The sequence below is a fragment of the Pseudomonas helmanticensis genome (genome assembly GCF_900182985.1).
In the GTDB taxonomy this organism is placed as follows: Bacteria; Pseudomonadota; Gammaproteobacteria; order Pseudomonadales; family Pseudomonadaceae; genus Aquipseudomonas; species Aquipseudomonas helmanticensis.
Genome location: NZ_FXUY01000001.1, coordinates 2,410,174 through 2,524,311 on the forward strand (window position 1 = coordinate 2,410,174; position 114,138 = coordinate 2,524,311).

Below are 114,138 nucleotides of genomic sequence, written 5' to 3' on the forward strand. Positions count from 1 at the left end.
CTCCGGCAGTTCGTCGCGCGAGTGGCGGACGCGGATCAAGCGGTCGAGGTTGTCGTAGCCGTAGGTGCGTTGGCCGTGGCGGGTGTCGGCGATGTGTTCCAGGTTGCCGTTGGCGCTGTAGGCATAGTCGCGGCGATACAGCGCATCGTGCGAATGTCCTACGGCATGGGCCAATAATCTTCCCTGATCGTCGTAGGCATATTCGCTGAGCAGCAGACCTTGCTGGCGTTGTTGTTCACGCCCGGACTGAAAGACGTGCGTGGTCAGTTGCGCACCGTTGAGGTCGATGCCGGTCAGCGCGCCGCCCTTGGCGTGGTGATACTCGAGTTTGCTGTTGTCCGGCAGGCGCAGACGTTTGAGCTGACCGCAGGCATCGTAGCTGTAGCGCAACGTGCCCCAGCCCTGATGCTCGGTGATCAGTCGATCCTGACGGTCGTATTCGAAGGCCAGCGGATGCTTCTGGCCGTCATCGACAGCGATCAAACGACCGAGGCAGTCGTATTGATAGGAGACCTTGACCCCGTCGGGCAAGGTTTTGACCAGCAGGCGCCCGGCAACATCGCGCGCATAAGCAGTGAGCAGCTGTGAGCCGTCATCACCAAACTCGATCTTCTCCAGCAGATGCCCATTGAGGTCATAGGCATACGCCGTGCGCCGCCCGTCGAAGCCAGTTTCCTGGCGGATCAGTCCCGTCGGCGTGTAGTCCAGTCGATACTTCTCGCCGGATTCGTTTTCAATCTCGGTGAGCAGCAGTTGCGCATGGTCGTAGCGGTACTGCACCCGCGTGCCGTCGGGGTTGATCTTTCGCGAGACCAGGTGCAAATCGTCGTCATATTCAAACCGGGTAACGCGCCCGAGTTCGTCGCGCTCGGCTGTCACCTGACCGTAAGCGCCGTAGCTGTAAGCCCGGGTGGCGCCGCCCGCCAACGTCGTCTGAACCAGTCGCCCCGCCGCATCCCACTGCTGACGCGTCAGCGCACCGTGTTCATCTATCGTGGTAGTCCGTCGTCCCAGCGCATCGTAGGAAAAGCGCCGCACACCACCGTCAGGCAGGGTTTCTTCAATAAGCTGGCCAAGCTCATTCCACGCCAGTCGATGCCGGCTGCTGTCCGGGTAGCGGATCGACAGCAATTGCCCGCGAACGTCGTAGTAGTAATGGGTGACCTTGCCGTCAGGATCGACCGCTTCGGTGACATCGCCCTCGGCATTGCGCCGATAAATCCACACCGCATCGCCACGTGAACGCCGGTAGAGGAAACCGTTGCGATACTCGTAGGACGTTGGCTCATCTTGCGCAGGAAGCAGCGCAATCAGTCGTCCGACCTCGTCGTAGCGGTATTCGGTAACAGCGCCTAAAGCATCCTGCTCGGCGATCAACCGTCCGGTCGCGTCGTAAGCCTTGAGCTGCTCGCCACCGTCGGCTTCAACCTTGCGTACCAAGCGCGCGCGGTCGTCGTGGACGTAAACCTCTTCGGTGCCATCGACGTAATGCACCGCGACGCTGCCGTTGTCGTCCCAGACATAGCGCGTGTCCATCTGCGAAAACGACGCCCAGTGCCGCACGCAACGCGCCGATGTCCCCGCGCGCTCCCACGCCCAGAAGAAACTCGCGCCGCCGGCCAGTTGCCGTTGCAGAATGACGTTGGCGTCGTCGTAGTCGTAACGCTCGCTGTCGCCGACCGCATTGCTCGCGGCCAACAAACGCTGACGGGCGTCGTAGCAATAGCTGACGAGGTTTTGCTCAGTCGTCCATTCGCCGCCCTGAAAACTCTGGTAATCCAGCGCAATCAACTGCGCCCGGTCATAGCGCAGCAACAGCGCGCGACCTGCGCCGTTATCCAGTCGCTGAATCCTGTCAGACCGATCGCGATGGACCGTCAGACGATTGCCATAAACATCACTGATCGCCGTCAGCCGACCCGCGCGAAAGTGATAGAACCGCGCCGCGTCCCCGGCCAGCGCAAGAATCAGTTCCTCCGGCTCATCCCCGAGAAAGATTGCCGCCCGCGACAAACTGTTGTGAATCGCCGGGCGAGCAACATTCGGCAACGGAAACCGCGTTCGCCGGTTCTCATGATCGATCCAGACGACAAAATCGCCCTCGAACACCAACCGATGCGCCAGCGAATGGCTCCAGCCAAAGCCCAGGCCAACGTCGATTTCCACCGCGCTGCTGCGATACAAACGGCTGAACTCGAACGGCAGCCGGCCATCGAGCACCGCATCGGTCAGGGTCAGCAACTCCTCGCCGGTGACCATCGACACCGGACAGCCGTTGGTGCAGGTCAGTAGCGCGCAATCGGCGCTGTCACCGTTGGGGTTTTTAGCTTGGTCAGAGGCGTCGTCGTGGTTTTCCTCTTTCTTTAGCGAGGCATTGCGTTGGGCATCCCAACGGAGCTGCATTCGACCCTTTTTCACGCCGGCGGCGATGCCACGGGCGGCGACCGATTTGTATTGATCAACGTATTTGATGAACCCCTCGACGATGCCAAACATCGCCTTCACCAAGCGCTTCACCGCTGACAGCAATTGCGCTGCGCGATCTGCCAGGCGCAGCGTCAGATAAGCGATCCCTGCGCCCGCCCCGACGAACGTCAGAACCACGCCGATCAACACGTCGATCAGCACCTGGACGATCACCATCGACGCCGCCTCAGCGGTTTTCCCGGCGATCTCGCTGGGCGGCAACATCTCCAGCCAGAGGCTTGCAGTGCGTAGCAGTAAACAGAGAGCCGCTTCGTCGCTGACCAGCAATTGCAGCTTTTCCATGACGTCGGGCGCCGTCGCAGCGAGCGCCATCAACTGCGTGGCACCCTCGCCCAATCGCTCGGCAAAAGCCCCTGGGTCCTTGAGAATGTCCGAAAGCAGACCAAGGCTGTCCCACACGCCTTCGATGGCTGCCCAGCTCCCGGCCAACATGCCGTTGCCAGCCGCAGTCGCCACCGACTGCGACCACTGCGGCTTGAAACCCTGCCACTCGCTACGCAGCCAGCCATTCAGCTCTGCTGTCAGGCCGTCATAGGCAGTGAACAAATCATCGACCTGACCGCTGGTGACTTTGTTGTGCACCAGCACGCGATAGAACTTGCCGGCGGTTCCTGTGAATGAGCCTTTGCCTTGCGCATCCAGAGTGATGGGAGTGGTTTCGCCGCTGTCCATGGCAATCACATCGACCACGATGTTGCCCAGCGGAATGTCGTACACCGACTCGAACTTGCTCTCGATCAGCATCGGGCCTGTCTGCGGACACTGGACGACGCCGGAGAAAAAATCGCTGTCGCTGCTGCTGACAGCGGTACTGCTGTCACCGAAGCGAATGATTCGCTCCATGCCCATCAGCGATGGCAGATTCGCCGCATGGCTGACCTTGTCCGCCGCACGACTGGCCCAATGCTTGAGCTGTTCGCGGTACAGGTTGAGGGAGTCGGGAAAGCTGTCGAGTTCCTGCTCGATACGGGTAACGGCGGCCATCAGCGCACGCGGGTGTGCGGATTGGACAGAGTAAGCGGGTCAAACATGAGCATTCCCTCGCGCAAAAATTAGGCGCGGGAACTGTGCGGGGGATCACTCAGGAAAGAAGTCAGGCAAGTAGGCGATGGCTGTAGGACTAATCCGTAAAAGCTACTCACATAAAAAACAGGCAGGCGAAAACGCAAACGTGGCGTGAGGTTTCCCTCACGCCACGTTTATGAAGCGGACAGTAGATATTCAGTGTGCAGAACGTTTGCTACTCAACGCCGCGCGAGCTGAGTTCTTTCAGCTTGAGTTCGGCCAATGGATGTCCGGCCTTGGCCGCCATCCCCCACCAGCGCGCAGCTTCATCAGGGTCAGGCGCCTTGCTCGGCGTACCTGCGAGGCTGATAACGCCGACCTGATAGGCCGCTTTGCCATCACCCGCCAACGCGGCCAGGCGCAGCAATCGCACGCCTTCCTCGCGAGCCCCCAGGCCCACACCACGAAAGGTCAGGATGTGCCCGTAAAAGCTTTGCGCGCCGACATCGCCAAGGTTGGCCATGCGCGCAAACTGCCCTTCGAGCCAGCGCCAGCCACGCGGTTGGCGGACAAACCATGACCAGTGAAACAGCCTGCGGGCCAGCCAGTAACTGGCCCGCGCCTTGAGTCGTAAGAACACTCAGGCCTCCGCCGATTCCGGGTACTCGTACTCAAAGACACGGACCACTTCCGACGCATGCCAGGAAGCGGCGGCGACGCCATCGGACGGCCCGGAAAACCGCCCGAGACGTTCGACGCATTCAAAAAAACCGGTGCGTGGCAGGCGACTGGCGCCCTGGCTGATGACCAGCGAGCTGCGCAACGGTTGTTCGGCCTTGGCATCCAGCGCGGCCAGATGTTCCAGCGCCGCGGTCAGCGTCTGCATCGCCGGCGTCGGCAATTGCAGGCGTTCGAGCAGCGCCCGATACGTCAGCAGATGGCGCTGACGGCGCGCCTGATCGAGTTCTCCGAGCAATCCGTCCCAATGTTGACGACTGATGCGTACGCTCACGATTCGTCCCTCCAACCTGGCACCGTCAATTCCCAGGCCAGACTGCGGCGAATCGCGGCGTCGGGCTGACGCTCGCCACTTTCAATCAAGGCCAGATAAGACGGGCTGATGCCTACCGTGCGGGCCAACGCCTCGATGGCGATGCCCTTCCCTTCGCGCAAACTGCGTAGTTGATCCAGACCGGGAAGAATCGGGTCTGGCGTTGCCGCGAGGGGCGCTGAAGCCTGTCGCGACGGTTTTTCGTTGATACCTGCTGCTTTCAGTAGAGCCTGATATTGAGCCCAAGGCAGAACCGCGTATTCGGGTTCGCCATCGCGTGCAATTATCTGAATATCCATGACTACCCCGTAGGACAACAACACTTAGCGAGTCGGCACTTTTCCCTAGAAGTGTAATCCTAACAGCGGCTAAGGTCGCGGGGGGTATCTATCTGTTGCAGTGCTGAATGAATCAGTGCTTTTTCGGGCCTTGAAGTTGAAGTTGCTCAGGGGAATCGGGCAGGCGTTCAACCACGGCAAGTTTTTCCGGTTGCTGGCGATTTCGCCAAACACGGAAAGCGTTGAGCTCATCGTCGAGGGTTTTCATTACCCAAGCGAGGACAGCGATGTCGTCGAGCATGCCGAACACCGGGATGAAATCCGGAATGGCATCGACCGGGCTGAGGAAGTACATCAACCCCGCCACTACCGAGACCAGCGCTTTGCCACTGATCGCGCGGTAGTCACCACGCCAGTAGGCCAGGCACAGGGCCTGGAGCAAACGCAGGTCATCCTTGAGTTTGCCGAGGCGATTGCCTTGCGCGGCGCCTTTGCTGGCCACGGCGAACAGCAACGTCGGTAAACGTCCACGGGCGAGCAGTCGGCCAGCCAGGGGCAGGAATCGAGCGAAATTCCACGGAGCTTTCATCTATTCCTCCCGTTGAAATGTTATCCACACAAATTGTGGATAACCTTGTGAACAGAGCTGCATTTCAGCGCTGAGAGCCCCGTTTTATAAGGGCTGCGCTCAGATCGGGCGTTTTTTACTCACATAAAAAACCCCAATATTTCATTGACTTGGCGGCTCAGGGCGTCTAGCGCTGCAGCCTCAAAGCTATGACTCCCCTGACCGGCATCGGTTCGCTCTGTTTACCCTTGCCAACGAGCAGATGCAACAACGCCCCGCATAAGCGAGGCGTTGTTGTTGAAACCGAGGCCGATTACTTGGCGGCAGCGGCGTCTTCTTTGGCTGGATCCTTGATGGCCAGCAGTTCCAGGTCAAAGACCAGAACCGAGTTGGCCGGGATTGCCGGGCTTGGCGACTGTGCGCCGTAAGCCAGATCGCTAGGGATGTACAGTTTGTACTTCTCGCCAACGTGCATCAGTTGCAGACCTTCAACCCAACCCGGAATCACGCCGCTCACCGGCAGATCAATCGGGCTGCCGCGCTCGACGGAGCTGTCGAATACGGTGCCGTTGGTCAGCTTGCCGGTGTAGTGAACAGTCACTACGTCGGTAGGTTTAGGCTGTGGGCCGTCGGCTTTCTTGACCACTTCATACTGCAGGCCGGAAGCCGTGGTAGTCACACCGGCTTTCTTGCCGTTTTCTTCGAGGAATTTCTTGCCGGCAGATGCCGACTCTTCGCTCATCTTGGCCATGCGCTCTTCAGCACGTTTTTGCAGCGCAGCGAAGGCTTCGACCAGTTCTTCGTCTTTCAGCTTCTGTTCTTTCTTGCCGACGGCATCTTCGATGCCCTGAGCTACCGCTTTGGAGTCCAGATCATCCATGCCTTCCTGAGCAAGGCTCTTGCCCATGTTCAGGCCGATACCGTAGGAAGCTTTTTGCGCCGGGGTTTTCAGCTCTACGCTGGTCTGCGAATCACAACCCGCGAGGACCAGGCTAACCAGGGCAACCGCCGCCGCCAACCGATGCTGTTTCATGCTATTTCCTTGTTCATGCGCCGAAAGGGCAATCGAGTAAAGCCGCGAGCTTATCAGGCCGCCACGACCAATGGCTACCGGCATGAGAGCAGGAATCTTCCGATAAGTTCAGGGATTAAAACGCATTTGGCTAAAGCCATGATGAAGCTTCTGTCATCTGCACCAGAGAACAACAGACTCCGGTTCCCACAGCATCTGGCGTAATGGCCACTTGCCGCATCGGGTCTGGCTCAGGCATAACAGCGCAACAAATCGACAAGGATGTTTATCTTGCGCCTCTTATTCCGTGTTCTGACCCTGATCGTGGTGCTGCTGGGACTTATCCTGGCGGTGGTTCTCTATTACGTCGCCAACCCGAAATTGCCCTTCTACACCCCCGTGCAACAGGTGCATTACCTGAATCAATGGAGCGAGGAACAGCGGCAAACCTATTACTTCACGCCCCAAGGCACTCAGGTCAAAGGCCTGCGTTACGAATGGTTCCAGGCATTGGAGCTACCCTTCTCGGAGCAGCGTTTCGCCGCCCCCGAGTACCTTGCGCGGTTTGGTTTTCTGATCGATCCGCAGCAGCGGGCCACGCCGAATAACCCGGCCAATCTGCCGCCAGGTTTTGCCCGGCATCAGAATCCCGGCAGTTCCGAGCAATATCTGGACATAACTTGCGCCGCTTGCCACACCGGCGAATTGCATTTCAAAGGCCAGGCTGTGCGCATTGATGGCGGCACGGCGCAGCATGTGTTGCCATCCAGCGTTCCTACATTACGCGGTGGCAGTTTCGGACAAGCATTGGTCGCCAGTCTGACCTCGACGTACTTCAATCCGTGGAAATTCGAACGTTTCGCCCGCAACGTATTGGGCGACGAATACGACGCGCGCCATAAGCAACTGCGCGAGGACTTCAAAGACTCGCTGAACACCTTCCTCAAAGTCGCCTGGAACGACACCCATCGCGGCCTCTATCCGACCGAAGAAGGCCCGGGGCGCGCCGATGCATTCGGGCGAATCGCCAATGCCACCTTCGGCGATGCCATTTCTCCCGCCAACTATCGGGTGGCCGATGCGCCGGTGGATTACCCGCAATTGTGGGACATGTGGACGTTTGACTGGGTGCAATGGAACGGTTCGGCGCAGCAGCCGATGGCGCGCAATATCGGTGAGGCGCTCGGCGTCGGCGCTACCCTGAATTTCTTCGACGCCAATGGTCAGCCCCTGCAAGGCGACGAGCGCTACGCCTCCAGCGTTCGTGTGCGCGATTTGCACAAGATCGAGCAAACCCTGCAAAAACTTCAGCCGCCGGCCTGGCCGGAAGATCTGTTTGGTGCCGTCGACAAGCCACTGGCTGCCAAGGGCCGTGCGCTGTTCAGTGAGAACTGCGCTGGTTGCCACGTCCCGCGCCAGACCCGCGTAGGCGAGCGCTGGGTGCAGCATTTGCACATGTTGCCAGTCGATGTGATCGGCACCGATGCCAACGCTGCCAACAACATTGCCAGCCATCGTTTCGACCTGACGCCGCTGCAATGGGATCTGCAAGAACTGGAAAAGATGGATGTCAAACTGCACCCGACGCCCAAGGAACCCATGAATCTGAGCCAGTTGTCGGTCGCCAAGGGGCTGGCCTATGTCACTGCATTTGTCGAAAACCGCGCCTATCGCGAAGCCGAAGTCACACCGGAAGAAAAACCCGAACTCGATGGCTTCGGCCTGCCGATCGGCGTGCGTGAAAAAGTCGCCTACAAGGCACGGCCACTGGCTGGCGTCTGGGCCACCGCGCCGTTTCTGCACAACGGTTCGGTGCCGAGCATTTATCAGTTGCTGTCGCCGCAGGATGAACGCGCGAGCACGTTCTTTAAAGGCACCTTCGAATACGATCCACGGCATCTGGGCTATCGCACCGAAGCCTTCACCAATGGCTTTTTGTTCGACACGCGCATCAGCGGCAACCACAACAGCGGTCATGAGTTTCGCGCTGGCGCACGGGGCAATGGCGTCATCGGGCGACTGTTGCAACCCGAAGAACGCTGGGCGTTGCTGGAATACCTGAAAGTCCTCGGCGGCCCACTGGAGGCGCAATTGCCATGATCCTGCCCACCTTCAAGAAAGAACTGCCGATGTTTGCCCGGCTCTGGTTGTGGCTGGGGCGATTGCTCGGCAAAGTCCTGCTGCTCCTGCTCGTTATCGGCCTGCTCGGCTGGGCCATCGCCACCGCGTGGTTTGCCTGGCAGCATCGTGGGCCGGTGTCGACGCTGGAGCAGATTCCGCCCGGTGAAGCGGCGATGACTCAAGACGTGATCCAGACGGCGGTGCGCATCGTCGATCAACACCGCGAACCCACGCGATATCTGCGCGATGCGCATGCCAAGGCACATGGCTGTGTGAAGGCTGAAGTGCGCGTGCTGCCGGAACTGGCGCAATCGCTGCGCCAAGGCGTATTCAGCGAGCCGGGGAAAACCTGGCAGGCGATGATTCGTCTCTCGAATGGCAATGCCTACCCGCAATTCGACAGCATTCGTGATGCGCGGGGCATGGCGATCAAATTGCTCGATGTGTCGGGCAAACAGCTGCTGGGCGACCGTCAGGAGCGCCGCGAACAGGATTTCGTGATGTTCAGCCATCCGAACTTCTTCGTCAGCGATGTCGCCGAGTACCGCCAGAATGTCGCGGCTCAGGCTGACGGCAAAAAGGTCATGGCGTTTTTTCCGGGCTGGGATCCACGTACCTGGCAGATTCGCCATTTGTTCATTGCGCTGGCGACCCTGTCACCGCCGCCGGACAGCCCGACCGGGACTACCTACTTTTCGGTATCGCCCTACAAATTTGGCGAGGCCAATGCGAAGTTTCGAGTGATGCCGGATCCCGACAACTGTCGGCTTTACACCCTGCCCAAGCAGAATCATGACCTGCCGAACTTCCTGCGCAGTGCGCTGAATCAGCAGTTGTCGACGGATCGGGTGCCGGCGTGTTTCGTCCTGCAGATCCAGCGCCAGGATGCGAACACCTACATGCCGGTCGAAGACACCAGTATTGAATGGCGCGAGCAGGACTCACCCTTTGAAACCGTGGCGCGGATCACCCTGCCACCACAGGACTTCGATACGCCGGCGTTGAATCTGGCGTGCGACAACCTGTCGTTCAATCCGTGGTTCGGAATCGAGGCGCACCGGCCGATTGGCGGGATCAACCGCTTGCGCAAAGCGGTGTATGAGGCGGTGAGCGACTACCGCCATCGCCAGAATGCCAGCCAGTAACTGCGCTGCCCCCCTGTAGGAGCTGTCGAGTGCAACGAGGCTGCGATTTTCTGATCTTCTGATCTTCTGAAAGCAAGATCAAAGGATCGCAGCGTGCCGCAGCTCCTACAGGAGGTTTTGGTGATTTCGTTGAATCGCAGACAGCAAAAAGCCCGCACAAGGCGGGCTTTCTGTGGACTCTGGCGTTCAGTGTTCCAGATTCCGAATATGGCGCAGCGGACGGGACTCGAACCCGCGACCCCCGGCGTGACAGGCCGGTATTCTAACCGACTGAACTACCGCTGCGCGAAACGCTTGAAACGAATGGTGGGTGATGACGGGATCGAACCGCCGACATTCTGCTTGTAAGGCAGACGCTCTCCCAGCTGAGCTAATCACCCTTCGCTTCGTTACGGGACGCATTATGCCACAAGTTTTCGTAAAGTGTTGATTTAATTGAAGTTTTTTTCAAATAAATCCGAAAACCGGTAAAACGACACATCCCGCGGGTACAACTGTACAAACCTTGAGGCAGAAAAAAACCCGCTTCAGCGGGTTTTTCCGTGGTGACCTGGCGTTCAGTGGTCCAGGTTACCGAATATGGCGCAGCGGACGGGACTCGAACCCGCGACCCCCGGCGTGACAGGCCGGTATTCTAACCGACTGAACTACCGCTGCGCTAAACACTTGAAACGAATGGTGGGTGATGACGGGATCGAACCGCCGACATTCTGCTTGTAAGGCAGACGCTCTCCCAGCTGAGCTAATCACCCTTCGCTTCGGTGTGGCGCGCATTCTACGGAGCGACCCAACCTCTGGCAAGCACTTTTTTAAATAATTTTCTCAGGCCTTCCAAAGGCTTAGAGAAGGGTTGGCCTATGAAGCGGCGAAGACAATAATGCCCCCCTTTGTATAAAGGAGAGACTCACCCCATGTGGTTCAAAAACCTGCTTATCTATCGCCTGACCCAAGACCTGCCTGTCGATGCCGAGGCGCTGGAAACTGCACTGGCCACCAAACTGGCGCGTCCATGTGCAAGCCAGGAGTTGACCACCTACGGTTTCGTCGCGCCGTTCGGCAAAGGCGAAGATGCTCCACTGGTGCACGTCAGCGGTGACTTCCTGCTGATTTCCGCACGTAAAGAAGAACGCATTCTGCCGGGCAGCGTCGTGCGTGACGCGGTCAAGGAAAAAGTCGAAGAGATCGAAGCCGAGCAGATGCGCAAGGTCTATAAGAAGGAACGCGATCAGATCAAGGATGAAATCATCCAGGCCTTCCTGCCGCGCGCCTTTATCCGTCGCTCGTCGACCTTCGCCGCCATCGCGCCGAAACAGGGTCTGATCCTGGTCAACTCGGCCAGCCCGAAACGCGCCGAAGACCTGCTGTCGACCCTGCGTGAAGTGATCGGCACCCTGCCCGTCCGTCCGCTGACCGTGAAAATGTCGCCAACCGCGACCATGACCGAATGGGTCACCACGCAGAAAGCCGCTGACGACTTCTATGTACTGGACGAGTGCGAACTGCGCGACACCCACGAAGACGGCGGCATCGTCCGTTGCAAGCGTCAGGACCTGACCAGCGAAGAAATCCAGCTGCACCTGAGCACTGGCAAAGTCGTCACGCAGCTGTCGCTGGCCTGGCAGGACAAGTTGTCGTTCATGCTCGACGACAAGATGACCGTCAAGCGTCTGAAGTTCGAAGATCTGTTGCAGGATCAGGCGGAACAGGACGGCGGCGATGAGGCTCTGGGGCAACTGGATGCGAGCTTCACCCTGATGATGCTGACGTTCGGCGACTTCCTGCCGGCGCTGGTTGAAGCGTTGGGTGGGGAAGAGACTCCGCAGGGGATCTAAACCCTTGTGATGTCCAAACTGTAGGAGTGAGCCTGCTCGCGATGAGGGACTGACATTCAACACCACTGTTGACTGAACGACCGCCATCGCGAGCAGGCTCACTCCTACATTTGTTTTGTGGTGTTGATTTAATAATAAGGACCAAGCCGTGCGCGCACTGGCTGCACTCAGCCGCTTTGTCGGCAATACCTTCGCTTACTGGGTTCTGATTTTCGCCGTATTGGCGTTCATGCAACCAGCGTGGTTCCTCGGCCTCAAAGGCGCCATCGTGCCGCTGCTTGGCCTGGTGATGTTCGGCATGGGCCTGACCCTCAAACTCGACGACTTCGCTGCTGTCGCGCGCCATCCATGGCGTGTGGCGCTGGGCGTGGTTGCCCATTTCGTGATCATGCCCGGCGTGGCGTGGTTGCTTTGCCAGGTGTTTCATCTGCCGGCGGAAATCGCCGTCGGGGTGATTCTGGTTGGCTGCTGCCCGAGCGGCACCTCTTCCAATGTGATGACCTGGCTGGCGCGCGGCGATCTGGCGCTGTCGGTCGCCATCGCCGCCGTCACCACCCTCCTCGCGCCACTGCTGACTCCGGCGCTGATCTGGCTCTTGGCTTCGGCGTGGTTGCCGGTGTCGTTCATGGAGCTGTTCTGGTCGATCCTGCAAGTGGTGTTGTTGCCGATCATTCTCGGCGTGGTTGCCCAGCGCCTGCTCGGTGACAAGGTTCGTCATGCCGTGGATGTGTTGCCGCTGGTGTCGGTGGTCAGCATCGTGATTATCGTCACTGCCGTGGTCGCCGCCAGTCAGGCGAAAATCGCCGAATCCGGCCTGTTGATCATGGCCGTGGTGATGCTGCACAACAGCTTCGGGTACTTGCTGGGTTACTTCACCGGTCGGCTGTTCAAGCTGCCGCTGGCGCAACGCAAATCACTGGCACTGGAAGTCGGCATGCAGAACTCGGGATTGGGCGCCGCATTGGCCAGCGCACACTTCTCGCCACTGGCGGCGGTACCGAGTGCGTTGTTCAGTGTTTGGCACAATATTTCCGGGGCGCTGCTCTCGACCTATTTCCGCCGCATGAGCGAGAAGGAAGACCGTGAGGCCTTGGCGCAACAAACCACCGACTGACCTGCAAACTTGATCCGCGGATTAATGCTCGTCACACTATTGCGCAACGCGGGGACGACCCTGCGGCTCGATCGAGTCATTAATCTGGGGACGACCCCGTCAATCGATGGAGGTCTCTCATGTCCTGGATCATTCTGTTTTTCGCCGGCCTGTTCGAAGTCGGCTGGGCCGTCGGCCTGAAATACACCGACGGCTTCACCCGCCCGTTACCTACCGTTTTGACCATTGCGGCCATGGCCATCAGCCTTGGCCTGCTCGGCCTGGCGATGAAGGAATTGCCGCTGGGCACGGCGTACGCGATCTGGACCGGCGTCGGTGCCGTGGGCACGGTGATTGCCGGGATCATTTTGTTTGGCGAGTCGATGGCGTTGATTCGATTGGCCAGCGTGGCGTTGATCATCACCGGGTTGATCGGCCTCAAGGTCAGCGCCTAGGCCTCTACCGCTATCGCGAGCAGGCTCACTCCTACAGGGGAACGCGTTTAAAATGTAGGAGTGAGCCTGCTCGCGATGAGGCCCACACAGTCGTCGACTATCTGACTGCCCCACGCAATTCGCCAACCAACGCCTGCAACTTCGCCGGCTCAGCCGCGCCAACATCCACCGCAGATCCCGCCACCAACGTCACCCGCGACCACAACCGGTGAAACAAGCCCTTGTCCGGATCGCGACTGAAGAAACTCCCCCACAACCCCTGCAACGCCAGCGGAATCACCGGCACCGGGGTCTCTTCGAGAATCCGCGTCAGCCCGCCCTTGAACTCGTTCATCTCGCCATCAGCGGTCAACTTGCCTTCCGGGAAGATGCACACCAGCTCACCGTCCTTCAGGTATTGAGCAATCCGCGTGAAGGCCTTTTCGTAGATCTGGATGTCTTCCTGGCGTCCCGCGATAGGAATCGTCCCCGCCGTGCGGAAGATAAAGTTCAGCACCGGCAGGTTGTAGATCTTGTAGTACATGACAAAACGAATCGGCCTACGCACCGCGCCGCCGATCAGCAAAGCATCGACGAACGACACGTGGTTGCACACCAGCAATGCCGCACCTTCGTCCGGTATCGCTTCAAGGTTGCGGTGCTCGACGCGGTACATGGAATGGCTGAGCAGCCAGATCATGAAACGCATGCTGAACTCGGGAACGATCTTGAAGATGTAGGCGTTAACGCCAATGTTCAGCAGCGAAACCACGAGGAACAGTTGCGGGATCGACAGTTTGACCACACTCAGCAACACGATCGAAACAATCGCCGAGACCACCATAAACAGCGCGTTGAGAATGTTGTTGGCCGCGATCACTCGTGCCCGCTCTTTTTCGGCGGTGCGCGACTGGATCAGCGCGTACAGCGGCACAATATAGAAACCACCGAAAATGCCGAGGCCAAGGATGTCGATCAGCACGGCCCAGGTGTGTACGAAGCCCAGCACTTCAATCCAGCTATGCCCGGTGACACTCTCGGGAATTCCACCGGAATGCCACCACAACAGCAAGCCAAACACGGTCAGACCAAACGAGCCAAACGGCACCAGACCGATCTCGACCTTACGCCCGGAAAGCTTCTCGCACAGCATCGAACCGAGCGCGATACCGACCGAGAACACCGTCAGGATCAGGGTGACCACGGTCTCATCGCCGTGCATCCATTCCTTGGCGTAGGCCGGAATCTGCGTCAGGTAGATCGCCCCGACGAACCAGAACCACGAGTTGCCGACAATCGAACGCGACACCGCCGGAGTCTGGCCCAGACCGAGTTTCAGCGTCGCCCAGGACTGGCTGAAGATGTTCCAGTCCAGGCGCATTTCCGGCGACGCGGCGGCGGCACGAGGAATGCTGCGGCTGGCCAGATAACCCAGCACCGCAATGCCGACAATCGCGGTCGAGACCAGCGGCGCGTAATGACTCGAGGACATGATCACCCCGGCGCCGATGGTGCCGGCGAGAATCGCCAGAAACGTGCCCATCTCCACCAGACCGTTGCCGCCGACCAGTTCATCCTCGCGCAATGCCTGCGGCAGGATCGAATACTTCACCGGCCCGAACAACGCCGAGTGCGTACCCATGGCAAACAGCGCCACCAGCATCAGTGATAGATGATCGAACAGAAAACCGACGGCTCCTACAGCCATGATCGCGATTTCCCCGAGCTTGATCAGCCGGATCAGCGCGTCCTTGGCGAATTTTTCCCCGAACTGCCCGGCCAGCGCCGAGAACAGGAAGAACGGCAGGATAAATAACAGTGCGCACAGGTTGACCCAGATAGACCGGTCACCTTCGATGGTCAGCCGATAAAGAATGGCCAGGATCAGCGATTGCTTGAACACGTTGTCGTTGAACGCGCCGAGCGACTGGGTAATGAAGAACGGCAAAAAGCGCCGGGTGCGCAGCAGGTTGAACTGTGAGGGGTGACTCATCTTCCGTGTTTTCCTGATTTTTTGAATAGGTAGAGAGGCCTGGGTACTTGCTATTGGAATCTCGAACCGCGATCCAGGCCACACCTTACCTAAACTTTTCAGGTTATTTCTTCAAACCTGCAATGCACGGCGAGACAAACAGTTCGCCGCGCCACGCGCCTTGCAGGGTTCGTTTGCCGACGATCAGCCACATCACTGCGAGCAAGGTCACCAGCGCCGTGCCGAAAACACTGAAAAACGTCAGGTTGAGAACGCTCGCCAGCTTCAGGGTCGCCAGAGAATACACGCCTAACGGGAACGTGAAGCCCCACCAGCCGAGGTTGAACGGAATGCCGTCACGCAGGTAGCGCACGGTGATCAGCAACGCCATCAGCATCCACCACAGACCGAACCCCCACAGGGTAATGCCGGCCACCAGGCCCAGACCCGAGGCGATTTCGCCAATGCCCGGCAAACCGTTCGCAGCAAATATCGCCGGTGCATCACCGCCCAGCAGCAACATGCCCAGCGCACCGGTACCGATCGGGCCGAGCGCCAGCCAGCTCGACGCGGCCATGTTTTCATGCGGCAGCTTGTGCAAGGCCATACGCAGCAACAGGATCGTCAGAATGCTGAACGCCACAGGTAGGGAAAACGCCCAAAGCACGTAGCTTGTCGTCAGCACCACCAGTTGCGAATGGACGTCCGTCAGGTGCGGTGCGAGCAAGCCACCGCTGGCCGCCGCCACTTCCGCCGCCACCACCGGCAACAGCCAGACGGCGGTCATCTGATCGATGCTGTGTTCCTGACGGGTAAACATCATGTAGGGAATCAGCACGCCGCAGGCCAACGACATCGCCACATCAATCCACCACAACACTTCGGCGAGATGAATGACACCGTCCCCCCAGCGCGGCAGACCGAACAGCAAAAAGCCGTTGATGATGGTCGCCAGTCCCATGGGGATGGTGCCGAAGAACATCGACACAGTGGAATGCCCGAAAATTCGCCGAGCTTCGTCGAAGAACAGAATCCAGCGTGCCGCATAGGCCACGGTAAACACTGCAAACAACAGGATGTTGAACAGCCACAGCCCTTCAGCCACGGCGTGCATGCCGGGAATGGCCAACGGCAGTTGCGCCAGTGCCAGGGCCAGCACGCCGGTACCCATGGTCGCGGCGAACCAGTTCGGCGTGAATTGGCGGATCACTTCACGCGGATGCTGAAGTTGGCTGAACGGCTTGATGCCGGGTTTGGCGCTGTTGGGGCAAGTCATCATGAACTCCTGTCCTCGGGTGAGGTTGAGTCCATGGTAGAACCGAATCGAATATCTATATAACGGGTAATATCTCTAACTGTTATCTGTTTTGTAGATATACGTTCACACGCTGCCTTCGCTTTCGATCACCAGAATCCGCGCCGCACCTTGTGGGTGGGCGACATGCTCGGTGCCGACCGAGGCATAGAAGATGTCGCCAACGTCGAGCTGCACCTGTTTTTCATCGCCGTTTTCGCGGTAATGCATTTGCACCTGACCATCGAGCACGACAAACACTTCCTCGCCATCGTTGACGTGCCATTTGTACGGCTGATCGGTCCAGTGCAGGCGCGTGGTGATGCCGTTCATGTTGGCGATGTCCAGCGCGCCCCAGGCGCGGTCGGCGGTGAAGCTCTTGCTGCGAATAATCTTCATGAGTCGATCCGTGAGAAGAATGGCGAAGCAAGGCTAACCCAAACTCATGAAGCGCTGCACACCTTGACGGCTTTGGCGCGCAGGCTGAGCAACAACGCAGCTACCGCCAAAACGATCAGCACGGCGCCGTAACCATCGGTGGTCGCCAGTAAACCGTAGGTGCGAGCCAGGTAACCGGCGAGCAACGCCGGCAGGCAGAACGCCAGATAACTGAGCACGTAATACGCCGACATCAGACCCGCCCGCTCATGCGCCAAGGCCAGTGGCACCAGGCTGCGCACGGCGCCGAGGAAACCTGCACCGAAGCCGCAACCGGCGACCAGCGTGCCGAGGAAAAACAGCGGCAGGCTGGCGCTGTGCACGCCGAGCAGAATCAGTACCAGGCCGATCGGCAACAAACTCGCACCCAGCCGCAATGCTTGGCGGGCAGTGCGATTGCGCAGGGTGAAGATCATCAGCGCACCGGTCACGGTCAACGCCGCCACGGTCGCGCCGCCGATCAAGTTGGACGTCGAACCGGTGGCCGTGCGCACCAATGACGGTGCCAGCGAAGCGTAAAAACCGCCGAGCGCCCAGGTCGCCGTGTTCAGCGGCAGCACTTGCCACAAGGTTGAGCGCGCTTGAGTCGGCACATGCAGCGTTGGCTTTAACGACGCCCAGGCCCCGGATTGCGGCGAGACACTCTCCGGCAAGCGCCAAACGTAAATCCCCTGCAACACAAACAATCCAAGCAACAACCAATAGGTCAATTGCAGCGGCGCCGGAGCGAATTCGGCGAGCAATCCGCAACCCATGCCACCCAGCGCCATTCCCAGCAAAGGGGCGACGCTGTTGATCAACGGCCCTTGCTGCCGATCAGTGTCGAGCAGCGTCGCACTCAACACCGCCGTGGCCATGCCGGTAGCGAAACCCTGCAGGACACGAGCGCTGATCAGCCAGGCGACACTGTCGGCATAGATGAACAGCAACATCGCCAGTGCATTGAGCACAACGGCGCTGAAGATCACTGGTTTGCGCCCGACGTGGTCGGACAGCGAGCCCACGGTTAATAGCGCCGCCAGCAGACTCAAGGCATAAACGCCGAAGATCAGCGTCAGCACCGCTGCCGAGAAGTGCAGTTGATCCTGATACAGGTGATACAACGGCGTCGGCGCGGTGGACGCGGCGAGAAAGCTGAGTAAGGTGATCGCCAGAAACCACAGGCTGGATCGGTTGGACGCAAGGCTGGTCATGGGCACACTCCGCAAAAGCTAATTTTTTGCTTTTGCGGAGTGTGCTACCGCCTTGCGCTTAAAGCAAATTCTTTGTGTTAAGGTCTGGCGCATGGCAATTAAAGAAGGTTTACGCCCGGGCGGTCGCAGTGCCAGGGTGCAAGAGTCGATTCATTCGGCCGTCCGCGCGCTTCTGCAAGAGCAGGAGCGCTCAACCGTGACCGTGCCGCAAATTGCCGCGCGCGCGGGGGTTACGCCATCGACGATTTATCGGCGCTGGGGTGATCTCGCGGCATTGCTGGCCGACGTCGCCCTCGCGCGCATGCGCCCCGACAGCGAGCCGGCGCAAACCGGCAGCCTGCGCAGCGATATCCGCGCGTGGGCGGAACAGTATCTCGACGAAATGAGCTCCGAGCCCGGGCGCAACATGATGCGCGACGTGCAGGCGAGCGCTACGCCGGGGTACTGCGTGACGATCATTGCTGCGCAGTTGCAGACGATCATTGCGCGGCATCCGGATGAAACCGCGCCGAGTGTCGATCGGCTGATCAACCTGGTGGTGGCGCCGGTGGTGTTCCGGATTCTGTTTGCGGCGTCGGCACTTGAAGTGGAAGAACTGCACTATCTGATCGATATCGCACTGAATCAGCACTGACGCCGATCCCATGTAGGAGCTGCGGCACGCTGCGATCTTTTGATCTTGATTTCAAAGACCAAAAGATCAAAAGATCAAAAGATCAAAAGATCGCAGCGTGCCGCAGCTCCTACGGTTCAACGCAGAACCAACCGGTTTCACAGCTGCGACACCCCGCCACGCCACGACCTTGGTCGACACTGACTAACCGCCCCGCGCATGCGAGACTGTCCGTCCGGGCAGGAGTGCCGGGAAGTCTTCTGTCGGGAGTGTTGCATGTCGTTGTCCAGCGGGCTGATCGCCGCCGTCGCCCTGGCCTATATGGCCATCATGTTCGCCATCGCCTTCTACGGCGACCGTCGCAGCACGCCGTTGCCGCCGCGCATGCGTGCCTGGGTGTACAGCCTGTCGCTGGCGGTTTATTGCACCAGCTGGACGTTCTTCGGTGCGGTCGGCCAAGCGGCTGAACAACTGTGGTCATTCCTGCCGATTTACCTCGGGCCGATCCTGCTGTTGGTGGGTGCGCCGTGGGTCCTGCAAAAAATGGTGATGATCAGCAAACAGGAGAACATCACCTCCATCGCTGACTTCATCGCCGCACGCTACGGCAAATCGCAATCGCTGGCCGTGGTCGTCGCGCTGATCTGTCTGGTCGGCGTCCTCCCCTACATCGCCTTGCAACTCAAAGGCATCGTCCTCGGGGTGAACCTGTTGATCGGCGCCGGTGCCGACGCCATGGGCACGCGCGCCCAAGACACCGCGCTGATCGTGTCGCTGGTGCTGGCGCTGTTCACCATTGTCTTCGGTACGCGCAACCTCGACGCCACCGAGCACCACCGTGGCATGGTGCTGGCGATTGCCTTTGAGTCGCTGGTCAAACTGTTCGCGTTTCTCGCCGTCGGCGCCTTCGTCACCTATGGCCTGTATGACGGTTTCGACGATCTGTTCAATCAAGCGATGCTCGCGCCGCGCCTTGAGGAATACTGGAAAGAAACCATCAATTGGCCGTCGATGGTGGTGCAGACCGGCGTGGCGATGATGGCGATCATCTGCCTGCCCCGGCAATTCCACGTCACCGTGGTGGAGAACATCGATCCGCAGGACCTGCGTCTGGCCAAATGGGTGTTTCCGGCGTATCTGGCGTTGGCCGCGCTGTTTGTCGTGCCGATCGCTTTGGCCGGTCAGATGTTGCTGCCCAGCGATGTGTTGCCTGACTCGTTCGTGATCAGCCTGCCGCTCGCGCAAGCGCATCCGGCGCTGGCGATGCTGGCGTTTATCGGCGGTGCATCGGCGGCCACCGGCATGGTGATCGTCGCCAGCGTCGCGTTGTCGACCATGGTCTCCAACGACATGCTGTTGCCGTGGCTGCTGCGGCGCAACAATGCCGAGCGCCCGTTCGAAGTGTTCCGCCAGTGGATGCTCTCGGTGCGCCGCGTGAGCATCGTGGTGATTCTGCTGCTGGCGTATGTCAGCTACCGCTTGCTCGGCTCGACGGCCAGCCTGGCGACCATCGGCCAGATCGCCTTTGCGGCGGTCACCCAATTGGCACCGGCAATGCTCGGCGCGCTGTACTGGAAACAGGCCAACCGCCGTGGCGTGTTTGCCGGTCTCGCTGCCGGTACGTTCCTGTGGTTTTACACGCTGATTCTGCCGATCGCCGCGCACAGCCTTGGCTGGTCGCTGAGCAGTTTCCCTGGCCTCGCATGGCTGCACAGCAATCCGCTGAACCTGCCGATCACCCCGCTGACCCAAGGTGTGGTGCTGTCGCTGGCGGGTAACTTCACGCTGTTTGCGTGGGTCTCGGTGTTGTCGCGTACGCGGGTGTCCGAGCACTGGCAGGCCGGGCGCTTCATCGGTCAGGAGATCAGCGCGCGGCCTAGTGCTCGCTCGATGCTCGCGGTACAGATCGACGATCTGCTGCAACTGGCGGCTCGTTTTGTCGGTGAAGAACGCGCGCGCCAGAGCTTCATTCGTTTCGCTTATCGCCAAGGCAAAGGCTTCAACCCGAACCAGAACGCTGACGGCGAATGGATCGCCCACACCGAACGCTTGCTGGCCGGCGTGCTTGGCGCGTCGTCGACCCGCGCGGTGGTGAAAGCCGCCATCGAAGGTCGGGAAATGCAGTTGGAGGACGTCGTGCGCATCGCCGACGAAGCCTCGGAAGTGCTGCAATTCAATCGCGCCTTGCTGCAAGGCGCGATCGAGAACATCACCCAAGGCATCAGCGTGGTCGACCAGTCGCTGAAACTGGTGGCGTGGAACCGGCGTTATCTCGAGCTGTTCAATTATCCCGACGGTTTGATCAGTGTTGGCCGGCCGATTGCCGACATCATTCGCTACAACGCCGAACGCGGTTTGTGCGGCCCAGGCGAAGCGGAAGTTCACGTCGCTCGCCGCCTGCACTGGATGCGCCAGGGCCGTGCGCACACCTCGGAACGGCTGTTCCCCAACGGCCGGGTGATCGAGTTGATCGGCAACCCGATGCCCGGCGGCGGTTTCGTCATGAGTTTCACTGACATCACCGCGTTCCGCGAGGCCGAACAGGCACTGACTGAAGCCAACGAAGGCCTCGAGCAACGCGTCAGCGAACGCACGCAGGAGCTGTCGCAACTTAACGTCGCGCTGACCGAAGCCAAGGGCACTGCCGAGGCCGCGAACCAATCTAAAACCCGCTTCCTCGCGGCAGTCAGTCATGACTTGATGCAACCGCTGAACGCTGCCCGGCTGTTCTCCGCTGCCCTCTCCCATCAGGACGATGGCTTGAGCAGCGAAGCGCAGAAACTGGTGCAACACCTCGACAGTTCGCTGCGTTCGGCAGAAGACCTGATAAGCGATCTGCTGGACATCTCGCGCCTGGAAAACGGCAAGATCAACCCGGATCGCAAGCCGTTTGCGCTCAATGAGCTGTTCGACATTCTCGGCGCCGAATTCAAAGCGCTGGCGCAGGAGCAAGGCTTGAACTTTCGCGTGCGTAGCAGCCATATGCGCATCGACAGCGACAGCAAATTGCTCCGGCGGATTTTGCAGAACTTCCTGACCAACGCATTCCGCTACGCCAAAGGCCCGGTGCTGCTCGGCGTACGGCGACGCGGGGGAGAATTGTCGCTGGAAGTGTGGGATCGCGGGCCGGGTATTCCGGAAGACAAGCTGCAAGTGATTTTCGAAGAATTCAAACGTCTCGACAGTCATCAGACCCGTGCCGAGAAAGGTCTCGGGCTGGGCCTGGCGATTGCCGATGGTCTGTGTCGCGTGCTCGGCCACACGCTGCGTGTGCGTTCATGGCCGGGGCGCGGCAGTGTGTTCAGCGTCAGCGTGCCATTGGCGTCAACGCAAGCCGTGCCGGCGAGTGCCACAGTCGAGTTGAATGGCAAGTTGCACAGCGGCGCGCGGGTGCTGTGCATCGACAATGAAGACAGCATTTTGATTGGCATGAACAGTTTGTTGAGTCGTTGGGGTTGCCAGGTATGGACGGCGCGCAATCGCGAAGAATGCGCGGCATTGCTCAGCGATGGCGTGCGCCCGCAGTTGGCGCTGGTCGACTATCACCTGGATCACGGCGACACCGGCACCGAGCTGATGGCGTGGTTGCGCACGAGTCTCGGCGAGCCGGTACCGGGTGTGGTGATCAGTGCGGATGGGCGACCGGAGACTGTCGCGCAGGTGCATGCGGCGGGGCTGGATTATCTGGCGAAACCGGTGAAACCGGCGGCGTTGCGGGCATTGTTGAGTCGGTATGTGCCGCTTTAGAAGCAAAAGATCGCAGCCTGCGGCAGCTCCTACCTGGATCCCATGTAGGAGCTGCCGCAGGCTGCGATCTTTTGATCTTTATTCAGGCAACTCCACCAACCCGTCGACATCAGTCATCGCCCGCTCCAGCAGATCCGCCGGCAAGCTCTTGCTCGCCCGCGCGCCGAGCAGTTTCAGCTGTTCGCTGCGGCTGACCAGGTTGCCGCGCCCTTCAGTGAGTTTGTTGCGCGCGGAACTGTAGGCCTTGTCCAACTGTTGCAGGCGATTGCCGACCTCGTCCAGGTCCTGAATGAACAGCACGAACTTGTCGTACAGCCAACCGGCGCGTTCGGCAATTTCCCGGGCGTTCTGGCTTTGGCGCTCCTGCTTCCACAGGCTGTCGATGACGCGCAAGGTCGCCAGCAAGGTGGTCGGACTGACGATCACGATGTTGCGATCGAAGGCTTCCTGGAACAGTGTCGGTTCGGCCTGCAAGGCGGCAGAAAATGCCGCTTCGATCGGCACGAACAGCAAGACGAAATCGAGGCTGTGCAGCCCTTCCAGACGTTTGTAATCCTTGCCGGCCAAGCCTTTGACGTGGTTGCGCAGCGACAGCACATGCTGCTTGATCGCGATCTGCCCGAGCGCGTCGTCGTCGGCGGCCACGTATTGCTGATACGCGGTGAGGCTGACCTTGGAATCGACCACTACCTGCTTGTCGCCCGGCAGATAGATAACCACGTCAGGCTGGAAGCGTTCGCCGTCCGGCCCCTTCAGATTGACCTGGGTCTGGTACTCGCGGCCCTTCTCCAGACCGGCGTGCTCAAGCACTCGTTCGAGAATCAGCTCGCCCCAGTTGCCCTGGGTCTTCTGGCCTTTCAGCGCGCGCGTCAGGTTGGTTGCTTCATCGCTCAGGCGCAGGTTCAGCGCCTGCAAACGCTCCAGCTCCTTGGCCAGTGAGAAGCGCTCGCGAGCTTCGGCCTGATAGCTTTCTTCCACGCGTTTTTCGAAGGACTGAATGCGTTCTTTCAATGGATCGAGCAACTGGCCGAGACGTTGCTGGCTGGTTTCGGCAAAACGTTGCTCACGTTCATCGAAGATCTTTCCGGCCAGTTCAGCGAACTGCGCACGCAGCTCATCACGCGAGCCCTGTAGATCATCGAGGCGTTGCTGATGACTTTCCTGTTGCTCGCGCAGTTCGGCATTCAACGAGGCAGCCTGTGCGTCGAGGCGGCGCAGTTCGGCCTCCTTGTTGGCACGTTCGAGGTTCCAGGCGTGGGAGGCGTCGCGGGCATCGTCACGCTCGATTTGCAGCAGTTCGACTTCCCGGCGCAAGGCCGCGAGGTCAGCCTGCTTGGCGGCGTTGGCCTGGCCAAGATCGGCAATCTCGTCGCGGCTGGCTTCAAGCTGAGCGTTGAGGCCGTCCTGCGCCAGTTGCGCCATGGCCAGGCGCTCTTCGAGCAAGGCGACCTCGGCCTGACCGTTACTCGTCCGGCGTTGCAGCTGCCAGGCCAGTGCCAGCAACGGCAACCCTGCCGCTGCGAGACCGAGCAATACGCTGGTCAAGTCCATCGCCATAGCCATTCCCGCCGATCCGATAAAGCCTGAAGGTTAACCAAGGTGTCAGAACTTGCACAGCTCAGTCTTCGATGAGCCCCAGTTCCTGCTGTGCGCGAAGGTCGCCAGCACGGGCAGCCTGACGCAGCAGGTCGTGGCCGATGCGGCGATCCCGGGCATTCCCGCACTCACGGCACATCAACTGACCGAGACGGCTCTGCGCGACGACCACGCCTTCGCGCGCTGGTTGCTTCAACAAACGCCCGGCGAGATGCTTGGCATTGAGGCTGTCGACCAGGCGCGGACTGTCGAGCAGCCATTCGGCTACACGCACGGAAAATCGCTTGGGGGAGGTAACACGAGGGAGTTCTGGGGTAACAGAGTCTGATACTGAGCGAAACTTCATAAAACACTGTGGGACAGATCGGAAGGCGCGCCACTCTACTCTCTTTTTCTTACAGGTAAAGTCGAAAAACAACCCGGCACGCCCGTCCTAGAGCAAGCGCTCGGGACAATCCACAGAAGCTGTGGATAACTCAGTGGACAACCTTGCTGCAACCCTCGCAAAGCCTTGTGGAATGGGGCTCGCAGTCAAACTGACGATTTTTTCACCAACAAAAAAAAGCCTTTTTTTTCATTGACTTAAACTTTTGATACAGGCAGCCATCGGGGTCAGGATTGATATGACAGCGCCGTGACAGTGCGCGCAACTAATGTGCACAAGTACCTGTTACCCGGTTATAACGCTGCGCTTTTTCGGGTCGTTGCGGCACTCGGACTGGGGATAAAGCGCTCTGGCGAGGCCTTTGATGAATTTTTCTTCACCGACCAACGGTCGAAATGTGAGCCAACAAGGGGCATTGCCGCGCAGGCAAAAGCAGATTGCATCGGCGTGTGCAATGTTTTTTCACTTCGGGTTTGCATTGCTCAAGTCGATCCGTTAGTATCCGCGGCGTTAGTACCAAGCTGAAAGTCAATTCCGGTCGAACACATCCCCACGGTCAGCCTTCTTCCAAGAAGCCCCTACCGAACAAGCGGGAGCGACCCCTCGATGGTTTCCAGGTAAATCTTGCGACGACACTGCCTTTGAATGATGCAAAGGGTGTTGCGAAGACCACTTACTCTGACCGAACCAACCTGCAAATTGATCAGGATCTTCACCCCGGGCCCAGAACCTTTGCCCTTGATGTGTTGCCTGCCCTCCTAAGTACCTACCTGCCAGCCCAAGCGCGCCAACTTATCAGCGCTTCAAACTGGCTGCTTTGTTCCAGTCGGGTTCTTCGTTCGATCAATGGTGATCGTCGTCACTGGAACGTTTTAACGTTGCACGGTTCTTATCCGTGTCATTTGTAGGAACACCTAATAACTATGTCTACTCAAATCCATACTCAGGATGCCATTCGCACCCTAACCAATGCTTTTGCTCCAATGAACTGCCTGATCATGGCCGCTCGCAAAGGCTGCTTCAGCTTCACCCTGGTCAACGAGCACGGTATCGCCCGCCACAGCGAGCGTCTGTACCCGGATCAATACTCCAGCGCCGAACCGCTGCAGGCTGTGATCGACCGTACCCGTCAGGCACTGGTTGCCTGAAAGCCGAAAAGGCTGCAAAAGCAAAAGCCTCGCACAAAATGCGGGGCTTTTTATTGCCCGATGTTTCACTTTTAGCCCTGGCCGCCTAAGCACCTTCCGATATAACGGTTATAACTCGAAGCCGGAAATATTTTAAAAACAGGCCTTTACGTTGTGAATATGACACTACACTTCAACTCAAGCGGCGTGATCCGCTTGCGGCGAGTCTGAACCGATCCACCGCTGCCAAGGCCCCTTCAGGACTCGCCATCAATAACAAGAACCGAGGGTGTTATGGGTATCGCTGCCAGCGAACTGTGCCGCTACGTGATCCGTCCCACACTGATTTATCTGGGACGTCACTGTGCAACCGCCGAATCCCTGTTGCTGGGCATCGCCGCCAGCCAGTCCGCCCTCGGTTCCGCTCTGCATGACCGCCGTGGCCACGGCCTCTACCGCATTGCCGAGCATCGCCATCAAGCCCTTTGGGATGATTACCTGGCGCTTGATCCGGAACGCGCCAGCCTGGTTCGCGGCCTGGCCAGCCAGCATGCTTTTCTGAGTGGCCCACACCTGGAATTGACCGTAAATCTGCGTTACGCCACTGCCATTGCCTGGCTGCTGGTAGAAGAGCAAAACCCCACCCTCCCCGCCCCGACCGATTTGCTCGGCATGGCGCGAATCTGGCGCCAGACTTTTCAGCCTCAGGGTCGCCTGCGTGACTTCACTTACGCCTGGCAAACCTGTGTTTCACCGTTGAATCAGGTCGCTTGCTGACTCACCCGTTTCAGAAGATCTTCCAACAGGTCGCGAATCTGGTCGGATTGTCCTACAAAACCGCTCTAACTCAAGCCATACGGACTATAGCGCTGGGACGAAAATGTTGGTAATTTTCGCCCCGGTGATCACCAGGAGTTCTAATAATGAAAAAAGTCATGCTCAAAACCACCCTTAGCCTCGCCGTTACCATGGCATCCACGCAGATTTTCGCAGCTGGCTTTGCCATCAACGAACACAGCATTAGCGGGATGGGGACGGGTTACGCCGGGCGATCTTCTTCTGCCGACGACGCAAGCACTGTTTATGGCAACCCTGCCGGCATGTCGCGCATCACGCGTGAACAAGTCACTGGCGGTGTTGCATTCCTCGACGCAAAAACCGATATCAGCGACGCCAGCTCCAGCCCTAACGGCGGCAGCAACAAAGGCGACATGGTGCCCTTCACCTCCGTACCTATGGGCTTCTACGTCAAACCGATCGATGATCACTGGGCCTTCGGTCTCGGCGTTTACGTGCCGTTCGGTCTGATTACCGATTACGAAAACGGCTTTGCCGGCCGTTACTTCGGCAGCAAGTCCGAAGTACAAGTGATCACCTTCCAGCCAACCGTGAGCTACAAGTTCAACGACGTCGTGTCGATCGGTTTCGGCCCGACCATCAACCGCATCGACGGTACCCTGGAATCGAACCTGTCGATCACTCAGGCAGCACCGGACGGCAAGGTCAAGATCAAGGGTGACGACACCGCGCTGGGCTACAACATCGGCGTGCTGGTTCAAGCCACCGACACTACCCGTCTGGGCCTGACCTATCACTCGAAAGTCGACTACAAGCTCGAAGGCAACACCAAGGTCAACTACGGCGCACTGGCCGCAGTCGGTCTGGGTTCCAGCCAGAAGTACGACGCTTCGTTGAAGATCACTACGCCTGAATCCCTGGACTTCTCTGTGACCCAGGCAATCAACGACCAGTGGAACGTCTATGCCGGTTCGACCTTCACCCGTTGGAGCCAGCTGAAGAAAATCACCGTCGAGAACTCGGGCGTGCAGCCGCTGCTGGCCGGTCAGTTCGGCGAGATCACCGAAGACCAGAACTGGCACGACTCCTGGGCTTACGCCGTGGGTACTTCGTATCAGTTGAACAAGGAATGGGTACTGCGTACCGGTCTGACTTTCGACCAGTCGCCGACCAACAACGTCGACCGTTCGCCACGTATCCCGACTGGCGACCGTACGATCTTCAGCATCGGTGCCGGCTGGAGCCCGACCGAAGACCTGACCATCGACGTCGCTTACTCGTACCTGAAGGAAGAGTCGGTGAAGATCCACAACGAAAACGATCGTGGCCAGACCTACGACGCCAAGTATGAAAACTCGGCAAACGGTTTCGGTGTCGGCGCGACCTACCGCTTCTGATGCTGCACGGCGAGGCTGATCCCTCGCCCACAAAAAAGCCCCGCCTCTGCAAAGAGAGCGGGGCTTTTTTGTACCTGAAATCCGTGTAGGAGCTGCGGCACGCTGCGATCTTTTGATTTTAAAAACAGGATCAAAAGATCGCAGCGTGCCGCAGCTCCTACACGGATCGGGTCATGGCTTGAGGGGTTTCGAGGCGATGGCTTTTTCGATCGCGGCGATGAATTCCGGATCGTCAGGCTTGGTCAGGCTGGAAAAATTGGCGATGACTTTACCTTGGCGATCGACCACGTATTTGTAGAAATTCCACTTCGGCGCGCTGCTCTGCGCGGCGAGCACTTGAAACAGGTGGGTGGCGTCGTCACCACGGACTTTCTGCGGCTCGGTCATGGCGAATGTCACGCCATAGTTGGCATAGCAGACCTTGGCGGTCTCGGCGCTGTCCTTGGACTCTTGCTTGAAGTCATTGGAAGGCACGCCGAGCATTTGCAGCCCTTGCGACTCGTAGCGCTTATGCAGCGCTTCAAGCCCTTCGAACTGCGGGGCAAACCCGCAAAAGCTCGCGGTATTCACCACCACCAAGGGCTTGTCGGCGTACTGCTGACACAGATCGATGGATTCCTTGGCCCGCAATTTTGGCAGCGAGCCTTGCAACAATTCCGGGCAATCGGCGGCCTGGGCCAGGCCAGTCAGCGCCATCAGCAACGCGGGAACAGCACACCAGCGCATCAGCATGTCGAACTTCCTTGAGCAGTCGTCAGGCTTCGACGTTACTCGCCACGCCTGCTTCTAGCAAATGCTCATGCCCAACTGCATCAACGCCAGACCACCCTGATGCCAGCCCCACCACACCAGCGCCAGCAATGCGGCGCCGAGTGCGGCGAGGACGATACGCGGCCAGAATCGGCTCATGCGGCGCTCGCAGCGGCTTGCAGGCGGGCGACCGGACGTTCGCGCACCGGCCAGTTCAAAGCGGCCGCCAACAGGCTGAGAAGGACTGCCACTTGCCAGATCAAGTCATAACTCCCGGTACGGTCGTAAACCACCCCGCCCAACCAGCCGCCGAGGAACGAACCCAGCTGATGGAACAGGAACACGATACCGCCGAGCATGGACAGATTACGCACGCCAAACAAGGTCGCCACCGTACCGTTGGTCAACGGCACCGTCGACAGCCACAAAAAGCCCATGGCCATGCCGAACAGATAAGCCGAGGTGGTCGTCACCGGTAGCCACAGGAACAGCACGATCACCACCGCGCGCAACAGATACAGCGCAGTGAGCAAACGCGGTTTCGACATGCGCCCGCCGAGCCAGCCAGCGGTGTAAGTGCCGAAGATGTTGAACAGGCCGATCAGCGCCAGCACCGTAGTGCCGACGGAAGCCGGCAGATGCTGATCGACCAGATACGCCGGCAGATGCACACCAATGAATACCACCTGAAAACCGCAGACGAAAAAGCCGAACGCCAGCAACCAGAAACCCGAATGCGAGCAAGCCTCACGCAGCGCCTCGGTCAGAGTTTGTTCATGGCCGAGCACCGGCAGCGGTTTGTCCTTGAGCATGCTCACCAACGGCACGATCAGCGCCACCAGCAAACCCAACACCAACAACGCCGCTGACCAGCCGAGCCAGCCGATCAGCCCCAGCGTGCCCGGCAACATGGCGAATTGACCGAACGAGCCGGCAGCGCTGGCAATGCCCATGCCCATGCTGCGTTTCTCTGGCGGCACCGCGCGCCCGACCACGCCGAGGATTACCGAGAACGACGTCCCGGACAAGCCAATACCGATCAGCAAACCGGCGCTCAATGACAGCGTCACCGCCGAATCAGACAGCCCCATGCACACCAGACCTGCCGCATAGAGCACCCCACCAACGAGCACCACTTTCGCGGCGCCGAAACGGTCAGCCAGTGCGCCGGTGAACGGCTGCGCCAGGCCCCAGATCAGGTTCTGCAGGGCGATGGCGAAAGCGAACACCTCGCGGCCCCAGCCGAATTGCGCGCTCATCGGTGACAGGAATAAACCGAAACCGTGCCGCACGCCCAATGACAACGCGAGGATCAGCGCACTTCCGACCAACACCCAACCGCACGTACGCCACATCGATGTCATTATTGTTCTCCGCTTGCGGGTATATACCCGCTTGAGTTTGGAAAAAACCGGCCTCAGGCCAGTTCATCCAGCAATTTGAGCAAGGTTTCACGCTTCTCGGCACCCAGTCGATCAATCAATCGCTGCTGCGCCGCTTCCCAGGCCGGCAGCGCATCTGCCAAGCGTTGTGCACCGGTTTCGGTGAGCCGGACGATGCGGTTACGCATGTCTTCGCCCTCGGCCAGCGCCACCAGCCCTTCGCCTTCCAGCACGCGCAGATTGCGCCCGAGGGTACTGCGATCCAGGCCCATGGCCTCAGCAAGTTCGGAAATGCTCGGCTGATCCAGACGCTGTAGATTGCACAGCAGAGAATACTGGGCAACGTTGATCCCGAAGCCGTCGAGAGCGCCGTCGTAATGCCTGCTGACGCCACGAGCGGCGCGACGCAGGTTAGTGCACAAACACTGAGATGGAAGCATGATGCGTGTATATACCCGCGACTGTGTTAAATCAAGTTACAGATGAAAAAGATCGCAGCCTTCGGCAGCTCCTACAGGTTTACGCGAACCGATGTAGGAACTGCCGAAGGCTGCGATCTTTTGATTCTAAATCAGCACAACACCAACCAACACCACCATCTCCAGCAATTCCAGCAACGCCCCTGCCGTATCGCCGGTCGTCCCACCCAGTCGCCGCATCATCACCCGCCGCAGCCAGACAAACACACCGATCGAAACCACCAACGCAACGACTGCACTGAACCCGGCGATCAACACGCAAGCCAGCCCACTCAAGCCCAGCACCCACCACCCGGCCTTGCGCGGCAGATGATCCGCCAGCGCCTGCCCCAACCCGCCGGCGCGCACATACGGCGTGGTCAGAAACAACCCCAACAAAGCCGCCCGCCCCAGCAACGGCACGATGAGCAGGACAATCCCATGCCCTTGCTCGATCAACGCCAGCAGCGCGGCAAACTTCAGCAGCAACACCAGCACCAGCGTGACCACCGCAATCGGCCCGCTGCGCGGATCCTTCATGATCGTCAGCGTGCGCTCGCGATCACCGAAACCGCCGAGCCAGGCATCGGCGCTGTCGGCCAGGCCATCGAGGTGCAACGCGCCGCTGAGTAACACCCACACCGTCAACAGCAGTGCTGCATGCAGCAACAACGGCGCGCCGGCAAGCAGCAGATTCAACGCCCAGAGGATCACCCCAAACAGCAAACCCACCAGCGGATAAAACAGCAGCGAGCGCCCTAGCTGTTCCGGCTCAGGCATGCCCGGCAACCGAATCGGCAAGCTGCTGAGAAATTGCAGGGCGATCCACAGCGGCAACATGTCAGCGACCTTCCTTGAGTGAACCATCGACCTCGACCGTCAGCGCAAACAACGCGCCATGCCCGACCTCGACATTGAGCAATTGCTCACGCGGCAACCCACGCGCTTGCGCCAGCAACAAACGCATCACACCGCCGTGACTGATCAGCAAAATGCGCTGACCGGCGTAGGCGCTGTGCAACCGTGCAACTGCCTCCAGCACCCGCGCGGAAAAATCACTGACCGGCTCACCCTGCGGCGGTGTAAACGCATACGGATCGGCCCAGAACAGGCCCAACGCCTCGGCATCGGTCGCCATCAACGCCGCCGCGCTCTGCCCTTCCCACGCGCCGAAATGCAGCTCTTGCAGATCCTTGTCGAGCTGCACCGGCAAATTCAGCTGCTCACCCAGCTCAGCGGCAAACCGCGCGCAACGCTGCAACGGCGAGCTGACCAGACGATCCCACGGCCCGCCCTCGACCACCGCTGCACGCATCTGCGCCCAGCCGTTCTCGGTGAGCGCATCGTCGAGACTGCCGCGCAATCCGCCACCGAGTTCAGTCTCACCGTGGCGCAGCAGATCCAGATGCAATGTCATGCCGGACGATCCGCAACTGCCGCTTCGGCGAACGTCGCCATTTGCCCGTGCAGGTCGCACGCCAGACGCAACAATGGCACCGCCAACGCCGCACCACTGCCCTCGCCCAGACGCAGGCCAAGCTCCAGCAACGGCTCAGCACCGAGCGCTTCGAGTACGTGACGATGGCCCGGCTCGGCGCCACGATGCCCGAACAACAGCCACTCGCGACACGCAGGATTGAGACGCACCGCGACCAGCGCGGCGACCGTGCAGATAAAGCCGTCGACCAACACCGCAACGCCTTCCTGCGCGCAGGCCAGATAGGCACCGACCAGCGCCGCGATTTCGAAACCGCCAAGGTTGAACAACGTCTGCAACGCATCACCACGTTGCGCCGCGTGCAAGGCCAATGCGCGCTCGATGACTTGCGCTTTGTGGCTGACGCCTTCCGCGTTCAAACCTGTGCCCGGGCCGGTCAGATGCATCACCGGACAATCGAGCAAGGCGCAGGCCAGCGCACTGGCCGCGGTGGTATTGCCGATACCCATTTCGCCGCCGATGAACAACTGAGCGCCAGCCGCTTTCGCGCGCAGCACGCTGTCACGCCCAGCCTGCAAAGCAAGTTCGCCCTGAGCCTGAGTCATCGCCGCGCCCAACACGAGATTCGCCGTGCCCGGGCCAATGTTCAAGTGACGCACACCCGGCAGATTCAGCGACGGCGTCACGGTGCCTAGATCGACCACTTCGAGCTGCGCACCCAGTTGACGCGCGAGCACACTGATCGCTGCCCCGCCGCTGACAAAGTTCAGCAGCATCTGCCCGGTGACTTCCTGCGGGAACGCCGAAACCCCTTCGGCGACCACCCCGTGATCGCCGGCAAAAATCGCGATCCAGACCTGCGCCAGCGTCGGTTTGACCTGCCCTTGCAGCCCGGCCAGTTGCACCGCCACCGATTCCAGGCGACCCAGCGAGCCGGCCGGTTTGGTCAGTTGCTGCTGCCGCGCCGCCGCTTGTGCAAGCACCTCGGCATGCAGCGGTTGGCACGAATTCAGCCACCACGATTGAGTCATAACGCAGATCCTTTCAAAGTCAGGGGCAAGCCGGCGACCGTCAGCACCACACGCTGACAGCGCTCGGCCAGAGCTTGATGCAGCCAACCGGCTTCATCGACGTAGCGGCGAGTCAATTCGCCCAGCGGCACGACACCCATTCCGGTCTCGTTGCTGACAAAAATGATTTCACCCGGCAGCGCGGCCAGGCATTCGAGCAGGGATTCACGCTCGGCGGCGAGACGCTCGGCGTCATCGAGCATCAGCAGGTTGGTCAGCCACAGCGTCAGACAATCGACCAGCAGGCAACGCTCGGCGCTGGCGTGTTCGCGCAGGACGCGGGCCAGTTCCAATGGTTCTTCGATGAGCGTCCATTCGGCTGGGCGACGGGCGCGGTGATGGGCGACGCGATCGCTCATCTCGCCATCGAGCGGCTGGCTGGTGGCGATGTAGGTGACCGCAAGATTGCTTTCGCTGGCGAGTTTTTCCGCGAGGCGGCTTTTGCCGGAGCGGGCGCCGCCGAGGATCAGTTGGAGCATGGGGACATCCTGAAAATTATGGGTTGAGACGAATGGCGCTATCGCGAACAGGCTCACTCCTGCAAGGGAACGCGGTCAACTGTAGGAGTGAGCCTGCTCGCGATGAGGCTATGGAACCCACCTCAAATCCCACAGAGCCGGCGCAACAGCTCGGTATCCAGATGCTTCTCCACCAGATCCGCCAACCGCTCGATATCGCGCTCGCGCAAGCCGTGGTAATCCACCGCCTGCACATCGCACAATCCGGCCCAGCGCAACAAAGCGGCACTCGCCGCCGGCGATTCAAACAGGCCATGCAGGTAGGTGCCAAACACTTGTCCATCAGCACTCTGCGCACCGTCGCAACGACCGTCATCCAGATGCACCGCCGCATGCTCCAGCGCTGCTCCGCTGGTCACCCCGGCATGGATTTCATAACCGCTGACCTCGGCATCTTCCAGCGCCAGCCGCCCGCGCACATTGCGCAATTGCTTCTCGGCTTCCAGCGTCGTTTCGAACGCCAGCAAAGCCAGGCCGGCACTGGAACCCGGCGCACCTTCGAGGCCCAAAGGATCATGCACCTGCTGACCGAGCATTTGCAGACCGCCGCAGATCCCCAGCACTTTGCCGCCGTAACGCAAATGCCGACTGATTGCCGTATCCCAGCCATTCGCACGTAGATACGCGAGGTCGCTGCGCACGCTTTTCGAGCCGGGCAGAATGATCAGGTCAGCCGCCGGAATCGCCTGCCCCGGGCCGACAAATTGCAGGTCGACCTGCGGGTGCAAACGCAGTGGATCGAAGTCGGTGTGGTTGCTGATTCGCGGCAGTACCGGCACCACCACCTTCAGCACTTGTTCGGCCTTGTCGGTCTGGCGCTGATCGATGCCGTCCTCGGCTTCCAGATGCAGGTCCATCACGTAGGGCAACACGCCGATCACCGGTTTGCCGGTGCGCTGTTCCAGCCAGTCGAGACCCGGTTGCAGCAAAGCGATGTCACCGCGAAAACGGTTGATGATGAAACCTTTGACCCGCGCCTGCTCGCTCGGCGAGAGCAACTCCAGCGTGCCGACCAGATGGGCGAAAACCCCGCCGCGATTGATGTCGGCAATCAGCAGCACCGGGCAATCTACCGCCTCGGCAAAACCCATGTTGGCGATGTCGCCGGCACGCAGATTGATCTCCGCCGGCGAGCCCGCACCTTCGACCATTACCAGCGGATAAGCAGCGCTGAGCCGTTCGTGGGAGGCCAGCACCGCTTGCATCGCGATGGCTTTGTAGTCGTGATAGGCGACGGCGTTCATGCTGGTGACGGCGCGGCCATGGATGATCACTTGCGCGCCGGTGTCGCTGTTCGGTTTGAGCAATACCGGATTCATGTCGGTGTGCGGTTCGAGATGCGCCGCTTGCGCCTGCACCGCTTGCGCGCGACCGATCTCGCCACCGTCTGCCGTCACCGCGCTGTTGAGCGCCATGTTCTGCGGTTTGAACGGGACGACCGCGACACCTTGGCGCGTTGCCCAACGGCACAACGCCGTCACCAGCGTGCTTTTACCGGCGTCGGAAGTGGTGCCCTGCACCATCAGGGTTGTCATGCGTTGTCCTTGGTGAAAGCCAGCAAAGCCTGTTCGAGACGCGCCTCTTCGGCGACGTCAGCGGGCAGACCAAAACGCAAACTGCTGTTGTGGGTGAAGATGCGCAGGAGGATGCCGCGCCGCGCCATGAACTCGTGCAGCGCCTGCGCATGCTCGGTGATCAGGCACTGGAACAGCGCGCAACCACCCTGCGGTTTGAAGCCATAGCGCGCGAGCATCAGGGCCAACCGCTCACTCGCCTCATCGCTGCGGATGCGCTGACGCGTATGGCCTTCGGTGTCTTGCAGACACACCTGGCCAAGCACGCGCGTCGGCCCGCTGACGGCCCACGGCCCGACTTGTTCGGCGAGCAAACGCAGCAATTTACGCTCGGCCAGCACAAAGCCCAGACGCACGCCGGCCAGACCAAAGAACTTGCCAAACGAACGCAAGACGACCAGCCCGACCTGATGCGCATACGGCGCGAGGCTCAGCTGCGGCGTGTTGTCCATGAACGCTTCATCGACCACCAGCCAGCCACCGCGCTGCGCCAGTCGCGCATGCCAGTCGAGTAGCCGCGCCGGGGTCAGACTGAGGCCGGTCGGGTTATTCGGATTGACCACCACCAACACGTCGAGACTGTCGAGAAAGAACTCGACTTCCTGCTCCAGCACTTCGCGCACGATGTAACCGCTGCGACGCCAGGCTTCGGCGTGTTCGGCATAGCACGGCGATAAAACGCCAACCTTGCCGGTGCGACGCAAACGCGGCAGCAATTGAATGGCCATTTGCGAGCCAGCCACCGGCAGCACTTGTGCGGCGCCGTAGTAATCGCACGCCGCCTGCTCCAGACCGTCATCGGTTTCCGGCAAGCGCGCCCAGGCACGCAGCGGGATTTCCGGGATCGGGAACGGCCACGGCGCGAGACCGCTGGACAGGTCGAGCCAGTCAGCTTCGGCAATGCCGTAGTCGAGCGCCGCCTTGCGCAGCCGGCCACCGTGCTCAAGCATAGAATTCAGCCCCCACGCAGAGAATCAGCAGCCATAACCATACGCCGCGCTGGACCAATTGCCAGCCGCGATCAATGGAATCGGCATCGGCTGGCGCCCCTTCGCCGAGCTGCGGGCGCTCATGCAGTTCGCCGTGATAGATCGCCGGGCCGCCCAGTTCCACGCCCAGCGCACCGGCACCTGTGGCCATCACCGGGCCGGCGTTCGGGCTGTCCCACTTCGGCGCCTGTGTGCGCCAGCACTTCAAGGACAGTCGGGTTTTGCCGAGCAACGCGTAGGTCAACGCCACCAGGCGCGCAGGAATGTAGTTCAACACGTCGTCGATTTTTGCCGCCGCCCAGCCGAAACGCTCAAAGCGTTCGTTGCGATAGCCCCACATCGCGTCGAGGGTATTGCTCAGGCGATAGAGCACCACGCCCGGCGCACCGGCGACGACAAACCAGAACAGCGCGGCGAACACCGCATCGCTGCCGTTCTCCAGCACCGACTCCGTGGCGGCGCGGGCGACGGCGGTGCTGTCGAGTTCATCGGTCTGACGGCTGACCAGATAGCCGACGCGCTTGCGCGCTTCGTTGAGATCATCCGCGCGCAACGCAGCAGCGACCGGGGCGACATGTTCACCGAGGCTGCGCATGCCGAGCGCGCAATACAACGCGAGAATCTCGACCACCCAGCCCACGTACGGCGCCCAGGAAAATGCCGTGGCGAGTAACGTCAGCGGCAGCACGGCGATCACCCACGCGGTGACGCCATGGCTGCGCCAGCCGCGACCACCGGCGTTGAAACGTTGCTCGATGCGCCCGGCAAAATTGCCGAACGCCACCAGCGGATGCCAGCGTTTCGGTTCACCGAGCAACGCATCCAGCGCAACCGCGGCGACACTCAACAACGCCACACTCATTGACTCACTCCCCAATAATTTTCATACAGCAACTCATTGAGCGGACGCGCCTGCGCCCACCCTTCGAGTACCAGCATCGGCGCCGGATAGAATTCCTTGACCGGGCCCAGGCACAAAACGGCCAGAGGTTTAGCGCCTTGCGGCAATTTCAGTAAATCGGCGAGTGCCTGCGGCTCGAACAGCGAGACCCAGCCCATGCCCAACCCTTCGGCACGCGAGGCCAGCCAGAGGTTTTGAATCGCGCAGGACAACGAAGCCATGTCCATTTCCGGCAACGTGCGGCGCCCGAAGATGTGCTTCTCGCGATCATCCATCAGCGCCGCGACCAGCACTTCGGCGCAGTCATTGATGCCTTCGACCTTGAGTTTCATGAACTCGTCACTGCGCTCGCCGAGGGCTTCGGCTGTGCGGATGCGTTCTTCTTCGACGAGGTTCTGGATCCGGCCGCGCAGGTTTCGGTCGCTGATGCGAATGAAGCGCCAGGGCTGCATCAGGCCGACGCTTGGGGCCTGGTGGGCGGCTTCAAGGAGACGCCGCAGCAACTCAGGCTCGACCGTCCCGCCGGTGAAGTGGCGCATGTCGCGGCGCTCGGCAATGGCTCGATAGACGGCTTGGCGCTCCGCCTCAGAGAATGCGTTGTCGGTCATGGCCCTTTCGCGAGCAGGCTCGCTCCTACAGGGGATCGCATTTCGTCAGCCACAACATCGCCCACTGTAGGAGTGAGCCTGCTCGCGATAGCGTCCTCAAGGCACGGCGCAAACAACGCAGCGACAGCCACAGGATTCGACGGAAAGTAAAAGTGCACATAAGAAGCCGTCATCCGCCCCTCACGATAAACCGCCTCAGCCCCACGCCCGCCATTCGGGCTCAACCCTCGGGCAATCGGGGTCAGCTCGGTAGTCGTCAGCGAATGATGATAAGTGTGCCCACGCAACGCCCCTTCCGGCAGATCCACCGCCTGCAACGCCAACGCCGCCAGACGTTTCTGCATCACTGCATCACCGGTCAGCAATCCGACCAGCTCAGCCCGCTTGCCTTCAACATCAGTCAGCGAATCGAGCAGATACAGCATCCCGCCACACTCAGCGAGCAACGGTTTACCCGCCGCATGATGCGCACGGACCGCCTCGAGCATCGCGGTGTTCTGCGACAACGCCACGTGATGCAATTCCGGATACCCGCCGGGCAGATACAGACTGTCCGCCTCAGGCAGTTGCCTATCGCGGATCGGCGAGAAAAAGCTCAACTCGGCACCCATCGCGCGCAGCAGATCGAGACTCGCGCCATAGGTGAAGGCAAACGCCTCATCACGCGCAACGGCAATGCGCACATTTTTCAGCAAAGGCTCGACGGCGATAACGTCCGGCGCGGCAAATTCCACGGCCGGTGGCAGCGCTACCTCGCAGCTGCTGGCGAGCGCTGCTGCGGCGGCGTCGAGTCGCACATCGAGGTCATTCAACTCGCTGGCCTGCACCAGGCCGAGATGACGGCTCGGCAGTTCGATGCCGGTCTCGCGCGACAATGCGCCGTACCAGCGCAGACCTTCTGTAAGGCTGCCTTCGAGCAATTGCGCGTGACGCAACGTGCCGACCCGGTTGGCCAAAACCCCGGCAAATGGCAGATCCGGTTGGTACTTCGCCAGGCCCAACGCCAGCGCACCAAAGGTCTGCGCCATCGCTGTGCCGTCGATCACACCGAGCACCGGCACACCAAAATGCCGCGCCAGATCGGCACTCGACGGCGTGCCGTCAAACAGGCCCATCACGCCTTCGATCAGAATCAGATCCGCCTCGGCGGCGGCTTCCCACAACAGACGACGACTTTCCTGCTCGCCGACCATCCACATGTCCAGTTGATACACCGGCGCACCGCTGGCACGCTCGAGAATCATCGGGTCGAGGAAGTCCGGGCCGCATTTGAACACGCGCACCTTGCGCCCCTGATTGCGATGCAAACGGGCGAGCGCGGCGGTAACGGTGGTCTTGCCCTGACCGGAAGCCGGCGCGGCGATGAGCACCGCCGGGCAGTGACGTGGTTGATTCAAAGTTCGACGCCTTTCTGCGCTTTGATGCCGGCCTGGAAGGCGTGTTTGAGCATGCCCATTTCGGTGACGGTGTCGCCCATCTCGATCATTTCCGGCTTGGCCGCACGACCGGTGACGATCACGTGCTGCATCGGCGGCCGCGCCTGCAAATCGCTGAGTACTTGATCGAGATCGAGGTAGCCGTGCTTGAGGGCGATGTTCAATTCATCGAGCACCACCAGACCGATCGACGGATCACGCAACAGCTCGCGGGAGACTGCCCAAGCGGCTTCGGCAGCAGCGATGTCGCGCTGACGGTCCTGGGTTTCCCAGGTGAAGCCCTCGCCCATCACGTGGAAGCGCACTTGTTCGGGGAAGCGGCGGAAAAACAATTCTTCGCCAGTGCTGTTGCGGCCCTTGATGAACTGCACCACGCCGCACTGCATGCCGTGGCCCATGGCGCGCGCAAGCATGCCGAACGCCGAACTGCTTTTGCCTTTGCCATTGCCGGTCAGCACCAGCACCAGGCCGCACTCGTCGGGCGAGTTGGCGATGCGTTCGTCGATCACGGCTTTTTTGCGCTGCATACGCGCCAGATGGCGTTCGTCGCGCTCGGGGGAATCAGTCATGGGGGAGCTCTCCGTTGGGGCTGGATAACGGCGGGCAGGCACAAGAATAGACGGCAAAAAGCCTGGCATCGCCCACCGTGATGCCGCTGGATGGATCAGGCCGGTCTCCGGGCTCATGAGCGGCGTTGGCCTGACTGCGCGCCTTCCCGCTGTTGAGCAGTGGCATTCGACGCAGTGTTCACTCATTTACCGTTGCGGGGGCAGCGCCGGGATCGTGGCCAGTCTTCGCTTGAAGACAACCCTCACCGGCTTCCCTGTTTCACTCTGTCGACGTCGGTCACAGAGCACCTGAAACAAGCCGCGAAGGTTAGAGGGTTGGGGGTGGAGCGTCAATTAAAGAGGGGGCCGGCGGGCGAATAACTGCCGCCGATCAATTAACTGGCGCCAATCTTGTGCCACACTGATACAAATGATATCAAAGAGCCATGCTTTTCTCGAAAAAGCCCATCACAACAATAAGGATGATTACGATGCAAGGCATGATCATCAGCAACCCGCGCCTGGAATTCCTGCGCCCGATGCTTGAACGCTGGTTTGACTGTATCGACCGCTACAACGCCGTGCGCGGCGACAGCGACACGCCTTACTGGCACGACGAGAAAGCCAATCTCGGATTGCTCTCGGCAGCGGCATGGATGGCCGAGTTGGTCACCCTCACCGACACCGCCACGCGCAAACAGAACGAAGAAGGCGAGCGCAATGCCCGCGCCGATCTGTTTATCGCCGGCGCCGAAGATCGTGCCTACATTCAGGCCACCCAGCGCTGGCCTCGAGTGAACAATCTCAACCTGACCCAAGCCTTGCTGGACATCACCAGCGACGCCAAACGCATCAGCTTCGCCAGTGACCTGAAACTCGGCTGCCTGTTCGTCGCCCCGCAAAAAGCCCAGCACAGCGCCAGCCCCGAAGAGCTGCAGGACATGGTCGACGATCTGCAAAAGGAACATACCTGCGCCGTCGCCTGGTATTTCCCCTACGCCTACCGCAAGTTGCGCAGCGAGGCCGGCAATTATCACCCGGGCATCGCCGTGCTGTTCAAGGAAGCCCGCGGCTGAGCAGTTGAACCATCGGGCTTGCGTCCTCCTCTATGATTAGGAATGCATTCATAGGGAAGATCAGCAATGCGCAAGCCCCAGCTCGTTTTCGTCATCGCCCTCGCCGGAGGGCTCGCCGCCTGCGGTGAATCCTCCAGCCTGCAAGTCTCCGACGGCACCGGCCCGTCACCGAAACTGCCCGAACCGAACAAGACTCTGATCCCGACGGTGAACATCGCCCCGGCAATCGGCTGGCCCCAGGGCGGCAAACCGACAGCGGCGGCCGGCACCCAAGTCGCGGCCTTTGCCGAAGGTCTTGATCACCCGCGCTGGCTCTATGTGCTGCCCAACGGCGACGTGCTGGTTGCGGAAACCAATGCCCCGCCGAAACCTGACGACAGCAGCGGTATTCGTGGCTGGGTCATGAAGAAGGTCATGGGCAAGGCCGGCGCCGGCGTGCCAAGCCCGAACCGCATCACCCTGCTGCGCGATGCCGACCACGATGGCGTGGCCGAGACGCGCACAGTGTTTTTGCAAAACCTCAATTCACCATTCGGCATGACCCTGGTCGGCAATGATCTGTATGTCGCCGATACCGATCGCTTGCTGCGCTTTCACTATGAAAACGGCGCGACCGAGATCAAGTCGCAACCGATCAAGGTTACCGACCTGCCCGGCGGCACGATCAACCATCACTGGACCAAAAACGTTATCGCCAGCAAGGACGGCAGCAAGCTGTACGTGACGGTTGGTTCGAACAGCAACGTCGGCGAGAACGGCCTGGATAAAGAAGAAGGTCGCGCGGCGATCTGGGAAGTCGATCGGGCGACCGGCAATCACCGGATCTTTGCTTCAGGCATCCGCAACCCCAACGGCCTGGCGTGGGAACCCACCAGCGGCGCGCTGTGGACGGCGGTCAATGAACGTGACGAAATCGGCAGCGACCTGGTGCCGGACTACATCACCTCAGTCAAGGACGGGGCTTTCTATGGCTGGCCGTTCAGCTATTACGGCCAACATGTCGATGTGCGCGTGTCGCCACAGAATCTGGATCTGGTGGCCAAGGCGATCGCCCCGGATTACGCGATTGGCCCGCATACCGCTTCTCTCGGCCTGACATTCGCCGAGGGTAATACCTTGCCGGCACAATTCAAGGAAGGCGCCTTCATCGGCCAGCATGGCTCGTGGAACCGTAAACCGCACAGCGGTTACAAAGTGATTTTCGTGCCGTTTACCGGTGGCAAACCAAATGGCACACCGGTGGACGTGCTGACCGGGTTCCTCGACAAGGACGAAAACGCGCTGGGCCGGCCGGTGGGCGTGGTGATCGATCAGCAAGGTGGTTTGCTGGTGGCGGACGATGTTGGCAACAAGGTTTGGCGAGTGTCTGCCGCGAAATAACTTTCGCTGCGTACATACAATTGTAGGAGTGAGCCTGCTCGCGATAGCGTCGTATCAGTCATCATTGACTGAACGACCGCTATCGCGAGCAGGCTCGCTCCTACATGGGATTGTGGGCGACTTGGGTTACGGGTTATGCGCCAGATGCTCAGGCTGGAGCACCCGCTTGGCACTCAGATAAGCCTTCTGCCAATACGCCTTCGACAGGCTATCAAGCTTGACCGTGCCGCCCGTCGCCGGCGCATGCACGAAGCGCCCTTCGCCAACATAAATCCCTGCATGACTGACCTGCGAGCCGCCATTGGTGGCGAAGAAGATCAGGTCGCCGGTCTGCAAGCCTTCCTTGCCGACATTCGGTGCCTGCATCACGATCAGCTCACGCGTCGAACGCGGCAGGGAGATACCGGCTGCGTCGCGGTAAACAAAACCGATCAGGCCACTGCAATCAAATCCCGAATCCGGCGTGTTACCGCCCCAGCGATAAGGCGTGCCGACCAGGCCCAGCGCGCGAAACAGTACGTCTTCAGCGGCGGGTGAAAAGGATTGTGAGGGGCCGAATACCATAGGCGCTCGGGCAACCGGCGCAGGCGGTGGTGTGCGACTGGCGCAAGCGCTGAGCAGCGCTGCACAGAGCATCAATGTGAGGCGGGCCGACATCGTCATAAGCAGAACATCCTGATCTGGCTGCGGCTTTCTCTGCCGGATGGACAGAAAACAAAACCGCCTGCGGAGCACGCAGGCGGTTTGCCATCAATATAGATTCAGGATTCTAGCGGCTATACGACAAACTTCAAGTAAGACTTTAACTTCACCTTGTAAAGTATAGGTCTACTCCGTTGCCGACAGCCTGATTGTCGCCGCGAGCGCAGCGACAACAGGGGGAATTACTTGCGAGCGGTGACTACGGTCGGAGCGTTTGCGAGTGCACGCTTGGCTTCGATGAAAGTCTTGCTCCAGTAGCTGTCACCCAGGCTGTCGATGCGTACACCGCCGCTGCGACGACTGCTGGAGTGAATGAACTGGTTGTCACCCAGGTAGATCCCGGCGTGACTGACACGACCGCGACGACCATTGGTGGCGAAGAACAACAGGTCGCCCGGCTCAAGGTTGCTGCGCGAAACCAGCGGCGCATCCACATTGATCATTTCGCGGGTGGAGCGTGGCAGGTTCATGCCGGCTTCTTCGCGAAACAGGTAACCGATGAAACCACTGCAATCGAAACCGGCTTCGGAGGTACCGCCGAAACGGTAACGGGTACCGATCAGGGACATGCCGCGTTCGAGGATGCTGTCGGCCAGAACAGGAAGCTGATAAGGCTTGCTGCCATTGAATTCGTTGAGTTCTTTTTCGGTATCCAGCTCTTCCTGATAAATAACGGAAGACTGGGCCGTGGCGGAATTTTTAACCTGCTGAGACTGCTCTTGAACTGGAGAATGAGCAGCGCAACCAAACAACAGGGTGACGAGTGCGAGAGGCACGAGGGGTGCGAAGCGCTTTAGCATGGGCACGACCGTGGCTGATAGTTGTAAAGAAGCCGAGACTATGCCCGCTATCGACCTCATTTGCAAATTCAATCGATCTTTTTGTGACTTCTCGGTTTCTCGTTTACATCTAAGCGCTTAAGCCCATTTGAGTCGATACGCGGCCTGCACAGCGTGCAGGAAAGCGGATTTTCTGGCGCCTGAAATATGCCGAAACCTGCTGAAAGCCCCGGAATAAAAGGGATGGCTACCAGCCGAGGGTTTCTTTGAGGAAGGGAATTGTCAGCTTGCGTTGCGCCTGTAAAGAGGCCTGATCGAGCTGTTCAAGCAGATCGAACAGCGCACTCATGCTGCGAGTGCCGCGAGTCAAAATAAAATGTCCGACTTCATCGGTCAGGTGCAGACCACGACGTGATGCGCGCAATTGCAAGGCTCGCAATTTGTCTTCATCGGAAAGCGGGCGCATCTGGAAAATCAGCGCCATGGTCAGGCGGGATTTCAAGTCAGCCAGTTTCACCGGCAGTTCACGCGGCGAAGTCGAGGCGGCAATCAGCAAGCGGCGACCGCTGTCACGCAGGCGGTTGAACAGATGAAACATCGCCTCTTCCCAGTCAGCCTTGCCGGCAATCACCTGCAAGTCATCCAGGCAAACCAGTTCGTACTGTTCAAGGTTATCGAGGATTTCGACGCCGCGATCCATCAACTCGGCCAATGGCAGGTAAACCGCCGGCTCACCCATCTGCTCGAAACGCAAGCAAGCCGCCTGCAACAGATGCGTGCGCCCTACGCCGTGTTTGCCCCACAGATAGATCAGGCTTTCGGTCCAGCCGGCGTCGGCTTCGCAAAGGCGCTCGACATAGCCGAGTGCAGCGGCATTGGCGCCTGGGTAGTAGTTGATGAAGGTGGCGTCGTCACGCAGACGCACACCTAGGGGCAGCTGAATCGGTTTCATGCTGACTGAACAGTTCTCAAGGAACCGTTAGTGGCCTCTGTGTAAAGTTGGCGAAGTTTATACCCGTGAAGCTGAGCGCACAATGCGACAGAGTCCAAGCAAAATCAAAGGTTTGCGTTAACACACTGGTTTTATGACAGATTCTTTGGCACATCCGGGCAGCAAATGCCTGCATGAGCCGGGCCAACCCGACTATTCGCCGGGTCGCCCTCGCCATTACAACTCCGGTTCGTCGACGCCACTATAAATCTCGGAGTCCTTGTACAAGTCGTGCACATGGCGCACCAGCACCATGATGACCGCCGCCACCGGCAGCGCCAGCAGGACACCGGTGAAGCCGAACAACTCGCCGCCCGCCAGAATCGCGAAGATCACCGCCACCGGGTGCAGACCGATGCGGTCGCCCACCAGCAATGGCGTCAGGACCATGCCTTCCAGCGCCTGACCGACCATGAATACCGCAACGATGCCGAACATTGGATAAAGATCGCCACCGAACTGGAACAGCCCGGCAACCAGTGCCGCGCCGATGCCGATCACAAACCCCATGTACGGCACGATCGCCGCCAGACCGGCGATCAAGCCGATCAACAGACCCAGCTCGAGACCAACGATCATCAGACCGGCCGCATAAATCACACCCAACGCCAGCATCACCAGCAACTGCCCGCGAACGAACGCCCCCAGCACTTCATGACACTCACCGGCCAGGGCGACCACGCGTTCTTCGCGATCACGCGGCAGCAGGCTGCGGATCTTCGCCATCATCACGTCCCAATCGCGCAGCAAGTAGAAACTTACTACCGGGATCAACACCAGATTCGCCAACCAGCCGATCAGCGCCAGGCTCGACGCCGTGGCCTGGCTCAGCACCACACTGACGATGTCGGTGGTCTGGCCCATGTGCTCACTGATCGCCGCCTTGACCTTGTCGAACTTCCAGAAGCCATCCGACAACCCCAGCTTCGCCTGCGCCCACGGCAGTGCGGTGTGCTGCAGCCAATCGAGCATTTGCGGCGCCAGTTCGTACAAACGCAGCAACTGCTTCGCGAGCATCGGTACCAGCACCAGCAACAGCGCCGTGACGATCAGGGTGAACAAGGCAAATACCGCGATCACGCCCCAGGTGCGCGACAGACCGAGCCTTTCCAGTCGATCCACCAGCGGATCGAACAGATAAGCCAGCAGCAACGCCACCAGGAACGGCGTGAGGATCGGGTGCAGCAACCAGACAAACGCGCAAAGCAGGATTACCCCACCGAGCCAGAACCAACGCCGCGTATCGGCCATGTACCACTCCTGTTGCTTCTATATAAGGAAAGACTTACCAGCGAAACCGCAAGGACGGTGCCGCCGGTGTCGGAGCCGCAGCCGCGACCGGTGCCGCACCTGCAACCGCAGCCTGTGGCGCTGCCACCGGAGCTGGCACCTCAGGCGGCAGTTCCTGCAACTTCGCCAGCGACAACTGCGCGCGCATTTGATCGGCGCTGCCATTGACCCGATACACGATGCGATCGCCATCGACACTTTGCAGACGCACGCCGAACGGTTCGAGTAACCGCAACAGCGTCGCGTAATGCTCAAGATTCATGCCCTGCACTTCCAGCGTCTGTTGCCCCGTAGCACCGGGCTTGGCGACAAAACGCGGCGCGAGGCGCTCAGCCACTGCCAGCATCACCGCATCCGCCACGGCAGCCTGATCGGCGCCCTGCACGCTGCCGGCTTCTTTTTGGTCGCCGAGCCACAAATGCCATTTGGCCTGCCATTGTCCGCCCTCTTCGCGCGCATGCACCGCCAACAGGGCATCGGCGTTATAGCGCTCGGACGCGCCGCGCAAGGGTGCCGGATCAGTGCCTTCCAGCGCCGGCGCGGTGGCGACCAGTTGTTCACTCAAATCCGCCAACGGCAAACGCAACGGCAAGCCACGGTGTTGCGCAGCGGCACGTAACGGAGCGGCAGCCGCCTGACCATCGCCGACCAGGCTTGAGCCTTCAGTCGAGTCATTCAGCCACCAGCTGAGGATCGACGGCCGACTGGCGCCCCACATCGACAGCCCGGCACGACGCAACGCCTGCTCGGTGGTCGACGGATCGAAATCGACCTTCAACACCTCCGGCGGCCCGGCATCGAAACCGAATTGACTGATGATTTGCTGCGGATCCTTGCGAATCGCCGCCAGCCCCGGGTTCTGCGGGGCTTTCGGGTCGCCGGTCAGGCGCAGAATCAGCGTATCCAGCGCCGCCTGAGTGGCGCGATCGCGCTCTTCCGGCGCCTGACCGTTGACCGGCTCGCGTACTTGATAAAGGCCTTTGAGGTTTTCGGCGTGACTCGCCAGGCTGACCAGAGACAAACAACCCACAAACAACAATTTACACAAACGCATGGAGAATTCCCGTCGACAGGAGCGGCTGGAACAGGCCGCGTGAACCGGTTGAGCAAGGCTGTGACACTCGGCCGTTGCAAAACATTCACACGGCAACGGTAAGTTTTTGCACAGTGATAACGATAGACGGTTAATTGCCACACCTTATACAGGCACCCACGCCGCTCAATTGCAAAAAAATTCCGCTGATATGGCCCTGCCCGTCGGTGCGAGGATGGCCGCTGCCCCTCAAGCCTGATAAAATCGCGCGCCTTCGCAGACCGGCAACAGCCGGGCACCTCGAAACTCGCGTGAGGCCATTGCCCTCTCGATTTCGAAGTTCCCGCTGAACTCGGTCGTTACCCCTGAATCCCCTCCCCTAAAGGCCTGGATCATGAGCAAGCAACCCTCCCTGAGCTACAAGGACGCCGGTGTAGACATCGACGCCGGTGAAGCATTGGTCGAACGCATCAAGAGCGTCGCCAAGCGCACTGCGCGCCCGGAAGTCATGGGCGGCCTGGGCGGTTTCGGCGCCCTCTGCGAAATCCCGGCCGGCTACAAGCAGCCTGTGCTGGTTTCCGGCACCGACGGCGTCGGCACCAAGCTGCGTCTGGCGCTGAACCTGAACAAGCACGACAGCATCGGCATCGACCTGGTTGCCATGTGCGTCAACGACCTCGTGGTGTGCGGCGCCGAGCCACTGTTCTTCCTCGACTACTACGCCACCGGCAAACTCAATGTCGAGACCGCGACCCAAGTGGTCACCGGCATCGGCGCTGGCTGCGAACTGTCGGGTTGCTCGCTGGTTGGCGGCGAAACCGCTGAAATGCCTGGCATGTACGAAGGCGAAGACTACGACCTGGCCGGCTTCTGCGTCGGCGTCGTGGAAAAAGCTGAAATCATCGACGGCTCGAAAGTCGCCACCGGTGACGCGCTGATCGCGCTGCCATCGTCCGGCCCGCACTCGAACGGCTACTCGCTGATCCGCAAGATCATCGAAGTGTCCGGCGCCGACATCGAAAACATCCAGCTCGACGGCAAACCGCTGACCGACCTGCTGATGGCCCCGACCCGCATCTACGTGAAGCCGCTGCTCAAGCTGATCAAAGACACCGGCGCCGTCAAAGCCATGGCCCACATCACCGGTGGTGGCCTGCTCGACAACATCCCGCGCGTACTGCCAAAAGGCGCTCAGGCCGTGGTTGACGTGGCTAGCTGGACTCGCCCTGCCGTATTCGATTGGCTGCAAGAGAAAGGCAACGTTGACGAAACCGAGATGCACCGCGTACTGAACTGCGGCGTCGGCATGGTTATCTGCGTGGCTCAGGAGCACGTTGAAGTAGCCCTGAACACTCTGCGTGACGCTGGCGAACAGCCTTGGGTCATCGGCCAGATCGCTGCGGCCGCCGAAGGTGCCGCTCAGGTTGATCTGCAGAACCTTAAGGCTCATTAATGTCCGCAACCTGTGATGTCGTGGTGCTGTTGTCCGGCACCGGCAGTAACTTGCAGGCTTTGATCGACAGCACGCGGACCGGCGACAGCCCGGTTCGCATCGCTGCGGTGATTTCCAACCGCGCCGACGCCTACGGCCTGCAACGCGCCAGTGATGCGGGTATCGCTACTCGCTCGCTGGATCACAAGGCATTCGAAGGTCGCGAGGCCTTCGATGCTGCTCTGATCGAACTGATCGACGAATTCAATCCGAAACTTGTGGTGCTGGCCGGCTTCATGCGCATTCTCAGCGCTGATTTCGTTCGTCACTACCAAGGGCGCCTGCTCAATATCCACCCGTCGCTGCTGCCCAAATACAAAGGGTTACACACTCATCAGCGCGCGCTGGAAGCCGGCGACACCGAGCACGGCTGCTCCGTGCACTTCGTCACCGAGGAACTCGATGGCGGACCACTGGTCGTACAGGCAGTATTACCGGTAGAGTTGCACGACACGCCGCACAGTCTCGCGCAGCGAGTTCACGTTCAGGAACACCTGATCTATCCGATGGCAGTACGCTGGTTCGCCGAAGGCAGACTGGCACTCGGTGAGCAAGGTGCTTTACTGGATGGCCAGTTACTCGCGGCCAGCGGCCACTTGATTCGAAACTAGGAGATATTATGCGTCGCGCCCTGCTCTTCGCTTGCGCTCTGCTCGCCCTGCCATTCGCGCAGGCAGCGGACCTTCAACCGTTCTCCGCCAGCTACACCGCCGACTGGAAGCAGTTGCCCATGAGCGGCACCGCCGAGCGCAGCCTGGTCAAGGAAGCCAACGGCGTCTGGAAGCTCAGCTTCAAGGCCTCGATGATGATCGCCAGCCTGACTGAAGAAAGCACCCTGACCCTGGACAAAGACACCCTGCTGCCGCAGTCCTACCACTTCGAACGTGGCGGTCTGGGCAAAGCCAAGAAGGCTGATCTGGATTTCGACTGGAACAGCAAGATGGTCACCGGCACCGACCGTGGCGACGCGGTGAAGATCCCGCTGAACCGTGGCATGGTCGACAAATCCACTTACCAGCTGGCCCTGCAACATGATGTGGCAGCCGGCAAAAAGACCATGAGCTATCAAGTGGTCGATGATGGCGAAGTCGATACCTATGACTTCCGCGTGCTGGGTTCGGAAAAAGTCGAGACCAAGGCTGGCAAGATCGACGCAATCAAGGTCGAGCGCGTACGCGACCCGACACAAAGCAAGCGCATCACCGTCCTCTGGTTCGCCAAGGATTGGGATTACCTGCTGGTTCGCCTGCAACAGGTTGAAACCGACGGCAAGGAGTACAACATCATGCTCCAGGACGGCACGGTCAACGGCAAAACCGTTAAGGGCAGCTGATCCGCGCAAGAACAAAGAGCCCCGCAAATGCGGGGCTTTTTTGTGCCCCTGCAGGAGCTGCGGCACGCTGCGATCTTTTGATCCTGATCTTTAAAATCAACATCACAGATCGCAGCCTCGTTTCACTCGACAGCTCCTACAGGGATGTATTCAGACCGAGAATTTGGCGACCATGTTGTTCAGGTCCACCGCCAGCCGCGACAACTCCTGACTCGCGGCACTGGTCTGATTGGCCCCCGCCGAAGTCTGCATCGCCAGATCGCGAATATTCATCAGATTGCGATCCACCTCGCGCGCCACCGCTGCCTGCTCTTCCGAAGCACTGGCGATGACCAGATTGCGCTCGTTGATCAAGGTAAACGCCGAGGCAATTTCCTCCAATGCCGTACCGGCGGCCTTGGCCAGCTCCAGTGTCGAACGCGCGCGCGCATTGCTCTGCTGCATCGAACTGACTGCCGAATCGGTGCCCTGCTGAATGCCGCCAATCATCTGCTCGATCTCCTGCGTCGACTGCTGCGTGCGATGCGCCAGCGCGCGCACCTCATCCGCCACCACCGCAAACCCGCGCCCGGCATCACCGGCCCGCGCCGCTTCAATCGCCGCATTCAGCGCCAGCAGATTGGTCTGCTCGGCAATCGAGCGAATCACATCCAGTACCTTGCTGATGCCGTGAACCTTCTGCGCCAGATCTTCTACCTGCGAGGCATTGTTGGTTACGTCTTCAGCAAGAAACTCGATCGACGAAACGGTCTGCTGCACCTGTTCGCGACCCTGTTGGGCGATGCGATCGGATTCACGCGAAGCCTCGGAAGTCGCCACCGCATTGCTGGCCACCTCCTCCACCGCCGCGGTCATCTGATTCACCGCCGTGGCTGCTTGCTCGATTTCCAGACTCTGCTGATGCAACCCGCGCGTCGCGTCTTCGGTGACGCAACTGAGCTCCTCGGACGCCGAAGCCAATTGGCTGGAAGACTCGGAAATTTGTCGAATCGTGTCACGCAGGTTGTGCTGCATGCTCTTCAGCGCGTGCAGCAGTCGCGCCGGCTCATCCTTGCCGCTGATATTGATATCGCCGGTCAGATCACCACCCGCCACCACCTCGGCCACGCCCAACGATTGCGCCAGCGGCAGCACGATGCTGCGGGTCAGCAACAGCGCCAGGCCAATGGTGATCAGTGCAGTAACAGCGATCATCACGCCAACCCACACCCGCGAATTGATAAACACCAGTCGCGCTGCCTCTGTCGCCAGGCTGGCATTGTGTTTGTTCAGCTCGACCAGCGCTTTCAGGGTCACCGCCATATCGTCGGCCAGCGGGCTCATCTGCCCATTGAGAATGGTCGCGGCCTCCTCGACACGGTTTTGCGCGGACAGTTGCATGACTTGCGCCTGGAACTCCAGATACTGGTGCTCAGCGACCTTGAAGCGGTCGAACAGCTTGCGCTCTTCGGGCAGCACGATCAGCACGTCATAGCGCTGCTGGGCTTCACTCAGCACACCGCGCAGCTCATCGAGCTTGGCGACATTCTGTTCAAGCGCCTGTGGATCGCGATTGAGCAACAAACGCATGGTCAACGCGCGCAAACGCAGCATGTCCTGACTCATCTCACCGACCGCCATCACGCTCGGCAGCCAGTTGTTGTCGACCTCATCGGACTGCGCGCGCATGTTGGACATCTGCAGCAAAGCGAACGCCCCGAGGGCAAACACCATCAACGCCAACAGGCCAAAACCGAGGCCGGCGCGCGGGGCAATATTGAGACTACGGATACTCATTGCTCTGGTTCCTTCCAAAAGCGCTGCATCAACCCTGCAGCTGGTTGCTCTAGAAGGTATCGGCCCGGCGAAAAATTGCGTAAGACAAAAACGCGATATCAAAAGGCCTTGATCCTTCCAACCGACGGCATTAACGATTCAGCGTGCTTTTGCCGGACTTGAGCTCTGTTCGCGGCAAGATCGCCAGGAAGTTATCGCGAGCCACCCTGCGGGCGACATCTTCCGGCAATGCATCGAGAAATGGCTTGAAGCTGCGCATTTCCTCACCGAGTTTGTTGAATCGTCCTACCACGTCAGAGCCGAGCATGAAGCGCTGCGGGTATTTCTCGACCAGCGCCAGCCATTCCGGGCGTGGCTGGCCCTGCTCATCCAGCAAATATGGCGTGAGCATGCTCCACGACAAATCAACATACAGATTCGGGTAGGCCTCAAGCATGCGCGTCAGCGTTGGCAGCAAGAATTTCAGTTGGGTCTGATGCCGATGAATTTCGGCGCTGGTCCCGGCATGCGCCCAGATGAAGCGCGTGTGCGGGTGATTACGCAGTGGCTCTTCGATTTCCTTCAGGTACAGCGGATTTTTCTCACGCTTGGAAGTGATGTTGGAATGCAGCATCACCGGCAGGTCGTTTTCCGCCGCCAAATGATAGATTTTGGTCATTGCCTCGTTATTGGCGCGCGGCGTGTCGCCGGACGTCAGCGCGGAGAGGTCGTCATGCCGGGTGAACACCTCGCCGATGCCCTGCCATAGCCCTGGATACAGATCGAGCATGCGCTGGATGTGCGCGGCGGAGTTCTTGTCGTTAGGATTGAAGCCCGACAGGAAGGGATGAAAGTACGGGCGCTGCTCGGGCGACAACTTTTGCACCGCATCGGCGACGATCACATCGGTTGCACTGTACCAATAGGCATCGGCGTCGTCCCCGGCGTAATAGCGCGGACGCTTGGGTTCGTCTTCGTGCCATTTCTTCGCCACCGGAATACCGGAAATCATCACATGCTCGACGGAGCTTTCCTGCATGGCTGTAAGCAATTTCGCCATGCCGGCAGTTTCCTGGAAAAAATCCACATAATGCAGATGCGCATCGCTGTAGTTGTATTCGCGGGCGGTGGCGTTGCCGGCAAAGGCCAGCAGGCAGGCGAGACTCAAACGATACAGGGACACAAGTAATCTCCGGCAAGTAGGCATAGCCTAGACCGCGCCCTGACGACAAGGGTTCATCCCGCAGGAAAGTGGAACGCGTACCAGTGGGAATGCTCTATAACTGCAAGGTCTTTGTTGATCGAACGACTTTTCCTACTGCCTGTGAGGTTCCCATGACTGTTACCGTCAATACCGTCTCCGCTGAAGGTTTTCGTCACACCGTACAGATTGATGACCACGAATTGTTTGCCGACGTGCCGAAATCCGCCGGCGGCGAAGGCTCAGCCCCTGAGCCGCATGACTACTTCGACGCGGCGCTCGGTGCCTGCAAGGCGCTGACCCTGAAAATGTACGCGAAGAAGAAAGACATCCCGCTGACCGGCGTCGGTGTCGACGTCAAACGTGACAACAGCGAAGAGCAGAAAGGCAAATACGTCCTGCACGTCACCCTCACCCTCAAAGGCGTACTCACTGACGCCCAGCGTGAGGAGTTGTTGCGCGTCGCCGACCGCTGCCCGATCCACAAACTGATGACCACCAGTGAAGTGACCATCGAAACCCACGCCCCGCAGGGTTTCGATAGCCAGTAACCCTCCTGATGCCAGCGGCGGGTTATGCTTCTGGCATCGCCCGCTCAGTCTGGAATGCACCATGGACACGCAACCTCTGATCATCCGCCCGCGCGCCGAAGACGTCGAAGGCCAGCCCATTCTGCGCCCGTTGCCGTCAGCCAAATGCCGCAGCGTCGGGCCTTTCGTGTTTTTTGATCACATGCTCGAGACGGTGTATCCGACGGGCAAAGGCATGAACATCCGACAACACCCGCACATCGGTCTGTCGACGCTCACCTATCTGTTTCAAGGGCAGCTCCTGCACAAGGACAGCCTCGGCTCCGATCAGGTGGTCGGCGCTGGCGATGTCAGCTGGATGACCGCCGGCAGCGCGATTGCTCATGTCGAGCGCACGCCTGAGCCGTTGTGGGATCAGAGCTTCACGATGCACGGTTTGCAGATCTGGCTGGCGTCGCCCAAGGATCATGAACAAGGCCCCGGGCATTACAGCCATCACCCGGCGGCGACGTTGCCGGTCAGCGATAACCTTGGCGTACAGATCCGCATGATTGCCGGGTCAGGCTTTTGCCTGGAATCGCCGGTGCCGGTGCTTTCGCCGACGTTGTATGCCGAAGTGCAGATGCAAACGGCAACCACCCTGCTGATTCCGACCGAGCATGAAGAGCGGGCGGTGTATGTGCTGAGCGGAGATGCGCAGTTGAACGGCGAGCCGATTGAGCCACATGCGCTCGTAGTGCTGCCGGCCGGGGAAGAGCTGAGCCTCTTCGCCGATAGTGATGTGCACGCCGTGGTGTTTGGCGGCGCACCATTGGAGGGGCCTCGGCGGATCAACTGGAATTTTGTCGCGAGCGATCCGGCGGCGATCGATGAAGCGCGGCGCAAATGGGCGGCCGGGGATTGGCCGACGGTGCCAGGGGAAGTCGAGCGGATTGAATTGCCGCGCTGAAAAGCACCCTCACCCCAGCCCTCTCCCAGAGGGAGAGGGAGCCGACCGAGGTGTCTGGGGTAATACATCGACCTGAAAAATCTTGGCGATTATGGATTCAGCACAGCCCTTTCAGGTCGGCGTAACCCTCAAGCATCCCCCAATCAGTCCCTTCTCCCTCCGGGAGAGGGTTAGGGTGAGGGGCTTTTCGCTTTTCAGCCCTTGAACACTTCATCCAGCAAATCATGCATCGACTTGAACGCGCGCTTGGCGGTCTTCTCGTCATACATCATCTTGCCCGGCACATTGGCATGCGGATCAGTAAACGAGTGCACTGCACCGCCGTAGCTCAGCAACTGCCAATCGACCTTCGCCGCGTTCATCTCGTCTTCAAACGCCGGTAGCTGCTCTTTCGGCACCAACGGGTCGGAAGCACCGTGCAAGACCAATACCGAACCCTTGATGTTCTGCGCATCGGCCGGATTCGGCGAGTCCAGCGTACCGTGGAACGATATCGCCGCCTTCACCGACGCACCGGTGCGCGCCAGATCCAGTGCACAGCAGCCGCCGAAGCAGAAACCGAACACCGCCAGTTTCGAGGTATCGACCGCCGCTTCGCCCTGAGCCTGCAATTGCTCGAACGCCGTCTGCATACGCTTGCGCAACAGCGCGCGGTCGTTCTTCAACGGCATCATAGCCGCACCGGCTTGATCACCGTTCTGCGGACGCACGGCCTGACCGTAGACATCAGCGATCAACACCACGTAGCCCTTGGCCGCCACCGATTTGGCGATTTCTTCGGCACCGGCGCTGACGCCCATCCAGTTCGGCGCCATCAACAAACCCGGACGCGCGCCTTTGTGTTCGGCGTCGAACGCCAGACGCCCTTCATAAGGTTGGCCGTCAATCTGATAGACCACGGAACGTACAGTGACTTGGCTCATTTCTGACTCCTGATTTGTTAAACACCAGAATGAAAAAACCCGCCGAAGCGGGTTTTTCCTCAACTTGGTTAAACCGACAGTTCAACCAGCAGCTTGTTCAGACGGCGCACATACGCGGCCGGATCCTTCAAGCTGTCGCCGGCAGCCAGGGCTGCCTGATCGAAGAGGATGTGCGACAGGTCGCCAAAACGCTCTTCGCTCTGCTCGCCATCGAGTTTCTCGATCAGCGGGTGGCTTGGGTTGAATTCGAAGATCGGCTTCGAATCCGGCACTTTCTGCCCGCTGGCTTCGAGGATCTGACGCATTTGCAGACCCAGATCCTGCTCGCCGATGGCCAGGATGGCCGGCGAGTCGGTCAGACGATGCGATACGCGGACTTCAGCCACGGAATCGCCCAGTGCGGCTTTCAGACGCTCAACCAGACCTTCTTTGGACTTGGCGACTTCTTCTGCGGCTTTCTTGTCCTCTTCCGAGTCCAGGTTGCCCAGATCGAGATCACCGCGTGCTACGTCGACAAAGCTCTTGCCGTCGAACTCGCTGAGGTAGCTCATCAGCCACTCGTCGATGCGGTCGGTCAGCAGCAACACTTCGATGCCTTTCTTGCGGAAGACTTCCAGGTGCGGGCTGTTCTTGACCTGCGCGTAGGTTTCGCCGGTGAGGTAGTAGATCTTGTCCTGACCTTCCTTGGCGCGTGCCAGGTAGTCGGCCAGACCGACGATCTGCTCGCCGTCGTCGCCATTGGTCGATGCAAAACGCAGCAGACCGGCAATTTTCTCTTTGTTGGCGAAGTCTTCTGCCGGGCCTTCTTTCATGACCTGACCGAAGTTCTTCCAGAAACCTTTGTATTGCTCAGGCTCGTTTTTCGCCAGTTTTTCCAGCATGTCGAGCACGCGCTTGGTCAGCGCGGTTTTCATCGAATCGATGATCGGGTCTTTCTGCAGGATTTCACGCGACACGTTCAGCGACAGGTCGTTGGAGTCAACCACACCTTTGATGAAGCGCAGGTAAAGCGGCAGGAAGGACTCAGCCTGATCCATGACGAACACGCGCTGCACGTACAGCTTCAGGCCTTTCGGCGCTTCACGCTGGTACAGGTCGAACGGTGCACGGGCCGGCACGTAGAGCAGCGAGCTGTATTCGAGCTTGCCTTCGACTTTGTTGTGGCTCCAGGCCAGCGGGTTTTCAAAGTCGTGGGCGATGTGTTTGTAGAACTCCTGGTATTCCTCGTCCTTCACTTCAGTGCGAGGGCGAGTCCACAGGGCGCTGGCGCGGTTGACGGTTTCCCATTCAACGGCCGGAGTCTCCTCGCCTTCAGCGGCAGCCGCTTCTTTCGGCAGCTCGATCGGCAAAGCGATGTGGTCGGAGTACTTCTTGATGATATTGCGCAGACGCCAGCCATCAGCGAACTCGTCTTCCGCCGCTTTCAGGTGCAGGACGATGCGGGTGCCGCGTTCTGGCTTGTCGATGTTCGCAACTTCGAACTCGCCCTCGCCTTTCGACGACCAGTGCACGCCTTCGCTGGCTGGGGTGCCGGCGCGACGGGAGTACACGTCAACCTGGTCGGCAACGATGAAGGCAGAGTAGAAACCGACACCGAACTGGCCGATCAGGTGCGAATCTTTCTTCTGATCACCCGAGAGGTTTTTCATGAAATCGGCGGTGCCGGATTTGGCGATGGTCCCCAGGTGGGCGATCACATCGTCACGGTTCATGCCGATACCGTTGTCTTCGAGGGTGACGGTCTTGGCGTCCTTGTCGAAGCTCACACGGATTTTCAGATCAGCGCCACCTTCGAGCAACTCTGGCTTGGCCAGGGCTTCGAAGCGCAGCTTGTCGACAGCGTCAGAGGCGTTCGAGATCAATTCGCGAAGGAAGATTTCCTTGTTGGAATACAGCGAATGGATCATGAGGTGCAGCAGCTGCTTTACCTCGGTCTGGAAGCCCAGGGTTTCCTTTTGAGTTTCCACACTCATGGTCATCAAACTCCAATCAGATGGCAGTGGCCGCGACCCAAATGGTCGGCGGCGGGTTGTCTTGTGAGTTTGGGGCGCTGTTCAGGATTTCAAGGGCTCATCGATTTTGAAGTGTGCTCGGGCGGTGGCAATCGGTTCGCTTTCGGTACTTTGCCAGGCCGTGACGGCGACGTTGGCCACTCGCCGACCCTGGCGACACACCTGACATTTGGCCCAGGTGTCGCGAAACTGCCCGGCGCGCAGGTAATCGAGGGAGAAGTCGATAATCTTCGGCACGCCGGGTGCGCCGGTGAAGATCAACAGATGCAGCGCGGCTGCCAGCTCCATGAACCCGGCAATCACTCCGCCATGGATCGCCGGCAGTAAAGGGTTACCAATGTTGTCCTTGTTCGCTGGCAGCTTGAACAGCAGTTCATCGCCAACGCGCGAACACTCGATGCCGATCAGCCCGGCATAAGGGATCAACTGCAACAGCGGCGCATAGTCGCCCTGCGCGTGAGCCTTGAGCAATTGCGCTTTCAGGTCATCGCTCATTGGCCTTCTCCCTTGATTGCGCCGCCAAAACCTTTGGCGCCCTTAAGGCCTTTGCCCATGCGCATGAACGTACCGACAACATGGGCGATCGGCTGCTCAGGATCGTCCTGATAAGCAAAACCACGGGCGAAAATCACGTCAGTAGTCACCCGATAGCACTGAGCGAAGCCGTACACGTCCTTATTCGGTTCAGCGGCGTGCATGTAGTCGATGCGCAGATCGAGGGTCGGACAAACCTCGAATTCCGGCAGCACGCATAGGGTCGACATCCCGCAGGCGGTGTCCATCAGCGAAGTAATTGCCCCGCCATGGATGACACCGGTCTGCGGGTTGCCAACGATTTTCGCGCTGTACGGCAAGATCACCGTCAGCCCCTCCGTGGAGGCGCTATGCACCTGCAAACCGAGGACCTGACAGTGGCGCAACGCCGACAGAAATCGCGTCGCACGCTCAAAAACGGGGTTTTCGGCCATTTGATAATTACTCTCGTTATAGCCTGTTGCCAGTAGTAAGGAATAGCGCAAAAGTTCCGCTACCGAACAAAACTATATATCTGAAAGAAATGAGGAACTTAACCTTCAGCGCCAGGCTCTTAAGGCCAGTAGTTATTTTCCATAAGGAGAAACACCCCATGCGTAAGACTTTAGCTATTGCCTTGATGTTGACCGCTTCCCTCGGTCTCGCTGCCTGCGATAAAAAATCCGAGGACAAAGCTCAAGATGCCAACCAACATGCTGAACAAGCTCAGCAAGACATGAACAAAGCTCAGGATAAAGTGAACGACGCTGCGAAAGAAAACGCCGAAGCTGCCAAAGCTCAGGCTGAATCGAACGCTGCTGCGCAAGACGAAGCTGCGAAGAAGCAATAATCCGCTTTTTTGCTGCAGAAAAAAGAAAACCCGCCAAGTGCGGGTTTTCTTTTGTCTGGGATTTAACGCCAGCGTCGCCTTAGAGCAACACAGTTCTAAAAGTCGGACTAATCATCAACAACAACGAACACACTAAGCCGACGAACCAGACCAGGCTGCGCAACGACGGCTGATCCGCCAGGTAAAGCCACAAGTAGAGAATCCGTGCGATCACAAAGATGATCGCCAATGTATCGATCAACCAGCCCGCCGTTTGCGTGGTATGCGCCATCAGCACACCCACCGCAAACAAGATAAATGCCTCGATGCTGTTCTGATGCGCCGCCAGTGCTCGCGCGCCGTAACCGGTCAGTTGCGCCTGTTGCTGGCGCGGCAAGTGATTGTTGTAACCGCCCTGCTCTTTCATCGCCTTGGCCACGGGCATACGCGCGACGTAGATCAGCAACGCACTAATAAACACACACCAGAACGGAATACTCATCAAGCAGCCTCTTTGTTCGCCTCGGGAATGGGCGCCTCTGTAGGGGTATAGACCATGACATCGAGAACGTCGGAATGAAACTCGCGTCGGTACAACACCAAGACCACACCGGCGCTCATTAACATGAATAACCACGGGCTGACGAACCACGCCAGCATGGTCATGCCGAAGTAGTAGGAACGCAGGCCGAAGTTGAACTGGTTGGCCGCCATCGAAATCACTCGCGCCGCCCGTGCAGCGAACGCTTTGCGCTCCTGCTCGGAGACATGGCGCTCACCGATCATCGGCGCCGAGCCGACCAGCACCGCCGCGAAGTTGTACTGGCGCATGCACCAGCTGAAGGTGAAGAACGCGTAGACGAACACCATCGCCAGGCACAACAGCTTGATCTCCGACATGCCTTGCGAGGCCTGTTGCACCATCGGGATGTCCGCGAGCAACGACACCGCGCGCTCCGACGCACCGAGCACGGTGAGAATACCGGCGAGGATGATCAGCGTGCTCGAGGCAAAAAACGAGGCGTTGCGTTCAAGATTGCCGATCACGCTGGCGTCGGCGATACGGTTGTCGCGCAGCAGCATGCGGCGCATCCAGTCTTCGCGGTACAGGTGCAACACGCTGGCCAGGCACGCGGTGTCACGGCCCTTCCACGAGGCATAACGGGTGTAACCGCCCCAGCAGATGACAAACCAGCACGCGGCGAGCAGGTGGATCAGGTTGGCTTGGATGAACGACATGCAATTCCTTGTGAATATAGATGCTGTACCTGCAGGAGTGAGCCTGCTCGCGATAGCGGTGTGTCAGTCACCATTGAAGTTGCCTGACACACCGCTATCGCGAGCAGGCTCACTCCTACATAAAAGCTGTGCAGTGCTTCGACGTTAGCGTAAGGAAAAAGACACTGCCTGACGCGCATAAAAAATGCCCCGTATCGATTGATACGGGGCATTTCTGTTTAAGCGTTGAAGACCCGCTTTTGGCGGGTCAGGCAACGTCAGGCAACTGCTTCGCTGCGTTTGCCCAGCAGACGATCGCACACGACCGCGACCACCAGGGTCATCACGCATGGCACCAGCCACGCCAGGCCCTGCTCGCTCAGCGGCAGGTGCGACAGCTGCGCTGGCATCCAGTCAGCCAGACCAGCGCCTTTCAGCGCGTCGATGCTGCCGAACACGAATGACACCAGCATCACCGGACCGAGGATGCGCCCGTGTTCATGCCAGAAGTCTTTGCAGAAGCTCAGCGCGACCAGAACGATGCATGGCGGGTAAATCGCCGTCAGTACTGGAATCGAGAATGCGATCAGCTTGGTCAGGCCCAGGTTGGACACCAGCAGCGAGAACGCCGCCAGGATGATCACCAGGGTCTTGTACGACAGCGGCAGGACGCGGCTGAAATACTCGGCACAGGCGCAGGTCAGGCCCACGGCTGTTACCAGACACGCCAGCGAGATCAGCACCGCGAGGAAACCGCTGCCCAGCGAACCGAAGGTGTGCTGAACATAAGCGTGCAATACCGCCGCGCCGTTGGTTGCACCGACGGCCACTTCGTGACTCCCGGAACCGAGACGGAACAGGCTGACGTACACCAGGGCCAGACCGACGCCGGCGATCAGACCAGCGATGATCGCGTAACGGGTGATCAGTTTCGGCGACTCGACGCCACGCGAACGGATCGCGTTGACGATGACGATGCCGAACACCAGTGCGCCCAGAGTATCCATGGTTAGGTAACCATTGATGAAACCTTGGGAGAACGGTGCCGCGACGTATTCCGGCGTGCCGTGACCAATGTCACCCGCCGGCAAGGCGAATGCAGCGATACCCAGCACTGCCAGCGCGATGATCTTCAGCGGCGCGAGGAAACGGCCGACGGTGTCCAGCAAACGCCCAGGGTATAGCGAGATGAAGAACACCAGCAGGAAGTACACCGAGCTGTAGAGGAACAGCGCCAGCGGGCTTTCACCGGTCAGCGGCGCCAAGCCCACTTCAAACGAAACGGTGGCGGTACGCGGGGTGGCGAACAACGGCCCAACCGCGAGGTAGCACGCAGCCGCGAGAATACCGCCGGCAACCTTGCCGATCGGGCTGCTCAGCGCGTCCATCGCCCCACCGACCTTGGCCAGCGCAACGACGGTGATCACCGGCAGACCCACTGCGGTGATCAGGAAGCCTAGCGCGGCCATCCAGACATGAGGTCCGGCCTGCAAGCCAACGATAGGCGGGAAGATGATGTTGCCAGCCCCAACGAACAGGGCAAATGTCATAAAGCCAAGTGCCAGGATGTCCTGACCTTTCAAAACTTTCATTAAGGTAATACCACACTACTGAATCGGAATTTAGAGGGGGATTGCCCTGTGTAATTAGGGAAATGCTGTCGATCCGTATGGGACTGACCCTTAAAGCGCGTTGCATGCCTTGTGGGCGGCAGACGCAAAAATGGCTGCTAGCCTAACTAATTTGACGTGTAAACGCACTGTTAGAGGGCGAACTATCCGATACGCGACGTTTCCGTGTCGCGTTTACGTATCTATTTTTCGTTGGTACGGCAAAGATCAAAAGATCGCAGCCTTCGGCAGCTCCTACATGAGGATGAAAGTATTCCCATGTAGGAGCTGCCGAAGGCTCGGGCCGCGATCGGACGATCTTTTGATCTTCCAAATTGCAGAAACGACAAAGGCCACCCGAAGGTGGCCTTTGTTAGGTAAAGCGTCAGCTAAGCGCGAGGCTTACTTGACAGCCCAACCAGTCAGCTCGGCCAGGGCCTTGCCGATGTCTGCCAGCGAACGCACGGTTTTAACGCCTGCGTCTTGCAGAGCAGCGAATTTCTCGTCTGCAGTGCCTTTGCCGCCAGAGATGATTGCGCCAGCATGGCCCATGCGCTTGCCCGGAGGAGCAGTCACACCAGCGATGTAGGAAACAACCGGCTTGGTCACATGTGCCTTGATGTAGGCAGCCGCTTCTTCTTCAGCCGAACCGCCGATCTCACCGATCATCACGATCGCTTCGGTCTTCGGGTCTTCCTGGAACAGCTTCAGGATGTCGATGAAGTTCGAACCCGGGATCGGGTCACCACCGATGCCGACGCAAGTCGACTGACCGAAACCGGCGTCAGTAGTCTGCTTCACAGCTTCGTAGGTCAGGGTGCCGGAACGCGAAACGATACCGACCTTGCCTGGCAAGTGAATGTGACCTGGCATGATGCCGATCTTGCATTCGCCTGGGGTGATCACGCCTGGGCAGTTAGGGCCGATCAGGACAATGCCCAGATCGTCGCAAACTACTTTGGCATCCAGCATGTCCAGGGTAGGAATGCCTTCGGTGATGCAGACGATCAGCTTGATGCCGCCGAAAGCAGCTTCCAGGATCGAATCTTTGCAGAAAGGAGCCGGAACGTAGATAACGGAGGCGGTAGCGCCAGTGGCCGCTACTGCGTCTTTAACGGTGTTGAACACTGGCAGACCCAGGTGTTCGGTACCGCCCTTGCCAGGAGTAACGCCACCTACCATCTTGGTGCCGTATTCGATGGCTTGCTGGGTGTGGAAACTACCTTGCGAACCGGTAATACCCTGGCAGATAACTTTGGTGTCTTTATTGATCAGGACGCTCATTATTTGCCCTCCGCAGCTTTGACAACTTGTTGAGCAGCGTCGGTCAGGCTGGTAGCAGCGATGATGTTCAAACCGCTTTCTGCCAGTACTTTAGCGCCCAGCTCAGCGTTGTTGCCTTCAAGGCGAACAACAACCGGGATTTTCACGCCGACTTCTTTCACAGCGCCGATGATGCCTTCGGCAATCATGTCGCAGCGAACGATGCCGCCGAAGATGTTGACCAGTACTGCAGCGACGTTGGTGTCGGACAGGATGATCTTGAACGCTTCAGTTACGCGTTCTTTGGTAGCGCCACCACCTACGTCGAGGAAGTTGGCTGGCTTGCCGCCATGCAGGTTGACGATGTCCATGGTACCCATGGCCAGGCCAGCACCGTTGACCATGCAGCCGATGTTGCCTTCCAGTGCCACGTAGTTCAGTTCGAACTTGGCAGCGTGCGCTTCGCGCGGATCGTCTTGCGACGGATCGTGGAAAGTCTTCAGCTTAGGCTGACGGTACATTGCGTTGGCGTCGATGTTGATCTTGGCGTCCAGGCAGTGCAGATCGCCGTCAGCCTTGATCACCAGCGGGTTCACTTCCAGCAGAGCCAGGTCGTGATCCTTGAACAGCTTGGCCAGACCTACGAAGATCTTGGCGAACTGAGCAACCTGCTTGCCTTCCAGACCCAGCTGGAATGCCAGCTCGCGACCCTGGAATGGCTGAGCGCCAACCAGTGGATCGATAGTGGCTTTCAGAATTTTTTCTGGAGTGTCGTGAGCGATTTTCTCGATGTCCACGCCACCTTCGGTGGAAGCCATGAACACGATACGACGGCTCGAACGGTCAACGACAGCGCCCAGGTACAGCTCTTTAGCGATATCAGTGCACGATTCAACCAGGATCTTGGTGACTGGCTGGCCATTGGCGTCAGTCTGGTAAGTCACCAGACGCTTGCCCAGCCACTGCTGTGCGAAGGCTTTGGCGTCTTCTTTGCTGCGAACCAGCTTGACGCCGCCCGCTTTACCGCGACCACCAGCGTGGACCTGGGCTTTGACAACCCACTCACTGCCGCCGATTTTGTCGCAAGCTTCTGCTGCTGCTTCCGGGGTGTCTACTGCGTAACCAGTGGAAACTGGCAGGCCGTATTCAGCGAACAGCTGCTTACCCTGATACTCGTGAAGATTCATGCTTTTTACCGTCTTCGTTAGGTACTGCGCATTCGGCGCTGCGCTCGTTTGAGTGCCGCGCCACCTGTGACTGCTGCTTGCGTAGCTGAGCTACGCAAGGCTGCGTCCAGCGGACATTCCGCGGTGAGTCTTGCTCGCAAGGCTCACGACGGGCCGTTACCGCCGTGGTTTCTTATTGTCTGTTAACGCTTTTTGCGGTTGGCAATGTGGATGGCGCCGCCATTCACAGCCAGAGCAGCTTCGTGCAAGGCTTCAGACAGGGTCGGATGGGAGAAAACCATCATGCCCAGGTCTTCAGCGCTGGTGCCGAATTCCATACCGATCGCGCCCTGCTGAACCAGTTCTGCAGCGCTCGGACCAATCACGTGCACACCCAATACGCGGTCAGTCTTGGCATCAGCGATGACCTTGACGAAACCACCGGTATCGTTGGCGGCCATGGCACGGCCGGAAGCGGCGAACGGGAAGGTGCCGACGTTAACTTCAACGCCTTCAGCTTTCAAGGCCTGCTCGGTTTTGCCAACCCACGCGATTTCCGGGTGAGTATAAATAACCGAAGGGATCAGATCATAGTTCATCTGGGCTTTGTGGCCCTTGATGCGCTCGACAACCATGATGCCTTCTTCCGACGCTTTGTGAGCCAGCATCATGCCGCGAACCACGTCACCGATGGCGAAAACGCCCGGTACGGTGGTCGCGCAGTGATCGTCAACGTGCACGAAACCGCGCTCGTCGAGGGTCACGCCGCTGTCGGCAGCCAGCAGATCAGTGGTCACTGGACGGCGACCAACGGCTACGATCAGCTTGTCGAAAGTGATGGTCTGTTCGCCGTTGGCATCGGTGTAGTTCACAACGACTTCGTCGCCGTTCACTTTCGAGCCGGTCACGCGAGCGCCCAGTTTGATGTCCAGACCTTGTTTGGTGAGGGTTTTCAGCGCTTCCTTGGAAACAGCGGTGTCCGCTGCCATCAGGAAGGTGTCCAGCGCTTCCAGAACAACCACTTCCGAACCCAGACGCGACCACACCGAACCCAGTTCCAGACCGATCACGCCAGCGCCGATCACGCCCAGACGCTTAGGTACGGTCTGGAATTCCAGAGCGCCAGTCGAATCGACGATGACGTTCTGATCAACCGGAGCCGGTGGAATGTCGATCGGACGCGAACCTGGCGCCAGAATGACGTTTTCAGCTTCGATGATTTCAACCGAGCCGTCTGGCTTGGTGACTTCGACTTTCTTGCCAGCCAGCAGCTTGCCGTGGCCCTGGATCGAAGTAACGCCGTTGGCCTTGAACAGGGTGGCAACGCCGCCGGTCAGGTTCTTGACGATGCCAGCCTTGCGGCCAACCATCGCAGCGACGTCCATTTTGACTTCGCCGGTCGAGATACCGTGAACGTTGAAGCTTTCTTTCGCTTCCTTGTATTTCCAGGAGCTGTCGAGCAGCGCCTTGGAAGGAATGCAGCCCACGTTCAGGCAGGTGCCGCCCAGGGCTTGCTTGCCTTCTGCGTCGGTGTACTTCTCGATGCAGGCAGTGGTCAGACCCAGCTGCGCGGCCTTGATGGCAGCCACGTAGCCACCAGGGCCAGCACCGATCACTACTACGTCAAATTTCTGCGACATTCAAAAAATCCTCTTTAGCAATAAAGCTACAAGCCGCAAGCTACAAGCTCCCAGCCACCCCGCTCGCTTTGAGCTTGTGGCTTGAAACTTGAAACTTGCAGCTGTTTTTTAGATATCCAGCAACAGACGCGCCGGATCTTCCAGCAGGTTCTTGATGGTCACCAGGAAGGTCACAGCTTCTTTGCCATCGATCAGACGGTGATCGTAGGACAGTGCCAGGTACATCATCGGACGGATAACGACCTGACCGTTGATGGCCATAGGACGCTGGATGATGTTGTGCATGCCCAGAATCGCTGCCTGCGGCGGGTTGACGATCGGGGTCGACATCATCGAACCGAAGGTACCACCGTTGGTGATGGTGAAGGTACCACCGGTCATCTCGTCCATCGACAGTTTGCCGTCACGGGCTTTTTTGCCGAATGTTGCGATGCCGCCTTCGATTTCAGCCAGGCTCATCAGTTCGGCGTTACGCAGAACCGGAACAACCAGGCCGCGGTCGCTGGAAACGGCAACGCCGATGTCAGCGTAGCCGTGGTAAACGATGTCAGCGCCGTCGATCGATGCGTTGACAGCCGGGAAGCGTTTCAGCGCTTCGGTAGCGGCTTTCACGAAGAACGACATGAAGCCCAGGCGTACGCCGTTGTGGGACTTCTCGAACAGGTCCTTGTACTTCGAACGCAGGGCCATGACTTCAGTCATGTCGACTTCGTTGAAAGTGGTCAGCATCGCCATGTTCGACTGCGCTTCAACCAGACGCTTGGCCACGGTGGCACGCACGCGGGTCATCGGTACGCGCTTCTCGATGCGGTCGCCAGCGGCGAACACAGGAGCGGCGGCCGAAGGAGCAGCAGCCTTGGCAGGCGCGGCAGCCGGAGCGGCTTTCTTGGCAGCAACAGCCGCAACCACGTCTTCCTTGGTCACACGACCGCCTTTGCCGGTGCCGGCAACGGAAGCGATGTTGATGCCGTTTTCTTCAGCCAGCTTGCGCGCAGCCGGTGCAGCAACAGGATCGTCTTCGCCTTCGGCGGCAGCCGGTGCAGCGGCAGCAGCGGCCGGAGCAGCAGCGGCGGCTGGAGCAGCGGCAGCAGCGCCACCCGCTTCGATGGAGCCCAGCACTTCGTCGGACAGAACGGTGTCGCCTTCGTTCTTGACGATTGCGCCCAGCACGCCGTCAGCGGTAGCCAGAACTTCCAGTACGACTTTGTCAGTTTCGATGTCGACGATCAGGTCGTCACGCTTGACGGCGTCGCCCGGTTTTTTGTGCCAGGTGGCAACGGTGCCATCGGCAACCGATTCCGGGAAAGTGGGGGCTTTGATCTCGATAGCCATTATCTGTAGTTCCTTAAATTCGGTTTCAGGTGCGCGAAGGCGTTAAATGGTAAACGCGTCTTGCAGGAGTTTTTCCTGCTGCTCGGCGTGCATCGATGCGTAACCACAAGCAGGTGCAGCAGAAGCCTCACGGCCCGCGTACTCAAGTACGAGAGACTTGTCGAGGTTGCTGATGCTGCGGCGCAAGTGATGCTGGCTGCAGTACCAGGCGCCCTGGTTCATCGGCTCTTCCTGACACCAAACGGCATTTTTGACGTTGGTGTACGGAGCCAGGACTTCTTTCAAGTCGTCCTCAGGGAATGGATACAACTGCTCGATACGCACGATGGCGATATCTTCACGGCCTTCGGCACGGCGTTTTTCCAGCAGATCGTAGTAGACCTTGCCGCTGCACAGAACAACGCGCTCGACCTTTTTCGGGTCCAGTGCATCGATTTCCGGGATAACGGTCTGGAACGAACCTTCGGCCAGATCTTCCAGGGTCGAGATGGCCAGCTTGTGGCGCAGCAGCGACTTTGGAGTCAGCACGATCAACGGCTTGCGCAGCGGACGAATCACCTGACGACGCAGCAAGTGGTAGATCTGTGCTGGCGTGGTCGGTACAGCTACCTGAATGTTGTGCTCGGCGCACAGTTGCAGGTAACGCTCAAGACGTGCCGAGCTATGCTCAGGGCCCTGACCTTCGTAACCGTGTGGCAGCAACATGGTCAGACCGCACAGACGGCCCCACTTGTGCTCGCCGCTGGTGATGAACTGGTCGATAACAACCTGTGCACCGTTGGCGAAGTCGCCGAACTGGGCTTCCCAGATCACCAACGCTTCTGGCGTGGTGGTCGAGTAACCATATTCGAAAGCCAGTACCGCTTCTTCCGACAGGAACGAGTCGTACAGGTCAAAGCGTGGCTGACCGTCGTACAGGTGTGCCAGCGGAATGTAGGTGCCCGCGTCTTTCTGGTTGTGCAACACAGCGTGACGGTGCGAGAACGTACCGCGGCCGATGTCCTGACCGGTCATGCGAATCGGGTGACCTTCGAACGCCAGGGTCGCGTACGCCATGGTTTCGGCGTAACCCCAGTTGATCGGCAGGCCGCCGGCTTGCATTTTCTGACGGTCTTCGTAGATCTTCGCAACCTGACGCTGAACAACGAAGCCGTCCGGAATTTCCAGCAGCTTGGCGGACAGTTCTTGCAGGGTCTTCAGATCGAAACGCGTGTCGTGACGCGCAGTCCAGGCGTGGCCCAGATACGGACGCCAGTCCACGAACAACTCTTTGTTCGGCTCTTTGACCAGCGATTTCACTACGTGCAGACCGTTGTCCAGCGCGTTGCGGTATTCGTCGACCTTGGCCTGAACACGCTCAACGTCCAGTACACCGGACTGAGTCAGACGATCAGCGTACAGCTCACGGGTGGTGCGCTGCTTGGTGATCTGCTGATACATCAGAGGCTGAGTGCCGCTTGGCTCGTCAGCTTCGTTGTGGCCGCGACGACGGTAGCAGACCAGGTCGATCACCACGTCACGCTTGAACTGCATGCGGTAGTCGATGGCCATCTGGGTGACGAACAACACAGCTTCCGGATCATCACCATTCACATGGAGGATCGGCGCCTGGATCATCTTCGCAACGTCGGTGGCGTACTCGGTGGAACGCGAGTCCAGCGGGTTGCTGATGGTGAAACCAACCTGGTTGTTGATCACGATGTGCACGGTACCGCCGGTCTTGAAACCGCGGGTCTGCGACATCTGGAAGGTTTCCATGACCACGCCCTGACCTGCAAAAGCAGCGTCGCCGTGGATGGAGATCGGCAGAACCTTCTCACCGGTCGGGTCGTTACGACGATCCTGACGGGCGCGAACCGAACCTTCTACCACCGGGGAAACGATTTCCAGGTGGGACGGGTTGAACGCCATGGCCAGGTGAACTTCACCGCCGGCGGTCATCACGTTGGACGAGAAGCCCTGGTGATATTTAACGTCACCGGAACCCAGCTCGACCTTCTTCTTGCCTTCGAACTCGTCGAACAGCTCGCGCGGGTTCTTGCCGAAGGTGTTGACCAGTACGTTCAGACGGCCACGGTGGGCCATGCCGATGACGACTTCCTTGGTGCCGTAGGAACCGGAACGCTGGATCAGTTCGTCGAGCATCGGAATCAGGCTTTCGCCGCCTTCCAGACCGAAACGCTTGGTGCCCGGGTATTTGGTGCCCAGGTATTTTTCCAGGCCTTCACCGGCAGTCACGCGCTCAAGCAGGTGGCTCTTGATGTCGGCGGAGTACGTCGGACGACCACGCACGCTTTCCAGACGCTGCTGGAACCACTGGCGCTGCTCGGAATCGGTGATATGCGTAAATTCAGCGCCGATGGTGCGGCAATATGTCTGCTGCAACGCTTCGTGAATTTCGCGTAGGCTCGCTTCCTCTTTGCCGATGAACAGGTCGCCGGCACGGAAGGTCGTATCAAGATCGGCATTGGTCAAGCCGTAATGATTGATCGACAGGTCTGCAGGTGCAGGACGCTGCCACAGCCCCAGCGGGTCAAGCTGGGCTGCCTGGTGGCCACGCATACGGTAGGCCTGGATCAATCGCAGCACTTCAACTTGCTTCTTCTCGTGCTCACTGCTCACGCTCCCGGCGGAAACCGGTTGAGCGCGGCGCTGGTTCTTTGCCAGCAGCACGAAATGATCGCGAATTGTGGAGTGCGAAACATCAGTGGCAGAGTTGCCGTCGGCAGGCAACTTCTGAAAGTAGGTGCGCCACTCTTCTGGCACAGCGTTAGGGTCGTGCAGGTAGAGCTCATAAAGCTCTTCCACATAGGCAGCGTTTCCACCTGAAAGGTAGGCGCTGTTCCACATGCGCTGCATCACGCTTTCTTGCATGCTTGGTCACCCTCGGTTAGGGGAACACCATCGGCGTCGACACCGAGCAAACTTGCAGAAGTCCGAATGCAGCGACTAAAACAAGCCACTTAGGATCACACTGATAGTCCGGGTACCAGCCCGGATGCCCCTGCTTGTCTCATTTCTTCAAAATAAGAGCGGCAGCTTGTGGCTGCTGCTCTGGTTATAGCCATGACGCGGGTTGAAGCCCGCGCCACAGCCTCTACGGTACAGCGGTTACAGCAGCTGAATCACACGCCGCTCGAAAGCAGCATGTTACGGATGTGACCGATGGCCTTAGTCGGGTTCAGGCCTTTCGGACATACGTTGACGCAGTTCATGATGCCCCGGCAGCGGAATACGCTGAACGGGTCATCGAGCGAAGCCAGACGCTCGGTAGTCTTGGTGTCACGGCTGTCTGCCAGGAAGCGATAAGCTTGCAGCAGTGCAGCTGGACCCAGGAACTTGTCCGGGTTCCACCAAAAGGACGGGCACGAAGTCGAGCAGCAAGCGCACAGGATGCACTCGTACAGACCGTCGAGCTTTTCACGCTCTTCTGGCGACTGCAGACGCTCGATGGCCGGAGCCGGCGTGTCGTTCTGCAGGTAAGGCTTCACCTTCTCGTATTGCTTGTAGAAGATGCTCATATCGACGACCAGGTCACGAATAACCGGCAAACCTGGCAGTGGACGAACAACCAACTTGTTACCTTTTACAACAGCAGACAGCGGCGTGATGCACGCCAGACCGTTCTTGCCGTTGATGTTCATGCCGTCGGAACCGCAAACACCTTCACGGCAAGAGCGACGATAGGAGAATCCCTCGTCCTGCTCTTTGATCAGGGCCAGTACGTCCAGCACCATCAGATCTTTACCACCGGTATCGATCTGGAATTCCTGCATGAACGGCGCGGCGTCCTGATCAGGGTTGTAACGATAAACGCTGACTTGCAACATGGCGGCCACCCTTAATAAGTCCGAATCTTAGGTTCAAAAGTCGGAACAGTCTTCGGCGAGAAGTTCACGGCACGCTTGGTGACGCGCTTGTCACCCGGGAAGTACAGGGTGTGGCACAGCCAGTTTTCGTCGTCACGGTCTTCGAAGTCTTCACGGGCGTGAGCACCGCGCGACTCTTTGCGGACTTCAGCGGCGATGGCGGTAGCTTCAGCCACTTCCAGCAGGTTTTGCAGTTCCAGCGCTTCGATACGGGCAGTGTTGAACGCCTGCGACTTATCGTTGATCTTCACGTTGGCGATGCGGGTACGCAGGTCAGCAAGCTGAGCGATACCTTTCTGCATGTATTCGCCGGTACGGAACACACCGAAGTAGTTCTGCATGCAGTTCTGCAGCTCGCGACGCAGGGTTGCCACGTCTTCACCGTCGGTACGGCTGTTCAGCGCGTTCAGACGCGACAGGGCAGCTTCGATGTCGGCTTCGGTAGCGTCGTCGTATTCGATGCCGTCGGTCAGGGCTTTTTCCAGGTGCAGGCCAGCAGCGCGGCCGAATACCACCAGGTCGAGCAGCGAGTTGCCGCCCAGACGGTTGGCACCGTGAACCGATACGCAAGCCACTTCGCCTACCGCGAACAGACCAGGAATGATCTGATCGACGCCTTCAGCGTTCTGGGTGATCGCCTGGCCGTGAATGTTGGTGGCAACGCCGCCCATCATATAGTGGCAAGTCGGAACAACCGGAACCGGCGCAACAACCGGGTCAACGTGAGCGAAAGTCTTCGACAGTTCGCAGATGCCTGGCAGACGGCTGTGCAGTACTTCCTCGCCCAGGTGGTCGAGCTTGAGCAGTACGTGATCGCCATTCGGACCGCAACCGTTGCCGGCGATGATTTCTTTAACCATCGAGCGAGCAACCACGTCACGACCAGCAAGGTCTTTGGCGTTCGGAGCATAGCGCTCCATGAAACGCTCGCCGTGCTTGTTGATCAGGTAACCACCTTCACCACGGCAACCTTCGGTAACCAGTACACCGGCGCCGGCGATGCCGGTCGGGTGGAACTGCCACATTTCGATGTCTTGTACCGGCACGCCAGCACGCAGAGCCATGCCGACGCCGTCACCGGTGTTGATCAGGGCGTTGGTGGTGGACGCGTAGATACGACCTGCACCGCCGGTAGCCAATACGGTGGCTTTAGCGCGGATGTAGGTGGTTTCGCCGGTTTCGATGCAGATCGCGATCACACCGACGAAGTCGCCTTCCTGGTTTTTCACCAGATCGACAGCGTAGTACTCGTTCAGGAACGTGGTACCGGCTTTCAGGTTGCCCTGATAAAGGGTGTGCAGCAGCGCGTGACCGGTACGGTCGGAAGCGGCGCACGTACGGGCAGCCTGCCCGCCTTTGCCGTAGTCCTTGGACTGACCACCGAACGGACGCTGGTAGATACGGCCCTGTTCGGTACGCGAGAACGGCATGCCCATGTGGTCCAGCTCATAAACAGCAGCCGGGCCTTCCTGACACATGTATTCGATAGCGTCCTGGTCACCGATGTAGTCGGAACCCTTGACGGTATCGTACATGTGCCAGCGCCAGTCATCGTTCGGGTCAGCGGACGCGATTGCGCACGTGATGCCGCCCTGGGCGGATACAGTGTGCGAACGGGTCGGGAAAACCTTGGTGATCACGGCAGTCTTGTGACCGCCCTGTGCCAGCTGCAGCGCAGCGCGCATGCCGGCACCGCCACCACCAATAATGATGGCGTCGAAAGAAATCGTTGGAATGTTAGCCATGAATCAGATACCCCAGAGAATCTGCACACCCCAGACGAAGTAAGCGAACATCGCGACGCCGCATACTGCCTGGAAAAGGAAACGTACTGCAGTCGCGGACTTGCCCAGCGCCATCGGCGTCAGGTAGTCGGTCGCGATGGTCCACATGCCGACCCAGGCGTGAGCGCCAAGGGCAACGAGGGCCAGCAGACTGAAGATACGCATCCCGTTGTGAGCGAACAGGCCGTGCCACTGGTCGTAGCCAATGCCCGGATTCGCTGCAAGGTATCCGATCAGGAAGATGAAATAAGCCGCGAGAACAACCGCAGACACACGTTGCGCCATCCAGTCATAGAGGCCCGAACGCGAAAGGTTCGTAACGCTGGTTACCATATCCAAACTCCTGCCAGAACGATCAGCACCACGGAAATGGCGATGATGATTTTCGAGCCCAGGCGGCCGCCTTCCAGCGTCTCACCGATGCCCATGTCCATGATCAAGTGGCGCACACCGGCTACCAAGTGATACAGCAGAGCGGACAGGAGGCCCCATGCTACGAACTTGGCCAGCGGGCTGGTCAAGCATGCCTTCACTTCGGCAAAACCTTCCTCGGAACCCAGGGATTTGCCCAATGCATAAAGCATGAAGCCAAGGCCCAGGAAGAGGATGATGCCGGAAACACGGTGAAGAAACGACGTAACGCCGGTGATGGGGAGTTTGATGGTCCTTAGGTCTAGGTTTACAGGTCGTTGGCTTTTCACGGCTTTTTTTTCACACTGAAGAGCCCCTAACAATCAGGGCAAAGTTGTTGGGGAGTGCACTGGTCAGGTAACCACCACCCAGGGATGCGACCCCCAATAAAGCAGGCCCAAAAGCCCTTGGCGGTCGGTGGCCGAGTATAGACAGTTAGGCTACTAATGACAACGCAATCACCTACCCCCAATAGCTGATTGCACAAGTTGCATAAAAGGCGTAAATGGCAGTCAATTTCGAGGAAAAAGTGCGCTTAAAGCCTTCTGGAGCAAGACTTTAGGCAAATTGACATTCGAATTTATCTCACTATAGTGGTGCGGGCCCTGCGTGGGGGGTCTGTCTGATGGTTCAAGCATAAATAGGAGGCCACATGGCTGACAAAAAAGCGCAGTTGATCATCGAGGGCGCAGCCCCCGTCGAGCTGCCCATTTTAACCGGCACCGTTGGTCCCGATGTAATCGATGTTCGGGGCCTGACGGCCACGGGCCGCTTCACTTTCGACCCTGGTTTCATGTCGACCGCTTCGTGCGAATCGAAGATCACCTATATCGACGGCGACAACGGCATTCTGCTGCACCGCGGCTACCCGATCGAACAGCTGGCTGAAAAATCGGACTACCTGGAAACCTGCTACCTGCTGCTCAACGGCGAACTGCCGACCGCAGAACAGAAGGCCCAGTTCGTCAGCACCGTGAAAAACCACACCATGGTTCACGAGCAGCTGAAAACCTTCTTCAACGGCTTCCGTCGCGACGCCCACCCAATGGCCGTCATGTGCGGTGTAGTCGGCGCCCTCTCGGCCTTCTACCACGACTCCCTCGACATCAATAACCCGCAGCATCGCGAAATCTCCGCGATCCGTCTGGTTGCCAAGATGCCGACCCTGGCAGCGATGGTTTACAAGTACTCCATGGGCCAACCCATGATGTACCCGCGCAACGACCTGACGTACGCGGAAAACTTCCTGCACATGATGTTCAACACCCCGTGCGAGATCAAACCGATCAGCCCGGTACTCGCCAAGGCCATGGACCGGATCTTCATCCTCCACGCCGACCACGAGCAGAACGCTTCGACCTCCACCGTGCGCCTGGCCGGCTCTTCGGGTGCCAACCCGTTCGCCTGTATCGCCGCCGGTATCGCCGCACTGTGGGGCCCTGCCCACGGCGGCGCGAACGAAGCCGTGTTGACCATGCTTGACGAGATTGGCGATGTGTCGAACATCGACAAGTTCATCGCCAAGGCCAAGGACAAGAACGATCCGTTCAAACTGATGGGCTTCGGTCACCGCGTTTACAAGAACCGCGATCCTCGCGCGACTGTAATGAAGCAGACCTGCGACGAAGTACTGAAGGAACTGGGCATCAACAACGATCCGCAACTCGAACTGGCCATGCGCCTGGAAGAGATCGCGCTGACCGACCCGTACTTCATCGAGCGCTCGCTGTACCCGAACGTCGACTTCTACTCGGGGATCATCCTCAAGGCGATCGGCATTCCAACCAGCATGTTCACCGTGATTTTCGCGCTGGCACGTACTGTTGGCTGGATTTCGCACTGGAAAGAGATGCTCTCCAGCCCGTACAAGATTGGCCGTCCGCGCCAGCTGTACACCGGCTACGAGTCGCGTGATATTTCCAAGCTGGAAGACCGTAAATAAGATCTGTCTTGCGATAGGTTTTTAAGTTGTATCGGGAACGGCCTCTATTTATATAGGGGCCGTTTTTGTTTGTGCCGTGGCGGTTTTATTGGATTAGGGGCATATCCGATGCTGCGGGAGCCGCCGCTGGCGGTTTCGCCCTTACAGCAACTCACTTTTCCAAACGCCGAAAAGTAAGCAAAAGGCTTGGCCCCGGCGTACGGCACTTCGCTGAGGCTCAGTGTTCCCTCGCTACGGCGTCCATCCGGGGGCATCGCCTACGGTTTGCTTCGCTGCACCTCCTCTCGATGTATGCGGCTGCGCCGCACGGCGCTGCGCGCCTACCCCCGGATGAACACCTACGCTCGGCCTGCCGATGGGGCAAAAGATCAAAGGCCGAAGCCAAAGCCAGATCAAGATCACAAACCAGATCAAGAGCCCCTCACCCTAGCCCTCTCCCGGAGGGAGAGGGAACTGACCAAGGTGATTGCGAGAGCTACGCCGACGTGCGATACCGCGGTGAACTCATGCCTTGAAACACCCACAGATCGGCCCCCTCTCCCTCCCGGGGGGAGAGGGAACTGACCGAGGTGATTGCGAGAGCTACGCCGACGTGCGATACCGCGGTGAACTCAGGTCTTGAAACACCCACAGATCGGCCCCCTCTCCCTCCGGGAGAGGGCTGGGGTGAGGGGCGAATCCACAACCAATCCAAAGCCGAGCGCGCTGTTGCTCCTCACCACTCAACAGGATGAGCGTTAGCTCGGCTGCAGCTCTTGATCTGTAAGGCGACGTCGGAAGGCTGAGCGGAGGGATTGATCCGGGGGGTGGGAGCATAGCGACCGTTTGGCGCAGCCAAACACAGCGAGAGGAGGTGCAGCGAAGCAAACCGTAGGCGCTGCGCCCGGATCGATCCCGCAGCGAAGGAACCCCGAGCTCCAGCGAGCGGGCCGCACGTAGGAGCAAGCGTTTTTTGCTTACTTTTTTTGGCGTTTGAAAAAAAGTGAGTCGCCGTAAGGGCGAAACCCTAAGCCGCCGTTACCGCAGCAACGGATATGTACAAAATCCACACAAAAAGCACAGCCTGCCCGATAACCGCCCACAAAAAATGCCCCGATCTCTCAACCGGGGCATTCAGCACAACATTACCAAACCATCAAACCATCAATGCGAAACCGCCCCGCTCGCCCCCAACCCAGTCTGCGAACGCACAAACTGCGGGAAGAACAGCGCACGTTCTTTGTCCGCAGCCGCCGACTTGTCAGTAATCGAGAAGAACCAGATCCCGACAAAGGCAATGATCATCGAAAACAACGCCGGATACTCATAAGGGAAGATCGCCTTCTCGTGATGCAGAATCTGCACCCAAATGGTCGGCCCGAGAATCATCAAACCCACCGCACTGATCAACCCCAACCACCCACCAATCATCGCACCACGAGTCGTCAGCTTCTTCCAGTACATCGAAAGCAACAGCACCGGGAAGTTGCAGCTCGCCGCAATCGAGAACGCCAGACCCACCATGAACGCAATGTTCTGGCTTTCGAACAAAATACCCAGGCCAATCGCCAGGATCCCCAGTGCGATGGTGGTGATCTTCGAAACGCGAATCTCATCCTTGTCGTTAGCCTTGCCCTTCTTGATCACGCTGGCATACAGGTCGTGAGACACCGCCGAAGCACCGGCCAGCGTCAAACCTGCCACTACCGCCAGAATGGTCGCAAACGCTACCGCCGAGATGAAGCCGAGGAAGATACTGCCGCCCACCGCGTCAGCCAGGTGCACCGCCGCCATGTTGTTGCCGCCGAGCAGAGCGCCCGCTGCATCTTTGAAGGCCGGGTTGGTGCTGACCAGCAGGATCGCGCCGAAGCCGATGATGAAGGTCAGGATGTAGAAGTAACCAATGAAGCCGGTCGCGTACAGCACGCTCTTACGCGCTTCTTTTGCGTCGCTCACAGTGAAGAAGCGCATCAGGATGTGTGGCAGGCCAGCGGTACCGAACATCAGTGCCAGGCCCAGCGAGAACGCCGAAATCGGATCTTTCACCAGACCGCCCGGGCTCATGATCGCTTCACCTTTCGGGTGAACCTTGATCGCCTCGGAGAACAGCATGTTGAAGTCGAAGTTGACGTGCTTCATCACCATCAGCGCCATGAACGAGGCACCGGACAGCAACAACACGGCTTTGATGATCTGCACCCAGGTGGTCGCGAGCATGCCGCCGAACAGCACGTACATGCACATCAGGATACCGACCAGAATCACCGCCACGTAGTAGTCGAGACCGAACAGCAGCTGGATCAGCTTGCCGGCACCGACCATTTGCGCGATCAGGTAGAACGCCACTACCACCAGCGAGCCGCAGGCGGACAGAGTGCGTATCTGGGTTTGCCCGAGGCGGTAGGACGCCACGTCGGCAAAAGTGTACTTACCCAGGTTACGCAGACGCTCGGCGATCAGGAACAGAATGATCGGCCAGCCCACCAGGAAGCCGATCGAGTAGATCAGACCATCGTAGCCGGAGGTGAACACCAGCGCGGAAATCCCCAGGAAGGACGCCGCCGACATGTAGTCACCGGCAATCGCCAGACCGTTCTGGAAACCGGTGATCTTGCCGCCCGCCGCATAGTAGTCGGCAGCCGACTTGTTACGTTTGGATGCCCAGTACGTGATGCACAGGGTGGCGCCAACGAACACTACGAACATGGCGATCGCGGCGACGTTGAGCGGTTGTTTGTGGACTTCGCCGGTCAGGGCGTCAGCGGCCCAGACGGCTGGCGCGAACGCCGAGATGCTCAGAAGAGCCAGTAGACGCCGGATCATTGCTGAGCCTCCTTGAGAATCGCATTGTTCAGGTCGTCGAACTCGCCATTGGCGCGGCGCACGTAGATAGCGGTCAGGATGAAGGCCGAGACAATCAGCCCGACACCGATCGGGATGCCCCATGTGATGGATGATTCAGGACTGATCTTCGCCCCGAGCACTTGCGGCCCATAAGCGATCAGCAGGATGAATGCCGAGTAAAGCCCTAGCATGATCGCCGAGAGTATCCAGGCGAATCGTTCCCTTTTCTGAACCAGCTCCTTGAAGCGCGGGCTGTTTTGAATCGAGAGGTAAATGCTGTCGTTCATTGTTTTTATCCTCGCAGCACAGATTATTGTTGGAACGTATCCACTCTATGCGGCTTCGGAACAGGTTCCAGACGACCTTAGTATTAGAACGACATGACGTTTTCGCCAATTTTCAGCAGGAATAAATAAATGCAGGAGGGAGCCTGCTCGCGATGGCGTCGTATCAGTCAACATTTTCGTCAACTGACAGAACGCTATCGCGAGCAGGCTCACTCCTACAGGGGGATTGCGGTGTTGTGGTTATTTGGTCCAGTCAGCCACGCGATCCGGGTGTTTGGCTACCCAGTCTTTCGCGGCGGCTTCAGGTTTTGCACCGTCCTGAATCGCCAGCATGACTTCGCCGATTTCGTCTTTCGATGCCCACTGGAAGTTCTTCAGGAACTTGGCCACTTCCGGTGCCTTGGCGTCGAGCTCTTTGCTGCCGATGCTGTTCACGGTTTCAGCCGCGCCGTACACGCCTTTCGGGTCGTCGAGGAAGCGCAGTTTCCACTTGGCGAACATCCAGTGCGGCACCCAACCGGTGACGGCAATGGATTCGTTTTTCTTCTCGGCACGGGTCAGCTCGGCGATCATGCCGGCGCCGGAACTGGCCTTGAGATTGTATTTATCGAGGCCGTAATCCTTGATCGCCTGATCGGTTTTGAGCATCACGCCTGAACCGGCATCGATGCCGACAATGCGATTTTTGAAGGTGTCATCGGTTTTCAGGTCTTCGATCGACTTGGCTTTGACGTACTCCGGCACGATCAGGCCGATTTTTGCGTCCTTGAAGTTCGGGCCGTAATCGACGACCAGATCCTTGTTCTTCGCCCAGTACTCGCCATGGGTGACTGGCAGCCAGGCCGAGAGCATGGCGTCGAGTTTACCGGTGGCAACACCTTGCCACATGATCCCGGTGGCGACGGCTTGCAGCTTCACGTCATAGCCGAGTTTCTGCTTGATCACTTCGGCCGCTACGTGGGTGGTCGCAACGCTGTCGGACCAGCCGTCAACGTAACCGATGTTCAGGGTCTTGGTTTCCGCGCTGGCCAGTGTTGCGCCCATCGCAAGCGCCAGTGCGGCACCTGCGCCTAAAAGTCGTCGCATCTTCATCGTTACTTCCCCGAAATGCTGCGCCCGACGGATGACGGGCGGCGTCAACGTATTGTTATGGTGCACAGCGCCCCCATCACGCCTGACCGCAAACTCGCTGGACCATCAGTGGAGTGCTGACGCTTTGATCATCAACCTCACGCCGCACGCGACCTGCTCTGTCAGCGACCTCAAGACAACGAGAAACGACATCAGAAGGCCATTAATCGCCTCTGAATAATTGACGCCAGACAATCCGCCCGAACTTTGCATGTGCAAATGATGCGAGCCACCAACCCCGGATAAATGCAGGTAACATGCGTCGCTTTGCAGCCACTCGGCCTGACCATGTCCGCGACTTCCCGCTTCCCTTTCCTGCCTTATCTCTTCGCCTGCCTGCTTGGCCTGTTTGCCCTCGGCGGCTTTTGGTACGGCCTCGGCAAACCGGTGATCCTGCCGGACGCCGCAACGCCGACGCACAAACTGCAATGCGCCTCCTACACGCCGTTCGACAAGGACCAGTCGCCGTTCGACGTGCCGTTCAAGCTGCGCCCGGAGCGCATGGACGCCGACCTCGCGTTGCTGGCGACACGCTTTGAATGCATTCGCACCTATTCAATGACCGGCCTTGAAGCGCTGCCCGATCTGGCACGCAAGCACGGTCTGAAATTGATGATCGGCGCCTGGGTCAACAGCAACCCGGTGGACACCGAAAAAGAAGTCGAGCTGCTGATCAAATCGGCCAACGCCAACCCGGACGTGGTCAGCGCGGTGATCGTCGGCAACGAAGCGCTGCTGCGCAAGGAAGTCACCGGCGCGCAACTGGCTCGCCTGATCAACAAGGTCAAGAGCCAGATCAAGCAACCGGTGACCTACGCGGATGTCTGGGAGTTCTGGCTCAAGCACCCGGAAGTCGCGCCGGCAGTGGATTTCCTGACCATTCATTTGCTGCCGTACTGGGAAGATGATCCCTCCAACATCGATGCCGCCCTGCACCACGTGGCAGAGGTGCGTCAGGTGTTCGGCAACAAATTCGCCCCGAAAGACGTGATGATTGGCGAAACCGGCTGGCCGAGCGAAGGCCGCCAGCGTGAAACCGCCCTGCCGAGCCGGGTCAACGAAGCCAAGTTCATTCGTGGTTTTGTCGCCATGGCCGAGAAGGAAGGCTGGCATTACAACCTGATCGAAGCGTTCGATCAGCCATGGAAACGTGGCAGTGAAGGCGCGGTGGGCGGCTACTGGGGGCTGTTCGATGCGGATCGCCAGGACAAAGGTGTGCTCGCCGGGCCAGTGACCAATGTGCCGTACTGGAAGGAATGGCTAGCGGTCGGTGGTTTGATTTTCCTCGCAACCTTGCTGCTGGGCGGTCGCGTGCGTACCACCCGCGCAGCCCTGGTGTTGCCGCTGCTGGGCGCCCTCGCCGCTTGCTCGATGGGCGCGTGGGGGGATCTGGCGCGCGTGACCACACGCTTTACCGGTGAATGGCTGTGGATCGGTTTGCTGACGGTGTTGAATCTGCTGGTGTTGGCGCATGCTGCACTGACGCTCAGCGCGCGTACGGGTTGGCGTGAACGGGCGTTCAGTCTGCTGGAGCGGCGCGCCGGCTGGCTGGTCGCGGCGGCCGGGTTTGCGGCGGCAGTGATGATGCTCGAGATGGTCTTTGACCCGCGTTATCGCAGCTTCGCCAGCATGGCGTTTGTGCTGCCAGCGCTGGTTTACCTGTGCCGCCCGGTAAGCGTGCCACGGCGCGAGATTGCCTTGCTGACGTTTATTGTCGGTGCGGGGATTGCGCCGCAGTTGTATCAGGAAGGTTTGCAGAATCAGCAGGCGTGGGGTTGGGCGTTGGTGAGTGGATTGATGATGGCTGCGTTGTGGCGCTGCCTGCGCATTCGAAAGGACTGATCAAAAGCAAGATCAAAAGATCGCAGCCTTCGGCAGCTCCTACAAGGTGTACGCCATCTCAATGTAGGAGCTGCCGAAGGCTGCGATCTTTTCCATCAGGCGCTACGGGACTCGCGAACCAGACGCAACCCGGCAATCACCAGCGCAAACACCGCAAAAGTGGTGTTGTACAACGCCAGCGCCGGCAGCCCGAACACCAGCGCCAGCACCGCCAGCCACCACCCTGCCCGCCCGGGCAAGACGAAAGCGATCAGCGCCGCACCCAGCGCCGCCCATCCCAGCACCTGAAAATGAATCATCAGCCCGAGGTTGGAACGCAGCTGGCATTCCCAACGGCTGGCCTCATCCACGCAGATGCCCACCCACTTGCCGTCCTCCATAAAGCCATAACGCGCGCCATAACTGGCGGCCAGCCATAACGGCAACAGAACGAGCAACAGAATCACGGGCAAGCGGCGGGACATGAAGCACTCCAATCTTGAGAAATCGGCGGCCAGCTTAATCTGCCGCCAGCCGTGTGCAAGCGCTAACAACAGTTAACTGTTCATTGAAGCGGTGCAAAGTGTATCGTCCAGCTACTATTACTCCGAATTCTGCCTGTTTGGTGCCGATGCATGGCACTTTGGCGCAAACCCGGTGGTCATAGCCTGCGAACTTCATTCGGCACCTTCCTCTAAGGGATCTAGTCATGCTCCGTTCCTTGCGCTTCGCCGCGCTGTTCAGCGGCCTTATTTTGAGTGCGTCCGCACTGGCGGTAGATATCGATGCCGCCAGTTATGGCTACCCCCTGACCAATCCGTTCGAGGCGACCATCGCCACGACCCCGCCGGATTTGCGCCCGGAATTGCCGCTGGACGACGACATCAATCAGTCGGATCGCAGCGTCACTTTGCGCCCGGAGCGTGCGTTTATCCTGCCGGACAATTTCTGGGCAGTGAAAAAACTCACCTACCGCATCGCCACGCAGGACAAGCCGGCGCCACTGATCTTCCTGATCGCCGGCACTGGCGCGCGCTATGACAGCACGCTCAACGAATACCTGAAAAAGCTCTACTACAAGGCCGGCTACCACGTCGTGCAGTTGTCCTCGCCGACCAGCTTCGACTTCATCAGCGCCGCCTCGCGCTTCGCCACCCCGGGCGTGACCAAGGAAGACGCCGAAGACATGTACCGGGTGATGCAGGCCGTGCGCGCGCAAAACCCGAAAGTGCCGGTCACCGAGTACTACCTGACCGGCTACAGCCTCGGCGCCCTCGATGCGGCATTCGTGGCGCACCTCGACGAGACGCGTCGCAGCTTCAACTTCAAGAAAGTCCTGCTGCTCAATCCGCCGGTGAACCTCTACACCTCGATCACCAACCTCGACAAGCTGGTCCAGACCGAGGTCAAGGGCATCAATAACAGCACCACGTTCTATGAACTGGTACTGAGCAAATTGACCCGCTACTTCCAGCAGAAAGGCTACATCGACCTCAACGATGCGCTGCTCTACGACTTCCAGCAGTCCAAGCAGCACCTGACCAACGAACAGATGGCGATGCTGATCGGCACCTCGTTCCGCTTCTCGGCAGCCGACATCGCGTTCACCTCGGACCTGATCAACCGTCGCGGCCTGATCACCCCGCCGAAGTTTCCGATCACCGAAGGCACCAGCCTCACGCCGTTCCTCAAGCGTGCCCTGCAATGCGACTTCGACTGCTACCTGACCGATCAGGTGATTCCGATGTGGCGCGCACGCACCGACGGCGGCAGCCTGCTGCAACTGATCGATCAGGTCAGCCTGTATGCGCTCAAGGATTACCTGCACGACAGCCCGAAAATCGCCGTGATGCATAACGCCGATGACGTGATTCTCGGCCCCGGCGACCTCGGTTTCCTGCGCAAGACCTTCGGTGATCGCCTGACCGTTTACCCACTGGGCGGCCATTGCGGCAACATTAACTACCGCGTCAACAGCGACGCCATGCTGGAGTTCTTCCGTGGCTAAATATCTCCTGCTGATTGCAGCGCTCCTCTGCGCAGGCGTGGCCCAGGCCGACAACAGTAAGGCCAACGCACCCGTCGTGGTCGACAGCGACGGCTTCAAAGAGCCGCTGTCCAAACTGAAATTCAACCCGGGACTGGACCAGCGCGAATTCGAGCGTTCGACGCTCAACGCGCTGAACGTCTACGACCCGCTGGAATCGTGGAACCGTCGGGTTTACCACTTCAACTACCGCTTCGACCAATGGGTATTCCTGCCGGTGGTCGATGGCTATCGCTACGTCACGCCAAGCTTTGTGCGCACCGGTGTGAGCAACTTCTTCAACAACCTCGGCGATGTGCCGAACCTGTTGAACAGCCTGTTGCAGTTCAAAGGTCAGCGCTCGATGGAAACCACCGCGCGCCTGTTGCTCAACACCACCATCGGCATCGCCGGCCTGTGGGACCCGGCGACCGCCATGGGCCTGCCACGCCAGAGCGAAGACTTCGGGCAGACCCTGGGTTTCTACGGTGTACCGGGTGGCGCCTACTTCGTACTGCCGATCTTCGGCCCGTCGAACATTCGTGACACCGCAGGCCTCGCCGTGGATTTCACTGCCGAGTCGGCGATCAACTTCCTCAATGTTTCGGAAGTCAGCTCCAACCACCCGGAAGTCTGGGCCTTGCGCGCCGTCGACAAGCGCTACCAGACCAGCTTCCGTTACGGTCAGATGAACTCGCCGTTCGAGTACGAGAAAGTGCGTTACGTGTACACCGAAGCGCGTAAGTTGCAGATCGCCGAATAGTTTTCGGCAGAAACAAAAAAGGGCCATTCGATGCGAGTCGAATGGCCCTTTTTTTTAAGATCAAGGGATCGCAGCCTGCGGCAGCTCCTACAGAGGGTGCGCGATGCCCATGTAGGAGCTGCCGCAGGCTGCGATCTTTTAGCCCTTAACAGATTTCCAGATTTTGCCGACGATGGAAACCACCGCCAACACCACCGCACCGGCAAAGATCCCCGCCACGCCATTGAGCAACATCGGCACCGCAAACCCGGCACTCCCGGCCGCTGCGCCAACGCCTTCAATCCAGTGATGAATCACCGGCACGCCGTGGGTGAGAATGCCGCCACCGACGAGAAACATCGCCGCCGTGCCCACCACCGACAGGGTTTTCATCATGTACGGTGCTGCGCTGAGGATCCCGCTGCCAATCTTCTTCGCCATCTGCCCAGGCTTCTGGGTCAGCCACAAACCGAGATCGTCGAGTTTGACGATGCCCGCGACCAGGCCGTAAACCCCCACGGTCATGACGATGGCAATGCCCGACATCACGATCACTTGCTGGGTCAGCGAGGCATCCGCCACGGTACCCAACGTGATGGCGATGATTTCTGCCGACAGAATGAAGTCAGTGCGAATCGCGCCTTTGATCTTGTCCTTTTCGTACGCCACCAGATCGGTCGCAGGATCCGCCACGGCTTCTGTCAACTGCGCATGCCCGGCCTCGTCTTCAGCCTCGCTGTGGAGAAATTTGTGCGCGAGTTTTTCGAAGCCTTCGAAACACAGATACGCGCCACCGACCATCAACAACGGCGTCACCAGCCAAGGGACGAACGCACTGATCGCCAGCGCCGACGGCACGAGGATCAGCTTGTTGACGAATGAGCCCTTGGCCACCGCCCAAACCACCGGAATTTCCCGCTCGGCACGCACGCCGGAGACTTGCTGGGCATTCAGCGCCAGGTCGTCGCCGAGCACGCCGGCGGTTTTCTTGGCGGCCATTTTGCTCATCAACGCCACGTCATCCAGAACGGTGGCGATATCGTCGACCAGCACCAGCAAACTGCTTCCTGCCATGAATCCTGTTTCCTTTTATGTATGAATGTTGCGAAGCATAACGCGACCACAGACCACACGGAGCATTCTTGAGCGCCGCGCGAGGCCGGTGCTACCATGCGCAACCGCCAGAACAGGCAAGGAACCACCGGGTTTATGAGCACAATCCGCGAGCGCAACAAAGAACTGATCCTGCGTGCCGCCAGTGAGGAGTTTGCCGACAAGGGCTTCGCTGCGACCAAAACCAGCGACATCGCCGCCAAGGCAGGATTGCCCAAGCCCAACGTCTACTACTACTTCAAGTCCAAGGAAAACCTCTATCGCGAGGTTCTGGAAAGCATCATCGTGCCGATCCTGCAGGCCTCGACCCCGTTCAATCCGGACGGCGTACCGAGCGAAGTGCTGAGCGGCTACATCCGCTCGAAGATCCGCATCTCCCGTGACCTGCCCTTCGCCTCCAAGGTGTTCGCCAGCGAAATCATGCACGGCGCGCCACATTTGAGCGCTGACCTGGTCGAGCAGCTCAACGGCCAGGCCAAGCACAACATCGACTGCATCCAGAGCTGGATCGACCGCGGCCAGATCGCCCCGATCGACCCGAATCACCTGATGTTCAGCATCTGGGCCGCGACCCAGACCTACGCCGACTTCGACTGGCAGATTTCTGCGGTCACCGGGAAGGAGAATCTGGACGAAGCGGATTATGAAGCAGCGGCGCAGACGATTATCCGGTTGGTGCTCAAAGGCTGTGAGCCAGATCAATAAGACTGCGGTGACGCCATCGCGAGCAGGCTCACTCCTACAGGGGAACGCATTCCAAATGTAGGAGTGAGCCTGCTCGCGATCAAGGCAACTCGGTTTGAGCTCAAACCCAAATAGCATCCCACAGCGGATAGTCACCTAGTTTTTGTACAAGTCCTGCCCGCAATGGGTTAGCCACGACATACCGCGCCACTTTCACCAGATCCTCCTCTCGCCGCAGTGCCCGGTCATGAAAGCCTCGCTGCCAGATAGAGTTGCTATCACCAGTAGCCTGCTTTACCGCTTTAGCACTCAGTGACTTGGTCTTCTGCATCAACTCACTCAAGGTTCCCTGCCGCAACTCGATCAGCCAGTGAAAATGATCCGGCATAACCACCCACGCCAATGAGTTGGCCTGGCCAGAATGCTGAGCATTTCTAAATTGCTTGACGACCAATCTACCAGGGTGAAATCCCTGAAGACCGGTTTCCTCTGATATGTGTTGGTAGTTAACAGATAAATGCGACTGGCTTCGGCGTAGCGTCCGAATCGCAATCGGTGTGCAGCAGGTAAATCCGGCATTCCTTTGCCCTCCATGATCAGGTCATGAAAGGCTAGTTCTGTGGATTCAATTGGGGTGGGTGGACCTTTGGCTGGATGTGTCTGGAAGGTTGCTATCGCGAGCAGGCTCACTCCTACATAGGGTTTGTGGTGTTTAGACAATTTGTGTCTAAACACGCCCCTTGTAGGAGGGAGCCTGCTCGCGATGACTCTTCTTCAGGCGCCGCAAAACTTCACGAATAAAAATCTCAAGCCTCCTCCCCCATCAACCAGCGCAATGCCTGCGGCAGCGAAGTGCTCCAGTCCTCCGGAAAAGTGTGTCCAGCCTCGTGAGTGCGCGACTTTACCTCGTTGCCGTCGCTGAACAGCTTGCGGAAATCGGCGCTCATCTGTTGATTGCCCGGTCCTTCTTTCTCACCGTTGATGACAAACACACGTTTGCCGCGTGCCTTGCTTTCGGTAGGCGTCGGCTGATTGCCGCCGGGTGACAGCAGCAGTGCGCCGGCGTAATCGTCCGGGTGTTGCGCCAACAAGGCGCCGGCGTGTTGCGAGCCTTGCGAGAAACCCATCAGGAACACGCGTTTGCGGTCGATGCATTGCTGGGCTTCGAGGGTTTTGAGGCCATTCTGCACCGTTTGATGAGTACCTTCAAAACCTGGGCCGATCCAGCGGAAGCTGTCGACCGCGTTGATCATTTGCGTACCGTTGATCCCTAGAATGATTGCGCCCGTGTCAGCCAGCGGTTGGTAGCCCTCATCCAGTTCACCATTGACGCCATAACCGTGCAGCCAGACCACTACCGGCCGGCAGGCTTTGGGCACCGGAATGCTTGCCGACGGGTTGAGCACCGATATCGCGCCAACCTTGCCCACGGCAATTTTCCGGTAGCGTTCCTGCGCGTGCGCCAGCACGGTTTTGTAGGTGTCAGATTCGCGCAGATCAGCAAAATCCTCATCGCCAGCCATCAATGGGCCGAACCACAAACCACGATCATCGGCTTCGCGCAGGAAGCGCTCGGCCAATTTGTCGTCACCACGACGAGCAAACAGCGCCGCGACCTGATAAGGCGCCTGCAATTGTTTCGGATCTTCACGGCTGGCGGCCAGATAGACGGCAATGGCCTGCAACGTATCGGACGATTCGAGCTTTTCCGCGCGCTCCATCAGTTCCTCGACGTCGTCGGCATTGATCAATGCCGAGACCACCGGGCTCAGTGCGTTGAACGCGATTTCTTCGGCATCGGGAGTTTCCGTCGCATGCAGGACGGGAGTGCAGAGAATGATGGCGGCGGCCATCGTCATGGCAAATAGCGTCTTCACGCAGATCTTCCTTGATACATAAACGAGAAGGGCGGCAGTCTATAGACCCCGCCCCTCTTCGTCATCATCACACCATCAGGCGTGCTGACTCATTGCCGGTCAGGCCGCCACCCCCGCATCCGCACGCAGGTCCAGCGCCTCCACCGCTTTGATCGCCACTTGCTCATCGATATCCGACAGATCGCCGCTAATCCCGATCGCTCCCAGCACATTGCCGGCCTGATCACGAATCAACACACCGCCCGGTGCCGGCACGACGCTGCCCTGGCCCATGCTGTTCAGCGCGGCAATAAAGGCCGGGCGTTGTTGTGCATCAAGTGCCAGCAGGCGTGAGCCTTTGCCCAGAGCGATGGCGCCCCAGGCTTTGCCGATGGCGATGTTCGGGCGCAGCAGGCTCGCGCCGTCTTCGCGCTGCAGGGTGATCAGGTGGCCGCCGGTATCGAGTACCGCGATGGTCAGCGGCGCGGCGTTGATGCCCCGCCCGGCCGTGATGGCTTCGTTGACCAGGTTGACTGCGACTTTCAAGGTTAAAGCGCTCATGGTGCCGTCCTCATTTTGTTATAGGGAAAGTCGGGGGCTGCGGTTTTCTGCCGCAGCCCGATGCAACAAATAGAACACAATGAATTATTTTTTTGTATACAATAATTCTCGAAAAGCGCCACATGCGACGAAAAGCCACAGCAGAAACGGCTTCCGACGAATGAAACAGGCGCTTGAGAAAATGGATTGACCTGCGCCGTCCGCCGTGAATACACTCTGCGCAAAGCCACTTGTATACAATTACAAAACGTAAAGAGGCACAAAACCATGAGCAAAATGAGAGCAATCGAAGCCGCCGTTCTGGTGATGCGCCGTGAAGGGGTTGATACCGCTTTTGGCATCCCGGGCGCTGCCATCAACCCGCTGTACTCCGCCTTGCAGAAAATCGGTGGCATCGATCACGTCCTTGCTCGCCACGTTGAAGGCGCCTCGCACATGGCCGAGGGCTACACCCGCACCAAGGCCGGCAACATCGGCGTGTGCATCGGTACTTCCGGCCCTGCCGGTACCGACATGGTCACCGGGCTCTACAGCGCCTCGGCCGACTCGATTCCAATCCTCTGCATTACCGGCCAGGCACCCCGCGCCCGTATGCACAAGGAAGACTTCCAGGCTGTCGACATCACCAGCATCGTCAAGCCAGTCACCAAGTGGGCGACCACTGTTCTGGAACCGGGCCAAGTGCCTTACGCGTTCCAGAAAGCGTTCTTCGAGATGCGTTCCGGCCGTCCAGGCCCAGTGCTGATCGACCTGCCGTTCGACGTGCAGATGGCCGAAATCGAATTCGATATCGACGCTTACCAGCCGCTGCCATTGGCCAAACCGACCGCGACCCGCATTCAGGTCGAGAAGGCTTTGGCTCTGCTTGATCAAGCTGAGCGCCCATTGCTGGTTGCCGGTGGCGGCATCATCAACGCCGACGCCAGCGATCTGCTGGTTGAATTCGCTGAACTGACCGGCATCCCGGTGATCCCGACCCTGATGGGCTGGGGCACCATTCCGGACGATCACCCGCTGATGGTCGGCATGGTCGGTCTGCAGACTTCGCACCGTTACGGCAACGCGACGATGCTGAAATCCGACGTGGTGTTGGGGATCGGTAACCGTTGGGCTAACCGTCACACCGGTTCGGTTGACGTTTACACCGAAGGCCGCAAGTTCATTCACGTCGACATCGAAGGCACGCAGATCGGTCGTGTGTTCACGCCGGATCTGGGCATCGTTTCCGACGCTGCTGCCGCACTGACCGTGTTCATCGAAGTGGCCCGTGAATGGCAAGCCGCCGGCAAGCTGAAAAACCGCAGTGCCTGGCTGCAAGACTGCCAGCAGCGCAAAGCCAGCCTGCACCGCAAGACTCACTTCGACAACGTGCCGGTAAAACCGCAACGCGTTTACGAAGAAATGAACCAGGTGTTCGGCAAGGACACCTGCTACGTCAGCACCATTGGTCTGTCGCAGATTGCCGGCGCGCAGTTCCTGCACGTCTACAAACCGCGTCACTGGATCAACTGTGGCCAGGCAGGCCCGTTGGGCTGGACCATTCCGGCGGCGCTGGGCGTGGTGAAGGCCGATCCGAGCCGTAAAGTCGTGGCCCTGTCGGGGGACTATGACTTCCAGTTCATGATCGAAGAACTGGCGGTCGGCGCTCAGTTCAAACTGCCGTACATCCACGTCGTGGTGAACAACTCGTACCTGGGTCTGATCCGTCAGGCACAGCGCGGCTTCGAAATGGACTACTGCGTGCAGCTGTCCTTCGATAACCTCAACGCGCCGGAACTCAACGGTTACGGTGTTGACCACGTTGCAGTGGCTGAAGGCCTCGGCTGTAAAGCGCTGCGTGTGTTCGAACCATCGGAAATCGCCCCTGCCCTGCGCAAGGCCGAACAGATGATCGAAGAGTTCAAGGTGCCGGTGATCGTCGAGATCATTCTGGAGCGTGTGACCAACATCTCCATGGGTACCGAGATCAACGCCGTCAACGAATTCGAAGACCTGGCGCTGGTCGGCAACGATGCGCCAACGGCGATTTCGTTGCTCGACTGATCCGCCATGGCCTGATGCTCCTGTAGGAGCTGCCGCAGGCTGCGATCTTTTGATCTTTGTTGTTAACAGATCAAGATCAAAAGATCGCAGCCTGCGGCAGCTCCTACACGGGGTCATCATCATTAATTTGCAACGGGAGACCACCATGCCGCGTTTCGCAGCCAACCTGTCCATGCTGTTCACCGAACAGGATTTCCTTGCCCGTTTCGACGCCGCCGCCAAGGCTGGTTTCAGCGGTGTCGAGTACCTGTTCCCGTACGACTTCAGCTCCGCTGAAATCAAGGCCAAGCTCGACGCCAACGGTCTGACCCAAGTGCTGTTCAACCTGCCGGCCGGTGACTGGGCCAAGGGCGAGCGCGGTATCGCGTGTCTGCCGGATCGGGTCGAAGAGTTCCGCGCCGGTGTCGATCTGGCGATTGCCTACGCGCAAGTGCTGGGCAACACCCAGATCAACTGCCTGGCCGGTATTCGTCCGCAAGGCGTTGATGATGCAACCGTAGAAAAGACCTTCGTTGCCAACCTGAAATACGCCGCCGACAAGCTGCAGGCTGCGGGTATCAAACTGGTGATGGAAGCGATCAACACCCGTGACATTCCGGGCTTCTACCTGAACAACACGGCGCAAGCCCTGTCGATTCGCGAACAGGTCGGCAGCGCCAATCTGTTCCTGCAATACGACATCTATCACATGCAAATCATGGAAGGCGATCTGGCCCGCACCCTGCAATCGCACTTGGGCGAGATCAACCATGTGCAGCTCGCGGACAACCCGGGGCGCAACGAACCAGGCACTGGTGAAATCAACTACCGCTTCCTGTTCGAACACCTTGACCGCATCGGTTACCAAGGCTGGGTTGGTTGTGAATACAAGCCGCTGACCACCACCGAAGCAGGCCTCGGCTGGCTGAAAACCCACAACGCAATCTGACAAACACGTGACCCCGAAGGAGCTGCCGCAGGCTGCGATCTTTTGATCTTGTTATTTTGAAGATCAAGATCAAAAGATCGCAGCCTGCGGCAGCTCCTACAGGGGAAAGACAAAAACAAGAGGATTTTCTCATGGCTAAAATCGGATTTATCGGCACCGGCATCATGGGCCACCCAATGGCTTCGAACCTGCAGAAAGCCGGTCACAGCCTGTTCCTGTCGGCGCACCACGACGCCGCCCCTGCCGACCTGGTTGCCGCTGGCGCCGTCGCCCTGGCCAACCCGCGCGAAGTGGCACAGGAAGCTGAATTCATCATCGTTATGGTGCCGGATACCCCGCAGGTAGACGACGTCCTGTTCCGCGCTGACGGCGTTGCCGCCGGCCTGAGCAAAGGCAAGATCGTTATCGACATGAGCTCTATCTCGCCGACCGCCACCAAGGCCTTCGCTGCGAAGATCAACGAGAAAGGCGCGCAATACCTCGACGCACCGGTATCCGGTGGTGAAGTCGGCGCCAAAGCCGCGACCCTGAGCATCATGATCGGTGGCGACGCCGATGCCTTCGAACGCGCGCTACCGCTGTTCCAGGCCATGGGCAAGAACATCACTCTGGTCGGTGGCAATGGCGACGGTCAAACCGCCAAGGTCGCTAACCAGATCATCGTTGCGCTGAACATTCAGGCCGTTGCTGAAGCCCTGCTGTTCGCTTCGAAAAACGGTGCTGATCCGGCCAAAGTGCGTGAAGCACTGATGGGTGGTTTCGCTTCCTCGAAGATTCTTGAAGTGCACGGCGAGCGCATGATCAAAGGTACCTTCGATCCAGGCTTCCGCATCAGCCTGCACCAGAAAGACCTGAACCTGGCCCTGCAAGGCGCCAAAGAGCTGAACATCAACCTGCCAAACACCGCCAACGCCCAGCAAGTGTTCAGCACCTGCGCAGCCATCGGTGGCAGCAACTGGGATCACTCGGCGCTGATCAAAGGTCTGGAACACATGGCCAACTTCTCGATCCGCGACAAAAAATAAACCACTGCCCCGTCGCTCGTTCCCACGCTCTGCGTGGGAATGCAGCCCGGGACGCTCCGCGTCCCTGCCGAAGCGGACGCAGAGCGTCCATTGAGGCATTCCTTTGCTGCGCGTGGGAACGATCATCAGCATTAACCAAGAACAATAAGATTGGGAGCCCGCCATGTCGGTCGATCCGCAACAACTGCTGCGCGAGCTGTTTGCCACAGCCATCGACGCGGCCCATCCGAACCAGGTTCTCGAAGCCCATCTGCCCGCTGATCGCAGCGGCCGGGTGATCGTCATCGGCGCCGGTAAAGCCGCCGCCGCGATGGCGCAAGTGGTCGAGCGCAGCTGGCAAGGTGAAGTGTCTGGCCTGGTAGTGACCCGTTACGGTCACGGCGCCCCCTGCGAAAAAATCGAAGTGGTCGAAGCCGCGCACCCGGTGCCGGACGCTGCCGGTCTGGCCGTGGCCAAACGCGTACTCGAGCTGGTCAGCAACCTGACTGAAGACGACCGCGTGATCTTCCTGCTCTCCGGTGGCGGCTCTGCCCTGCTGGCGTTACCGGCCGCCGGCATCACCCTCGCGGACAAGCAGTCGATCAACAAAGCCCTGCTCAAATCCGGCGCGACCATCGGCGAGATGAACTGCGTGCGCAAGCACCTCTCGGCGATCAAGGGTGGCCGTCTCGGCAAGGCCTGCTGGCCTGCCACTGTCTACACCTACGCGATTTCCGATGTACCCGGCGACCTCGCCACGGTCATCGCTTCCGGCCCGACAGTGGCCGACCCAAGTACCTCCGCTGAAGCGCTGGCGATCATCAAACGCTACGGCATCGAGATCCCGGCGTCGGTACGCACCTGGCTGCAAAGCCCTGAGTCGGAAACCGTCAAACCCGGTGATCCGTCGCTGGCGCGCAGCCACTTCCAGTTGATCGCCCGCCCGCAGCAATCGCTGGATGCCGCAGCAGTGAAATGCCGTCAGGCCGGGTTCAGCACGCTGATCCTCGGCGACCTCGAGGGTGAGTCGCGCGAAGTGGCGAAAGTCCACGCCGGCATCGCCCGCCAGATCATCAATCACGGCCAGCCACTGGCTGCGCCGTGCGTGATTCTCTCCGGCGGCGAAACCACCGTGACCGTGCGCGGCAATGGCCGTGGCGGACGCAACGCCGAGTTCCTTCTGAGCCTGACCGAAAACCTCAAAGGCCAGCCCGGCGTCTATGCGCTGGCCGGTGACACCGACGGCATCGACGGCTCGGAAGACAACGCCGGCGCGATCATGACCCCGGACAGCTACGCCCGCGCCGCCACCCTCGGTTTGAGCGCCAGCGACGAGTTGGATAACAACAACGGCTACGGCTATTTCGCGGCGCTCGATGCGCTGATCGTCACCGAGCCGACCCGCACCAACGTCAACGACTTCCGCGCCATTCTGATCCTTGAGAGCTCCAAATCATGACGCCTGATAAAAAGGTCAAAATCCTCGCCACCCTCGGGCCTGCCGTCGATGGCATAGAAGACATCCGTGAACTGGTCGAGGCCGGGGTCAATATCTTCCGCCTGAACTTCAGCCACGGCGACCACGCCGACCACGCCAAGCGCTATCAGTGGATCCGCGAAGTCGAGCGCCAGCTCAACTACCCGTTGGGCATTCTGATGGACTTGCAGGGGCCGAAACTGCGTGTCGGCAAGTTCGCTGACGGCAAGGTGCAGTTGCATCGCGGTCAGGCATTTCGCCTGGATCTGGACGCGACACCGGGCGATGAGCGCCGGGTGAATCTGCCGCATCCAGAGATCATTGCTGCGCTGGAAGCCGGCATGGATTTGCTGCTCGATGACGGCAAACTGCGTCTGCGCGTAGTCACCAAGTACGACGATGCGATCGATACCACCGTGCTCAATGGCGGCGAACTGTCGGATCGCAAAGGCGTCAACGTGCCGCAAGCGGTACTCGACCTCAGCCCGCTGACCGCCAAGGATCGCCGCGACCTGAGCTTCGGTCTGGAACTGGGGGTGGACTGGGTCGCGCTGTCGTTTGTGCAGCGTCCGCAAGACATCATCGAAGCCCGCGCATTGATCGGCGACAAAGCCTTTCTGATGGCGAAAATCGAGAAGCCTTCCGCCGTTGAACAACTGCGCGAAATCGCTGAATTGAGCGACGCGATCATGGTGGCTCGCGGCGACCTCGGCGTTGAAGTGCCGGCCGAAAGCGTGCCGCAGATTCAGAAAAACATCATCACCACCTGCCGCGAACTCGGTAAACCGGTGGTGGTGGCGACGCAGATGCTGGAGTCGATGCGCTTCTCCCCTGCCCCGACCCGCGCCGAAGTGACAGACGTTGCCAACGCCGTGGCCGAAGGCGCCGATGCGGTGATGCTGTCGGCAGAAACTGCCTCCGGCGAATACCCGCTGGAAGCCGTGCAGATGATGAGCAAGATCATTCGTCAGGTGGAAAACGGCCCGGACTATCAGACTCAGCTCGACGTCAGTCGGCCGAAAGCTGAAGCGACCGTTTCCGACGCGATCAGCTGCGCGATCCGTCGCATCAGCAACGTGCTGCCAGTGGCGGTGCTGGTCAACTACAGCGAGTCGGGCACATCGAGTTTGCGTGCCGCGCGGGAAAGGCCAAAAGCGCCGATCCTCAACCTGACGCCGAACCTGCAGACGGCACGGCGTTTGAGCGTGGCGTGGGGGATTCATTCGGTGGTCAACGATCGCTTGCGTCAGGTCGACGAAGTCTGCTCGACCGCGCTGGAAATCGCCCAGGCGCAAGGCATGGCCGAGCGTGGCGACACGTTGCTGATCACTGCTGGTGTGCCGTTTGGTCAGCCGGGGTCGACTAACTCGCTGCGTATCGAAACATTGATTTAACCGCCCACCATGATCGTTCCCACGCTCTGCGTGGGAATGCGGCCCGGGACGCTCTGCGTCCCAAGAGCAGACGCAGAGCGTCCTTTGAGGCATTCCCACGCAGAGCGTGGGAACGATCAACTGCCCAGATTTCCTCAACATGCCTGCCAATCATTTCAACACCCACTGCCCCGACTGGGCCGAGGCTTTGCTCAACGGTTTCAGTCAAATATTCCTCCAGCGCCATCCGCTGTGCGGCCTGCTGTGCCTGTTGGCGATCCTGCTGACGGCGCCAGTGCTGTTCGCCGGTGCGCTGCTCGGTGGCGTTGCCGGTTTGCTCACCGCGCAACGGCGCAACTACGCCAAGGCTGATCGTCAGGCCGGACTGTTCAGCTACAACGGCGTGCTGCTCGGTCTGCTGCTGAGCCTGTATTTCCCGTGGTCGCCGATGCTGCCGCCGCTGATTCTTGCCGCTGGCGGCTTGAGCGCGATGGTCACCCAGCAATGGCTCAAACATGTCTACAGCAGCCGTTCGATTCCGGCCTATACCTCGCCGTTTGTCGCCATGAGCTGGGTGCTGTTGATGTTTGCCGAACCGTCGGCGCCGATGGCGCCCGTCGAGATGAACACGGTCAACCTGCTCGCCGCCGAACTGCGTGGTTTGGGCCAGGTGATGTTTCTCGGTCATCCACTGGCCGGCGCCCTGATCGCCATCGGTTTGCTGATCGCTGATCGCCGCGCCTTTTGCTGGGCGCTGCTGGCCTCTGCAATCGGCCTCGGCTCCAGTCTGCTGCACCACGAAACCAACGCTGCGCTTTTCGGCCTCGGCAGCTATAACGCTGTGCTCGCTGCCCTCGCCTTCTCTTCGCAACGTCAACAACCTTGGTTGCCGCTGCTTGGCATCGTTCTCGCGCTGCTGGTCACACCGCTGTTTGCCGCCATCGGCCTCGCTACGTTGACCGCGCCATTTATCCTCGCCGGCTGGCTGATCCGCGCCGGCATCCAGATGCTCGGCAAAACCCCGGTCGAGCGTGCGCCTTGCGCTCATGGGGAGAATCAACCTAGGCTGCGCTGATCTTCGATTCAGGCGTTATCCATGGACAGCAGCAACAATTGGCGCGAACGGCTCTACGTCATGATTTTCCAGAGCGACACCCTCGCCGGGCGTCGCTTCGACGGCATCTTGCTGTTGATCATCCTCGCCAGTCTGGTGATCGTGATGCTCGACAGCATCGACAGCATTCACCAGAACTACGCCGACGTGCTGGCCTACATCGAGTGGGGCTTCACGATCATCTTTCTCGGCGAGTACATCCTGCGTCTGTATTGCTCACCGAAACCATTGCGCTACGCCTTCAGCTTTTACGGGCTGGTGGATTTGCTGGCGATCGTGCCCGGCATCCTCGCCCTGTATTACAGCGATGCGCAGTACCTGCTGATCATTCGGATCATCCGCATGCTGCGGATCTTCCGCGTACTCAAGCTCAGCCCGTACCTCAAGCAAGCCAACTATTTGATGTCGGCGCTGCGTGGCAGCAAGCAGAAGATCGTCGTGTTTCTGGTCAGCGTCTGCACCCTGGTGACGGTGTTCGGCACGCTGATGTACGTGATCGAAGGCCCGGAGCATGGCTTCACCAGCATTCCCAAAGGTATCTATTGGGCGATCGTCACACTGACCACGGTAGGCTTCGGCGACATCGTGCCGAAGACCCCGCTGGGCCAGGTGATTTCGTCGTTGGTGATGATCACCGGTTACTCGATCATCGCTGTACCGACCGGGATTTTCACCGCCGAGCTGGCCAACGCCATGCGCGGCGAACAGCTGCAACACGACTGCCCGGTGTGCAAGAAAAACAGCCATGAACACGGCGCGGCGTTCTGCTCGCGGTGCGGCAATGCGTTGTTCAAGAAACTGGAATAAGCACAGAGCTTTTTAATCTTTAAGCGACTATGCGCGCCCCGTTATAGTCAGTGGCAATTGACCATCACCCCCCCGATACATACGCAAACAACAAGGAATGCGCAGTGAAAAAACTCTTTGGCGCCTCACTTCTCGCCGCCGGCCTGGCCTTGGCCAACATCGCTCAGGCAGCCCCGACGCTGCTCAACGTTTCCTACGACGTGATGCGCGATTTCTACAAGGACTACAACACTGCGTTCCAGAAACACTGGCAAGCCGAGCACAACGAAAACATCACCGTGCAGATGTCCTTCGGCGGTTCGAGCAAGCAAGCGCGCTCGGTGATCGACGGCCTGCCGGCTGACGTCATCACCATGAACATGGCCACCGACATCAACGCCCTCGCCGACAACGGCAAACTGGTTCCGGAAAACTGGGTCACGCGTCTGCCGAACAACAGCGCGCCATTCACCTCCGCCACCGTGTTCATCGTCCGCAAGGGCAACCCGAAAGCCCTGAAAGACTGGCCGGACCTGCTCAAGGACGGCGTGCAAGTGATCGTGCCAAACCCGAAAACTTCGGGTAACGGCCGCTACACCTACCTGTCGGCTTGGGGTTATGTGCTGAAGAACGGTGGTGACGAGAACAAGGCCAAGGATTTCGTCGGCAAACTGTTCAAGCAAGCGCCGGTACTGGACACCGGTGGCCGCGCCGCAACCACCACGTTCATGACCAACCAGATCGGCGACGTGCTGGTGACCTTCGAAAACGAAGCGGAAATGATTGCCCGCGAGTTTGGTCGTGATCAGTTTGAAGTGATCTACCCGAGTGTTTCGGCTGAGGCTGAGCCACCGGTGTCCGTGGTCGATAAAGTGGTCGACAAGAAAGGTTCGCGCGCGACGGCGGATGAGTACCTGAAGTACCTGTGGTCGCCGGAAGGCCAGGAGATTGCTGCGGCGAACTACCTGCGTCCGCGTGATCCGGCGGTGCTGGCGAAGTACACCGATCGTTTCCCGAAAGTTGATTTCCTCTCGGTTGAGAAGACCTTCGGCGACTGGCGCACCGTGCAAAAGACTCACTTCAATGACGGCGGTGTCTTCGATCAGATTTACACCGGCCAGTAACACCTGATCCTCTGTAGGAGCTGCCGCAGGCTGCGATCTTTTGACTTTGATGTTTAGAAACAAGATCAAAAGATCGCAGCCTGCGGCAGCTCCTACAGGGGGAATTGTGTGAACCATTACATCGGTGGGGTGACGCCGTCCTTGCCGGCGGAGATGGATTGCGCTGTCAGCGTGCCGTCCGCACTTTGCGTGACGAAGGTGACGATCTTCACTCCAACCTTCAGCAAGCTTCTATCGCCCGGCGTCAGATTGACGATCGGCACATCCTCCGGCACCAGGATCTTCTGCTGCCCGCCCTTGTAGTTCACCGTCAGCACCCGCCCGTTGCTCACCACCAGATCGCCGACGCTGCCATTGGTCATGCTGCTGCCCTTGGCCAGATCGAAAGGTCGATGACCATCGCCACTTCCGGCCAATTCCGGCGGAAACACATGCACTTCCAGCGCCTTGAGCGTGCCATCTTCCTGGGGCATTGCCGCCGAACCAATGTAACTGCCGGGTTTGATGTCTTCGATATTGGCCAAAGTGACGGCGCGAACTTTGGTGTCGCCGGTCAACCGGATCACCACGTTCTCGCCACTGTTGACGTGGACTTTCAAGGTATCGGCGCTGACCCCGGTGATCTCGCCGCGCACACCGAGGCGCATGCCCGGAGCATCGGCAGCCTGCACGCTCGTCGCACTCAGCAGGCTGATCAGGACAATCGTTGCGGTGTGGCGAAGCCTCTGACGAAACATTGCAATCCTCCGGTGATGAACATTGAACAAGCCGATGCAAACATAAGCACGCTATCGAAGAAGATGTAAGTGAATGTATCATCGACCCTCAACGGCCGGACGCAAGGTCCGCCGATGGATGACATGCCGAGCGCTCCTGTTCATTCCGCAACGGAATAACTGATATCAACCGACGGCGTCTTCTGCCCTGGCGGTTTGTCCCATAGCCTCACTGCATTCCCTTTCGCTGGATCGAGAAACCTTATGACCGCCACAACTCACGCAATGACCAGGGGCATGGTGCTGCTGTTCGCCTTCTGCTGCGGCGCCATCGTCGCCAACATCTACTACGCGCAGCCGATCATCGGCCTGATCGCGCCGGACATCGGCCTCTCCGACACCATGGCCAGCTTCATCGTCTCGCTGACGCAGATCGGTTATGCGCTGGGCCTGTTCTTCCTGGTGCCGCTGGGTGATCTGCTGGAGAACCGCCGGTTGATGATCATCACCACCGTGGTGGCGATTGCCAGCCTGTTGGCGGCGGCGTTTACCGATCAGCCGAATGTGTTCCTGCTGATCTCGTTGCTGGTGGGTTTCAGTTCGGTGTCGGTGCAGATCCTGATTCCACTGGCGGCGCATCTGGCGCCGGAAGAGTCCCGTGGCCGTGTGGTCGGCGGGATCATGGGCGGCTTGTTGCTGGGTATTCTGCTGGCTCGGCCAGTGTCGAGTGTGGTTGCCGACCACTTCGGCTGGCGGGCGATGTTCATGATTGCCGCCGCGTTGATGGCGGCGATCAGCGTGGTGCTGGCGCTGACCGTGCCCAAGCGCCAACCGGATCACAGCGCCACGTACGGCCAACTGCTCGGCTCATTGTGGACGCTGCTGCGCCAGCAACCAGTACTGCGCCAGCGCGCGTTTTATCAGGGCTGCATGTTCGCCACGTTCAGCCTGTTCTGGACCGCCGTGCCGCTGGAGCTGGCGCGCAACCATGGCCTGTCGCAAAGCGAGATCGCGATCTTCGCCCTGGTCGGCGCCATCGGTGCCATCGCCGCGCCGATCAGCGGCCGCCTGGCGGATGCCGGTCACACCCGCATCGCTTCGTTGCTGGCCATGATCTTTGCCAGCCTGAGCTTCCTGCCCGCCTTCATCCATCCGGCCTATAGCGTCATCGGTCTGGCCGTGACCGGCGTGGTATTGGACTTCTGCGTGCAGATGAACATGGTCCTGGGCCAACGCGCGGTGTATTCGCTGGACGCGAAAAGCCGTGGTCGCCTCAACGCGCTGTACATGACCAGCATCTTTATCGGCGGCGCGTTCGGCTCGTCGGTGGCCAGTGCGGTGTATGAACATGGCGGCTGGTTGTGGATCGTGATCGTCGGCAGTGTGTTTCCGCTGTTGGCGTTGTTGCGGTTTTTGAGTGTGACTGAAAGGCGTTCTCTGGCTGCTGCCTGAAACAAAAAGCGTCGCGGGTAAGCTCCCACATTGGCACTGTGGCTACAGGTCAAATGCAGGAGCTGCCGAAGGCTCGGGCCGTGATCGGACGATCTCTTGATCTTGCCTTGAAAGATCGCAGCCTGCGGCAGCTCCTACACAGGTTATTCACTGAGCCTGGGGGACCGATGACGCTTAATACCGAACCAGTTTCTCCATCGCCGCATCCGCCAGAAAGGAGGAGCGGCTTTTGACGTTGTGTTCGCGCACATAACGGTCGATTCGCTGGATCACGTAACCGGGGAGCGTCACGTTGACCTTCTCGGTCTTGCCGAGATAAGGCGAAATATCCAGCTCCAGCATGCCCCAGCCCATATCGGCAAATTCCGGATTGTTGCGATGCGCCGCTGCAGAAGTGGGCATAGGGACCGCCTCTGCGCTCGCCACAATCTCCTGCAGCATGATGTGGGCGATTTCAACGGCAGCGTTGTAGGCCTCTTCGAAACTATCCCCCGCTGTCACGGCGCCGGGAATATCGGGGATCTGAATACCGATGGCAGTATTTTCGTCGCCCCATTCAATGCAGATTGGATATTGCATTATGGATCTCCTTGGTAACTGGCTGGCGGGTTGTACAGCCCGGCACGCCTCCTGATGCTTTTGACCGTCCCCAGTGGCAAATCCTTTTTCGGGTGAGGGACGGGAATCGTGTACGGGTTGTATCGGTGAGTGAAGATGTGATGACTGCCAGTGATCCGATCCAGCACCCAGCCAGCCTCCTCCAGCTCCTTGATCAATTGCCTGCTCTGCACCAATCGCCTCCTTGGCCCGGCCTTTTAAAAATAACCCTAGAGTTATCTTTACTCAAGCACAGAAAACCGCAAAGCGACGTCCGGTTGTTTTGCAGAGTGTGAGTTTTCATTCATTCCCCCCGAGCATGAATGCTATGCCACGCACCGGCGTTCTCCTGCGCGCACCTGGCGGTCACTCTTGAACCCAGCCACTACCGGCGCTTTTTCAGGACTTTCGACCATGACCCTGCAAGCAAAACTCGATGCCTTCAAAGCTGACTTCAAGGCTGGCAAACCGCCTTACAACGCCCCTGCCGACATCCACCCGGTAATGGAGCGCGCCACCGCCGATTTGATCGCCTCCGGCGCCGCCAGTCGTGCCTTGAAAGTCGGTGACATCGCACCGCTGTTCACTCTCAAAGACCCTGAGGGCAACGCGGTCTCGTCCGCCGATCGGCTGGCACGAGGGCCGTTGGTGCTGACGTTTTATCGTGGCGTCTGGTGTCCGTACTGCAACATGGAGCTGCAAGCATTGCAGGCGTTTCTGCCTGAGATTGAAAACAATGGGGCGAGCCTTTTGGCAATTTCACCGCAGATCGCTGCCAACAGTCGCAAGTCGCAACGCATCAACGAACTGCAATTCCCGATCCTCAGCGATCCGCGCAATGACGTCGCCGCAGCCTTTGGGTTGCGCTTCGAATTGCCGCCCTACCTGATCGAGCTGTACAAGAATCTGCGCAATGACCTGCCGACCTTCAACGATGATCCGGCCTGGACCTTGCCGATGCCGGCGCGTTATGTGATCGGTCAGGACGGCGTGATTCGTTACGCCGAGGTCAACCCGGATTACACTCAGCGTCCCGAGCCTGACGCGATGCTGGATGCATTGCGCGGCTGAATCGATGACCTGCCCTGGAGTTGCCATGACCCGACGTACTTTCCTCATCACCGGTGCCAGCAAAGGCATTGGCCGGGCGCTGGCCGAACATCTCGACCGCACCGGGCATCGCGTGGTGGGGATCGCTCGCCAGCCGGATCTGAGCTTTCCGGGGATTCTGTTTCCACTGGACCTGAGCGATCGCAAGCTGACCGGTGAGGTCCTCGCAGAACTGGCGCGCACGTATGAGTTCGACGGGCTGGTGAACAACGTCGGACTGGTGCGCCCGCAGGCGTTGGGTGAAATCGATCTGGACGCCTTCGACGACGTGATGCGGCTGAATCTGCATTCAGCGTTACAGGCGACGCAGGCGCTGCTGCCGGGAATGCGCACGCGCGGTTGGGGTCGGGTGGTAAACATTTCCAGCCTGACGGTGCTGGGCATCACCCAGCGCACGGCGTATGCAGCGGCGAAAGCGGCGCTGGTCAGCTTCACCCGCTCATGGGCGCTGGAGCTGGCGCAGACCGGTATCACCGTGAATGCGGTGGCACCGGGGCCGACCGAAACCGAACTGTTCCGCGCCAACAATCCGCCGGGCAGCGAGGGTGAGGCGCGGTATCTGGCCGGGGTGCCGATGGGACGCCTGGGGCAGCCGGAGGAGATTGCCTCGGCGATTGCGTTTCTGCTGTCGGAGCAAAGCGGCTTCATCACCGGGCAAACCTTGTTCGTCGATGGCGGCGCATCAGTCGGCAAAGCCGCATTCTGATCAACACCCCAAATCCTCTGTGGGAGCGAGCCTGCTCGCGAATACGGTATGTCAGACACATTGATGTTGCTGATACACCGCTTTCGCGAGCAGGCTCGCTCCCACAGGGATCCACGATAAGGAGCATTGATGGACCGCCTCGCCGTCATGGAAACCTTCATCTACGTCGTCGAAACCGGCTCGTTTTCCGCCGCCGCGCGACGTCTGAATATCGGCCAGCCAGCGGTATCGAAAACCATCGCCGCGCTGGAAAAACGCTTGGCCGTCAGCCTGCTCCTGCGCTCGACGCGCGGCCTGACCCCGACCGAAGCCGGACTGGCTTTTTTCGAACGGGCCAAACGCGCCATCGAAGAAGCCGACGAGGCCGACAACGCTGCGCGCGGCATCGCCAGCGGCTTGAGCGGCAACTTGCGCATCAGCGCCGCGGTGACCTTCGGTCGCCTGCACATCGTCCCGCAACTGGGGCCGTTCCTCGATCAGCACCCACAACTGAACATCGACCTGATGCTCGACGACCGCAACATCAATCTGGTTGAAGAAGGCATCGATGTAGCTTTGCGCATGGGTGCGCTCAACGATTCGGGGCTCACCGCCCGCAAGATCGCCGACTGCCGCCGCGTGGTGCTTGGCACACCGGCCTACTTTGCCAAGCACGGCGAACCGAGCTGCCCCGCCGAATTGAGCAAACACCAGGCCGTCGTCTACAACCTCGGCGGCGGCACCACTTGGCAGTTCGCCAAAGGCGCGGAGCAACAATCGGTGATCCTCAGCGGACGTTTGCGCGTCAGCGCGGCCGAGGGCGTACGCGAAGCTGTACTGGCCGATCAGGGCCTGACAATCGCCTCCGAATGGATGTTCGCCCCGGAACTGGCCAGCGGCGCGGTGAAAACCGTTATGCACGACTGGACACTGCCCGATCTGGATTTGTGGGCGGTGTTTCCAACGGGAAGAATGGCGAGTGCCAAGGCGCGGGCGTTTGTTGAGTATGTGCAGGGGATTCTGATCGACGAGCATTAATACCGAGCGTTTCGTTTATTGCGATTTTCGTTTATTTCGAATAAAGTTCCGACATTCATTATTAACATGTCGGAAAAATCATGTCGATCATTGTTCATCCTCCTATCAACCTTCCCGTAGAGCGCGAAATAAAAGCAGCCATCGAAGGCCAACGCGCCCTGGCCGCTTACCTGGCGACTGAATTCGAAACCCAGCACATCCAGATCTTCGATGAGCAGAACGAGGCGCACCGTGTCGAACTGCCCACCTCCGCCCTGCGCCTTCTCGTCGACATTCTTGCGGCGCTGGCAGAAGGCAATGCCGTCAAAGTCGTGCCGATTCATGCCGAACTCACCACCCAGGAAGCCGCTGACCTCCTTAACGTCTCACGCCCGCACATGATAAAGCTGCTGGAAAGCGGCGAGATTTCCTACCACAAAACCGGCAAGCACCGACGTGTGCGCTTTGCCGATTTGATGGACTATAAAACCCGGCGCGACACCGCCAGCGAGCAGGCAATGGCGCTACTCGCGGAGCAGGCACAAGTATTAAGGACAGGATACGAGTGAGGCATTCCTCTTTCACCGCTGTATACGATGCATGTGTTTTATACCCAGCCCCGTTGCGAGATTTCCTGATGTGGCTCGCCCTCTCAGGAAGATTTCGGGCGCGATGGACAAAGGAGATTCACGGCGAATGGAAACGCAACCTACTAAAGAACCGCACTGACTTGACCATGCAGCAACTGGACCGCACGTCGGAACTGATGGATCGCGCCATCCCTGATGCATGCGTCTCGGACTATGAGGATCTTGTAACCGGACTGTCACTGCCGGATCCAGATGACCGCCATGTTCTGGCAGCCGCGATACGTTGCGGTGCAGGCGTTATCGTCACATTCAATTTGAAAGATTTTCCCGATGAGCATCTCGCCCCTTTTGGTATCGAGGCGCAGCATCCAGATGAATTCGTCGAAAATCTGTTTCATCTGGATTCGGCTGCAGTGATCGCAGCCGCTCAACGACAGCGAAAGCAATTGAAAACACCCGCGATGGACGTCGAATCATTTCTGAGTTTGCTGCAGCGTCAGGGATTGAAGAAGTCGATTCACGCGCTCGGCAGCTACCGCGCGATCCTGTGAAATCGCCAACGCAATCGACAGACAAAAAACGGCGATCCGAAGATCGCCGTTTTCATTCACTGCCCGAACTGCTTGCCCAGCCCCGGTGGCACGCCGTGGATGTTGGTGTCTTCCCACGGGCCGTTAGGGCTGATCGAGCGGCTCCAGCCGTTGTTCCAGCGGTAGTAGGTGCGTTGGCGGTAGAAGGTGTTGGTCTGGTCGTCGAGGACGTAGACGCCGAGTTTCTGGTCCCAGTGGCTGTTGCCGCCCGGTGGTGGGGCGAAGCTGGCCGAGGTGCGCGGGACCGGTTTGGCCGGTTTCGCCGGGATGCTTTTGCCTGGGGTCGGCGAGGTCGACGGGGTCGGGCTCGGTTGCGACGGCGGGATCGGCGGCAGGTGGGTGGTCGGTTCCGGGCGTTGCACCGCACATGCACTCAAGCCCAGGGCCAGTGTGAGGACTGTGATTCGGGCGATGGTGTGCATGGCGGTGCTTTCCTGTTGTGCCCGGTTATTGATCCGGGCTGTCGATGGTCAGTTTTTGAGGCGCGGTGGTGCTGCTGGCCAGCGGGCCGCTGCGACCCACCCATTCACCGGCGGTCGGTTGACCAGCCCGTGAGACGCGCGCAACCAGTTGGACTTCAGGGAAGTTCGACAGTTTCAACTGCGGCATCATTGCATCGGCATCGCCCAGCTCCACGGTCACCGGCAGATCCGCCACGGTCAGGCGCTTGGCTGCCAGCGGCGCTGGTGGGCCGGACGTCGCGCGGGCGAAGATGAACACGCTGTCGCCCGGTTGCACTTTGCCTTTGAGCTCGCTGGCCAGATCGACGCTGACTTTCAACAGTGCGGCTTTCGCAGCTACAGGTGCCTCAGCGACTTTGCCACCGCTGGCTTCCAGACGTTCGGCGGCACGCTTGATCCCGCCTTGCAGCGCGTCACGGGATTTGTCGTCCGGTGGCAGTTGCGCGAGCAGACGGTTCCAGTAATCGATGGCTTGCTGATAACGCTCGCCTTCGAACGCGGCGATTCCGAGCAGACCGAGGCTGGTGACTTCTTTCGGATCGGCCTTCAGCGCTTCGTCGGTCAGCGTCTGGATCTTCGCCGACCACTTCTTGCCGTCGGCGAAATACTGCGCCTGCGCCCACTGCCCGAGCAGTTCCGGCTGACGACCAGCCAGATTGGCGGCGCGTTCGAACATCTTCGCCGCATCCGCCGGACGCTCTTGCGCCATGTAGGTACGGCCGAGGAAGTACAGGCCTTCAGCGGAATCCGGTTGCGCCGCGACAGCACGCTCCAGACGCTGGGTCATCTCTTCCATCGACTGAGGCGCCTGGGCGAATTCGCGGGTCAGTTCGACCTTGTCGGCGGCGCCGAAATGCATATAAAGACCCAAGCCCAGCACTGGCACCAATACGGCGGCCAACAACGGCAACGGTTTACCCAGCTTCGACACTCGTGGCGCAGCAACGCCTTCGGTATCCGCCAGCAACTCACGTGCAGCCTCGGCACGACCGCTGTCCATTTGCGCAGCGTCGAGCACGCCTTCAGCCTGTTGCGATTGCAACTCGGCGACGCGCTCCTGATACAGCGCAACGTTCAGGGCAGTACGATCCTCTTCACGCTGGGCGCGGCGTTCACGCAGAACCGGGATCAGCAGAAAACTCAGGGCGACCAGAAGCAACAGCCCTGCGGCAAGCCAGAAATCAATCATTCTTGGTTTTTATCCAACAGTTGGTCGAGGCGCTGACGCTCTTCGATGGACAGCGCTTGCGGGGTCTCGGCGCGCTGGCCGCGACGACGGCGGACGATCACCGCGATTACCACCAAACCACCGAGCAACAAACCGGCCGGGCCAAACCACAGCAGCGCGGTCTTGGCATTCAGCGCCGGTTTGTAGCGGACGAAATCACCGTAGCGATCCACCATGAAGTCGATGATCTGCTGGTTGTCCTTGCCCTCGCCGAGCATGCGGAAAATCTCTTTGCGCAGGTCAGCGGCAATCGGCGCGTTGGAGTCGGCGATGTCCTGGTTCTGGCATTTGGGGCAGCGCAGTTCCTTGGTCAGCTCGCGGAAACGCTCGCGATCGCCTTCTTTGGCAAACTCGTAGGTGTCGATCGCGGCATGCGCCACGCCGACCAGACTCAAGCCCAATACCAGCGCAGCTAGAAAGCGCTTCATGGCTTGGCCTCATCGACCAGCGCCTGATACTTGGCCGCGAGTTTTTCGCGCCAGACCTGTTCATCGATCACGCCGACGTACTTGTCGCGAATGATGCCCTTGGCGTCGATAAAGAAGGTTTCCGGCGCGCCGTAGACGCCGAGATTCAGGCCCAGCGAGCCTTCGTCATCACGGATATCCAGCACGTACGGATTGTGGAATTCGGCCAGCCACTTCAAGGCATCGGCGTTGGTGTCCTTGTAATTGATGCCGTAGATCACCACGCCGCGCTCGGCGAGTTTGTTCAGCACCGGATGCTCGACCCGGCAGGAAATGCACCAGGTTCCCCAGACGTTGACCAGTGCCGGTTTGCCGAGAATGTCAGCCTTGGTCAGGCTCTTGTCGCCCTGCACGTTTGGCAGGGAAAACTCCGGGAACGGTTTGTTGATCATCGCCGACGGCAGCTCCGCCGGATCGAGGTACAGACCGCGATAAAGAAATACCGCCACCAGCAGGAAAATCGCCAATGGCACCAGCATCAACCAACGTCTCATGCAGCCGCTCCCGTCATGCCCAGGGCTTCACGCACCTTGGCTTTCACCTTGACCCGATAACGTCGATCCAGCGCCGCCAGCAAACCACCGAACCCGGTGAGCAGACCGCCGAACCAGATCCAGCGCACGAACGGTTTGACGTGCACGCGCACAGCCCAGGCGCCGTTTTCCAGCGGCTCGCCGAGGGCGACATAGAGGTCGCGGGTGAAACCGGCGTCGATCCCGGCTTCGGTCATCACCGAGTTCTGCACGGTGTACAGACGTTTTTCCGGGTGCAGCACGCTGACTTCCTTGCCGTCACGAATAACGCGAATCGTGCCTTTGTCGGACGTGAAGTTCGGCCCTTCGAAGTGTTTGGCGCCTTCGAAGATGAAGTGATAACCGGCCAGGTCCATTGACTCGCCCGGCGCCAGACGCAAGTCGCGTTCAGCACTGTTCTGGCTCGATAACACCACGCCCAGCGCGCAAACAGCGATACCGAGGTGGGCGATCTGCATGCCCCAGTAGCTGCGGGTCAGCGTCGGCAGGCCTTTGATCAAGCCTTTGTGGCGAGTCTTGTCGACGATGTCGCGGGCGCCGGCGAGCAGAACCCAGGCAGCGAGCAGGAAAGTCGCGATCACCGCCCAGTTGAAATCGCCGTAAGCGACACCGGCCACCACGGCCAGCGCGACGCTACCGAGCAGCACTGGTGTGAGCATGCTGCCCAGCCATTTCACCGGCGTGTCTTTCCAACGGACGATAACGCCGACCGCCATGACCATCATCAGCAGCGCCATCAACGGAATGAACAACGCGTTGAAGTACGGCGGGCCAACCGACATTTTCGCGCCGCTCAGCGCATCGAGAATCAGCGGGTACAGCGTGCCGAGCAGGATCATCGACGCGGCCACCACCAGCACCAGGTTGTTGCCCAGCAGCAGGGTTTCCCGCGACCACAGATTGAAACCGACCTGACTCTTCACCACTGGCGCGCGCAGGGCAAACAGCGTCAGCGAGCCGCCGACCACGAACAGCAGGAAGATCAGGATGAACACGCCGCGCTCAGGGTCCGAGGCAAATGCGTGCACCGAGGTCAGCACGCCGGAACGTACGAGGAACGTACCGAGCAGGCTCAGCGAGAATGCGGCAATCGCCAGCAACACCGTCCAGCTCTTGAACACGCCACGTTTTTCCGTGACCGCCAGCGAGTGAATCAGCGCAGTGCCGACCAGCCAAGGCATGAACGATGCGTTTTCCACCGGATCCCAGAACCACCAGCCGCCCCAGCCGAGTTCGTAGTACGCCCACCATGAACCGAGGGTGATGCCGATACCGAGGAAGGCCCAGGCGACAATGGTCCACGGGCGCGACCAGCGTGCCCACGCAGCATCAAGTCGACCGCCCATCAACGCGGCGATGGCGAAGGCGAACGCCACGGAAAAGCCGACGTAGCCCATGTACAACATCGGCGGGTGAACGATCAGGCCAATGTCTTGCAGCAGCGGATTAAGGTCAGCGCCATTGCTGGGCATTTGCGGCAGGATGCGTTTGAACGGGTTGGACGTGAGGATCAGGAACAGCAGGAAACCGGTGCTGATCATGCCCATCACCGCCAGCACCCTGGCGAGCATGACTTGCGGCAACTGCCGGGAAAATACCGACACCGCAAAGGTCCAGCCGCCGAGGATCAGTGCCCACAACAGTAACGAACCTTCGTGGGCACCCCATACCGCGCTGAATTTGTAATACCACGGCAACGCGGTATTCGAGTTGTTCGCCACGTAGGCGACGGAGAAGTCGTCGACCATGAACGCGTAGGTCAAGGCGCCGAAGGCGAACAGCAAAAATGCAAACTGCCCCCACGCGGCCGGCTGGGCCAGACTCATCCAGAAACGGTCGCCGCGCCAGGCGCCAATCAACGGCACCACGGCCTGCACCAGAGCAAAACACAGCGCCAGAATCATCGCCAGATGACCCAGCTCAGGAATAAAAATTGCCGACGTCATCGATCAACCCTCCTTCGCGGGCGTTGGTGCGGATTGACCACTGTCTTTCAGCGCTTTGGTCACTTCCGGCGGCATGTACTTCTCGTCGTGCTTGGCCAGCACTTCATCGGCCACCACCACGCCGTCGGCGTTGATCTTGCCCAGCGCGACGATGCCCTGCCCTTCGCGGAACAGGTCCGGGAGGATACCGCGATAGGTGATGGTCACGGATTTGTTGAAATCGGTGACGATGAATTTGACGTCGAGCGAATCCGGCGAACGTTGCAGCGAGCCTTTCTCGACCATGCCACCGGCGCGGATGCGCGTGTCTTGCGGCGCTTCGCCGTTGGCGATCTGGGTCGGGGTGTAGAACAGATTGATGTTCTGCTGCAGGGCGCTGAGGGCCAGGCCGACGGCAGCGCCGACCCCGACCAGAATGGCCAGAATGATGATCAGACGTTTCTTGCGCAGCGGATTCACTTGCCGTTCTCCCGGCGCAGACGTCGCGCCTCTTGTTGCAGATACCGCTTGCGGGCCAGGATCGGCGCCGCCACGTTGAAGGCCAGTACGGCCAGGCAGATGCCGTAGGCCGTCCAGACATACAGGCCATGATGGCCCATGGCGAGAAAGTCGCCGAATGAAGCAAAACTCATCGAGCGGCCTCCAGACTGTTCTGCACTTCTGCTTTCACCCAACTGGCGCGGGCTTCGCGTTTGAGCACTTCAAGACGCATGCGCAACAGTAGTACGGCGCCGAAGAAGCAGTAGAAACCCAGCACTGTCAGCAGCAGCGGCAGCCACATTTCTGCCGGCATTGCCGGTTTTTCGGTGAGGGTGAAGGTCGCGCCCTGGTGCAGGGTGTTCCACCATTCCACCGAGTACTTGATGATCGGGATATTGATCACACCAACGATGGCCAGCACCGCGCAGGCCTTGGCGGCACTGTCGCGGTTGCTGATGGCATTGCCCAGCGCGATCACACCGAAATACAGGAACAGCAGAATCAGCATCGAGGTCAGGCGTGCGTCCCAGACCCACCATGAACCCCAGGTCGGTTTGCCCCAGATCGCCCCGGTGACCAGCGCCACGGCGGTCATCCACGCACCGATCGGTGCGGCGCATTGCAGGGCGACGTCAGCCAGTTTCATCTTCCACACCAGCCCGACCACACCGCACACCGCCAGCATCACGTAGATCGACTGAGCGAGCATCGCGGCAGGCACGTGGATGTAGATGATGCGAAAGCTGTTGCCTTGCTGATAATCCGGCGGCGCGAAGGCCAGGCCCCAGACGACGCCGACACCAATCAGCAGCAACGCTGCGATGCTCAACCACGGCAGCAACTTGCTGCTGATGCCGTAGAACCACTTGGGCGAGCCGAGCTTGTGAAACCAGGTCCAGTTCATACTGTTTCCATCACGGGTGCCGCTCATCGGTGTGAGCAGTCTCAGGGTCTTTGCTGGTTAAATTTTAACCAGACCTCATTATTCGCCGACGCTGATCTTCAGGCCAGCAGCTATTGCAAAAGGTGTCAGGGTGATCGCCAGGGCGGTCAGGCTACCAAGCCACAGCAGATACCCGGTCGCCGGCATGCCTTGGAGGGCTGCCTGCAAGGCGCCACTGCCAAGAATCAACACCGGGATGTACAACGGCAGAATCAGCAGCGCCAGCAACAGGCCGCCACGTTTCAAACCGACCGTCAGCGCCGCGCCCACCGCGCCGAGCAAGCTCAGCACCGGTGTTCCCAGCAGCAACGAAAGCAGCAAAACCGGCAGACAGGCGGCAGGCAAACCGAGCATCAACGCCAGCAGAGGTGAGAGCAAAACCAGTGCCAGGCCGGAGAAAAGCCAGTGTGCCAGTACCTTGGCCAATACCAGAAGTGGTAACGGGTGCGACGAAAGGACCCACTGTTCCAGGGACCCGTCTTCGAAATCACTGCGGAAAAGCCCGTCCAGCGAGAGCAGGACCGACAAAAGCGCCGCCACCCAGACTAACCCGGGGGACAGGTTTTGCAACACTTGAGTTTCCGGGCCGACGGCCAGCGGGAACAAAGCGATGACGATGGCGAAGAAAATCAGCGGATTGGCCAGATCCGCCGGGCGGCGAAACAGCAGTCGGGATTCACGGGCAACCAGCAGGCCGAAGACACTCATACTGCCCAGTTCCCCAGATCGATATCACGATAACCGGCCGGCATTCGGCTCAGCGTGTGGTGCGTGGTCAGCACGACCAGGCCGCCGCGCTCGCAGTGAGCCGCCAGGTGCTCTTCGAGTTGCGCCACGCCCTGTTTGTCCAGCGCGGTGAACGGCTCATCGAGAATCCAAAGCGGCGGGCTGTCGAGATACAACCGCGCCAGCGCCACGCGTCGTTGCTGACCGGCAGACAGGCTGTGGCAGGGAACATCTTCGAAGCCGCGCAATCCTACTGCTGCCAGCGCTTGCCAGATGGCCTCGCGTTCGGCGGGATGATGCAGGGCGCAGAGCCACGACAGGTTCTCTTCCGGGGTCAGCAGGTCCTTGATCCCGGCGGCGTGACCGATCCACAACAGGTTGCGCGCCAGTTCGCTGCGTTGTTCGGCGAGCGGCAGACCGTTGAGCAGGACTTGACCGTCGGTCGGCTGCATCAGCCCGGCCAACAAACGCAACAAACTGGTTTTACCGCTGCCGTTGGGACCGCTGATCTGCACCATATCGCCACTGGCCAGTCTCAATTCGAGATTTTCGAAGAGCAGCCTGAGATCACGTTCACACGCGAGGGCAACGGTTTGCAGGACAGGACTGGTCAAGGGATCACGGGCCTTATACGGTTCAAGTCGGCTCTGGCGCGGCCGTTAAAGAGATGCAGCATAAATGCAATGACGGCTCGATCTAGAGAGCTGCGTCAAACAATTGCTATGTTTTCTGAACGAAGCGCAAGACGGGCGGCATTATACATGCCGTGCCTTACTCTCAAGAGTGCAATTTCCTCAGGTTGTGTCCGCGTATGACAGGCGAAATGAACATCCTCCCGCTCCCGCCAGCCACCCAGGCGACCGTTCGCCCGCAGGTCGGTGAGTTGCTCAAGCTGCTGACCCCGGTCGAAGGCTTGATCGACGCGGGGCAAAGCGCCAAGGCCGAGGTGTTGTCGCTCAAGCAGGCGGATCAGACCTTTCAACTGTTGCTCAAGGTGACGCTCGACAACGGTCGCCAGACCACCGTGCAAGCGACCAGCAATCTGCCGCTGCCCCAGGGCACCAGCCTCGCGATCACCCAGCCATCGGCGGGCAATCTGGCGATTACCGTGCAGCAAGCCATCGCCAGCAGTGTTGCCGCCCTCACCCGCATCGACACGGCACAATTGCCGGTCGGCACCCTGTTGCAAGGCAAAGTGCTGACCTCGCAAGTGCTGCCGCAGACGCCGGGGCAAGCAACGGTGTTTCGCTCGCTGGTGACGTTGCTCAACACCGCCCAGAGCGGCAGCACGCTGACCCTCGACAGCCCGCAACCGCTGCGCATCGGCACCCTGCTCTCGGCCTTGGTCGAAGATGCGCAAACGCTGAAATTCCTGCCCTTGAGCAGCCGTCAGGAGCAGCTCGCCGTCAGCCAGCAATTGCTTGGCCAGCAAAGTCGTCAGGCTTCCCTGACAGGTGTGTTGAACGCGCTGCAAAACCTGCCGGCCGACACCGATCAGACCTCGCAGGATTTGCGCGCCATGGTCGACAAGTTGCTGGCCAGCCTGCCCGACGTGCAGCAATTGAGCACCGCCAAAGGTGTCGCGCAGGCCCTGGCCAACAGCGGCGCGTTCCTCGAAGCGAAACTGCTGACCGGGCAGACCCCGACACTGGCGCCAGACATGAAAGCCGATCTGCTCAAGCTGATCGCGCAACTGACGCCGGGCTTGCCGAGCAGCACCAGTTTCAATGCGATCATCGCCGCCAATACGCTGGCGCAGGCGCTACCGAATTTCGTCCGTAACGCGCTCGGCACCCTCGGCCAGGTCAGCGCAAAACCGCTGCCGAGCAGCTTCCCCCTGCCCGACCGCTTGCTGCAAAATCTGGAAGGCGAAGGCGATCTGGAACAGTTGCTGCGCCTCGCCGCTGCCGCTGTTTCGCGCCTGCAAAGCCATCAACTGTCGAGCCTGGAACAGACCGGCGTCACCGACGACGGCCGCTTGCTCAGCACCTGGCAGTTGGAAATCCCCATGCGCAACCTGCAGGACATCGTGCCGTTGCAGGTCAAGTTCCAGCGCGAAGAAGCCCCGGAACGCGAACCGCAACCGAACGAGCGCCGCGAGGAACACGAGCCCCGGCAACAACTGTGGCGCGTCGATCTGGCGTTCGACATGGAACCGCTCGGGCCAATGCAGATTCAGGCGCAGTTGATCGCCGGCAGCCTGTCGAGCCAGCTCTGGGCCGAACGGCAGTACACCGCCGATCTGATTGAAAGCAATCTGTTCGCCCTGCGCCAGCGTCTGCTTGATCGCGGGTTGAACGTCGGCGATATCGATTGCCATCTCGGCACCCCGCCGCAAGGCAACCAAACCCGTCTCGAACACCGCTGGGTCGACGAAACCGCATGAACAATTCCACTGCCCCACGCCAGGCCATCGCCCTCAAATACGACGGCAACCACGCGCCGACACTCACCGCCAAGGGTGATGAAGAACTGGCCGAAGAAATCCTGCGCATTGCTCGCGACTGTGAAGTGCCGATCTACGAGAACGCCGAGCTGGTGCGCCTGTTGGCGCGGATGGAATTGGGCGACAGCATTCCCGAAGAGCTGTACCGCACGATTGCCGAGATCATCGCGTTTGCATGGAATCTGAAAGGCAAATTCCCCGAAGGGCACGACCCGAATGCGCCGATGGTCGAGAAGGATGTGACCCTGCGCGGGGATGATTATTAAGCCCTGAAAGCAAAAGATCGCAGCCTTCGGCAGCTCCTACAGGAAAGCGCATTCCAATGTAGGAGCTGCCGAAGGCTGCGATCTTTTGATCTTGCTTCTAGTTCTTATGCAACTTGCGCATCAACTCCGCCTCAGCCTGGGTCAAACCGCAGGACTGCGTCAGCTCATCAACGCTCGCACCCATCCCCACCAGTTTCGCCGCCTGGGCGAACGACAGGCTGGATGGATCGCGCTGTTCCAGCTGGACGATCTTGTCCGGCAACGGGCTGACCACCGCACGCAACTCGTGCAGCGCCTCGCCCATGCGCACATTACCGTTCTGGTAATCGTCGACGCGCTTGGCCAGGTCTTTGATGCGCTGATCACGCAGCGCATCGCCCTGAGCCTGTTGCGCAGCAATGACTTTTTGCGCCTTGATGTAAGACACAAACATTGCCAGCGTGCCTGCCCAGAAAAGGAACAGGACAATGACCGCGACCTCGAGAATCAATCAGATATTCTCCAGGTCCGACCATTCTTCTTCGCTCATCATCTTGTCCAGCTCGACCAGGATCAGCAACTCGTTGTTCTTGTTGCACACGCCCTGGATGAACTTGGCCGACTCTTCGTTACCGACGTTCGGCGCCGTTTCGATTTCCGACTGACGCAGGTAAACCACTTCGGCCACGCTGTCGACCATGATGCCGACGACTTGCTTGTCGGCTTCGATGA

The 114,138-nt window shown here is 59.4% G+C and carries 110 protein-coding genes, 4 tRNA genes, 1 pseudogene and 1 riboswitch (2 of these 116 cut by a window edge); of the genes and pseudogenes, 39 read left to right on the top strand and 76 right to left on the bottom strand.

Annotated elements, in window-relative coordinates:
- The 6 genes from QOL84_RS10595 to bamJ form a co-directional block, all read right to left on the bottom strand.
- Positions 1-3,471, bottom strand: partial view of an RHS repeat-associated core domain-containing protein gene (locus tag QOL84_RS10595; RefSeq protein WP_283437178.1) — the 5' portion only. Its footprint begins 1,314 nt before the window's first position; the window shows 3,471 of its 4,785 coding nt (coding positions 1-3,471); its start codon is at positions 3,469-3,471; its stop codon lies off the left edge, out of view.
- Positions 3,472-3,727: 256 nt separating this feature from the next.
- On the bottom strand, positions 3,728-4,132 hold the full coding sequence (locus QOL84_RS10600) for an SEL1-like repeat protein (RefSeq protein WP_283437179.1): 405 nt from the start codon (positions 4,130-4,132) through the stop codon (positions 3,728-3,730).
- The gene (locus QOL84_RS10605) at positions 4,133-4,504 is read right to left on the bottom strand and encodes a hypothetical protein (protein ID WP_003223109.1); all 372 of its coding nucleotides are present in this window, start codon (positions 4,502-4,504) and stop codon (positions 4,133-4,135) included.
- A complete protein-coding gene (locus QOL84_RS10610; protein WP_283437180.1) occupies positions 4,501-4,842 on the bottom strand; it encodes a helix-turn-helix domain-containing protein in 342 nt (113 codons plus the stop codon). The genes QOL84_RS10605 and QOL84_RS10610 overlap by 4 nt, the downstream gene beginning before the upstream one ends.
- Positions 4,843-4,954: 112 nt before the next feature.
- Positions 4,955-5,410, bottom strand: coding sequence for a YkvA family protein (locus QOL84_RS10615; RefSeq protein ID WP_283437181.1), 456 nt, complete (start codon positions 5,408-5,410; stop codon positions 4,955-4,957).
- A gap of 292 nt (positions 5,411-5,702) precedes the next feature.
- Complete coding sequence (bamJ, locus tag QOL84_RS10620) at positions 5,703-6,422, bottom strand: BamJ family beta-barrel-assembly machinery protein (RefSeq protein ID WP_064117321.1); 720 nt, start codon at positions 6,420-6,422, stop codon at positions 5,703-5,705.
- A gap of 270 nt (positions 6,423-6,692) precedes the next feature.
- Between bamJ and QOL84_RS10625 the strand changes: the two genes are divergently transcribed.
- Together QOL84_RS10625 and QOL84_RS10630 are read left to right on the top strand one after the other, a co-directional pair.
- Positions 6,693-8,501, top strand: coding sequence for a di-heme-cytochrome C peroxidase (locus QOL84_RS10625; RefSeq protein WP_283437182.1), 1,809 nt, complete (start codon positions 6,693-6,695; stop codon positions 8,499-8,501).
- A 29-nt stretch (positions 8,502-8,530) separates the two neighbouring features.
- On the top strand, positions 8,531-9,667 hold the full coding sequence (locus QOL84_RS10630) for a catalase family protein (RefSeq protein WP_283438646.1): 1,137 nt from the start codon (positions 8,531-8,533) through the stop codon (positions 9,665-9,667).
- Positions 9,668-9,875: 208 nt separating this feature from the next.
- Here QOL84_RS10630 and QOL84_RS10635 read toward each other — a convergent pair.
- The 4 genes from QOL84_RS10635 to QOL84_RS10650 all read right to left on the bottom strand — a co-directional run bounded on the left by QOL84_RS10635 (position 9,876) and on the right by QOL84_RS10650 (position 10,419).
- Positions 9,876-9,952 (bottom strand) — tRNA-Asp (locus QOL84_RS10635).
- A 19-nt stretch (positions 9,953-9,971) separates the two neighbouring features.
- Positions 9,972-10,047: transfer RNA gene (locus QOL84_RS10640), tRNA-Val, on the bottom strand.
- 200 nt (positions 10,048-10,247) lie between these two features.
- Positions 10,248-10,324: transfer RNA gene (locus tag QOL84_RS10645), tRNA-Asp, on the bottom strand.
- Between the two features lie 19 nt (positions 10,325-10,343).
- Positions 10,344-10,419, bottom strand: a tRNA-Val gene (locus tag QOL84_RS10650).
- 159 nt (positions 10,420-10,578) lie between these two features.
- On the opposite strand from QOL84_RS10650, the gene rdgC reads away from it, so the two are divergent.
- From rdgC to sugE, 3 genes are all read left to right on the top strand, one after another.
- Positions 10,579-11,499, top strand: coding sequence for a recombination-associated protein RdgC (gene rdgC, locus QOL84_RS10655; RefSeq protein WP_007919763.1), 921 nt, complete (start codon positions 10,579-10,581; stop codon positions 11,497-11,499).
- Positions 11,500-11,647: 148 nt separating this feature from the next.
- On the top strand, positions 11,648-12,613 hold the full coding sequence (locus QOL84_RS10660) for a bile acid:sodium symporter family protein (RefSeq protein ID WP_283437183.1): 966 nt from the start codon (positions 11,648-11,650) through the stop codon (positions 12,611-12,613).
- A 119-nt stretch (positions 12,614-12,732) separates the two neighbouring features.
- Positions 12,733-13,047, top strand: a complete 315-nt coding sequence (gene sugE, locus QOL84_RS10665; protein ID WP_122597317.1) for a quaternary ammonium compound efflux SMR transporter SugE — start codon at positions 12,733-12,735, stop codon at positions 13,045-13,047.
- Positions 13,048-13,144: 97 nt separating this feature from the next.
- Here the strand turns inward: sugE and QOL84_RS10670 are convergent, their stop codons facing one another.
- The 4 genes from QOL84_RS10670 to QOL84_RS10685 all read right to left on the bottom strand — a co-directional run bounded on the left by QOL84_RS10670 (position 13,145) and on the right by QOL84_RS10685 (position 17,923).
- A complete protein-coding gene (locus QOL84_RS10670; RefSeq protein ID WP_283437184.1) occupies positions 13,145-15,019 on the bottom strand; it encodes an MFS transporter in 1,875 nt (624 codons plus the stop codon).
- A gap of 103 nt (positions 15,020-15,122) precedes the next feature.
- A complete protein-coding gene (locus QOL84_RS10675) occupies positions 15,123-16,274 on the bottom strand; it encodes a TDT family transporter (RefSeq protein ID WP_283437185.1) in 1,152 nt (383 codons plus the stop codon).
- Positions 16,275-16,379: 105 nt separating this feature from the next.
- Complete coding sequence (locus QOL84_RS10680; RefSeq protein WP_283437186.1) at positions 16,380-16,691, bottom strand: cupin domain-containing protein; 312 nt, start codon at positions 16,689-16,691, stop codon at positions 16,380-16,382.
- A gap of 44 nt (positions 16,692-16,735) precedes the next feature.
- On the bottom strand, positions 16,736-17,923 hold the full coding sequence (locus QOL84_RS10685) for an MFS transporter (protein WP_283437187.1): 1,188 nt from the start codon (positions 17,921-17,923) through the stop codon (positions 16,736-16,738).
- A gap of 91 nt (positions 17,924-18,014) precedes the next feature.
- On the opposite strand from QOL84_RS10685, the gene QOL84_RS10690 reads away from it, so the two are divergent.
- Entirely contained in the window at positions 18,015-18,557 is a 543-nt protein-coding gene (locus QOL84_RS10690; RefSeq protein ID WP_283437188.1) for a TetR/AcrR family transcriptional regulator, read from the top strand.
- A gap of 255 nt (positions 18,558-18,812) precedes the next feature.
- Positions 18,813-22,283, top strand: a complete 3,471-nt coding sequence (locus tag QOL84_RS10695; protein WP_283437189.1) for a hybrid sensor histidine kinase/response regulator — start codon at positions 18,813-18,815, stop codon at positions 22,281-22,283.
- A 78-nt stretch (positions 22,284-22,361) separates the two neighbouring features.
- Here QOL84_RS10695 and QOL84_RS10700 read toward each other — a convergent pair whose 3' ends face one another.
- Both QOL84_RS10700 and QOL84_RS10705 read right to left on the bottom strand, forming a co-directional pair.
- Entirely contained in the window at positions 22,362-23,726 is a 1,365-nt protein-coding gene (locus QOL84_RS10700; protein WP_164979466.1) for a DNA recombination protein RmuC, read from the bottom strand.
- A gap of 175 nt (positions 23,727-23,901) precedes the next feature.
- Entirely contained in the window at positions 23,902-24,225 is a 324-nt protein-coding gene (locus QOL84_RS10705; protein ID WP_283437190.1) for an SEL1-like repeat protein, read from the bottom strand.
- A gap of 962 nt (positions 24,226-25,187) precedes the next feature.
- On the opposite strand from QOL84_RS10705, the gene QOL84_RS10710 reads away from it, so the two are divergent.
- The 3 genes from QOL84_RS10710 to QOL84_RS10720 all read left to right on the top strand — a co-directional run bounded on the left by QOL84_RS10710 (position 25,188) and on the right by QOL84_RS10720 (position 27,586).
- Entirely contained in the window at positions 25,188-25,412 is a 225-nt protein-coding gene (locus QOL84_RS10710; protein WP_003214941.1) for a hypothetical protein, read from the top strand.
- A 273-nt stretch (positions 25,413-25,685) separates the two neighbouring features.
- Positions 25,686-26,168, top strand: a complete 483-nt coding sequence (locus QOL84_RS10715; protein WP_024012180.1) for a hypothetical protein — start codon at positions 25,686-25,688, stop codon at positions 26,166-26,168.
- Between the two features lie 146 nt (positions 26,169-26,314).
- Positions 26,315-27,586 (top strand): OmpP1/FadL family transporter, encoded by a 1,272-nt coding sequence (locus tag QOL84_RS10720; protein WP_129391167.1) that lies wholly within the window; start codon positions 26,315-26,317, stop codon positions 27,584-27,586.
- Between the two features lie 171 nt (positions 27,587-27,757).
- Here the strand turns inward: QOL84_RS10720 and QOL84_RS10725 are convergent, their stop codons facing one another.
- The 14 genes from QOL84_RS10725 to cobO form a co-directional block, all read right to left on the bottom strand.
- Positions 27,758-28,318, bottom strand: a complete 561-nt coding sequence (locus QOL84_RS10725; protein ID WP_129391164.1) for a glutathione peroxidase — start codon at positions 28,316-28,318, stop codon at positions 27,758-27,760.
- 54 nt (positions 28,319-28,372) lie between these two features.
- Positions 28,373-28,495, bottom strand: coding sequence for a hypothetical protein (locus tag QOL84_RS10730; RefSeq protein ID WP_256661296.1), 123 nt, complete (start codon positions 28,493-28,495; stop codon positions 28,373-28,375).
- Positions 28,492-29,700 (bottom strand): MFS transporter, encoded by a 1,209-nt coding sequence (locus tag QOL84_RS10735; protein ID WP_283437191.1) that lies wholly within the window; start codon positions 29,698-29,700, stop codon positions 28,492-28,494. The genes QOL84_RS10730 and QOL84_RS10735 overlap by 4 nt, the downstream gene beginning before the upstream one ends.
- Positions 29,701-29,753: 53 nt before the next feature.
- Positions 29,754-30,158: a MarR family winged helix-turn-helix transcriptional regulator gene (locus tag QOL84_RS10740; protein ID WP_129391158.1), complete on the bottom strand. Its 405-nt coding sequence runs from the start codon at positions 30,156-30,158 to the stop codon at positions 29,754-29,756.
- Positions 30,159-30,284: 126 nt separating this feature from the next.
- Entirely contained in the window at positions 30,285-31,016 is a 732-nt protein-coding gene (locus QOL84_RS10745; RefSeq protein ID WP_283437192.1) for an adenosylcobinamide-GDP ribazoletransferase, read from the bottom strand.
- Position 31,017: 1 nt separating this feature from the next.
- Entirely contained in the window at positions 31,018-31,593 is a 576-nt protein-coding gene (cobC, locus tag QOL84_RS10750) for an alpha-ribazole phosphatase family protein (protein WP_283437193.1), read from the bottom strand.
- Entirely contained in the window at positions 31,590-32,645 is a 1,056-nt protein-coding gene (cobT, locus tag QOL84_RS10755; RefSeq protein ID WP_283437194.1) for a nicotinate-nucleotide--dimethylbenzimidazole phosphoribosyltransferase, read from the bottom strand. The genes cobC and cobT overlap by 4 nt, the downstream gene beginning before the upstream one ends.
- Positions 32,642-33,163, bottom strand: coding sequence for a bifunctional adenosylcobinamide kinase/adenosylcobinamide-phosphate guanylyltransferase (gene cobU, locus QOL84_RS10760; protein ID WP_283437195.1), 522 nt, complete (start codon positions 33,161-33,163; stop codon positions 32,642-32,644). The genes cobT and cobU overlap by 4 nt, the downstream gene beginning before the upstream one ends.
- Positions 33,164-33,285: 122 nt before the next feature.
- Entirely contained in the window at positions 33,286-34,737 is a 1,452-nt protein-coding gene (locus QOL84_RS10765) for a cobyric acid synthase (protein WP_283437196.1), read from the bottom strand.
- Positions 34,734-35,726, bottom strand: coding sequence for a threonine-phosphate decarboxylase CobD (gene cobD / locus QOL84_RS10770; RefSeq protein WP_283437197.1), 993 nt, complete (start codon positions 35,724-35,726; stop codon positions 34,734-34,736). The genes QOL84_RS10765 and cobD overlap by 4 nt, the downstream gene beginning before the upstream one ends.
- Positions 35,719-36,627: an adenosylcobinamide-phosphate synthase CbiB gene (cbiB, locus tag QOL84_RS10775; protein WP_283437198.1), complete on the bottom strand. Its 909-nt coding sequence runs from the start codon at positions 36,625-36,627 to the stop codon at positions 35,719-35,721. The genes cobD and cbiB overlap by 8 nt, the downstream gene beginning before the upstream one ends.
- Positions 36,624-37,274: a 5,6-dimethylbenzimidazole synthase gene (gene bluB / locus QOL84_RS10780; protein WP_283437199.1), complete on the bottom strand. Its 651-nt coding sequence runs from the start codon at positions 37,272-37,274 to the stop codon at positions 36,624-36,626. Before bluB ends, cbiB begins: the two co-directional genes overlap by 4 nt.
- Positions 37,271-38,671, bottom strand: coding sequence for a cobyrinic acid a,c-diamide synthase CobB (locus QOL84_RS10785; protein ID WP_283437200.1), 1,401 nt, complete (start codon positions 38,669-38,671; stop codon positions 37,271-37,273). Before QOL84_RS10785 ends, bluB begins: the two co-directional genes overlap by 4 nt.
- Complete coding sequence (gene cobO / locus QOL84_RS10790) at positions 38,668-39,279, bottom strand: cob(I)yrinic acid a,c-diamide adenosyltransferase (RefSeq protein ID WP_003223053.1); 612 nt, start codon at positions 39,277-39,279, stop codon at positions 38,668-38,670. The genes QOL84_RS10785 and cobO overlap by 4 nt, the downstream gene beginning before the upstream one ends.
- 81 nt (positions 39,280-39,360) lie before the next feature.
- Positions 39,361-39,586: riboswitch (cobalamin riboswitch) on the bottom strand.
- Between the two features lie 163 nt (positions 39,587-39,749).
- Between cobO and QOL84_RS10795 the strand changes: the two genes are divergently transcribed.
- Positions 39,750-40,334: a hypothetical protein gene (locus QOL84_RS10795; RefSeq protein WP_283437201.1), complete on the top strand. Its 585-nt coding sequence runs from the start codon at positions 39,750-39,752 to the stop codon at positions 40,332-40,334.
- Positions 40,335-40,400: 66 nt separating this feature from the next.
- Positions 40,401-41,714 carry a PQQ-dependent sugar dehydrogenase gene (locus QOL84_RS10800; RefSeq protein WP_283437202.1) on the top strand — a complete coding sequence of 438 codons (1,314 nt, stop codon included), beginning with the start codon at positions 40,401-40,403 and terminating at the stop codon, positions 41,712-41,714.
- Between the two features lie 126 nt (positions 41,715-41,840).
- Here QOL84_RS10800 and QOL84_RS10805 read toward each other — a convergent pair whose 3' ends face one another.
- The 5 genes from QOL84_RS10805 to QOL84_RS10825 form a co-directional block, all read right to left on the bottom strand.
- Positions 41,841-42,377 (bottom strand): C40 family peptidase, encoded by a 537-nt coding sequence (locus tag QOL84_RS10805; RefSeq protein ID WP_283437203.1) that lies wholly within the window; start codon positions 42,375-42,377, stop codon positions 41,841-41,843.
- A 221-nt stretch (positions 42,378-42,598) separates the two neighbouring features.
- Entirely contained in the window at positions 42,599-43,216 is a 618-nt protein-coding gene (locus QOL84_RS10810; RefSeq protein ID WP_129391119.1) for a C40 family peptidase, read from the bottom strand.
- A gap of 226 nt (positions 43,217-43,442) precedes the next feature.
- Positions 43,443-44,147 (bottom strand): DnaA regulatory inactivator Hda, encoded by a 705-nt coding sequence (gene hda, locus QOL84_RS10815; RefSeq protein WP_008082931.1) that lies wholly within the window; start codon positions 44,145-44,147, stop codon positions 43,443-43,445.
- A gap of 216 nt (positions 44,148-44,363) precedes the next feature.
- Positions 44,364-45,437, bottom strand: a complete 1,074-nt coding sequence (locus QOL84_RS10820) for an AI-2E family transporter (protein ID WP_283437204.1) — start codon at positions 45,435-45,437, stop codon at positions 44,364-44,366.
- 34 nt (positions 45,438-45,471) lie between these two features.
- Positions 45,472-46,530 carry a DUF2066 domain-containing protein gene (locus QOL84_RS10825; RefSeq protein WP_283437205.1) on the bottom strand — a complete coding sequence of 353 codons (1,059 nt, stop codon included), beginning with the start codon at positions 46,528-46,530 and terminating at the stop codon, positions 45,472-45,474.
- Between the two features lie 373 nt (positions 46,531-46,903).
- Between QOL84_RS10825 and purM the strand changes: the two genes are divergently transcribed.
- Genes purM through QOL84_RS10840 form a run of 3 tightly spaced genes read left to right on the top strand, consistent with a single transcriptional unit; the run spans position 46,904 to position 49,334 of the window.
- Positions 46,904-47,962, top strand: coding sequence for a phosphoribosylformylglycinamidine cyclo-ligase (gene purM / locus QOL84_RS10830; RefSeq protein WP_008082936.1), 1,059 nt, complete (start codon positions 46,904-46,906; stop codon positions 47,960-47,962).
- Complete coding sequence (gene purN / locus QOL84_RS10835; protein WP_283437206.1) at positions 47,962-48,612, top strand: phosphoribosylglycinamide formyltransferase; 651 nt, start codon at positions 47,962-47,964, stop codon at positions 48,610-48,612. The genes purM and purN overlap by 1 nt, the downstream gene beginning before the upstream one ends.
- An 8-nt stretch (positions 48,613-48,620) precedes the next feature.
- Complete coding sequence (locus QOL84_RS10840; RefSeq protein ID WP_129391104.1) at positions 48,621-49,334, top strand: DUF3108 domain-containing protein; 714 nt, start codon at positions 48,621-48,623, stop codon at positions 49,332-49,334.
- Positions 49,335-49,484: 150 nt separating this feature from the next.
- On the opposite strand, the gene QOL84_RS10845 is transcribed toward QOL84_RS10840, so the two are convergent.
- Both QOL84_RS10845 and QOL84_RS10850 read right to left on the bottom strand, forming a co-directional pair.
- The gene (locus QOL84_RS10845; RefSeq protein ID WP_283437207.1) at positions 49,485-51,110 is read right to left on the bottom strand and encodes a methyl-accepting chemotaxis protein; all 1,626 of its coding nucleotides are present in this window, start codon (positions 51,108-51,110) and stop codon (positions 49,485-49,487) included.
- 130 nt (positions 51,111-51,240) lie between these two features.
- Positions 51,241-52,296 (bottom strand): amidohydrolase family protein, encoded by a 1,056-nt coding sequence (locus QOL84_RS10850; protein WP_400774667.1) that lies wholly within the window; start codon positions 52,294-52,296, stop codon positions 51,241-51,243.
- Positions 52,297-52,424: 128 nt separating this feature from the next.
- Here QOL84_RS10850 and QOL84_RS10855 point away from each other — a divergent pair, with 128 nt between their 5' ends.
- On the top strand, positions 52,425-52,841 hold the full coding sequence (locus QOL84_RS10855; protein WP_008082948.1) for an OsmC family protein: 417 nt from the start codon (positions 52,425-52,427) through the stop codon (positions 52,839-52,841).
- A 61-nt stretch (positions 52,842-52,902) separates the two neighbouring features.
- Positions 52,903-53,769: a pirin family protein gene (locus tag QOL84_RS10860; RefSeq protein ID WP_283437209.1), complete on the top strand. Its 867-nt coding sequence runs from the start codon at positions 52,903-52,905 to the stop codon at positions 53,767-53,769.
- A 194-nt stretch (positions 53,770-53,963) separates the two neighbouring features.
- Here QOL84_RS10860 and QOL84_RS10865 read toward each other — a convergent pair whose 3' ends face one another.
- The 4 genes from QOL84_RS10865 to QOL84_RS10880 form a co-directional block, all read right to left on the bottom strand.
- On the bottom strand, positions 53,964-54,692 hold the full coding sequence (locus tag QOL84_RS10865) for a dienelactone hydrolase family protein (RefSeq protein WP_283437210.1): 729 nt from the start codon (positions 54,690-54,692) through the stop codon (positions 53,964-53,966).
- 68 nt (positions 54,693-54,760) lie between these two features.
- Positions 54,761-56,665 carry a molecular chaperone HtpG gene (htpG, locus tag QOL84_RS10870; RefSeq protein ID WP_129391089.1) on the bottom strand — a complete coding sequence of 635 codons (1,905 nt, stop codon included), beginning with the start codon at positions 56,663-56,665 and terminating at the stop codon, positions 54,761-54,763.
- An 81-nt stretch (positions 56,666-56,746) separates the two neighbouring features.
- Complete coding sequence (locus tag QOL84_RS10875) at positions 56,747-57,199, bottom strand: PaaI family thioesterase (protein ID WP_283437211.1); 453 nt, start codon at positions 57,197-57,199, stop codon at positions 56,747-56,749.
- Positions 57,196-57,672, bottom strand: coding sequence for a PaaI family thioesterase (locus QOL84_RS10880; RefSeq protein WP_283437212.1), 477 nt, complete (start codon positions 57,670-57,672; stop codon positions 57,196-57,198). Before QOL84_RS10880 ends, QOL84_RS10875 begins: the two co-directional genes overlap by 4 nt.
- A gap of 158 nt (positions 57,673-57,830) precedes the next feature.
- Between QOL84_RS10880 and QOL84_RS10885 the strand changes: the two genes are divergently transcribed.
- Complete coding sequence (locus QOL84_RS10885) at positions 57,831-58,067, top strand: hypothetical protein (protein WP_008082962.1); 237 nt, start codon at positions 57,831-57,833, stop codon at positions 58,065-58,067.
- A gap of 79 nt (positions 58,068-58,146) precedes the next feature.
- Here QOL84_RS10885 and QOL84_RS10890 read toward each other — a convergent pair whose 3' ends face one another.
- From QOL84_RS10890 to sdhC, 12 genes are all read right to left on the bottom strand, one after another.
- On the bottom strand, positions 58,147-58,548 hold the full coding sequence (locus QOL84_RS10890) for an MAPEG family protein (RefSeq protein ID WP_129391081.1): 402 nt from the start codon (positions 58,546-58,548) through the stop codon (positions 58,147-58,149).
- Positions 58,548-59,285, bottom strand: coding sequence for a DUF599 domain-containing protein (locus QOL84_RS10895; RefSeq protein WP_283437213.1), 738 nt, complete (start codon positions 59,283-59,285; stop codon positions 58,548-58,550). Before QOL84_RS10895 ends, QOL84_RS10890 begins: the two co-directional genes overlap by 1 nt.
- Before the next feature lie 257 nt (positions 59,286-59,542).
- The gene (gene brnQ / locus QOL84_RS10900; protein WP_283437214.1) at positions 59,543-60,856 is read right to left on the bottom strand and encodes a branched-chain amino acid transport system II carrier protein; all 1,314 of its coding nucleotides are present in this window, start codon (positions 60,854-60,856) and stop codon (positions 59,543-59,545) included.
- Positions 60,857-61,276: 420 nt separating this feature from the next.
- Entirely contained in the window at positions 61,277-62,158 is an 882-nt protein-coding gene (sucD, locus tag QOL84_RS10905; protein ID WP_158830677.1) for a succinate--CoA ligase subunit alpha, read from the bottom strand.
- Positions 62,158-63,324 (bottom strand): ADP-forming succinate--CoA ligase subunit beta, encoded by a 1,167-nt coding sequence (gene sucC / locus QOL84_RS10910; RefSeq protein ID WP_007919879.1) that lies wholly within the window; start codon positions 63,322-63,324, stop codon positions 62,158-62,160. The genes sucD and sucC overlap by 1 nt, the downstream gene beginning before the upstream one ends.
- Before the next feature lie 182 nt (positions 63,325-63,506).
- Positions 63,507-64,943, bottom strand: a complete 1,437-nt coding sequence (gene lpdA / locus QOL84_RS10915; protein WP_129391073.1) for a dihydrolipoyl dehydrogenase — start codon at positions 64,941-64,943, stop codon at positions 63,507-63,509.
- Between the two features lie 108 nt (positions 64,944-65,051).
- Positions 65,052-66,275 (bottom strand): 2-oxoglutarate dehydrogenase complex dihydrolipoyllysine-residue succinyltransferase, encoded by a 1,224-nt coding sequence (odhB, locus tag QOL84_RS10920; RefSeq protein WP_201239313.1) that lies wholly within the window; start codon positions 66,273-66,275, stop codon positions 65,052-65,054.
- A gap of 42 nt (positions 66,276-66,317) precedes the next feature.
- Positions 66,318-69,149: a 2-oxoglutarate dehydrogenase E1 component gene (locus QOL84_RS10925; RefSeq protein WP_129391069.1), complete on the bottom strand. Its 2,832-nt coding sequence runs from the start codon at positions 69,147-69,149 to the stop codon at positions 66,318-66,320.
- Between the two features lie 251 nt (positions 69,150-69,400).
- On the bottom strand, positions 69,401-70,105 hold the full coding sequence (locus QOL84_RS10930) for a succinate dehydrogenase iron-sulfur subunit (protein ID WP_129391067.1): 705 nt from the start codon (positions 70,103-70,105) through the stop codon (positions 69,401-69,403).
- 11 nt (positions 70,106-70,116) lie between these two features.
- Positions 70,117-71,889, bottom strand: a complete 1,773-nt coding sequence (sdhA, locus tag QOL84_RS10935; RefSeq protein WP_129391065.1) for a succinate dehydrogenase flavoprotein subunit — start codon at positions 71,887-71,889, stop codon at positions 70,117-70,119.
- Positions 71,890-71,892: 3 nt separating this feature from the next.
- Entirely contained in the window at positions 71,893-72,261 is a 369-nt protein-coding gene (gene sdhD / locus QOL84_RS10940; RefSeq protein ID WP_007977503.1) for a succinate dehydrogenase, hydrophobic membrane anchor protein, read from the bottom strand.
- Positions 72,255-72,629, bottom strand: coding sequence for a succinate dehydrogenase, cytochrome b556 subunit (gene sdhC / locus QOL84_RS10945; protein WP_045122948.1), 375 nt, complete (start codon positions 72,627-72,629; stop codon positions 72,255-72,257). The genes sdhD and sdhC overlap by 7 nt, the downstream gene beginning before the upstream one ends.
- Before the next feature lie 362 nt (positions 72,630-72,991).
- Here sdhC and gltA point away from each other — a divergent pair, with 362 nt between their 5' ends.
- Positions 72,992-74,281 (top strand): citrate synthase, encoded by a 1,290-nt coding sequence (gene gltA / locus QOL84_RS10950; RefSeq protein ID WP_007919904.1) that lies wholly within the window; start codon positions 72,992-72,994, stop codon positions 74,279-74,281.
- A 1,143-nt stretch (positions 74,282-75,424) separates the two neighbouring features.
- On the opposite strand, the gene QOL84_RS10955 is transcribed toward gltA, so the two are convergent.
- The 3 genes from QOL84_RS10955 to QOL84_RS10965 form a co-directional block, all read right to left on the bottom strand.
- Positions 75,425-77,083, bottom strand: coding sequence for a cation acetate symporter (locus QOL84_RS10955; RefSeq protein WP_129391062.1), 1,659 nt, complete (start codon positions 77,081-77,083; stop codon positions 75,425-75,427).
- A complete protein-coding gene (locus tag QOL84_RS10960) occupies positions 77,080-77,391 on the bottom strand; it encodes a DUF485 domain-containing protein (protein WP_129391059.1) in 312 nt (103 codons plus the stop codon). Before QOL84_RS10960 ends, QOL84_RS10955 begins: the two co-directional genes overlap by 4 nt.
- Positions 77,392-77,631: 240 nt before the next feature.
- Positions 77,632-78,483 carry a glycine betaine ABC transporter substrate-binding protein gene (locus QOL84_RS10965; RefSeq protein WP_283437215.1) on the bottom strand — a complete coding sequence of 284 codons (852 nt, stop codon included), beginning with the start codon at positions 78,481-78,483 and terminating at the stop codon, positions 77,632-77,634.
- A gap of 285 nt (positions 78,484-78,768) precedes the next feature.
- On the opposite strand from QOL84_RS10965, the gene QOL84_RS10970 reads away from it, so the two are divergent.
- Positions 78,769-80,364 (top strand): glycoside hydrolase family 17 protein, encoded by a 1,596-nt coding sequence (locus QOL84_RS10970; protein ID WP_283437216.1) that lies wholly within the window; start codon positions 78,769-78,771, stop codon positions 80,362-80,364.
- A 95-nt stretch (positions 80,365-80,459) separates the two neighbouring features.
- Here QOL84_RS10970 and QOL84_RS10975 read toward each other — a convergent pair whose 3' ends face one another.
- Positions 80,460-80,828 (bottom strand): hypothetical protein, encoded by a 369-nt coding sequence (locus tag QOL84_RS10975; protein ID WP_129391049.1) that lies wholly within the window; start codon positions 80,826-80,828, stop codon positions 80,460-80,462.
- Between the two features lie 224 nt (positions 80,829-81,052).
- Between QOL84_RS10975 and QOL84_RS10980 the strand changes: the two genes are divergently transcribed.
- Together QOL84_RS10980 and QOL84_RS10985 are read left to right on the top strand one after the other, a co-directional pair.
- Positions 81,053-82,351 (top strand): serine/threonine protein kinase, encoded by a 1,299-nt coding sequence (locus QOL84_RS10980; RefSeq protein ID WP_129391047.1) that lies wholly within the window; start codon positions 81,053-81,055, stop codon positions 82,349-82,351.
- Positions 82,344-83,132, top strand: coding sequence for an MlaA family lipoprotein (locus tag QOL84_RS10985; protein ID WP_129391045.1), 789 nt, complete (start codon positions 82,344-82,346; stop codon positions 83,130-83,132). The genes QOL84_RS10980 and QOL84_RS10985 overlap by 8 nt, the downstream gene beginning before the upstream one ends.
- Before the next feature lie 138 nt (positions 83,133-83,270).
- On the opposite strand, the gene QOL84_RS10990 is transcribed toward QOL84_RS10985, so the two are convergent.
- Positions 83,271-84,185, bottom strand: a complete 915-nt coding sequence (locus QOL84_RS10990) for a DUF808 domain-containing protein (RefSeq protein WP_283437217.1) — start codon at positions 84,183-84,185, stop codon at positions 83,271-83,273.
- Between the two features lie 135 nt (positions 84,186-84,320).
- On the opposite strand from QOL84_RS10990, the gene QOL84_RS10995 reads away from it, so the two are divergent.
- On the top strand, positions 84,321-84,929 hold the full coding sequence (locus QOL84_RS10995; protein ID WP_283437218.1) for a TetR/AcrR family transcriptional regulator: 609 nt from the start codon (positions 84,321-84,323) through the stop codon (positions 84,927-84,929).
- Positions 84,930-85,029: 100 nt separating this feature from the next.
- On the opposite strand, the pseudogene QOL84_RS11000 reads toward QOL84_RS10995, so the two are convergent.
- The 3 genes and pseudogenes from QOL84_RS11000 to QOL84_RS11010 form a co-directional block, all read right to left on the bottom strand.
- Positions 85,030-85,487, bottom strand: a pseudogene (locus QOL84_RS11000) (REP-associated tyrosine transposase).
- Between the two features lie 227 nt (positions 85,488-85,714).
- A complete protein-coding gene (locus tag QOL84_RS11005; protein ID WP_283437219.1) occupies positions 85,715-86,785 on the bottom strand; it encodes an alpha/beta hydrolase-fold protein in 1,071 nt (356 codons plus the stop codon).
- 99 nt (positions 86,786-86,884) lie between these two features.
- On the bottom strand, positions 86,885-87,325 hold the full coding sequence (locus QOL84_RS11010) for a GlcG/HbpS family heme-binding protein (RefSeq protein ID WP_129391030.1): 441 nt from the start codon (positions 87,323-87,325) through the stop codon (positions 86,885-86,887).
- 267 nt (positions 87,326-87,592) lie between these two features.
- Between QOL84_RS11010 and gcl the strand changes: the two genes are divergently transcribed.
- The 8 genes from gcl to QOL84_RS11050 all read left to right on the top strand — a co-directional run bounded on the left by gcl (position 87,593) and on the right by QOL84_RS11050 (position 97,174).
- Positions 87,593-89,368 (top strand): glyoxylate carboligase, encoded by a 1,776-nt coding sequence (gene gcl, locus QOL84_RS11015; RefSeq protein WP_129391027.1) that lies wholly within the window; start codon positions 87,593-87,595, stop codon positions 89,366-89,368.
- Positions 89,369-89,513: 145 nt separating this feature from the next.
- The gene (hyi, locus tag QOL84_RS11020; protein WP_077571696.1) at positions 89,514-90,296 is read left to right on the top strand and encodes a hydroxypyruvate isomerase; all 783 of its coding nucleotides are present in this window, start codon (positions 89,514-89,516) and stop codon (positions 90,294-90,296) included.
- A 131-nt stretch (positions 90,297-90,427) separates the two neighbouring features.
- Positions 90,428-91,321, top strand: a complete 894-nt coding sequence (locus QOL84_RS11025; RefSeq protein WP_129391024.1) for a 2-hydroxy-3-oxopropionate reductase — start codon at positions 90,428-90,430, stop codon at positions 91,319-91,321.
- A gap of 163 nt (positions 91,322-91,484) precedes the next feature.
- The gene (locus tag QOL84_RS11030) at positions 91,485-92,759 is read left to right on the top strand and encodes a glycerate kinase type-2 family protein (RefSeq protein ID WP_283437220.1); all 1,275 of its coding nucleotides are present in this window, start codon (positions 91,485-91,487) and stop codon (positions 92,757-92,759) included.
- Positions 92,756-94,171, top strand: a complete 1,416-nt coding sequence (gene pyk, locus QOL84_RS11035; RefSeq protein WP_110720781.1) for a pyruvate kinase — start codon at positions 92,756-92,758, stop codon at positions 94,169-94,171. Before QOL84_RS11030 ends, pyk begins: the two co-directional genes overlap by 4 nt.
- Positions 94,172-94,310: 139 nt before the next feature.
- Positions 94,311-95,225, top strand: coding sequence for an urea transporter (locus QOL84_RS11040; protein ID WP_283437221.1), 915 nt, complete (start codon positions 94,311-94,313; stop codon positions 95,223-95,225).
- Between the two features lie 21 nt (positions 95,226-95,246).
- Positions 95,247-96,071: an ion transporter gene (locus QOL84_RS11045; RefSeq protein WP_141130152.1), complete on the top strand. Its 825-nt coding sequence runs from the start codon at positions 95,247-95,249 to the stop codon at positions 96,069-96,071.
- Positions 96,072-96,175: 104 nt separating this feature from the next.
- Positions 96,176-97,174 (top strand): sulfate ABC transporter substrate-binding protein, encoded by a 999-nt coding sequence (locus QOL84_RS11050; protein WP_283437222.1) that lies wholly within the window; start codon positions 96,176-96,178, stop codon positions 97,172-97,174.
- A 116-nt stretch (positions 97,175-97,290) separates the two neighbouring features.
- Here the strand turns inward: QOL84_RS11050 and QOL84_RS11055 are convergent, their stop codons facing one another.
- Entirely contained in the window at positions 97,291-97,911 is a 621-nt protein-coding gene (locus tag QOL84_RS11055) for a DUF5666 domain-containing protein (RefSeq protein ID WP_283437223.1), read from the bottom strand.
- A gap of 243 nt (positions 97,912-98,154) precedes the next feature.
- Between QOL84_RS11055 and QOL84_RS11060 the strand changes: the two genes are divergently transcribed.
- On the top strand, positions 98,155-99,342 hold the full coding sequence (locus QOL84_RS11060; RefSeq protein ID WP_129391005.1) for an MFS transporter: 1,188 nt from the start codon (positions 98,155-98,157) through the stop codon (positions 99,340-99,342).
- A gap of 174 nt (positions 99,343-99,516) precedes the next feature.
- Here QOL84_RS11060 and QOL84_RS11065 read toward each other — a convergent pair whose 3' ends face one another.
- Both QOL84_RS11065 and QOL84_RS11070 read right to left on the bottom strand, forming a co-directional pair.
- Complete coding sequence (locus QOL84_RS11065) at positions 99,517-99,921, bottom strand: type II toxin-antitoxin system HicB family antitoxin (RefSeq protein WP_283437224.1); 405 nt, start codon at positions 99,919-99,921, stop codon at positions 99,517-99,519.
- A complete protein-coding gene (locus QOL84_RS11070) occupies positions 99,921-100,133 on the bottom strand; it encodes a type II toxin-antitoxin system HicA family toxin (protein ID WP_108226823.1) in 213 nt (70 codons plus the stop codon). The genes QOL84_RS11065 and QOL84_RS11070 overlap by 1 nt, the downstream gene beginning before the upstream one ends.
- A gap of 220 nt (positions 100,134-100,353) precedes the next feature.
- Between QOL84_RS11070 and QOL84_RS11075 the strand changes: the two genes are divergently transcribed.
- From QOL84_RS11075 to QOL84_RS11095, 5 genes are all read left to right on the top strand, one after another.
- Positions 100,354-101,010, top strand: a complete 657-nt coding sequence (locus QOL84_RS11075; protein ID WP_283437225.1) for a peroxiredoxin-like family protein — start codon at positions 100,354-100,356, stop codon at positions 101,008-101,010.
- Positions 101,011-101,035: 25 nt separating this feature from the next.
- A complete protein-coding gene (locus QOL84_RS11080) occupies positions 101,036-101,755 on the top strand; it encodes an SDR family oxidoreductase (RefSeq protein ID WP_283437226.1) in 720 nt (239 codons plus the stop codon).
- 129 nt (positions 101,756-101,884) lie between these two features.
- Positions 101,885-102,772 (top strand): LysR family transcriptional regulator, encoded by an 888-nt coding sequence (locus tag QOL84_RS11085; protein ID WP_283437227.1) that lies wholly within the window; start codon positions 101,885-101,887, stop codon positions 102,770-102,772.
- An 80-nt stretch (positions 102,773-102,852) separates the two neighbouring features.
- Positions 102,853-103,320: a helix-turn-helix domain-containing protein gene (locus QOL84_RS11090; RefSeq protein ID WP_283437228.1), complete on the top strand. Its 468-nt coding sequence runs from the start codon at positions 102,853-102,855 to the stop codon at positions 103,318-103,320.
- Positions 103,317-103,892 (top strand): PIN domain-containing protein, encoded by a 576-nt coding sequence (locus QOL84_RS11095; RefSeq protein WP_283437229.1) that lies wholly within the window; start codon positions 103,317-103,319, stop codon positions 103,890-103,892. Before QOL84_RS11090 ends, QOL84_RS11095 begins: the two co-directional genes overlap by 4 nt.
- A gap of 56 nt (positions 103,893-103,948) precedes the next feature.
- Here QOL84_RS11095 and QOL84_RS11100 read toward each other — a convergent pair whose 3' ends face one another.
- The 10 genes from QOL84_RS11100 to ccmA form a co-directional block, all read right to left on the bottom strand.
- Positions 103,949-104,353 (bottom strand): hypothetical protein, encoded by a 405-nt coding sequence (locus QOL84_RS11100; RefSeq protein ID WP_283437230.1) that lies wholly within the window; start codon positions 104,351-104,353, stop codon positions 103,949-103,951.
- A gap of 25 nt (positions 104,354-104,378) precedes the next feature.
- A complete protein-coding gene (gene ccmI / locus QOL84_RS11105; RefSeq protein ID WP_283437231.1) occupies positions 104,379-105,581 on the bottom strand; it encodes a c-type cytochrome biogenesis protein CcmI in 1,203 nt (400 codons plus the stop codon).
- Positions 105,578-106,048: a cytochrome c-type biogenesis protein gene (locus QOL84_RS11110; RefSeq protein WP_129390984.1), complete on the bottom strand. Its 471-nt coding sequence runs from the start codon at positions 106,046-106,048 to the stop codon at positions 105,578-105,580. Before QOL84_RS11110 ends, ccmI begins: the two co-directional genes overlap by 4 nt.
- Positions 106,045-106,581, bottom strand: a complete 537-nt coding sequence (locus QOL84_RS11115) for a DsbE family thiol:disulfide interchange protein (protein WP_016987490.1) — start codon at positions 106,579-106,581, stop codon at positions 106,045-106,047. The genes QOL84_RS11110 and QOL84_RS11115 overlap by 4 nt, the downstream gene beginning before the upstream one ends.
- Positions 106,578-108,566, bottom strand: coding sequence for a heme lyase CcmF/NrfE family subunit (locus QOL84_RS11120; protein WP_129390981.1), 1,989 nt, complete (start codon positions 108,564-108,566; stop codon positions 106,578-106,580). The genes QOL84_RS11115 and QOL84_RS11120 overlap by 4 nt, the downstream gene beginning before the upstream one ends.
- A 3-nt stretch (positions 108,567-108,569) precedes the next feature.
- Positions 108,570-109,025 (bottom strand): cytochrome c maturation protein CcmE, encoded by a 456-nt coding sequence (gene ccmE, locus QOL84_RS11125; RefSeq protein WP_064117387.1) that lies wholly within the window; start codon positions 109,023-109,025, stop codon positions 108,570-108,572.
- Positions 109,022-109,198 carry a heme exporter protein CcmD gene (gene ccmD / locus QOL84_RS11130; protein ID WP_008083431.1) on the bottom strand — a complete coding sequence of 59 codons (177 nt, stop codon included), beginning with the start codon at positions 109,196-109,198 and terminating at the stop codon, positions 109,022-109,024. Before ccmD ends, ccmE begins: the two co-directional genes overlap by 4 nt.
- A complete protein-coding gene (locus QOL84_RS11135) occupies positions 109,195-109,950 on the bottom strand; it encodes a heme ABC transporter permease (protein ID WP_283437232.1) in 756 nt (251 codons plus the stop codon). The genes ccmD and QOL84_RS11135 overlap by 4 nt, the downstream gene beginning before the upstream one ends.
- Positions 109,951-110,028: 78 nt before the next feature.
- Complete coding sequence (gene ccmB, locus QOL84_RS11140) at positions 110,029-110,697, bottom strand: heme exporter protein CcmB (RefSeq protein WP_283437233.1); 669 nt, start codon at positions 110,695-110,697, stop codon at positions 110,029-110,031.
- Positions 110,694-111,329, bottom strand: a complete 636-nt coding sequence (ccmA, locus tag QOL84_RS11145) for a cytochrome c biogenesis heme-transporting ATPase CcmA (RefSeq protein WP_129390975.1) — start codon at positions 111,327-111,329, stop codon at positions 110,694-110,696. Before ccmA ends, ccmB begins: the two co-directional genes overlap by 4 nt.
- Before the next feature lie 197 nt (positions 111,330-111,526).
- Between ccmA and fliK the strand changes: the two genes are divergently transcribed.
- Positions 111,527-113,101, top strand: a complete 1,575-nt coding sequence (fliK, locus tag QOL84_RS11150) for a flagellar hook-length control protein FliK (RefSeq protein WP_283437234.1) — start codon at positions 111,527-111,529, stop codon at positions 113,099-113,101.
- Entirely contained in the window at positions 113,098-113,427 is a 330-nt protein-coding gene (locus QOL84_RS11155; protein WP_129390969.1) for an EscU/YscU/HrcU family type III secretion system export apparatus switch protein, read from the top strand. Before fliK ends, QOL84_RS11155 begins: the two co-directional genes overlap by 4 nt.
- 97 nt (positions 113,428-113,524) lie before the next feature.
- Here QOL84_RS11155 and QOL84_RS11160 read toward each other — a convergent pair whose 3' ends face one another.
- Positions 113,525-113,917: a DUF2802 domain-containing protein gene (locus QOL84_RS11160; protein WP_008083419.1), complete on the bottom strand. Its 393-nt coding sequence runs from the start codon at positions 113,915-113,917 to the stop codon at positions 113,525-113,527.
- Positions 113,918-114,138, bottom strand: the end of a protein-coding gene (locus tag QOL84_RS11165) for a chemotaxis protein CheW (protein ID WP_008083417.1). It continues 265 nt past the right edge of the window; 221 of the gene's 486 nt are visible here — the last part of the coding sequence; the start codon falls outside the window, past its right edge — the gene reads right to left on this strand; it ends in the stop codon at positions 113,918-113,920.

Coding starts and splice junctions, on each gene's coding strand:
- QOL84_RS10610 (WP_283437180.1), bottom strand. CDS start 4,842: ATGGATATTCAGATAATTGCACGCGATGGCGAACCCGAATACGCGGTT.
- QOL84_RS10615 (WP_283437181.1), bottom strand. CDS start 5,410: ATGAAAGCTCCGTGGAATTTCGCTCGATTCCTGCCCCTGGCTGGCCGA.
- bamJ (WP_064117321.1), bottom strand. CDS start 6,422: ATGAAACAGCATCGGTTGGCGGCGGCGGTTGCCCTGGTTAGCCTGGTC.
- QOL84_RS10630 (WP_283438646.1), top strand. CDS start 8,531: ATGTTTGCCCGGCTCTGGTTGTGGCTGGGGCGATTGCTCGGCAAAGTC.
- rdgC (WP_007919763.1), top strand. CDS start 10,579: ATGTGGTTCAAAAACCTGCTTATCTATCGCCTGACCCAAGACCTGCCT.
- sugE (WP_122597317.1), top strand. CDS start 12,733: ATGTCCTGGATCATTCTGTTTTTCGCCGGCCTGTTCGAAGTCGGCTGG.
- QOL84_RS10670 (WP_283437184.1), bottom strand. CDS start 15,019: ATGAGTCACCCCTCACAGTTCAACCTGCTGCGCACCCGGCGCTTTTTG.
- QOL84_RS10675 (WP_283437185.1), bottom strand. CDS start 16,274: ATGACTTGCCCCAACAGCGCCAAACCCGGCATCAAGCCGTTCAGCCAA.
- QOL84_RS10680 (WP_283437186.1), bottom strand. CDS start 16,691: ATGAAGATTATTCGCAGCAAGAGCTTCACCGCCGACCGCGCCTGGGGC.
- QOL84_RS10685 (WP_283437187.1), bottom strand. CDS start 17,923: ATGACCAGCCTTGCGTCCAACCGATCCAGCCTGTGGTTTCTGGCGATC.
- QOL84_RS10690 (WP_283437188.1), top strand. CDS start 18,015: ATGGCAATTAAAGAAGGTTTACGCCCGGGCGGTCGCAGTGCCAGGGTG.
- QOL84_RS10695 (WP_283437189.1), top strand. CDS start 18,813: ATGTCGTTGTCCAGCGGGCTGATCGCCGCCGTCGCCCTGGCCTATATG.
- QOL84_RS10705 (WP_283437190.1), bottom strand. CDS start 24,225: ATGAAGTTTCGCTCAGTATCAGACTCTGTTACCCCAGAACTCCCTCGT.
- QOL84_RS10710 (WP_003214941.1), top strand. CDS start 25,188: ATGTCTACTCAAATCCATACTCAGGATGCCATTCGCACCCTAACCAAT.
- QOL84_RS10715 (WP_024012180.1), top strand. CDS start 25,686: ATGGGTATCGCTGCCAGCGAACTGTGCCGCTACGTGATCCGTCCCACA.
- QOL84_RS10720 (WP_129391167.1), top strand. CDS start 26,315: ATGAAAAAAGTCATGCTCAAAACCACCCTTAGCCTCGCCGTTACCATG.
- QOL84_RS10725 (WP_129391164.1), bottom strand. CDS start 28,318: ATGCTGATGCGCTGGTGTGCTGTTCCCGCGTTGCTGATGGCGCTGACT.
- QOL84_RS10730 (WP_256661296.1), bottom strand. CDS start 28,495: ATGAGCCGATTCTGGCCGCGTATCGTCCTCGCCGCACTCGGCGCCGCA.
- QOL84_RS10735 (WP_283437191.1), bottom strand. CDS start 29,700: ATGACATCGATGTGGCGTACGTGCGGTTGGGTGTTGGTCGGAAGTGCG.
- QOL84_RS10740 (WP_129391158.1), bottom strand. CDS start 30,158: ATGCTTCCATCTCAGTGTTTGTGCACTAACCTGCGTCGCGCCGCTCGT.
- QOL84_RS10745 (WP_283437192.1), bottom strand. CDS start 31,016: ATGTTGCCGCTGTGGATCGCCCTGCAATTTCTCAGCAGCTTGCCGATT.
- cobC (WP_283437193.1), bottom strand. CDS start 31,593: ATGACATTGCATCTGGATCTGCTGCGCCACGGTGAGACTGAACTCGGT.
- cobT (WP_283437194.1), bottom strand. CDS start 32,645: ATGACTCAATCGTGGTGGCTGAATTCGTGCCAACCGCTGCATGCCGAG.
- cobU (WP_283437195.1), bottom strand. CDS start 33,163: ATGCTCCAACTGATCCTCGGCGGCGCCCGCTCCGGCAAAAGCCGCCTC.
- QOL84_RS10765 (WP_283437196.1), bottom strand. CDS start 34,737: ATGACAACCCTGATGGTGCAGGGCACCACTTCCGACGCCGGTAAAAGC.
- cobD (WP_283437197.1), bottom strand. CDS start 35,726: ATGCTTGAGCACGGTGGCCGGCTGCGCAAGGCGGCGCTCGACTACGGC.
- cbiB (WP_283437198.1), bottom strand. CDS start 36,627: ATGAGTGTGGCGTTGTTGAGTGTCGCCGCGGTTGCGCTGGATGCGTTG.
- bluB (WP_283437199.1), bottom strand. CDS start 37,274: ATGACCGACAACGCATTCTCTGAGGCGGAGCGCCAAGCCGTCTATCGA.
- cobO (WP_003223053.1), bottom strand. CDS start 39,279: ATGACTGATTCCCCCGAGCGCGACGAACGCCATCTGGCGCGTATGCAG.
- QOL84_RS10795 (WP_283437201.1), top strand. CDS start 39,750: ATGCAAGGCATGATCATCAGCAACCCGCGCCTGGAATTCCTGCGCCCG.
- QOL84_RS10800 (WP_283437202.1), top strand. CDS start 40,401: ATGCGCAAGCCCCAGCTCGTTTTCGTCATCGCCCTCGCCGGAGGGCTC.
- QOL84_RS10805 (WP_283437203.1), bottom strand. CDS start 42,377: ATGACGATGTCGGCCCGCCTCACATTGATGCTCTGTGCAGCGCTGCTC.
- QOL84_RS10810 (WP_129391119.1), bottom strand. CDS start 43,216: ATGCTAAAGCGCTTCGCACCCCTCGTGCCTCTCGCACTCGTCACCCTG.
- hda (WP_008082931.1), bottom strand. CDS start 44,147: ATGAAACCGATTCAGCTGCCCCTAGGTGTGCGTCTGCGTGACGACGCC.
- QOL84_RS10820 (WP_283437204.1), bottom strand. CDS start 45,437: ATGGCCGATACGCGGCGTTGGTTCTGGCTCGGTGGGGTAATCCTGCTT.
- QOL84_RS10825 (WP_283437205.1), bottom strand. CDS start 46,530: ATGCGTTTGTGTAAATTGTTGTTTGTGGGTTGTTTGTCTCTGGTCAGC.
- purM (WP_008082936.1), top strand. CDS start 46,904: ATGAGCAAGCAACCCTCCCTGAGCTACAAGGACGCCGGTGTAGACATC.
- purN (WP_283437206.1), top strand. CDS start 47,962: ATGTCCGCAACCTGTGATGTCGTGGTGCTGTTGTCCGGCACCGGCAGT.
- QOL84_RS10840 (WP_129391104.1), top strand. CDS start 48,621: ATGCGTCGCGCCCTGCTCTTCGCTTGCGCTCTGCTCGCCCTGCCATTC.
- QOL84_RS10845 (WP_283437207.1), bottom strand. CDS start 51,110: ATGAGTATCCGTAGTCTCAATATTGCCCCGCGCGCCGGCCTCGGTTTT.
- QOL84_RS10850 (WP_400774667.1), bottom strand. CDS start 52,296: ATGCCTACTTGCCGGAGATTACTTGTGTCCCTGTATCGTTTGAGTCTC.
- QOL84_RS10855 (WP_008082948.1), top strand. CDS start 52,425: ATGACTGTTACCGTCAATACCGTCTCCGCTGAAGGTTTTCGTCACACC.
- QOL84_RS10860 (WP_283437209.1), top strand. CDS start 52,903: ATGGACACGCAACCTCTGATCATCCGCCCGCGCGCCGAAGACGTCGAA.
- QOL84_RS10865 (WP_283437210.1), bottom strand. CDS start 54,692: ATGAGCCAAGTCACTGTACGTTCCGTGGTCTATCAGATTGACGGCCAA.
- htpG (WP_129391089.1), bottom strand. CDS start 56,665: ATGAGTGTGGAAACTCAAAAGGAAACCCTGGGCTTCCAGACCGAGGTA.
- QOL84_RS10875 (WP_283437211.1), bottom strand. CDS start 57,199: ATGAGCGATGACCTGAAAGCGCAATTGCTCAAGGCTCACGCGCAGGGC.
- QOL84_RS10880 (WP_283437212.1), bottom strand. CDS start 57,672: ATGGCCGAAAACCCCGTTTTTGAGCGTGCGACGCGATTTCTGTCGGCG.
- QOL84_RS10885 (WP_008082962.1), top strand. CDS start 57,831: ATGCGTAAGACTTTAGCTATTGCCTTGATGTTGACCGCTTCCCTCGGT.
- QOL84_RS10890 (WP_129391081.1), bottom strand. CDS start 58,548: ATGAGTATTCCGTTCTGGTGTGTGTTTATTAGTGCGTTGCTGATCTAC.
- QOL84_RS10895 (WP_283437213.1), bottom strand. CDS start 59,285: ATGTCGTTCATCCAAGCCAACCTGATCCACCTGCTCGCCGCGTGCTGG.
- brnQ (WP_283437214.1), bottom strand. CDS start 60,856: ATGAAAGTTTTGAAAGGTCAGGACATCCTGGCACTTGGCTTTATGACA.
- sucD (WP_158830677.1), bottom strand. CDS start 62,158: ATGAGCGTCCTGATCAATAAAGACACCAAAGTTATCTGCCAGGGTATT.
- sucC (WP_007919879.1), bottom strand. CDS start 63,324: ATGAATCTTCACGAGTATCAGGGTAAGCAGCTGTTCGCTGAATACGGC.
- lpdA (WP_129391073.1), bottom strand. CDS start 64,943: ATGTCGCAGAAATTTGACGTAGTAGTGATCGGTGCTGGCCCTGGTGGC.
- odhB (WP_201239313.1), bottom strand. CDS start 66,275: ATGGCTATCGAGATCAAAGCCCCCACTTTCCCGGAATCGGTTGCCGAT.
- QOL84_RS10925 (WP_129391069.1), bottom strand. CDS start 69,149: ATGCAAGAAAGCGTGATGCAGCGCATGTGGAACAGCGCCTACCTTTCA.
- QOL84_RS10930 (WP_129391067.1), bottom strand. CDS start 70,105: ATGTTGCAAGTCAGCGTTTATCGTTACAACCCTGATCAGGACGCCGCG.
- sdhA (WP_129391065.1), bottom strand. CDS start 71,889: ATGGCTAACATTCCAACGATTTCTTTCGACGCCATCATTATTGGTGGT.
- sdhD (WP_007977503.1), bottom strand. CDS start 72,261: ATGGTAACCAGCGTTACGAACCTTTCGCGTTCGGGCCTCTATGACTGG.
- gltA (WP_007919904.1), top strand. CDS start 72,992: ATGGCTGACAAAAAAGCGCAGTTGATCATCGAGGGCGCAGCCCCCGTC.
- QOL84_RS10955 (WP_129391062.1), bottom strand. CDS start 77,083: ATGATCCGGCGTCTACTGGCTCTTCTGAGCATCTCGGCGTTCGCGCCA.
- QOL84_RS10960 (WP_129391059.1), bottom strand. CDS start 77,391: ATGAACGACAGCATTTACCTCTCGATTCAAAACAGCCCGCGCTTCAAG.
- QOL84_RS10965 (WP_283437215.1), bottom strand. CDS start 78,483: ATGAAGATGCGACGACTTTTAGGCGCAGGTGCCGCACTGGCGCTTGCG.
- QOL84_RS10970 (WP_283437216.1), top strand. CDS start 78,769: ATGCAGGTAACATGCGTCGCTTTGCAGCCACTCGGCCTGACCATGTCC.
- QOL84_RS10975 (WP_129391049.1), bottom strand. CDS start 80,828: ATGTCCCGCCGCTTGCCCGTGATTCTGTTGCTCGTTCTGTTGCCGTTA.
- QOL84_RS10980 (WP_129391047.1), top strand. CDS start 81,053: ATGCTCCGTTCCTTGCGCTTCGCCGCGCTGTTCAGCGGCCTTATTTTG.
- QOL84_RS10990 (WP_283437217.1), bottom strand. CDS start 84,185: ATGGCAGGAAGCAGTTTGCTGGTGCTGGTCGACGATATCGCCACCGTT.
- QOL84_RS10995 (WP_283437218.1), top strand. CDS start 84,321: ATGAGCACAATCCGCGAGCGCAACAAAGAACTGATCCTGCGTGCCGCC.
- QOL84_RS11010 (WP_129391030.1), bottom strand. CDS start 87,325: ATGAGCGCTTTAACCTTGAAAGTCGCAGTCAACCTGGTCAACGAAGCC.
- gcl (WP_129391027.1), top strand. CDS start 87,593: ATGAGCAAAATGAGAGCAATCGAAGCCGCCGTTCTGGTGATGCGCCGT.
- hyi (WP_077571696.1), top strand. CDS start 89,514: ATGCCGCGTTTCGCAGCCAACCTGTCCATGCTGTTCACCGAACAGGAT.
- QOL84_RS11025 (WP_129391024.1), top strand. CDS start 90,428: ATGGCTAAAATCGGATTTATCGGCACCGGCATCATGGGCCACCCAATG.
- QOL84_RS11030 (WP_283437220.1), top strand. CDS start 91,485: ATGTCGGTCGATCCGCAACAACTGCTGCGCGAGCTGTTTGCCACAGCC.
- pyk (WP_110720781.1), top strand. CDS start 92,756: ATGACGCCTGATAAAAAGGTCAAAATCCTCGCCACCCTCGGGCCTGCC.
- QOL84_RS11040 (WP_283437221.1), top strand. CDS start 94,311: ATGCCTGCCAATCATTTCAACACCCACTGCCCCGACTGGGCCGAGGCT.
- QOL84_RS11045 (WP_141130152.1), top strand. CDS start 95,247: ATGGACAGCAGCAACAATTGGCGCGAACGGCTCTACGTCATGATTTTC.
- QOL84_RS11055 (WP_283437223.1), bottom strand. CDS start 97,911: ATGTTTCGTCAGAGGCTTCGCCACACCGCAACGATTGTCCTGATCAGC.
- QOL84_RS11060 (WP_129391005.1), top strand. CDS start 98,155: ATGACCGCCACAACTCACGCAATGACCAGGGGCATGGTGCTGCTGTTC.
- QOL84_RS11065 (WP_283437224.1), bottom strand. CDS start 99,921: ATGCAATATCCAATCTGCATTGAATGGGGCGACGAAAATACTGCCATC.
- QOL84_RS11075 (WP_283437225.1), top strand. CDS start 100,354: ATGACCCTGCAAGCAAAACTCGATGCCTTCAAAGCTGACTTCAAGGCT.
- QOL84_RS11080 (WP_283437226.1), top strand. CDS start 101,036: ATGACCCGACGTACTTTCCTCATCACCGGTGCCAGCAAAGGCATTGGC.
- QOL84_RS11085 (WP_283437227.1), top strand. CDS start 101,885: ATGGACCGCCTCGCCGTCATGGAAACCTTCATCTACGTCGTCGAAACC.
- QOL84_RS11090 (WP_283437228.1), top strand. CDS start 102,853: ATGTCGATCATTGTTCATCCTCCTATCAACCTTCCCGTAGAGCGCGAA.
- QOL84_RS11100 (WP_283437230.1), bottom strand. CDS start 104,353: ATGCACACCATCGCCCGAATCACAGTCCTCACACTGGCCCTGGGCTTG.
- ccmI (WP_283437231.1), bottom strand. CDS start 105,581: ATGATTGATTTCTGGCTTGCCGCAGGGCTGTTGCTTCTGGTCGCCCTG.
- QOL84_RS11110 (WP_129390984.1), bottom strand. CDS start 106,048: ATGAAGCGCTTTCTAGCTGCGCTGGTATTGGGCTTGAGTCTGGTCGGC.
- QOL84_RS11115 (WP_016987490.1), bottom strand. CDS start 106,581: ATGAGACGTTGGTTGATGCTGGTGCCATTGGCGATTTTCCTGCTGGTG.
- QOL84_RS11120 (WP_129390981.1), bottom strand. CDS start 108,566: ATGACGTCGGCAATTTTTATTCCTGAGCTGGGTCATCTGGCGATGATT.
- ccmD (WP_008083431.1), bottom strand. CDS start 109,198: ATGAGTTTTGCTTCATTCGGCGACTTTCTCGCCATGGGCCATCATGGC.
- QOL84_RS11135 (WP_283437232.1), bottom strand. CDS start 109,950: ATGAACTGGACCTGGTTTCACAAGCTCGGCTCGCCCAAGTGGTTCTAC.
- ccmB (WP_283437233.1), bottom strand. CDS start 110,697: ATGAGTGTCTTCGGCCTGCTGGTTGCCCGTGAATCCCGACTGCTGTTT.
- fliK (WP_283437234.1), top strand. CDS start 111,527: ATGACAGGCGAAATGAACATCCTCCCGCTCCCGCCAGCCACCCAGGCG.
- QOL84_RS11155 (WP_129390969.1), top strand. CDS start 113,098: ATGAACAATTCCACTGCCCCACGCCAGGCCATCGCCCTCAAATACGAC.